The following is a 105,614-nucleotide window of genomic DNA, read 5'->3' as shown; positions in this document are numbered from 1 at the left end:
ACGTCCCCCCCCCCCCCCCCCCCCCCCCCCCCCCCCCCCCCCCCCCCCCCCCACCCCCCACCCCCCCCCCCCCCCCCCCCCCCCCCCCCCCCCGCGGCGGCGGATCACAGTGCCGAGGTCGTCTCCTCGCCGGTGGCGCTGCCCGCGAGCCACTGGGTCCAGTCCAGGTTGAAGTCCGCGTACCCGTTGTCGGGGTCCGCCTTGGCGCGGCTCGAACCGGTGATGGTGATGGGGTCGCCCTGCTTGACCTGGCCGTAGAACCACTTGGCGTCCGACAGGGACAGGTGGACGCAGCCGTGCGAGCCGCGGGCGCTGCCGCCGCCCGGCGAGGGGTCGCCGGTCGAGTAGTGGACGTAGGTACCGCTCTGGGTCAGGTGCACGTCCCAGGGCAGCGTCAGGTCGTAGTAGTTGGGGCTGCCCTTGTCGCAGCTGATGCCGACGCTGCAGGAGGTCATGTGGACCTTCTCCTGCTTGTCGATGACCGCCATCGTGCCGTTCCACGTCGGGTACTGGGCGCTGCCCGCGTTGATGGACAGGGTGCGCACCGGCTTGCCGTCGCGGGTCACCTTCATGGTGTGGCCGGTGACCGAGACGTCCGCGCGCACGTCGTCGCCGATCGTGAAGGTGTGCGTGTAGTCGCGCACGCCGTAGCGTCCGGCGCCGTTGCTGACGCCCTTCATGTCGGCGTCGATCTTCACCTTCGTGCCGGAGGGCCAGTAGTTCTTCGGCCGCCAGTCGGCGCGCTTGTCGCCGAACCAGTGCCAGGCGCCGGCCACCGGCTGCGAGGCGCTGACCTTCATGTGCTTCTCCACCGTGGCCCGTGCCTTGGCCGCCACGGGGTTGGTGAAGACCACCGAGATCGGCATGGCCACGCCCACCGTGGTGCCGTTCTGCGGGGTGATCGTGTCCAGCAGCATCGGCGGCCCCGCGGGCTTGGTCGGCGACGGGGAGGCGCTCGCGGTCGACTTGCCCGGAGCCTTCGCGTCGTCACCGCCCGCGCCGGCGTTGCCGCTCCCTCCGCAGGCACTCGCACCCATCAGCACCGCACCCGTGACCAGTGCGATCCCTATGCTGCCCTTGCGCCGTCCCACTTTCCTGCCCCGCTCTCTCGTTACCTCGGCCTGATGAACCCGACTCCCTGCCAGACAAGGAGAAGGCGCACCATAGTTGCGTGTCCCGCGCAAAGAGTGTCCCAAACTCCGGTGGGTGGTCGGACGGCGCACGGCACCCGGTCCGGCACGGGTCCCTCGCCGCACCTGTGCTTGCGGGGCGCCGGGCCCGGACGGACGCCGGCCGCGCTGCTCAGCAGCCGTCGCGCTCCGGTTCGATCGTCTCTTGCTGCCGTGTCACCCCGACAGGAAATCGAACACGCGAGGCCGGTTTCCTGTCGGTGCCGTGGCTTGATCATGCAAGGGCCCGACGCGTGATCGTCTTGTGCGGGCGGCCGGGCCCCGCCGCGGCCCCCGCGCGGATGGCGCGATGCCGCCTTTCGGCCCGATAAACCGTGTTCAATTTTTTATCACTGCTTCGAAGTAAGCCCACGAGCATTCCGGGAGCACGGGCTGACCGGCCGATTACGGTCCTCCACGTGGACGGATCCCCGAGACCCCGCCCCTCGACATTCCTCCCTTCCGCGGCCGGTGCCCCCGTGCGCGCGGGCCGCCAAGCCACGCAAGGAGAGGCCCGACCCCGATGACCGTCGACAGCAGCCCGGAGCCCCGGACCGCACCGGCCGCGCCACAGCAGTCGCTGAGCACCGCCGCCGCCCGCAACCTCGCCACCATCACCAAGTCCGCCCCGCAGATGCAGGAGATCACCTCCCGCTGGCTGCTGCGGATGCTCCCCTGGGTCGAGACCAAGGGCGGCGCCTACCGGGTCAACCGACGGCTGCGCCACACCCTCGGCGACGGACGCATCGAGTTCGTCCAGGAAGGCGCCACGGTCCGGGTGATCCCGCGCGAACTCGGCGAACTGGCCCTGTTACGGGGCTTCGAGGACCTCGGCGCCCTCACCGCCCTGGCCGACCGCTGCACCCAGCGCGACTTCGCCGCCGGCGAGGTCCTCGTCGAGCGCGGCACGCCCGTCGACCGCATCCACCTGATCGCCCACGGCCGCGTCGCCCGCACCGGGCACGGCCAGTACGGCGCCGAAGTCGCCCTCCCGGTCCTCGCGGACGGCGACCACTTCGGCGAGGAAGCCCTCCTGGACGGCGACGCCCACCACGCCTACACGGCCACCGCCCAGACCTCCGGCACCCTCCTCACCCTCTCCCGCGCCGACTTCACCGCCGTACACGACTCCGTGCCGGGCCTGCGGGCCCACGTCGAGCGGTTCGGCTCCGCCACCCGCAAGCGGCAGAACAAGTACGGCGAGGCCGAGATCGCCCTGTCGGCCGGTCACGTCGGCGAGGCCGAACTGCCGCACACCTTCGTCGACTACGAGCTGAACCCGCGCGAGTACGAGCTCTCCGCCGCGCAGACCATCCTGCGCGTCCACACCCGGATCGCCGACCTCTACAACGGGCCGATGAACCAGACCGAGGAGCAACTACGGCTCACGGTCGAGGCGTTGCGCGAGCGCCAGGAGCACGAGCTGATCAACAACCGCGAGTTCGGACTGCTCCACAACGCGGACTTCGCACAGCGCATCCAGCCCCACTCCGGGCCGCCGACCCCGGACGACATGGACGAGCTGCTCACCCGCCGCCGCGGCACCAAGTTCTTCCTCGCCCACCCGAGGACGATCGCCGCGATCGGCCGCGGCTTCACCGCCTGCGGCCTGTATCCCGACCACGTCGACATCGGCGGACAGACCGTGCTCGCCTGGCGCGGTGTGCCCATCCTGCCCTGCGACAAGATCCCGATCAGCAAGGAGCAGACCAGCTCCGTCATCGCGATGCGCACGGGCGAGGAGAACCAGGGGGTCATCGGCCTGCGGCAGACGGGCCTGGCGGAGGAGCACGAGCCGGGGCTCTCCGTGCGCTTCATGGGCATCAACGAGCAGGCGGTCACCTCGTACCTCGTCACCCTGTACTACTCCGCCGCGGTCCTCGTCCCCGACGCGCTCGGCGTGCTGGAGAACGTGCACATCGCCCACAGGCCGGACTAGAGGAACCGTTTCGCGCACGCGCCGACCCACCCCGCCCCGAACGACACGAGTCGACCGTCCGCCGCCGCAGCAAGGAGTCGCAGATGCCCGTATCCGGGCCCCTCGGACCAACCGTCCCCGCGCAGCAGCCGCCCGCCCCGTCGATCCCGGCGGCCACGGTCCCGGCCGGGGCCGCGCCCGCCGCCGCGGCAAAGGCCACGCTCCCCGCGCCCGCCGTCGTGGAGCAGGCCGCACCCGCCGCCGGCCCCGACCTCCGGCGGATCCTCGGCGGACCGACCGGCCTGGGCACGGCCTCGCTCTCCCTGGCCCGCACGCTGAGTCAGCTCGCCCCCGAGCCGAAACCCGGACCGGGCCCGGAACCCGGAACGGTTCCGGCGCCCCTCGCGCAGGCCCCCGTCCCGCCCACCGGAGCCCAGGCCGCCCCGCCCGCCGAAGGGCAGGTCGTCCCCGGCCTCTACCACCACCCCGTCCCGGAGCCCGATCCCGCCCGCGTCGAGGAGGTGAGCCGCCGGATCAAGCGGTGGGCCGAGGAAGAGGTCCAGCTCTACCCCGAGGAGTGGGAGGGCCAGTTCGACGGATTCTCCGTCGGGCGCTACATGGTCGCCTGCCACCCCGACGCCCCCGACATCGACCACCTGATGCTCGCCACCCGGCTGATGGTCGCGGAGAACGCCGTCGACGACTGCTACTGCGAGGACCACGGCGGCTCGCCCGTCGGCCTCGGCGGACGACTCCTCCTCGCGCACACCACGCTCGACCACCTCCACACCACCCCGGAGTACGCCCCGGAGTGGGAGGAGTCGCTGGGCTCCGACGCGCCGCGGCGCGCGTACCGCAGTGCGATGGACTACTTCGTCCGCGCGGCGACGCCCTCCCAGGCCGACCGCTACCGGCACGACATGGCGCGGCTGCACATGGGTTACCTGGCCGAGGCCGCCTGGGCCGAGACCGGGTACGTGCCGCAGGTGTGGGAGTACCTGGCGATGCGCCAGTTCAACAACTTCCGCCCCTGCCCGACCATCACCGACACCGTCGGCGGCTACGAACTCCCGGCCGACCTCCACGCCCTGCCGAAGATGCAGCGGGCCATCGCCCTCGCCGGCAACGCGGCCACCATCGTCAACGACCTCTACTCCTACACCAAGGAACTCGACAGCCCCGGTCTGCACCTGAACCTGCCGGTGGTGATCGCCAGGCGCGAGCAGCTCTCCGAGCGCGACGCGTACCTGAAGGCCGTCGAGGTCCACAACCAGCTCATGCACGCCTTCGAGGCGGCCGCGGCCGACGTCGCCGCGGACTGCCCGCTGCCCAGCGTGCTGCGCTTCCTCAGGGGCGTGGCCACCTGGGTGGACGGCAACCACGACTGGCACCGGACCAACACCTACCGCTACAGCCTGCCCGACTTCTGGTAAAGAACGGATACTTCAGTGACCACGGAAACGACCCGCCCCCTCTCCGCGACGATCCCGGCCCCGGCGACCCCGTACCAGGAGGACATCGCCCGGTACTGGAACAACGAGGCGCGGCCGGTGAACCTGCGCCTCGGTGACGTGGACGGCCTCTACCACCACCACTACGGCATCGGCGCCGTCGATCACGCCGCGCTCGGCGACCCGCAACACCGGGATTACGAGAAGAAGTTGATCGCCGAGCTGCACCGGCTGGAGTCCGCCCAGGCGGAGCTGCTCCTGGACCACCTCGGCGCCATCACGAGCGAGGACACCCTCGTGGACGCCGGCTGCGGGCGCGGCGGCTCCATGGTGATGGCCCACCGCCGCTTCGGCTGCCGGGTGCAGGGCGTCACCCTGTCCGAGACGCAGGCCGAGTTCGGCAACGGGCGCGCGCGGGACCTGCGGATCCAGGACCATGTCCGCTCCCACGTCTGCAACATGCTCGACACCCCCTTCGAGAAGGGGAGCGTCGCCGCCTCGTGGAACAACGAGTCCACGATGTACGTCGACCTGCACGACCTGTTCGCCGAGCACGCCCGCTTCCTCAAGGTGGGCGGCCGCTATGTGACGATCACCGGCTGCTGGAACCCGCGCTACGGCCAGCCGTCGAAGTGGGTCTCGCAGATCAACGCCCACTTCGAGTGCAACATCCACTCCCGGCGCGAGTACCTGCGCGCGATGGCCGACAACCGCCTCGTGCCGCAGACGATCATCGACCTGACCCCCGACACCCTGCCCTACTGGGAACTGCGGGCCACGTCCTCCCTGGTCACCGGAATCGAAGAGGCGTTCATCGAGTCGTACCGGGACGGCTCCTTCCAATACGTCCTGATCGCCGCCGACCGCGTCTGACGCCACAAGGCGGTCAGGGACGCCCCGAAGCCCCGTCCCTGACCGCACGGCCCCCTTCGTTGGTAACGCGGCGTGGTTCGCGGTGTGATGGCCCGGAGGGCGCGGCGGCCGCAGATGTGGCTGTCAGGGTGGGGCTGGGCACCGTCCCCCTGGAGGACCTGGCTGGCGGAGAGGGCAGGATTCGAACCTGCGTGGACCCCTGAGGGTCCGACCCTGAGACATGCTCACCGGTCCCCGATCAACCACTCCGGGCACCTCTCCTCGCTCCCGGCTCCCGGTTCTCCCGAGTGCCGTTCACATGAACAAGACTGACAGGGCGCCCTGATACACGGCTGACGCACCCCTGACGGGTTCGCCTCCCGTCACGGGGGAGGCGAGTGAACTCCTTGCCCTGTAGGCGGCCCCCGACCGCCTCGGCACCGGGGTCGGCAGGGCCCTGATGGAGCAGACGCTGATCGCCGTCAACGTATTGCGCAGCCGCTCTCGTCGTGAGAATCCACTTGCATGAAGGATGTGACTTACCTATATTCATGAGAGTTGATTCTCACGAAGGGCGTACCCATGACCTCTCCCGTTCCCGCCACCACCCGTACCGTCGACCTCCCCGGCGGCCTGACCGTGACCATCGAGGAGCGCGGAAGCAGCTCCGGAGGAAGGGGCTTCCTGCTGCTGCACGGCGGCGCGGGCCCCCAGACGATGGCCGGTCTGGCGAGCGCGCTGACCGAGCACGCGTACACCGTCGTCCCGACCCATCCGGGTTTCCAGGGCACGCACCGCCCCGAGTGGGTCGATTCGGCGGCCGACCTCGCCGTCGCCTACCTGGACCTGATCGACCTCCTCGGCCTGAGCGAAGTCATGGTGATCGGCACCTCGTTCGGTGGCTGGGTCGCCTCCGAGATGGCCCTGCGCGACACCAAGGCCCGCATAGGCAGCCTCACCCTGCTCAACGCGGTCGGCGTCCACCCGGTGCGGAAGGAGGACGCCGTCGTCGACGTCCGCACCCTGGCACCGGCCGAAATCGCCCAACTGTCCTTCGCCGGTCCGGCCTTCCGCCCCGACTTCTCCTCCTTCAGCGACGAGCAGCGGGCGCAGGGGGCCGCCAACCAGCGGACCCTGGCGGTCTACGGCGGCGAGGAGTTCTCGTACGACCCGAAGCTGCGCGGGCGCCTGCACCGCGTCGGCGTACCCGTCCTGGTCGTCTGGGGCGAGCAGGACGGCATCGCTTCCACCGCCTACGGCCGCGGGTACGCCGAGTCCTTCCCCGACGGCCACTTCGTCCCCGTCCCCGAGGCCGGACACTTCCCGCACATCGAGCAGTTGGGGCTCACCCTCGGCGCCATCGGCGACTTCGCGCGGACCGTGGTGAACGCTCCGGCCGCGGCCTGAACCCGGAGCGCCGCGAGCGCGGGCCGGCGGCTCAGTCGTACTCCGTGGCGGGTGTGGTCGCGTACCGGGCCATGACCCGCACGGTGGCCGCGCCCGTCAGCTCCCCGTCCCGCGCCGCCGCGTCGCGCAGGTCCCGGAAGTACTGCACGTACAGGTCGGGCGTGAAGGTGTTGACCATCACCACCGGCTCGTCGCCCGAATTGGCGAAGGTGTGCGGCACGCCCGGCGGAACCATCACCAGCGTTCCGGCGGGCGCCTCGTACTCGTCGTGGCCGACGGTGAACCGGGCCGTGCCGGAGACCACGTAGAAGCCCTCGTCGTGTTCCGCGTGACGGTGCTGGGGCGGGCCGGCGCTGTGCGGGGCGAGGGTGATCTCCCCGATGCCGAGGCGGTGCGCGGTGGTGCCGCCGTCCTCCAGGATCCGCATCCTCGCCGGTCCCAACTCGATCACCTCGCCGCCGTCAGGGGGGACGATCGCGACGCTGTTCATGGTCGGACTCCTCTGTGAGAGTTGGCTCGCATGAAAATAGGGCGGTCGCATCGTATGATGCAAGTCTTCCTCGCGGGAAGACCGCAGGTAAAGACGCCTCCCGTCGCGGACCGAAAGGTGGATCCATGTCCTCGTCCACGTCGCCGGCCTCCGGCATGACCGGCCGCGCGAACCAGAAGCTGCGGACGCGCCGGGCGATCGTGCAGGCCGCGGCCGAACTGAGCCGTACGGGGCGCGAGGTGACCATGGCCGACATCGCGGCGGCGGCCCTGGTCTCCGAGGCCACGGCCTACCGCTACTTCCCCGATCTCGTCAGCCTCCTCCAGGAGGCCATCGCCGGCCAGCTCCCCGAGCCGGGCGAGGCGCTCGCCGGGGTCGAGCACTCCACCGATCCGGTGGCGCGCGTCGCCGCCGCGACCGAGTTCCTGCTGCGCCATGTGCTGGCCCGGCAGGGCGTGGTCCGCGCCATGATCGCCGGAACCATCGCCCGGCCCGACCGGTCCGCCCGTCCCGGCCTGCGCTTCGGGCTGATCGACCACGCGCTGGCGCCGGCGGCCGCCGGGATGGACCCCGCCGCGCTGGAGCAACTCAAGCGGGGCCTCGCCGTGGTGGTCAGCGCCGAGGCACTCTTCAACCTCACCGATCTGTACGGCCTGGACCCGCAGGACGCCATCGCCGGCGTCGTGGCGACCGCGACGTCCCTCACCCGCGCCGCCCTCCACCCGGACCCGAAGCCGTAGGGCCCCGACGCCCCGGAGGCCGGCGAGGACCGCCGCATGGCATGGCGCCGACGCTCGCGGTCCCCGGCCTGATCCAGACGAAAGACCCTAGGCTCGGTTCGCCGCCTGTTTGACCGTCCGGATCACCGGCGCGGTCTCCAGGTGAGCGATGGCCGGCAGCGCGGCGACCTGTGTGGTCAGGTACCGGTACAGCTGCCGCTGGTCCGCGCACACCACGCTGGCGTACAGGTTGGTCGGGCCGGTCGTGGCCGCCGCGAAGGCGACCTCCGGATGGGCGGCCAGCGCCTGACCGGCCTCCTCCAGGTGCGCCGGGGCGACGGAGAGCCAGAGCAGGGTCCGGGCGGTCCCGCCGAACATGCGCCAGTCGACGTCGATATCCAGGTAGAGCACGCCGTACTCGCGCAGCTCCGTCATCCGGCGCCGTACCGTCGTCGGCGACCAGCCGGTCGCCGCGGCCAACTGCTCGTACCCCGCCCGGCCGTCGGTGGCGAGCAGTGCGAGGAGCTTGCGGTCGCCCTCGTCGAGCCGCACCGGCCCCTCCCGGTGCCGCAGCGGAGGCGGGCGCAGCCGCTCGACCGCCCCCTCGTCCAGCAGGCCGAGCTTGCCGACCAGGTTGTCCGGGCCGCCGTAGAAGGCGTGCAGCACGGAGTGCGCGGTCACGCCCTCCACGCGCGGGGTGCGGGGGAGCTTGGCCAGCAGCAGCGCCTCGCTGTCCGCCTCGCTCTCGGTCCTGACCACACAAGTGATCTCCGTGCCACCGGAGTTGAGGCTCACCCAGGAGGTGTCGGGGCGCCTGGCCAACGCCTCGGCGACCGGCAGCGACGCGGCGGGCGCACAGCGCACCCGCAGGAACCACAGGACTGCCCCCAGCGCGGAGGCGTCGATCCCGCCGAGCACCCGCAGCGCCCCGGCCGACCGCAACCGGGCGTAGCGCCGGGCGACGGTGCGATCCGACACGCCGAGAACCTCGGCGATGGCGCTGAACGGGGCACGACCGTCGATCTGGAGGGCGTGCACGAGCCGCCGGTCCAGCTCGTCGTAGTCGGATTCCACCGGATGAACGCTAGGCGGTGTCACATACCGGCGCAATGAAGCCGGTTGCTGGGCTGGGCCGCCCGGTCGGCGGAGCGTTGCCCGTGTCCCGACCGACACAGCCACAGGAGAGTCCATGGACACCGATGTCCTCATCGTCGGCGCCGGCCCGACCGGAATGACACTGGCCGCCGAACTGCTGCTGGCGGGCGTGCCGACCGTGCTGGTCGACAAACTGCCGCGGCGCAGCGATCTGTCCAAGGCGGGCGGCGTGCAGTCCCGCACACTGGAGGCGCTGGACCAGCGGGGGCTCCTGGAACCGTTGCTGGCCACCGGGGAACACCCCGTCACCACCGGCCACTTCGCGGGCATCCCCCTCCCGCACGACACCGGCCGGCACCGCCTGCCCTGGCGTTCGGTGCCGCAGGTGGTGATCGAGGGATTCTTCGAACAGCACCTCGCCGCGCACGGCCGCCACGCCCGCAGGGGCCATGAACTGGTCGGCCTCACCCAGGACGACGACGGAGTCACCGCCGCCTTCGCGGACGGGGCCACCCTCCGCAGCCGCTACCTCGTCGCCGCCGACGGCGCCCACAGCGCCGTACGGTCCCTGCTGGGCGTCGAATTCCCCGGCGTGGCGAGTACGTTGACGATCGTCGCCGCCGATGTGCGGCTGGACGGCGCCGATCCGGACGCGTCGCACACCTGGCACGAGGACGGGCCATGGGCGGCGCTGTTCCCGCTCGGCACCGATCCGCAGGGCAGGCCCCTGCGGCGGCTGGTCCTCGGCGGCCCTGACCGGTCGCTGCCGAGGGAGACCCCGGTCACCGAGGACGAGATCCGCGACGGCCTGAACACCGTGTTCGGAACGCGGGTGCGCCTCCTCGAAGTGCGCTACGCCCGCCGTATCACCAACGCCTCACGGCAGATCGAGCGGTACCGGCACGGGCGGGTGTTCCTGGCGGGCGATGCCGCCCACGTGCACCTTCCGCTCGGCGCGCAGGGCATGAACACCGGAATACAGGACGCCTTCAACCTCGGCTGGAAGCTCGGCGCCGCCCTGCACGGCTGGGCACCGGAGCACCTGCTCGACACGTACCACGCGGAACGGCATCCGGCCGGGGCCGCCGTACTGCGCAACGTCCGGGCGCAGAGCCTGCTGATGGACTGGGCCGGCACCCGCGATCCGGATGTGCTGGCCGCCCGTGAGATCTTCACGGACCTGGCCCGACTGCCGGACGTGCAACGGTATCTCGGCGACCTGATGTCCGGGATGGCCCTCCGCTACCCGATGCCGGGCACCGAAGCCCATCCGCTCGTCGGCCGCCCCGCACCGGACCTGGACCTCGGTCCGGCCCGCGTGCACGAACTGCTGCGGTCCGGGCGCGGCGTCCTGCTCGACCCGGCCGACGCGCTCGGCGGGATCGCCGCGCCCTGGTCGGACCGGGTGGACCGGGCGGGCCGGGGCGCCCCCACCGAGCCGATGCTCATCCGGCCGGACGGCTATGTGTGCTGGGCCGGCACCACCGGTCTGGAACCGGCGCTCATCCACTGGTTCGGCGGGCCGCGCCGAGCGGAGGCACGGTAGCGCTCAGCCCTTCACCGGCAGCGGTCACCGCGCCACCGACGGCCGGTCGGCACGGCTTCTGAAGCGCCCGCCGCGCGACCGGGCGGCACGGCTTCTAAAGCGCCCGCCGTGCGAACGGGCGGCGGGCCGCCCGGACCGCCGCACCGAGGGCGAAACCGTAGACGGCGACCAGCCCGTGGCCGTTGTCCTGGGCGAGCCACATCGCCAGGCCCAGCACCGGGACGCCGACCGCAAGGGCGCGCTCCTTGGGGAGGCGGGCGCGGGTGAGCAGGGCCAGGGCGAGGGTGGCGCCCAGGAAGTAGGTGGCGCCGGAGCTGCCCGCGAAGTTCCGGGGGTCGGTGCTGGGGCCGTCGCCGAAGCCCAGCAGGGTGTCGATCCGGCCCGGCAGCACGATGCCGGCGAAGAAGAAGCCGAGCGTCAGCGGGCCGCCCCAGTACCACTCGGCGAGCGCGGCGACGACGGCGAGCGTGACGAGGTTCCACAGGGCGCCGAAGAAGCCGCCGTTCTGCATGAACACCGACGTGAACTCGCGCCACCAGCCGGACTTGGCGGGGTCCGCGTCCAGCGCGCCCATGGCACCGGACCAGGCCAGCTGGAGCAGGACGCCGCCGACGGCGAGCGCGGTCAGGGCGATCGCCGCCCACGGAACCGGCCGCCCGCGCAGGGTGTCCCGGCCGACCACGCCGAGACCGCAGTTCACCATCATGACCATCAGCGCGGCCGTGGTCACGTTGAAGACGATCGCCTCCATGCCGGACTTCCCCCCGAGAACCAGCGCTTTCCAACGCTGTTCGAAAATGCGATGGCGTGAAGCTAGCACAGTTTTCGAACGGTGTTGGAAGGTGTTGTACGGTGAGCCCGTGAAGCTCACCAGGGAGCGCATCGTCGACGCGGGCATGGCTGTCTTCGCCGAGGCCGGCTATCAGAACCTGTCCATGCGTCAGGTCGCCGAGCGCCTCGACGCCCACGCGGGCAGCCTCTACTACCACGTACGCGGCAAAGAGGAACTCCTCGCCCTGATGGCCGACCGGATCTGCCGCCGGGCCTACGACGCGGGCACCGACGCCCTGGCCGCGCTGCCGCCCACCGCCACCTGGCGGGACCGCGTCGAGGCCCAGGCCACCGCGCTGCGCTCGGAGATCAAGCAGCACCCCGGCGGCGCCCAGCTCCTCGCCGAGAGCCCCGGCAGGCTCAGCACCGGCGCGTTCTCCCTGATGGAGCGCCTGCTGCGCACCCTGCTCGACGGCGAGGTGCCCGCCGCGCACTGCGGTATCGCCGCCGACACCCTGCTCAGCCATGTCACCGGCTTCGTGCTCCAGGAGCAGAACCAGCCGACCGCCCCGCCGACCCTCACCGCCGATCTCCACGCCGACCTGCGCGAGCGATTCCCCCTTGTCATGGGCGACGTGATCCCCCGGTTGAGCCCCGGCGAGAAGTTCACCCGCAGCATCCGCCTGCTCTGCGCGGGCTTCGCGGCGCTCGACTAGGGCCTTTCTTCCGGATCAGGTCGGCTCGGGTTGGCGGTGCCTTACGGCCCGAGCCGAGCGGGGGCTGGTGCGTGCAGATGCAAGGCGGAGGAGGGAGTCGACGCGGAGCGTCGACGACCGACGACAACGCCGCAGATGTGCGTGCCAGGCCCCGCGACCCCGGCAAGATCCGGAAGAAAGGCCCTAGCGTCGGCGGGCCGGAGTTTCGATCCGGCGGGCCGACTGCGGCGGCGCGAGGGGGCGGCGGCGATCCGTAGGCTGGACACGTGGATGACCCGATGCCGCCCCTGCGTTGGCGGCCCTCCGCGTGCAGGGGTGCGCGGGTGGTGTGCATGGTTCGCCAAATGCGCCCCCGATGCGCCAGGTTGGCCGAAACCCTGCGCATCGGGTCGGAATCTCTGGCTCCGCTGTCCGGTGCTGCGCGTGGTGCGGCTGGGGCGTGAGGGGCACTGTGGTGTGTTGGGCATGTGCTGGATGCGTGTCCGGCGTGTGCCCGAGGCGTGTCGGACATGTGTGCGGGCGCTTCTCGGGGTGCTGTCCGAGGGAGGTCGACTGACGCGTCATCACCCCAGGTCAGGGATTGGTTCGGGCGGTGGTCGGCATGCGGCCCGCGGCGCCGGGCCGAGGAGGTGCGGCGGGATGCGGTGCTCCGGACCAGGCTTCGGCGGAGATTTTTTCGCCGAGCCGGTTTGCGGGTGGGGCGCCGGGGCACACGCCGGGGCGACGATCCGGCCGCGCATTCGTGTGCATGCGGAGGCTCGTCGCAACGGCTCCATGGTGACGCAAAAAGACCGCCGGGATACTCTCCGTTCAACTTCAGGGGGTTGCTTACGTGTGACTCACCGTGAAGACTGTGGCCGAGATCCATCGAAACGAAGGCGCGACGGGGTGCGAATCATGCCAATCGCGGGGCGGCAGGCCCCGCGGTTGCGTATTCTCACACCGCGTTCCAAGCAGTCGGGGCCCTCGGTCCCGTTGTCCGTATACGAGCCGGGAGGGTCCCGCGCCATCGCCGCGCGGGAGGTTTCATCAAGGGGGATGGGCTATGTCGGGATGGTGCGCCGTACGGCCGGGCTCGCCGCGGGGCCGTGGGCGGCCGCGCAGTCGCCGCGTCCTGCACCGCATGTGTTGACGCCTACCGGTTCATCCCGGCAGCGGACCGACGGCGTCTGACCGTCCCGCCGCTCCCCAGCGCAACCTCACAGCACGTCCTCAGCACGCCACGCGGGCCACGCGCCGCGCCCCGTCCGAGCGGTCGCGCAGCGCTGCCCGGACCTTCCGCGGCCGGCCCGTGCCGGTTCCCGCCACCCCCCCGTGTGTGTGACTCCTCTGTGCCCGCACGCGCTAGCAAGGAGACAAGGTGATCAGCAGCCAACCGACGGACGGCCGGCTCCTCCTGGAGGAGTTAACCGACCGCTGGCAGGGTTTGCACGAGGCCGGTCCGGTACGGCACGACGCGGCGCAGGGCGTCTGGCAGGTCCTCGACCACGAGAACGTCGCCGCCGTGCTCGCCGACCCCGCGACGTACTCCTCGGACCTCTCCGCTCTCAGTCCCACCCAGCCCGACTTCGAGACCTTCACCCAGGGCAACTTCGTCGGCATGGACCCCCCGGAGCACCGCAAGCTCCGCACCCTGGTCAGCCAGGCGTTCACCCCGCGGGTCGTACAGGGGCTCGAACCCCGCATCGAGGCCGTCTGCGCCCGGCTGCTGGACGCGGTCGCCGACCGCGACCGGTTCGACCTGGTCGACGCCTTGGCCTACCCGCTGCCGATCATCGTGATCGCCGAACTGCTCGGCATCCCCGCCGAGGAGCACCGGCTTTTCCAGGAGTGGGCGAGCGTCCTGTTCGGCGGCGACCAACTCGGCGAGGCGCCGGACATGGCCGATCTGGAACGGGCGCTGGAAGCCATCGCCCCCACCGTGCGCGAGATGAACAGCTACATGCTGGACTTCATACGCACCCGCCGCGCCGCCCCCGGCGACGACCTGACCAGCAGACTCATCGCCGCCGAGGTGGACGGCGCCCGCCTGCGCGACCAGGAGATGGTCGGCTTCGTGGCGCTGCTGCTGGTCGCCGGGCACATCACCACCACCGCGCTGCTCGGCAACGCCGTGGTCACCTTCGACCGGCGCCCCGAGGCCGGCGCGGCGCTGCGCGCCGACCCGGCCCGCATCCCCACCGCCGTCGAAGAGGTGCTGCGCTGGCTGCCTCCCTTCCCCGAACTGGGCCGCCGGGTGACCAGGCCCGTCGTCCTCGGCGGTCACGAGATCCCGGCCGACACCCTCCTGATGGCACATCTGGGCGCCGCCAACCGGGACCCGGCCCGCTTCGAGGCGCCCGGCGTCTTCGACGTGACCCGCTCGCCCAACCCCCATCTGACCTTCGGGCACGGCATCCACTTCTGCTTCGGCGCGCCACTGGCCCGGCTGGAGGCACGCATCGCCCTGCGTATGCTGCATGAACGATTCCGCACCCTGGTGATCCCGTCCTACGAGGACGTCGTCTACCAGAACTCCGCCGTGATCGTCGGCGTACGGCAACTGCCCGTCGAGGTCGGCAGAGCGTAAGCCCGGCACACGAAGCCGCCCCGGCCGGCCCGCACCGCTCGCGTCCGGCCGGACCCGAACACCCGCACATGAGACCCATCCAACGGGAGTCCCCTTCTCATGCCGTACACCATCTCCGCCGCTCCGCCCGCGTCCCGGACACCCTCGCTGTTACGCCGGGAGCTGCTCGACCGGCTCGACGCGCTCGCCCGGACCCACCGGGTGCCCGGCGCCCAACTGGTCCTCGACACCGGCACGGACGTCATCGCCGTGCACACCGGCACGGCAGACGTCTCCACCGGCGCCCCGGTCACCCCGGAGACGGCGGTTCCGCTGGGCTCGCTCACCAAGCCCTTCACCGCGGCCCTCGTCATGCTCCTGGCCGACGACGGCGACGTGGAACTCGACGAGCCCGCCGCCGGGCACCTGCCCGAGCTGGCCGCCGTCCCCGAAGTGACCATCCGTCAACTCCTCAGCCACACGGCCGGATTGCCCACCGGGCCGGACTCCGACACCGCCGCGGCCACGACCCCCGCCCGCTACCTCGCCTCGGTGTGCACCGCCCATGACCTGGTCTTCCCGCCGGGCACCGACTTCTCCTACTCCAACGCCGGTTACGTCGCCGCCGGACGGCTGGTGGAGACCGTCACGGGCATGCCATGGGCCGAGGCGGTCCGGGCGCTGCTGCTCGAACCGCTCGGTGTCGTACCGGCGTTCACCGGGGACGCCGCGCCCGCCCGTCCCGTGGCAGCGGGACACGCGGTCAACACCGCCACCGGCCAGGCGCTGGCGACCCGGCAGAACCTGGCGCCACTGGAGGCGCCGGCCGGCGCACTGCTCGCGAGCGCCCGCGACCTGGCCGCCTTCGGCAACGCGCTGACCGGCCGCTCCGACCTGCTGCCGCCCGCCGTCGCCAAGGACATGCGCCGCCCCGAGCCCGCCGCCCGGCCCGGCACCCTGGCCGACGGCTGGAGCCCCGGACTCGCCCTGTACCAGCAGGACGACCGCACCTGGTACGGCCACGACGGCAACGCCCAGGGCACGTCCTGCCATCTGCGCACCGACCCGGAGAGCGGCGTGGTGATCGCCTTCACCGGCAACGCCGGCGGCGCGACCGCGCTGTGGCGCGACCTCGCCGGGGAAATCGCCCGGCTGACCGGCATCCGGGTGCCCGCCGGAGGACACCCCGTGGCCGGGGAGCGCCGCGTCGCCCTGCCCGACTGCGCGGGCACGTACCGCAACGGCGGGACGACCTACCGCGTCACCGCCGCTCCGGACGGCGAGCCGGCCCTGTCCGTGGACGGCGACCTGGCGCTCCCGCTGGTCTGCTACGCCGATCTGTCGTGCGACCTGCGCGATCCGGCCACCGGCGCCTTGGAGCCCGGCGGCCGGTTCCACCGCGATCCGGCCACCGGGAAGATCGACCGAATACAGATATCCGGCCGCACGGCACGCCGCACCGACGACGGCTGAGCGCGCGGGACCACCGGCGCCGGCTCGACCGCTCGGCTCCCGCCCGGACCCCGGTCATGAACCGGGCACGGTCCGGGCCCGGTTCCGGGGCCGCTGTCCGATGCGGGCTCCGGAGCTGGTCACGGCTCCGGTTCCGGCCGGGGCACGACTTCCGGCCGGGGCACGGCGGACGTCCGGGGCCGGGCCCCCGCGCTCGCCCCGGAGTCCGGTCCCGTGCCGCCGGGATGCCCGTTCCCGGTAGGCGGCCCGCCCCGCGTACCCGGACCCGGCCCGGACACCGCCGTACCGTCTCGCGCATCCGAGCGTCACCCCGGTGCCGGTCGCCCGCGTCCGCTCCCGGCAGCCCCGTTCGTCCAGCACCGCCGCCCACTCCCGCTGTGCCCCGTCCCGGCGCGCCGCCCCCGCGGTGGGACCGGGTCGCCCTCGTGGCCCGCGCCGCATCGTCCCGCTCTCCAAAGGACTACACCCATGACGGACCCGCACGACAAGCCCGCACCGGCGTCCTCCCTGCCGTACTCCGGACCCGCCGGCACCGCGGAGAGCGGCACGCCCGCGGAGCGTCCGAGCCTCGGCTCGCTGTTCGCCGCATGGGTGGCCCGCACCCCGGACGCCCCGGCCCTCACGGACGGCCGGCGGACCTGGACCTACCGCCAACTCGCCGAGCGCGCGGACCGGTTGGCCGGACACCTGATACGCCGGGGCGCCGGGCCGGAGCGGGTGGTCGCCCTTGTCCTGCCGCGCTCCATGGAACTGATCGCCGCCGAACTGGCCGTCTCCCGCGCCGGTGCCGCCTTCCTGCCCGTGGACCCCGCCTACCCCGCCGAGCGCCGGACCCTGATGCTCACCGACGCCGCGCCGGCCGTCATCCTCGACGACGCGGGCCGGGTGGGCGAGATACTCGACGGCCGTGACGGTGTGGAGTGCGCGGGGGAGAGACAAGGGGAGCCGGGCGCCGGGGGCGACAACGCGGCGTACGTCATCTACACCTCCGGTTCCACCGGCACCCCCAAGGGCGTGACGGTCACCCACCGCGGCATCGGCGGCTTCGTCGCGGCCGCGGCCGAGCGGTACGCCGTGGGTCCCGGCGACCGTGTGCTCCAGTTCTCCTCGCCGAGCTTCGACGCCTCGGTCCTGGAGCTGTTCATCTCGGTGCTGTGCGGCGCCACCCTCGTCGTACCGCCGCACGGCCCCTGGCTCGGCGACGAACTCGCCGGCGTCCTGGACGAGCACCGCATCACCCACGCCCTGATCCCGCCGGCCGCGCTCGCCACCCTGCCCGGCCCCGCGACCGGTGCCGGACGCCATCTGCGCACGCTGATCGTGGGCGCCGAAGCCTGCCCCGCCGGGCTCGTGGACACCTGGGCACCCGGCCGCCGGATGATCAACTCCTATGGTCCGACCGAGGCCACCATCGTCGCCACCTGGACCGGGCCGCTCACCGCGGGCCGGGGCACCCCGGCGATCGGCGGCGCCCTGCCGCACACCCGCGCGTATGTGCTCGACGCCGCGATGCGGCCCGTACCGCCCGGCACCGACGGCGAGTTGTTCGTGGGCGGCGACGCGGTGGCCCGCGGCTATCTCGGCCGGCCGGGCCTGACCGCCGCCCGCTTCGTCCCGGACCCCTTCGGACCGGCCGGGGCCCGCCTCTACCGCACCGGCGACCGGGCGCGCCGGACCCCCGACGGGGAGCTGGAGTTCCTGGGCCGCCTCGACCGGCAGGTGAAGATCCGCGGCTTCAGGATCGAGCCGGGCGAGATCGAGGCCGCCCTGCGCCGGGCCGGCGCCGGTGCCGTCGGTGAGGCCGTGGTCGTCGTACGCGAGGACGAGCCGGGCCACCAGCGCCTCGTCGGCTACGTCACCCCGGCCGCCCCGGCCCCGACCGCCGGCCTGGACCCCGCCGCAGCCCCTGATCCGGCCGCCCCCGCACCCCACCCCGCGCGCCCCCTCGACCCCGCCGCCCTCCGGGCCGCCGTCGCCGCGTTGTTGCCCGCGCACATGGTCCCGGCCGCGGTCGTGGTGCTGGAGCGGATGCCGCTCACCCCGCAGAACAAGATCGACCGGCGGGCGCTGCCCGCGCCCGAGCGGACGGCCATGGACGGTCACGTGGCGCCGCGCACGCGGGAGGAACGGGCCCTCGCGGCGATCTGGGCCGAGGTCCTGGGCGTGACCGGGGTCGGCGTGACGGACGACTTCTTCGACCTGGGCGGCGAGTCCATCCTCGCCGCCCGCGCCCTGTCCCGGATCCGCGAGGAACTGGGCGTCCGGCTGACCGTGCGGGACGTCTTCTCCGCGCGGACGATCGCCGCGCTCGCCCCGCTCCTCGCCGACCCCTCGGCCGCCGCGCCCCCCGAGCCGATCCCCCCGGCCCCCCGCGAGGACGCGCTGCCGCTGTCCAGCGCACAGCGGCGGCTGTGGTACCTGGACGACCTCAGCGAGGGCGGCACCGAGTACAACACCGGTGTGTCGCTGCGGCTGCGCGGCGCCCTGGACGCGGACGCGCTGCGCCGGTCCCTGCACCGCCTCGCGGCCCGGCACGCCGCCCTGCGCACCACGTTCGCCACGGCACAGGACGGGCAGGGCGTCCAGCGGATCGCAGCCGAGCCGGACCTGCCCCTGCGCACCGCCGACGTCCGCGCCCTGCCCGCGGCGCGCCGCGCCGAAGCCGCCGAGGACCTGCTCACCGAGGAGTTGCGCAGGCCCTACGACCTGGCGGCCGGGCCACTCACCCGCGCCCTGCTGGTGCGGATCGCCGACGAGGACCACCTGCTGCTCGTCGCCCAGCACCACATCGTCACCGACGGCTGGTCGGTGGGCATCCTCACCCGCGAACTCGCCGCCCTCTACCACGCCGAGACCACCGGCGAGCCGGACGGCCTGCCCCGACCCGGCGTGCAGTACCCGGACTTCGCGCTGTGGGAACGCCGGCAGCAGACCTCCGGCGCGGACGCCGCCGACCTCGCCTACTGGAAGCGGCACCTGGCCGGACTCCAGCACCTGGAGCTGCCCACCGACCGGCCGCGCCCCGCGGTGCGCACCACCGCCGGAGCCGCCCACCGGCACCCGCTGCCCGCCGAACTGGTCGCCCGGCTGCGCCGGTTGGCAACCGGACGCGGCACCACGGTGTTCACCCTGTTCGCGGGCGCCGCCGCGCTGCTGTTCGCCCGCTACTCCGGCCAGCGGGACATCGCCTTCGGCACCGTCACCACCGGACGCGGCCGGCGCGACCTGGAGGAGGTGCCGGGCTTCTTCGCCAACACCGTGGTGCTGCGCGGCGAGGTGGACGAACGGGCCACCGTGGACCGGTTCGTGGAGACCATGCGGACGACGGTGCTGGACGCCTTCGCCCACGACGGGGTGCCGTTCGACCGGGTCGTGGAGGAGCTGGCCCCGCCCCGCGACCCCAGCCGCACCCCGCTGGTGCAGGCGCTCGTCGTACAGCAGACCGCCCTGCCCGTCCCCCCGCGCTCCGGCGCGCTGCGTCTCGCGGAACATCCGCTGCCCCGCCCGGCCGCCCGCTTCGACCTGGTCCTGGAGTTCACGCCCGAGGCGGACGGCGGCTGCCTGCTGACCGCCGAGTTCAACACGGACCTGTTCGAGGCGGCGACCGTGGCCCGCCTGACGGCCCATCTGCACCGCCTGCTGGAGGGCATGGCCGACGGACCCGGCCGCCCGCTGGCCGAGCTGCCCATGCTCTCGGCCGACGAGCAGCGCACCCTGGTGGAGACCGGGAACCCGCCCGCCCGCCGGTCCCGCGGCACCGCGCACGGCACGCTGCCCGAGCTGTTCCACGCGCAGGCGGCCCGCACCCCGGACCGTACCGCCGTCGTGTGCGGGCCCGCCCGGCTCGACTACGCCGAGGTCGCCCGGCGCGCCAACCGGCTGGCCCGGCTGCTCATCGCGCGCGGCGCGGGACCCGAGACCCTGGTCGCGCTCTGCCTGCCGCGCACCGCCGACCTCGTCCCCGCGCTGTGGGCCGTGCTCACCGCGGGCGCCGGCTACCTGCCCGTCGACCCCGGCTACCCGGCCGAGCGGGTCCGGCTGATGCTCGGCGACGCACGGCCCGCCCTCGTCGTCGCCACCCGCGAGACCGCAGCCGCCCTGCCCGGCGACTGCGCTCCGCTGCTGCTGGACGAGTGCGACGAGGCGGGACAGGCCGCCACGGAGGTGACCGACGCCGACCGGCACGCGCCGCTGCTGCCGGACCATCCCGCGTACGTCATCTACACCTCGGGTTCCACCGGCCGGCCCAAGGGCGTGGTGGTGCCCCACCGCAGTGTCGCGGCGCTGGCCGCGTGGGCGGGCGAGCGGTTCGCGGACGCCGGACTGAGCCATGTGATCGCCTCCACCTCCCTCAACTTCGACGTGTCGGTGTTCGAGCTGCTGTGCCCGCTCACGGCCGGCGGCACGGTCGAGGTGGTCGCCGATCTGCCGGCTCTCGCCGACGGCTCCGGGCCCCGGCGCGCCGGGCTGCTCAGCGGGGTGCCCTCCGTCGTCTCCCGGCTGCTCGCGGGCGGCAGCGCGCCGCTGACCGCGGACACCGTCGTGCTGGCCGGCGAGGCCCTGCCCGCGCAGACCCTGCACGAGCTGCGCGCCACCATGCCCGCGGCGCGCCTCGCCAACATCTACGGCCCCACCGAGGCCACCGTGTACGCCACCGCCTGGTTCGCCGGTGACCGGCTGCCGGAGCAGGCCCCGCCCATCGGCGATCCGGTCGCGCTCACCCGCGCCTACGTCCTGGACGGCCGCCTGCGGCCCCAGCCGCCCGGCGTCACCGGCGAGCTGTATCTGGGCGGCTGCGGCCTGGCCCGCGGCTATCTGCGCCGTCCCGGTCTGACCGCCGCCCGGTTCGTCGCCGACCCGTTCAGCGCGCCGGGGGAGCGGATGTACCGCACCGGGGACCTGGTGCGCCGCGGCGCCGACGGCCGGCTGGAGTACGTGGGCCGGCTCGACCAGCAGGTCAAGGTGCGCGGCTTCCGCATCGAACTGGGCGAGGTGGAGGAGGCGCTGCGCGGCTGCGCGGGCGTGGCCGAGGCCGCCGCCACCGCCGTCACCGGCGACGGCGAGGGCCACCGGCGCCTGGTCGGCTATGCCGTCCCGGCCGCCGGCGAGCGGGTGGAGCCGGAGGCCGTACGCCGCGAACTCGGCCGGACCCTGCCCGACTACATGGTCCCCTCGACGGTCGTCGTACTGGAGAGCCTGCCGCTCGGCCCGAACGGCAAGGTGGACCGCGGCCGGCTGCCCGATCCGGGCCCCGCCGTGCGCACCGTACGGCATGTCGCGCCCCGCACACCCACCGAGCGCGCGCTCGCCGCGATCTGGGCCGAGGTGCTGCGCGTCGAACGCATCGGCGTCGACGACAACTTCTTCGAACTCGGCGGCGACTCGATCCTCAGCATCCAGGTCGTGGCCCGCGCCCGGCAGGACGGGCTGGCCCTGACCTCGCGGGACGTCTACCGGCACCAGACGGTCGCCGCCCTGGCCCGCTGCGCGGACGCCGCGGGCGGGCTGCGCGCGAGCGCTCCGGCAGCAGAGGCGGCCACCGGCACGGCCCCGCTGACCCCGATCCAGCACTGGCTGTTCGGCGCCCCCGTGCACGACGCCGGGCACTTCTCCCAGGCGCTGTCCGTCCAGGTGCCCGACGACCTGGACCCGGCCGCGCTGGAGGACGCGCTGAACGACCTCGCCGCCCACCACGACGCCCTGCGTTCCCGGTTCGCCGCCACCGGCGAACCGGGCGGCGAGGTCCTGTGGTTCATCGACGCGCACACGCCCCGCGTCCGGCTGGCCCGGCACACCGGACCGGACACGGACACCCCCCACTTCGGCCCCTTCGACCTGGCCCGCGGACCACTGCTGCGCGCCGTGCTGCACGACACCGCGTCCGGCCGGCCCCGGCTGCTGCACCTCGCCGTCCACCACCTGGTGGTCGACGGCGTGTCCTGGCGGGTGCTGCTGGAAGACCTCGACCGCGCCTACCGGGCCCGCCGCACCGGCGCCGACGGCGCCGCGGCGCTGCCCGCGAAGTCCTCCCCGCTGCGCCAGTGGGCCCGCCGGCTGGCCGCCCACGCGGCGGACGGCGGCTTCGAGGACGAGCGGGAGTACTGGGCCCGCGCCGTCCCGGACACCGGATTGCTGCTGCCGGACAGGCCGGAGCAGGGCGCCAACACCTACGCCTCGCAGCGCGCGGTCACCGTACGGCTGGACCCCGAGGACACCTCGGTCCTGCTGCACACCCTGCCCGACACCTACCGCACCCAGGTCAACGACGTCCTGCTCAGCGCCCTCGGCCGCGCCCTGTGCGCCTGGAGCGGCCGGGACCGGGTGGTGGTCGACGTCGAGGGACACGGCCGCGAGGAACTCTTCCCCGAGCTGGACATCAGCCGCACGGTCGGCTGGTTCACCACCCGCCATCCCGTCGCGCTCACCGTCCCCGACGACGACTGGGACGCGATACTGAAGCGGGTCAAGGAGCACCTGCGCGCGATACCCCGGCACGGCCTCGGCCACGACGCGCTGCGCCACCTGGCCGGACCCGGCGGGGACTTCGCCACCCCGGACGCGCAGATCAGCTTCAACTACCTGGGCCGGATGGGGCTGCCGATCGAACCCGGCGGGCTGTACGGGGGCACCGCCCGGCCGCTGGAACTGGACGCCGACCCGGCGGCGGAGCGCCCGCACGCCCTGGAGGTCGTCGGCCAACTCGTCGATGACCAGCTGGAGTTCACCTGGTTCTACTCGGAGCGGCTGCACGACGAGGACACCATCGGGGCGCTGGCCGGACGCTTCGCCGACGCGCTCGCGGACCTGGCCCGGTTCGCCGCGGGGCCCGGAGCCGCCGGGCGCACCCCGTCCGACTTCCCGCTGGTCCGGCTCGACCAGGACGCCGTGGACCGGGTCACCGGCCCGGACCCGGCGGCCGTCGCGGACGTCCTGCCGCTCACCCCCACCCAGGCGGGCATGCTGTTCCACGGACTGTCCCAGGACGGCCGCGGCGTCTACTTCCAGCAGCTCACCTTCGTCCTCGACGGCGTGCCCGACCCCGGCGCCCTCGCCGCCGCCTGGCAGCGGGTCACCGACCGCGCCGAGGTGCTGCGCGGCCGGGTCGTCTGGCAGGACGTGCCCGAGCCGCTGCTCGTGGTGGAGCGGCACGCGGCCCTGCCCGTCACCCACCTCGACTGGCGGGACCTGACGCAGCGGGAGCGGCGCGCCCGCCTCGACGACGTCCTGGCCCGCGACCGCGCCGAGGGCATCGACCTCGGCCGGGCCCCGCTCCAGCGCCTGCTCCTCGCCCGCGTCTCCGACACCGCCGTGCGCGTGGTGTGGTCCTTCCACCACCTGCTCCTCGACGGCTGGAGCCTGTTCCAGGTCCTCTCCGACGTCTTCGCCCTGCACAGCGGCGACGGCCACGGCGCCCTCCCGGACCGGCCGCCGTACCGGGACTACCTCGGCTGGCTGCGCGACCGCGACACCGAGGCCGCCGAACGGCACTGGCGGCAGCGGCTGGCCGGCCTGACCGAGGCCACCGCGCTGCCGTACGACCGCGAGCCGCGCGAGAGCCACCGCGCCGAGTCCACCCACGCCGTGCGGGTCACCCTGCCCGAGACCGCCAGCGGGGCCCTCAAGGAACTGGCGCGGACCTCCGGACTGACCCTCAACACCCTGGTGCAGGGCGCCTGGGCGCTGCTGCTGGCCCGGCAGTCCGGCCGGGACGAGGTGGTGTTCGGCACCACCGTGTCCGGCCGGCCGCCCGAGCTGCCCGGCGCCGACGCCATGACCGGCCTGTTCATCACCACCCTGCCGACCCGGACCGCCGTCCCCGGCCACGGCACCCTGCTCGACTGGCTGCGCGCCCTCCAGCACGACCAGAGCGAGGACCGGCGCTTCGACCACCTGCCGCTCACCCGGCTGCGCGCCCACACCGAACTGCCGGAACGCGTCGGGCTGTTCGACAGCATCGTGGTCTTCGAGAACTACCCGGTGGACGACGACCTCGCCGCCGCCCACGGACTGCGCCTGAGCGGTCTGGAGGGCATCGAGACCACCAACTACCCACTGAGCCTGACCGCTTACCCCGGAGACGAGCTGACCCTGCGCCTGGGCTACGACCCCGACCTGTTCGACGCGGGGACCGCCGAGCGGCTGGTGGAGTACCTGGGCGTGCTGCTCGCCGCGATGCCCGACGGCACCCGGCGCCCGCCCGCCCGGCTCCCGCTGCTCACCCCCGAGCGCCGCGCACAGGTGCTGCGCGCCTGGAACGACACCGCCACCGGCCGGACCGCCGCCGCCACCACCGCCGGCCTCTTCGCCGCGCAGGCGCGCCGCACCCCCGACGCGGTCGCCCTGGAAGCCGGCGACGAGCACCTCACCTACCGTGAACTCGACGCGCGTGCCGCCCGGTTGGCAGCCCGGCTGACCGGCCTCGGGGTGCGCCCGGAGACCCCGGTCGGCGTGCTGATGGACCGGTCCGTGACACTGATCGTCACCCAGCTGGCCCTCGCCCGCACGGGCGGGGTGTACGTGCCGCTGGACGGCCGGGCACCAGCCGAGCGGCTGCGCCGGATGCTGGCCGAGGCCGGCGCCGCCCTGCTGCTCACCGACGCCGCCCGCGAGGAGACGGCCCGTCAGCTGCTGCCCGGCGACCGCGTGCTGCGCGCCGACCGCAGCCCGGACCCGGACGGCCCCGCCCCCGACGGACCGCCGCCCGCCGTCCACCCCGACAACGTCCAGTACCTGATGTTCACCTCCGGCTCCACCGGCACCCCCAAGGGCGTAGCCGTGCGCCAGCGGGACGTCGCCGCCCTCGCCCTCGACCGCGCCTTCGCCGGGCACGACCGGGTCCTCGTCCACTCGCCGCACGCCTTCGACGCCGCCACCTACGAGGTGTGGGTGCCGCTGCTGCGCGGCGGCACGGCCGTGCTCGCACCGGCCGCCGACCTGGACGCCGTCCAGGTCCGCACGGCCATCACGGAACAGCGGGTGAGCTGCCTGTGGCTGACCGCCGGACTCTTCCGGCTCCTCGCCCAGGAGGACCCCGGCTGCCTGCGCGGCGCCCGCGAGGTGTGGACCGGCGGCGAGGCGGTGCCGGGCGCGGTCGTGCGCCGGGTGCTGGACGCCTGCCCCGGCCTGACCGTCGTCGACGGCTACGGCCCCACCGAGACCACCACCTTCGCCACCCGCCGCGCCTTCCGCTCCGGCGACCCGCTGCCCGCCGTGCTGCCCATCGGCCGGCCCCTGGACGACATGCGCGGCTACGTCCTGGACGCCGCCCTCCAGCCGCAGCCGCCGGGCATTCCCGGCGAGCTGTACCTCGCGGGCGCCGGCCTGGCCCGCGGCTACGCCGGCCGGCCCGGTGCCACCGCCGCCCGCTACCTCGCCGACCCCTTCGGGCCGCCCGGAACGCGGATGTACCGCACCGGCGACATCGTGCGCTGGAGCGCCGACGGCGAACTGCACTTCGTCGGCCGCGCGGACGACCAGATCAAGATCCGCGGCTTCCGTGTCGAGCCCGCCGAGATCGAGGCCCGGCTCACCGCCCACCCCGCCGTCGCCGAAGCCGTCGTCTCCCTCTGCACGGACGCCGGACGCAAACGGCTGGCCGCCCACCTCGTGCCGGCCGGTGACGCGGCGCCGGGCGCCGCCGAACTCCGCGCCCACCTGGCCGCCGACCTGCCCGACTACATGCTGCCCGCCGCGTTCGTCACCGTGCCCGAGCTGCCGCTGACCGCCAACGGCAAGGTCGACCGGCGCCGGCTGCCCGCCCCCGACTGGTCGGCCGGCACCGAGCGCGCCCACCGCGCCCCGCGCACCGACGCCGAACGGCTCCTCACCGGGATCTGGTCGGAGCTGCTGGGCGTCGAACGGGTCGGCGTCGACGACAACTTCTTCATGCTGGGCGGCGACTCGATCCTCAGCATCCAGGTCGTCTCCCGCGCCCGCGCCGCCGGACTCACCCTGACCCCGCGCGACCTGTTCAAGCACCCCACGGTGGCCGAACTCGCCGCCGCGGGCGGCTGTGCCGCGCCCGCCGTCGCGGGCAGCGAACCGGTCAGCGGGGCGGTGGACCTCACCCCGATCCAGCACTGGTTCCTCGACCCGCGGCCCGCGCACGCCGACTTCTTCGACCAGTCCGTCGTCGTCGAGGCGGCGAGCCCGGTGGACGAGGACGCGCTGCGCCGCGCCCTCACCGCCTTGTGGACCCACCACGACGCCCTGCGCGCCCGCTTCACCACCGCCGCCGACGGCACCTGGCGGCAGGACGTCCCCGCCGCCGACGCCCCGGCGCCCGACCTGCTCCAGGTCCACGACGCGCGGGCCGAGGAACTCGTCACCGAGGCCGCCCACGCCGGACTCCGGCTGGCGGCGGGACCGCTGTTCACCGCCCGCCTGTTCACCGCCGATGGCACCCGGCCCGCCCGGCTGCTGCTGGTCGCCCACCACCTGGTGGTCGACGGCGTCTCCTGGCGCATCCTGCTGGAGGACCTGGAGACCGCCTACCGACAGGCCCTGTCCCGAGAGCCCGTACGACTGCCCGCCCGCACCACCTCCGGGCACGAGTGGGCCCGGCGGCTGCGCGACCACGCCGGTTCCTTCGCCGCCCGGCTCGACCACTGGGAGCGGACCGCCCGGCACTGCGCCGACCCGCTGCCCGTGGACGGCACCGGCGGCAACACCATGGCCGACGTCCGCGAGGTGACCGTACGGCTGGACGGCGATCGCACCGACGCCCTGCTGCGCCGCGTCCCCGGCGTCTACCGCACCCGCGTCGACGACGTCCTGCTCACCGCGCTGGGCCGGGTCCTCGCCGACTGGACCGGCCGCGAAACCGTCGCCGTCGGACTGGAGGGCCACGGCCGCGAGGACCAGCTGTTCGAGGACGTCGACCTGTCCCGCACCGTCGGCTGGTTCACCTCCCTGTACCCGGTCGCCCTCACCGTCCCGGCCGGCGACTGGGGCACCGCCCTGAAGGCCGTCAAGGAACAGCTGCGGGCCGTACCCGACCGGGGCCTCGGCTACGGCGTCCTGCGCCACCTCGTCCGCGAGCCCCGGCTCACCGGCGCACCCGAGCCCGCCATCAGCTTCAACTACCTGGGCCGCTTCGACTGGTCCGGGGCCGGCGGCACCCTGGTCGGGGCGGTGCCCGGCGGCCTGGGCGGCGCCGAGGCACCCGGCACCGAACGCCCGCATCTGCTGGACGTGGTGGCCCGCGTCGAGGCCGACCGGCTGGAGATCACCTGGTACTACAGCGCCGCCCGGCACCACGAGGAGACGGTCACCGCGCTCGCCGAGGGCCTGCTGCGGGCGCTCGGCGACATCGTGGCGCACTGCGCCCGCCCGGACGCCGGCGGCCGTACCCCGTCGGACTTCCCGCTGGCCCGTCTGGACCAGGCCGCCGTCGACCGCGTCGCCGGCACCGGCCGGGACGTCGCGGACATCTACCCGCTCACCCCGATGCAGGCCGGCATGCTGTTCCACAGCCTGCTCGACCCGGCCGGCCGCACCTACGTCAACCAGGTGCAGCTCGTCCTGAACGGGGTCACCGACCCGCGGGCACTCGCCGAGGCGTGGCAGCAGACCGCCGACGCCAACCCGATCCTGCGCACCCACCTGGTGTGGCAGGAGACCCCGCAGCCGCTCCAGGTCGTCCGGCACCGCGCCACCGTGCCCGTCACGCACCACGACTGGTCCGGCCGCACCGGGGAGGAGCTGGACCGGCTGCTCGCCGAGGACCGGGAGCGCGGCATCGACCTGGGCGCCGCGCCGCTGATGCGGCTCACCCTGATCCGGCTGGCCGCCGACCGGGTCCGCCTGGTGTGGACGTTCCACCACGTCCTGCTCGACGGCTGGAGCGCGGCCCAGGTCTTCGACGAGGTCTGCGAGCGCTACGCCGCGCTGACCTCCGGGCGCCGCCCCCGGCTGCCCGAACGCAGGCCGTTCGCCGACTACCTGCGCTGGCTCGCCGCACAGGACACCGAGCGCGCCGAACGGCACTGGCGGGCCGCCCTCGCCGGCTTCCAGGCCCCCACCGAACTGCCCCGCGACCGGCGGCCCGCCGAGGCACACCGCGCCTCCTCCTGCGGCTCCGTGCGGATGACCCTCGCCCCGGACGTCTCGGCACGGCTGCGCGAGACGGCCCAGCATGCGGGGCTCACCCTGAACACGGTCCTCCAGGGCGCCTGGGCGCTGCTGCTGTCCCGCTACGGCGGCGGCAGCGACGTGGTGTTCGGCACGACCGTATCCGGCCGGCCCGCCGAACTGCCCGGCGTCACCTCGATGGTGGGCCTGTTCATCAACACCCTGCCCACCCGCGCCCGCGTCGACGGCGCCCGCCCGCTGCTGGACTGGCTGCGCGAACTCCAGGCCGCCCAGTCCGAGGCCCGCCGCCACGACTTCGTCTCGCTGGCCCAGTTGCAGTCATGGAGCGAAGTACCCGGCGGTACCGGCCTGTTCGACTCCATCCTGGTCTTCGAGAACTACCCGTTCGACGAGCACGCCCTGTCCCGGCACGGCCTGTCCATGGAGCAGGAACGGGACCTGGAGCCGACGAACTACCCGCTCAGCGTCGTCGTCGCACCCGGCGACACCCTCGCCGTGAACCTGGACTACGACCCGGCCGCCTTCGACGCCCCGACGGTACGGGCACTCGGCGAAAGCCTGCGCACCCTGCTGACCGGCATGGCCGACGACCCCGGCCGCAGCCTCGCCGAACTGCCCCTGCTCGACCCGGCCGGGGCGCGGGCGCTGGTGGACCGCCTCGGCGGGCCGCCGGCCGCCCTCCCGCAGGACACCCTGCCGAACGCCTTCGCCCGGCAGGCCGCGCGCACCCCGCACGCCCCGGCCGTCCGCCACGGCGACCAGTGCCTCACCTACGCCGAACTCGACGCCCGCGCCAACCGGCTGGCCCGCCGCCTCATCGCCGCCGGCGCCGGGCCCGAGCACTTCGTCGCCCTGTGCCTGCCCCGCACCGCCGACCTGGTCGTGGCGCTCCTCGCGGTCCTCAAGAGCGGCGCCGGATACCTGCCGGTCGACCCCCAGTACCCGGCCGAGCGCCTCGCGTTCCTCTTCGAGGACGTACGGCCCGACGCCGTGATCACCGCCGCCGCGACCGCCGGCCGGCTGCCCGAGGGGCCGTTCACCCGGATCCTGCTGGACGAGGAACCGGACCCCCGGACGCCGGACACCCCGGTCGGCGACGGCGAACGCCGCACCACCCTGCTGCCCGGCCACCCCGCCTACGTGATCCACACCTCCGGCTCGACCGGCCGCCCCAAGGGCGTCGTCGTCAGCCACGCCTCCGTTCTCGCCCTGACCGACTGGGCGGCGGCCGAGTTCACCGGCCGCGGCCTCGCCCATGTGATCGCCTCCACCTCCCTCAATTTCGACGTGTCGGTCTTCGAGATCTTCGCCCCGCTGCTGGCCGGCGGCTGCGTCGAAGTCGTCCGCGACCTGCTGGCCCTCGCCGAGCGCCCCGGACCCTGGCGCGCCGGACTGCTCAGCGCGGTGCCCTCGGCACTGGACCGGCTGCTCGCCGAGGACGCCGTACGGATCAGCGCCGACACCGTCGTCCTCGCGGGGGAGGGGCTGCCCGCCCGGACCGTGCGCCGGGTCCGCGAGGCCGTCCCCGGCAGCGAGATACGCAACATCTACGGGCCCACCGAGGCCACCGTCTACGCCACCGCCTTCACCTGCGACCCGGCCGACCCCGACCGCGACCCGCCGATCGGACGGCCGCTCGGCGGCGCCCGCGCCTACGTGCTGGACGAGCGGATGCGGCCGGTGCCCGTCGGCGCGCCCGGCGAGTTGTTCCTCGCCGGGACCGGGGTCGCCCGCGGCTATCTGCGCCGCCCCGGCCTGACCGCCTCCCGCTTCCTGCCCGACCCGTTCGGCCCGGCCGGCAGCCGCATGTACCGCACCGGTGACCGGGTCCGCTGGACGGCCGGCGGCGACCTGCTCTACCTCGGCCGCGGCGACGACCAGGTCAAGGTGCGCGGCTTCCGCATCGAACTCGGCGAGGTGGAGGCCGCGCTGGCCCGCCACCCGGCCGTGGCGGCGGCAGCGGCCCGCGTGGTCGAGCAGGACGGCCACCGCCGGCTCGTCGGCTACGCGGTGCCCCGCGCGGGCGGCCTGCCGGACCCCGCCGAACTGCGCGCCTTCCTCGCCCGCGGCCTCCCCGACCACCTGGTCCCCGCCCTCGTCGTCCCGCTGGAGCGGCTGCCGCTCGGCGCCACCGGCAAGCTCGACCGGCGGGCCCTGCCCGCCCCCGAGCGGGCCGCGTCCGCCACCGGCACCCGAGCGGGCCGCCCGCCGCACACCGCGGCGGAGCACACCCTCGCGGCCATCTGGACCGAGGTGCTGGGCGTGCCCGAAGTAGGCGCGGACGACAACTACTTCACGCTCGGCGGCGACTCCATCCTCGGCATCCAGATCGTCTCCGCCGCCCGCCGGGCCGGTCTCGCCCTGACCCCCCGGCACCTGTTCACCCACCAGACCCTCGCCGAACTCGCCGCCGCGGCCGAGCCGGTGCCGGACGGCGCGGCGGCGGCCACCGCCGAGCAGGGCCCGGTGACCGGCGACGCCCCGCTCACCCCCGTACAGCACTGGCTGCTCGACACGCTCACCGGAGACCCCGCGCACTTCAGCCAGACGGTCTCCTTCGAACTGGCCGCCGACCCCGACGAGACGCTGCTGAGGGCCGCCCTCACCGCCGTACTGGAGCACCACGACGCGCTGCGGCACCGCTTCGAGCAGGCTGGGGACGGCCGGTGGCGGCAGTACGGCACCGCGCCCGGCGAGACCGCCGCGCATCTGGAGGTGCACCGGGACGCGGAGCCGCGCGAGGTGGCCGCCGCCCTCGGCGCCGCCTTCGACCTGGCCCGCGGGCCGCTGCTGCGCGCCGCCCTGTGCCGGCCGGGCGGCACCGGACGGCCGGTGCTGCTGCTCGCCGCCCACCACCTCGTCGTGGACGCCGTGTCCTGGCGGATCGTCCTGGAGGACCTGGAGACCGCCTACCGCGCCCTGCGGGACGGCGCCCGGCCCCGGCTCGGCGCCAAGAGCACCTCGTTCAAGGCGTGGGCCCGGCGGCTCGCCGCACACACCGAGGCGGGCGGCTTCGATGGCGAACTCGCGCACTGGCAGGGCGTGGAGACCGACCTCACCCTGCCGGCCGACCGCACCGGCGGCGCGAACACCGCCGACACCGAGGAGAGCGTGACCGCCGGACTCGGCGCCGAGGAGACCCGCCGCCTGCTCCAGGACGTCCCGGACGCGTACCGCACCCGCGTCAACGACGTCCTGCTCACCGCGCTGGGCCGGGTCCTGGCCCGCTGGACGGGCCGGGACCGGGTGGCCCTCACCCTGGAGGGCCACGGCCGCGAGGAACTCCTCGACGGCACCGACCTCGCCCGCACCGTGGGCTGGTTCACCACCGTGTACCCGGTCGCCCTCGACGTGCCCCGCAGCGCGGACACCGCCGCCGTACTGAAGTCCGTCAAGGAGGCCCTGCGGGCCGTACCGCACGGCGGCCTCGGCTACGGCGCGCTGCGCCACCTGCACCCCGCGGCGGGCGCCGCACTGCCCGCGCTGCCGCCCGTGTGCTTCAACTACCTCGGCCGCCCGGACCGGGCCCCCGCACCCGGCGGCCTGCTGGGCGCACCCCACGGCGACGGCCTCACCGGCGGCATGGACCGCGCCGCGGACCGCCCCTACCTGCTGGACGTCCTCGGCCGGGTCACCGGCGACCGGCTGGAGTTCACCTGGTCGTACTCCCGCGAGGTGCACCGGCGCGAGACCGTCGCCCGGCTCGCGGCCGAACTCGCCGACGAGCTGCGGGAGATCGTCCGGCACTGCGCCGAACCCGGCGCCGGCGGCCGCACCCCCTCCGACTTCCCGCTCGCGCCCCTGGACCAGACCGCCGTCGACCGGCTCGTGGGCGACGGGAGGGACGTCACGGACGTGTACCCGCTCACACCCACCCAGACCGGCATGGTGATGCACGGCCTGGACGAGGCCGAACACGGCCTGTACGTCGAGCAGATCACCTTCGTCGCGGACGGCGCCCGCGATCCGGGCACGCTGGCCGCGGCCTGGCAGCACGTCGTCGACCGCACCCCGGTGCTGCGCACGTCCGTCGCCCTGCACGGCGTGCCCGTACCCCTCCAGGTCGTCCACCGGGACGTCGCCCTCCCGGTCACCGAGCACGACTGGAGCGCCCTGTCTGCGGACCGGCGGGAGGCGGAGCTGGAGCGGCTGCTCGCCGACGAGCGGGCTCGGGGCCTCGCCCTGGAGCGTGCCCCGCTGCTGCGGCTCGCCCTGGTGCGGCTCGGCCCGGACGCGCTACGGGTCGTATGGACCTTCCACCACGTCCTGCTGGACGGCTGGAGCGTCTTCCACGTCCTGTCCGACGTACTGGCCGCCCACCGGGCCCTGGTCCGGGGCGAGCGGCCCCGGCTCCCCGAGCGCCGGCCGTTCGCGGACTACGCCGCCTGGCTGGCCGCCCGCGCCACCGGGCCCGCCGAGGACCACTGGCGCGAGGTGCTGTCCGGTCTGCGCGCCCCGACCCCGCTGCCGTACGACCGCAGGCCCGCCCCCGGCACCACGGCCCGCTCGGGCAACTGGCTGTCGCAGCGCCTCGGCGTCGAGGAGACGCGCCGGCTCCAGGAGTTCGCCCGCCGGCACCGGCTCACCCTCAACACCCTGGTGCAGGGCGCCTGGGCGCTGCTGCTGGCCCGCTGGAGCGGGGAGGCGGAGGTGTGCTTCGGGACCACCGTCTCCGGGCGGCCGGCCGACCTGCCCGGCGCCGACACCATCACCGGCCTGTTCATCACCACGCTGCCGGCCCGCGTCAGCGTCGACGGCGGCGCGCCCGCGGCCGACTGGCTGCGCGCGGTGCAGCAGGCATGCGCGGAGGACCGGCGCCACGACCACCTGCCGCTCAACGCGCTGCACGCCCTGACCGAACTGCCGCCCGGCACCAGCCTGTTCGACAGCCTGGTGGTGTTCGAGAACTATCCCGTCGGGGACGCGACCGCGGACGCCCACGGGCTCGCCCTGCGCGACCTGGACGCCCGCGAGGCCACCAACTACCCGCTGACCGTGGTGGTCTCGCCCGGCGACCGGCTGGCCGTCGAACTCGGCCACGACCCCCGGTACTTCGACGCGGACACCGCGGACGCGCTGGCCGCGCAGCTGCTGCACACCCTGCACACCCTGGCCGGCACGGACGGCACCGCCCGCCTCGACGACCTCGATGTGCTGCCGCCCGCACAGCGCGAGCGGCTGCTGCGCGGGCCCAGCCGCCCGGAGGCGGGCGAGGTGCCCGCCGTCACCCTGCCCGCCCTCGTGGAGGCCGCCGCCGACCGCCGGCCGGACGCCCCCGCGCTCGCCGCGCCCGGCCTGCTGCTCACCTTCGCCGAGGCGGAGGCGCGGGCCAACCGGCTGGCGCACCGGCTCATCGCCCGCGGCGCCGGCCCCGGCGACCTCGTCGCGCTGCTGCTGCCCCGCTCCGTGGACATGGTGCTGGCCCAGCTCGCGGTGGCCAAGGCGGGCGCCGCGTTCCTGCCCGTGGACCCCGCCTACCCCGAGGAGCGGATCGCGCTGATGCTGCGCGACGCGGCCCCCGCCCTGACCCTCGACGCCAAGGAGATCGCCGCCCTGCTCGCCGCGGACCCGGACGAGGTCCCCGGACACCGGCCCGGCGACGCCGACCGCAGGCGCCCGCTCGACCTGGACGACGCGGCCTACGTCATCTACACCTCCGGCTCCACCGGCACCCCGAAGGGCGTCGTCGTCACCCACCGCGGGCTCGCCGCGTTCTCCGCCGCCGAGGCCGCCCACTACCAGGTGGCCGAGGGCGACCGGGTGCTGGCCTTCGCCACCCCGAGCTTCGATGCCTCCGTGCTGGAGCTGTGCATGTCCCTGCCGCACGGTGCCCGGCTCGTCGTCCCGCGCCCCGGACCGCTGCTCGGTGCCGAACTGGCCGACGTCCTGCGGGCCGAGCGCATCACCCACACCCTGCTGCCGCCGGCCGCGCTCGCCACCCTGCCGCCCGGCACTCCGGGCACCCTGCCGGACCTGAAGACCCTGATCGTCGGCGCCGAGGCGTGCGGGGCCGACCTCGTGGCCCGCTGGGCGCCGCACCACCGCATGGTCAACTCCTACGGCCCCACCGAGGCCACCGTCGTCGCCACCTGGTCGGCGCCGCTGGCCGCGGACGGCGGCGCACCCCCCATCGGGCGCCCGCTGCCCGCAACCGGCGCCTACGTCCTCGACGCCCGGCTGCGGCCGGTACCCGACGGGGTCCCCGGCGAACTCTGGCTGTCCGGACCGGCACTGGCCCGCGGCTACCTCGGCCGCCCCGGACTGACCGCCGCCCGGTTCACCGCCGACCCGTTCGGACCGCCCGGCACCCGCATGTACCGCACCGGCGACCTGGTGCGCCGCGACAGCGGGGGCGAACTGCGCTACCTGGGGCGCACCGACCACCAGCTCACCCTGCGCGGCCACCGCATCGAGGCCGGCGAGGTCGAGGCGGCCCTCGTGCGCCACCCGGACGTGCTGGACGCGGTGGTGACCGTACGCGAGGACGAACCCGGTCTGCCGCGGCTGGTCGCCCACCTGCTCACCGCCCCCGGCGCCGAGCCCCCCGCCGCGACCGGACTGCGGTCCCTGGCCGCCCGGTTCCTGCCGGGCCACATGGTCCCGTCGGCGTTCGTGGCGCTCGACCGGTTCCCGCTCACCGAGAACGGCAAGACCGACCGGGCGGCCCTGCCCGCACCGGCGCCGGACGAGGAGCGGGACCGGTCCGAGTACGTGGCACCGCGCACGCCCACCGAGGAGGCGCTGGCGGCCATCTGGGAGGAGACCCTCCAGACGGCCGTGGGCGCCGAGGACGACTACTTCCTGCTCGGCGGCGACTCGATGCGCGCCCTGCTCATCGCCTCCCGCGCCAACGACGCGTTCGCCACCGCGCTCACCCCCCGCGACGTCCTGGTCTCCCGCACCGTCGCCGCCCTCGCGGAAGTGGTGGAGGACCAGATCCTGAGCGAACTGGAGGACGCCGCGTACGGCGACCCCGGACTCGACAGCGCCGCGTACGGCGGCGCCGCCGACCCCGGCACCGGCCCCGACGACGAAGACGCCGCGCTCGGCGGCAACGACCACGAACGGTGAGGACCCGACGACCATGACGTCTTCGACCCCTTCGAACCCCTCGAACCCTTCCGACCCCTCGAACTCCGCGCACCCGTCCGGTCCCGCGCGTTCCGCCCGGCCCTCCCGTCGGGACCGCGCCGAGGCACTGCCCGAGCAGATGCGCGAGGCGCTGCGGCAGCGGCTGGCCGGCCGGGCCGGCGGCACCGCCCCGGCCGCCCGGCAGGGCATCCCGCGCGCCGACCGGGGCCGCCCGCTGCCGCTGTCCTTTGCCCAGCAGCGCCTGTGGTTCCTGGACCGGCTGCGGCCCGGCGACCCCCGCTACAACAGCGCGGTCGCGGTCCGCTTCACCGGCCCGTTGGACCGGGCTGCGCTGGCCGCCGCCCTGGCCGCCGTCGTCGCCCGGCACGAGGCCCTGCGCACCACCTTCGAGGAGAGCGACGGCCGCCCGGCACAGCGGGTGCACCCGGCGGGCCCGGTGCCGCTGCCCGTCCGGGACACCGCCGACCTGGACGCGGACCTGCGCACGGAGTACGCCCGCCCCTTCGACCTGCGGCACGGGCCGCTGCTGCGCGCCCTGCTGCTGCGCGAGTCCGCCGAGGCGCACGTCCTGCTGCTGACGGCCCATCACATCATCACCGACGGCTGGTCCATGGGCGTCGTCCTGGACGAGCTGTGCACCGCCTACGACGCCCTCGCCCGCGGCGCCGCACCCGCACTGCCGCCGGTGGCCACGCAGTACCCGGACTTCGCGGCCTGGCAGCGCGAACAGCTCTCGGGCCCCCGTCTGGAACGCCAACTCACCCACTGGAAGGAGCGGTTGACCGGCGCGGTGGCACCGGAGCTGCCCCTGGACCGGCCCCGGCGCGGCGAGGAGGCGGGCACCGGCGCCGTCCACACCTTCACCGTCCCCGCCGCGCTCACCACCCGGCTGCGCGCCCTCGCCCGCGAGCAGCACAGCACCCTGCACACCGCCCTGGTCGCGGCGACCCAAGCCCTGCTGGCCCGCTGGTCGGGGCAGGACGACATCACCGTCGGCTCCCTGACCCCCGGCCGCTCCCGCACCGAACTGGAACGCGCCGTCGGCTTCTTCGTGAACACCGTCGTGCTGCGGACCGCGGTGGACCGCGCCGGCTCGTTCCGCGAACTGCTGGCGCGGACCGCCGACACGGTCAACGACGCCTTCGCGCACGGCGACACGCCGTTCGAACGGGTCGTGGAGGCGGTCGGCGCACCCCGCGAGGCCGGCCGCAACCCGCTGTTCGACGTCCTCGTCCTGCTGCACCCCGACCCGCCCGCCGCGACCGCCCCGCACGGTCTCGCCACCAGCGCGGTCGGCGTGCCCCGGCAGGCAGCCACCTTCGATCTGAGCGTGGAGTTCGTCCCCGAGGGCGAGGGCCTGACCGGGCTGCTGGAGTACCGCACCGACCTGTTCGACGCGGCCACGGCCGAACGGCTGGCCGGGCAGTGGCTCCGCCTGCTGGAGGGCGCGACCGCCGCCCCGGACCGCCCGCTGGGCACCCTGCCCCTGCTGTCCGAGGCGGAGACACGCCAGGTCCTCGCCCACGGGAACGCGGGGGCGCACCACCCCGAGCCCGACGCCCTGCACCCGCGGCTGTTCGAGCGCCGCGCCGCCCGCACCCCGCACGCACTCGCCCTCGTCGCGGGCGGCGAACGGCTCGACTACGCCACGCTCAACGCCCGCGCCAACCGGGTCGCCCACCACCTCATCGCCCGCGGCGCCGGCCCCGAACGGCTGGTCGCGCTGCGGCTGCCGCGCACCGCCGACATGATCACCGCGATCCTCGCCGTGTGGAAGTCCGGCGCCGGCTACCTCCCGCTCGACCCCGCCCTGCCCGAGGAACGCGTCCGGTACCTGCTGGACGACACCCGTCCCGCCCTGCTGCTGGACGAGGAGGCCCTGCGCGCCGTCCCCGCGACCGCCCCGGACACCGACCCGACCGACGCCGACCGGCGCGCCCCGCTGGACGGGGAGCACACCGCGTACGTCATCCACACCTCGGGCTCCACCGGCCGCCCCAAGGGCGTCGCCGTGTCGCACCGCGCGGCGGCGCACCTGCTCGCCGCGCACCGGGCGGGCTTCGTCGCCGAGGCGGGCGGCGGCCCGCTGCGCGTCGCGCTCACCGCGTCGTTCTCCTTCGACACCTCCCTGGAGGGCGTGCTGCTGATGGCCGACGGCCACCCGCTGCACCTGGTCGACGAGGTGACCCGGATGGACCCGGCCGCCCTGGTCGAGTACGTCGTCGAGCACCGCGTCGACTTCCTCGACGTCACCCCCTCCTACCTGCGGCAGCTGCTGCCCGCCGGCCTGCTCACCGACCCCCGGCACCACCCCCGGATCCTCATGCTCGGCGGCGAGGCGGTCGGCCCCGCGCTGTGGCGGGAGCTCGCCGCCCACCCGGACGTGGCCGCCCACAACTTCTACGGGCCCACCGAGTGCACCGTCGACGCGCTGTCCTGCCGCATCGACGGCGGGGACCGCCCGCTGGTGGGCCGGCCGCTGCCCGGCGTGCGGGCCTACGTGCTGGACGACCGGCTCCAGCCGGTGCCGCCCGGCGTCGGCGGCGAGCTGTACCTCGCGGGCCCCCAGCTCGCCCGCGGCTACACCGGCCGGCCGGGCCTGACCGCCGCCCGGTTCCTGCCCGACCCGTACGGCCCGGCGGGCACCCGGATGTACCGCACCGGCGACCTCGCCCGCTGGACCGCCGACGGCCGCGTCGACTACCTCGGGCGCGCCGACGACCAGGTCAAGGTGCGCGGCCACCGCATCGAGCCCGGCGAGATCGAGGCCGCCCTGCTCGCGCTGGACGGCATCGCCGCCGCCGCAGTCGTGGCCGTACCCGACACGCACGGCCACACCCGCCTCGCCGCCTACGTCGTCCCCGCGCCCGGCGCCCCCCGGCCCGCCCCCGCCGACCTGCGGGCCGCGCTGCGCCGGGTGCTGCCGGACGCCTGGGTGCCGTCCTCCTTCACCGCCCTGGCCGCGCTGCCGCTGACCACCAGCGGCAAGCTGGACCGCCGCGCCCTGCCCGCCCCCGAAACCCCGGAGACGGAAAGGGAGTTCGTCGCCCCCCGCACCCCCGAGGAGGAGACTCTGGCGGCCGTGTGGGCCGAGGTGCTCGGCGTGGACCGGGTGGGCGTCACCGACAACTTCTTCGAACTGGGCGGCGACTCCATCCTGAGCATCCAGGCCGTCTCCCGCGCCCGCGCCGCCGGACTGCGGATCGGCTCCCAGGACGTCTTCCGGCACCAGACGGTCGCCGACCTGGCCGCCGCCGCGACCACCCGCACCGCCGCCCCGGCGCCCCGGCGCCCGCACCGGGACGGGCCCGCCCCGCTCACCCCGGTCCAGGAGTGGTTCCTCGCCACGCACGGCCCGCTGCGGCACTTCAGCATGTCGATGCTGCTCGACCTGCCGCACGACCTCGACGAGCGGGCACTGGAGGAGGCACTGGCCGCCCTGGTGGCGCGGCACCCCGCCCTGCGCACCCGCTTCACCCGCTCCGGCGACACCTGGCTCCAGCACCCCGGCCCCGCCCCGGACGGCCCGCTGCTGACCCGGCACGCCCCCGGCACCCCGCCCGCCGAGGCCGCGCAGGCGGCCCGCGCGGCCCTCGACCCGGCCACCGGCGCCCTGCTGCGCGCCGCCCTGCTCACCGGCGGAGAACGCCCGCGCCTCTTCCTGACCGCCCACCATCTGGCCGTCGACAGCGTCTCCTGGCGCATCCTGCTCTCCGGCCTGGCGGACGCCTACCGGCAGGCGGCGGCGGGGGAGGAGCCCCGGCAGGAGCCCGAGCACACCGCGTTCGCCGACTGGGCCCGTGAACTGGCCGGCCGGGTACGGGCCGGCGGCCTGGACGACGACCTGCCCTACTGGACGCGGGAGGCGGCCGAGCCCCGCACCCCGCTCCCCGCCGACCTGCCCGGCACCCCGCTCGCCGGGTCCGTGCGCACCGTCCGCACCCGGCTGGACCGCGCCACCACCGAGGCGCTGCTGCGGCGCGTGCCCGCGGCCTACCGCACGCGGGTCGACGACGTGCTGCTGAGCGCGCTGGGCCGGGTGCTGGCCGACTGGACGGGCGCGGACCGGGTGACCGTCGCGCTGGAGGGCCACGGCCGCGAGGAGGACCTGGCCGAGAACGCCGACCTGTCCCGCACGGTGGGCTGGTTCACCACCCAGTACCCGGTCACCCTCACCCCGGCCGGACCGGACGACTGGGGGAGCACTCTCAAAGCCGTCAAGGAGCGGCTGCGGGCCGTGCCCCGCCGCGGCCTCGGCTACCAGGCCCTCGCCCACCTCGGCTCGCCCCGGCCGGAGGCCCGCGCCCTGGGCGTACTCCCGCTGCCCCAGGTGTGCTTCACCTACCACGGCCAGTGGGAGGCGCCCGCCGGCGGCGACTTCGCGCCTACCGCCGACGTACCCGGCCGGGACACCGACCCCGGTGAGCCGCTCGACCACCTGCTGGACGTCTCCGCCCTGGTCGCCGACGGCGAGCTGGAGATCACCTGGCACTACAGCGACCAGGTGCACCGGGCCGCCACCGTCGAGCGGCTGGCCGACGGCATGGTCCGGGCCCTCGGCGCCATCGCCGACCACTGCGCGCGGCCCGGCGCCGGCGGCCGTACGCCCTCCGACTTCCCGCTGGCCCGCCTCGACCAGGCCGGTGTGGACCGCCTGGCCGGCGACGGCCGGGACATCGAGGACCTGCTGCCGCTCACCCCGCTCCAGGAGGGCATGCTCTTCCACCGGCTGGTCGGCGGACCGGACGACGTGTACCTCGACCAGGCCGCGCTGCTCCTGGAGGGCGTCACCGACCCCGGCGCGCTCGCCCTGGCCTGGCAGCGGGTCACCGACCGCACCCCCGCCCTGCGCACCAGCGTGGTGTGGGAGGGCGTGCCCGTCCCGCTCCAGGTCGTGCACCGCCAGGTCACCGTGCCCGTCGAGCAGGTGGACTGGCGGGAGCTGGACGCGGCGGAGCGGGACACGCGGTGGGAGCGGCTGCGCGCCGCCGACCTCGGGCGCGGACTGGACCTCACGGCCGCCCCGCTGATGCGGCTCACCCTCGTCCGGCTGCCCGGCGACCGGCTGCACCTGCTGTGGACCTCCCACCACCTCATCCTGGACGGCTGGAGCCTGGCCCAGGTCCTCACCGACGTGTTCGCCGAGTACACGGCGCTGACCACCGGCACGACCCACCGACCCGCGGCCCGCCGCCCGTTCGGCGACTACGTGCGCTGGCTCGCCGGACAGGACGGCGCGGCGGCCCGCGCGCACTGGCGGGACGTCCTCGCCGGGTTCGCCACGCCCACCCCGCTGCCCGCCGACCGCCCCCGGCGCCCCGGCCACGACACCCGCTCCGCGGGCCTGCACACCGCCGGACTCTCCCCCGAGGTCTCCGCGCGCCTCGCCCGCACCGCCCGCGCCGCCGGACTCACCCTCTCCACTGTGGTCCAGGGCGCCTGGGCGCTGCTGCTGTCCCGCTACAGCGCCGAGCCGGACGTGCTGTTCGGCACCACCGTCTCCGGGCGCCCCGACGACCTGCCCGGCGTCGAGTCGATGGTCGGCATGTTCATCAACACCCTGCCCACCCGCGTCCGCGTGGACGGCCGCCGTACCGCCACCGCCTGGCTCCAGGAGCTCCAGGAGGCGCAGGCCGAGGCACGCCGGTTCGCCGCGGTGTCGCTGGCCGAACTGACCGCGCTGAGCGACGTGCCGTCCGGCAGCCCGCTGTTCGACAGCATGGTGGCCTTCGAGAACTACCCCTTCGACGAGGCCCGTTCGGCCGGCACCCGGATACGCCTGGCGGACGTGTCCGCCCGCGACGCCACCAACTACGCCCTCGTACTGCGCGCCTACCAGGGCGACCGGTTCGGCTTCGACCTCGCCTACGACCCGCGGCTGTTCGAGCCCGCGACCGCGCGGGACCTCGCCGACCGGCTGTGCCTGCTGCTCACCGAGCTGGCCGACGACCCCGAGCGGCCGGTGCGCGACCTCGCCTGGACCACCGCCGGTGAACGACGGCGGATCCCCGTCGAGTGGAACGGCACCGAGGAGGGCCGGCCCGCCGAGACCCTGGACGCCCTCTTCTCCGCCCAGGCCGCCCGCACCCCCGGTGCGGAGGCCGTCGGCTGCGGCGCCGACCGGCTCGACTACGCCACGCTCGACGCGCGCTCGGGACAGCTCGCCCACCGGCTCGCCGAACTCGGCGCCGGACCCGAGACGTTCGTCGCCCTGGCACTGCCCCGCTCCACCGACCTGGTCGTGGCCGTCCTCGCCGTGCTCAAGACCGGCGCCGCCTACCTGCCCATCGATCCCCGGCAGCCCGCCGAGCGGACACGGCAGCTTCTCGCCGACGCCGCCCCGGTGGCCCTGGTGACCACCACCGGCTCCGTGGCCGAACCCGCCGTACCCCTGCTGCCGCTGGACGACCCCGGTGTCCGCGCCGACCTCGCCCGCCGCCCCGCCGCGGGCCCCGCCCGCCGCGCGCTGCCCGAGAGCCCCGCCTACGCCATCTACACCTCCGGCTCCACCGGCCGCCCCAAGGGCGTCGTCGTGCCGCACGCCAACGTGGTCCGGCTGTTCACCCGCACCCGGCACTGGTTCGGCTTCGGCCCCGACGACGTGTGGACGCTGTTCCACTCCTACGCCTTCGACTTCTCCGTGTGGGAGCTGTGGGGCCCGCTGCTGCACGGCGGCCGGCTGGTGATCGTCCCCGAGGACACCGCGCGCTCCCCGGAGGACTTCCTGCGGCTGCTCGCCGACGAACGCGTCACCGTCCTCAACCAGACCCCCTCCGCGTTCTACCCGCTGACGCGGGCCGACGCCGGACTCCCCGACGTCAGCGCCCGACTGGCCCTGCGCACGGTGATCTTCGGCGGTGAGGCGCTGGACGTGGACCGGCTCGCCGACTGGTACGCCCGCCACCCGGACACCGCGCCGCGCCTGGTGAACATGTACGGCATCACCGAGACCACCGTGCACGTCACCTACGCCCCGCTGGACCGCTCGACGGCCCGCACCGGTGCCGCCAGCCCCATCGGCACCGGCATCCCGGACCTGCGGGTCCATGTGCTGGACGAGCTGCTGCGGCCGGTGCCGCCCGGTGCCGTCGGCGAGCTGTTCGTCGCCGGCGAGGGCCTGGCGCGCGGCTACCTGAACCGGCCCGGCCTCACCGCCACCCGGTTCCTCGCCGACCCGTTCGGGCGGCCCGGCACCCGCATGTACCGCACCGGGGACCGGGCCCGGCGGCGGGCCGACGGCTCACTGGAGTACCTCGGCCGCGCCGACCAGCAGGTGAAGATCCGCGGTTACCGCATCGAGCCCGGCGAGATCGAGGCCGCCCTGCACAGCCACCCGCGGGTGGGCGCCGCCGCCGTCGGCGTGTACGAGGACACCGCCGGCACCCGCCGCCTGGTCGCCCACGTCGTCGGCACCGGCACCGGCGAGCGCACCGCACCGCCCCCGCCCGCCGCCGAACTCCGCGCCCACCTGGAAGGGTTGCTGCCCGCGCACATGGTGCCGGCGGCCTACGTGCCGATGGCCGCTCTGCCGCTCACCGTGAACGGCAAGCTCGACCGGCGGGCCCTGCCCGCGCCCGGCCCCGGTGGCTTCGCCGCGGACCGCGCGCGCACCCCCCTGCGCACCCGCGCCGAACGGCTGGTCGCCGCCGCCTGGACGGACGTCCTGGACACCGACGAGGTCGGCGCCGACGACGACTTCTTCGCCCTCGGCGGCGACTCCATCCTCGCCGTGCGGGTCACCTCCCGGCTGCGCGCCGCCTTCGGCACGGATGTCTCACCCCGGCTGCTGTTCACCCACCCCACGCTGTCCCGCCTCGCCGCCGCGCTCGGCGAACCGGACGGAGCGCACCGCGCCGACGCCATCCCGGCCCTCGCCCCGGACGCCCCCGCGCCCCTGTCGTACGCGCAGCAACGCCTGTGGTTCCTCGACCGGTTCGAACCCGGCAGCACCGAATACACCACCCTGTCGGTGCTCCGGCTGCGCGGCCCGCTCGACACCGCGGCCCTCGGCGCCGCCCTGGACGGCCTCGTCGCCCGGCACGAGGCCCTGCGCACCACGTTCGCAGAATCCGGCGGCCAGGCACGGCAGATCGTCCACCCGGCCCGACCCGTCGACCTGCCGGTGACCGACCTCCCGGACCCCGCGGACCTGGACGGCTTCCTGGAGCGGGTGGTCGCCACCCCCTTCGATCTGACCACCGGGCCGCTGCTGCGCGCCCGCCTGGCCCGGCTGGCCGCCGACCACCACGTCCTCGTCCTGGCCGTGCACCACATCGTCACCGACGGCTGGTCCATCGGCGTGCTCGGCCGGGACCTGGGCGAGCTGTACGCGGCGGCCCTGGAGAACCGCGGACCCCACCTGCCCGCGCTGCCCGTCCGCTACGCCGACCACGCCGCCTGGCAGCGGGCCCGCGCCGACCGGGCCGAGACCGAACTCGCCCACTGGCGGACGGTCCTGGACGGCGTCACCCCGCTGGAGCTGCCCACCGACCGGCCGCGGCCGGCCGTCCGCACCCGCGACGGCGACCTGGTGACCTTCACCCTGCCGGGCGCGCTCACCGAGCGGCTGCGCGAACGCGGACGGGAGGCCGACGCCACCCTCTACATGACCCTGGTGACGGCATGTCAGGTCCTGCTCGCGCGCTGGGCCGGGCAGGAGGACGTCACCGTCGGCACCGTGACCGCCGGGCGCGACCGGCCCGAACTGCACGACGTCGTCGGCATGTTCGTCAACACCCTGGTGCTGCGTTCCCGGATCCGGCCCGAACTGCCCTTCCGTGAGCTGCTGTCGGAGGTCCGCACGACCGTCCTGGACGCCTTCGCCCACCAGGAGGTGCCCTTCGAGCGGGTGGTGGACGCCGTCCAGCCCGAGCGGGACACCAGCCGCACCCCGCTGTTCCAGGTCATGGTGGCCCTGCACAACCTCGACGCCGAACCGCCCCGGCTGCCCGGCCTGACCGCCGAGCCCGTCACCCCGCCGGTCCGCACCGCCACCTTCGACCTTGCCTTCGACTTCGTGGAGACCGACGGCGGCCTGACCGGCTACCTGGAGTACAACACCCGACTCTTCGACCGCGACACCGCCGAGCGCCTCGCCGGCCGGCTGCGCGTCCTGCTGGAGGCCGCCGCCGAATCCCCGGAGCAGACCGCCGGCGCGCTGCCCCTGATGACCACCGCCGAACGGGAGCAGGTGCTCCGGCAGGGCGAGGGCGCCCGGCTGCCCGACCCGGACACCACCTTCCCCACCCTGTTCGAGGCACAGGCCGCCCGCACCCCGCACCGCACCGCCCTGGTAGCCCGCGACACCACCCTGGACTTCGCCACCCTGAACGAGCGCGCCAACCGGCTCGCCCACCACCTCATCGAGCGGGGCGCCGGCCCCGAGGACATCGTCGCCGTACGGCTGCCCCGGACCTCCGAACAGGTGGTGGCACTGCTCGCGATCGCCAAGGCCGGTGCCGCCCTGCTCAGCCTCGACCCGGAACTCCCGGCGAAGCGGGCCGAGTTGCTGCTGTCCGACGCCCGTCCGCACACCCTGCTCACCGACCTCGGCGCGGTGCCCTGGGACCGGCTGCCCGCCCACGACCCGACCGACGCCGACCGGGTGCGACCCCTGCTGCCCGGCCACACCGCCTACGTCATCTACACCTCCGGCTCCACCGGCCGCCCCAAGGGCGTCGCCGTCGAGCACCGGCAGCTGGTCAACCTGTGCCACGACCACGAGAGCGGCCTGCTCGCCCCGCACACCGCGGACGGCCGCCGGCTGAAGGCCGCGCTCAGCGCCTCCTTCTCCTTCGACACCTCCTGGGAAGGGCCGCTGCTGCTCGCCCTCGGCCACGAGGTGCACCTCATCGACGAGGACGCACGCCTGGACCCCGACGCGTTCTGCGCCCATGTCGCCGAGCGCCGCCTCGACCTGGTGAACGTCACCCCGTCCCTCCTGCGCGAGCTCACCTCCGCCGGCCTGCTGGCCCCCGGCCGCCACCACCCGGAGCTGCTGCTCGTCGGCGGCGAGGCCGTCACCCCGGCCGACTGGCAGGAACTCGTGCGGGTGGAACGCGAGTCGAACATCGCGGTGTACAACATGTACGGGCCCACCGAATGCACCGTCGACGCCGTCTACGGTCGCTGCGCCGACCGCCCTGAGCGGCCCGTCATCGGGCGCCCGGGCGGCAACCTGCGCGCCTACGTGCTCGACGGCGCCCTGCGGCCGGTGCCGCCCGGTGTGCCCGGCGAGCTGTACCTGTCGGGCGCCCAGGTGGCCCGCGGCTACCTCGGCCGACCCGGACTCACCGCCGCCCGCTTCCTCGCCGACCCGTTCGGGGCGCCCGGCGAGCGGATGTACCGCACCGGGGACCGGGCCCGCTGGGATCGCAATGGGCTGCTGGAGTTCCTCGGCCGGGTGGACGAGCAGGTCAAGATCCGCGGTTTCCGTATCGAGCCCGGCGAGGTGGAGGCCGCCCTCCTCGGCCACCCGGACGTCGCCGACGCCGCGGTCGCCGCCCGCGAACACGCCGGGCGGGCCATGCTCGTCGGCTACCTGGTGCCGGCCGGCGACCGCGTCCCGTCCGCCGACGACCTGCGCCTCGCGCTGCGTCGCACCCTGCCCGACCACATGGTGCCCACCGCGTTCGTCCCGCTGGCCCGCATCGCGCGCACCACCAGCGGCAAGACCGACCGGCGCGCCCTGCCGGCCCCGCCCGCGCAGCCCGACAGCACCACCCCCTACGTCGCCCCCCGGCCCGGCACCGAGGAGCGCCTGGCCGCGATCTGGGCGCAGGTGCTCGGGGTCGAACGGGTCGGCGCCCGCGACAACTTCTTCGCGCTCGGCGGCGACTCCATCCTGAGCATCCAGATCGTCGCCCGCGCCCGGCAGGCCGGACTCGCCCTCACCACCAAGGACGTCTTCCGCCACCAGACCGTCGCCGAACTGGCCCTGCGCACCGAGGAGTCGGCGCCCCGCCCGGTCGCCGCCGAACAGACCGGCGAGGCGCCGCTCACCCCGATCCAGCACTGGTACCTGGACGGCCGCGACCCGGACCGGCCGCTGCGCTTCACCATGACCCAGCGCCTCGAACTCGCCCCGGACACCGGTGAGGAGACCGTCCGCACGGCCGTCGACGCCCTCGTGCGCCACCACGCGGCGCTGCGCACCCGGTTCCGCCACACCGCCGACGGCTGGCGCCAGGAAGCCCTGCCGCAGGCACCCGACGGCGTCTTCAGCCGCCACGACGCGGCCCGGCTCACCGGCGCCGCGCTGGAAGCCGAGGTCCAGCGGCTCACCGACGAGGCGCAGACCGCACTCGACCCGCGCGAAGGCCGCGTCGTACGCGTCCTGTTCTTCGACCGGGGGCCGGCCGTGCCACCGCAACTCGTCATCACCGCGCACCACTTGGTGATCGACGGCGTCTCCTGGCGCATCCTGCTGGCCGACCTGGAGACCGCCCACCGCGCGACGGCGGCCGGACGCCCCGTCGAACTCCCCGCCGCCGGCACCTCCTTCGGGCACTGGGCCACCCGGCTCGCGGAGCACACCCGCTCCGGCGCCCTGGACGCCGACCTGGACTACTGGACCCGTACCGCCGCCGCCCCCGCCGCCCTGCCCGCGGGCCGGCCCGGCCCCAACACGCACGGCACCGCCGCCACCCTCACGGTCACCCTGGACACCGCGACCACCGACGCCCTGCTCCGCAAGGTCCCCGAGCGCTACCGCACCCAGGTCAACGACGTCCTGCTCAGCGCCCTCGGCCGCACCCTGGGCCGCTGGTGCGGGCGCGACACCGTGCTGCTCGGCGTGGAGGGACACGGCCGGGAGGACCTGTTCGAGGAAGCCGACCTGTCGCGGACCGTCGGCTGGTTCACCGCCGAGTACCCGCTCGCCCTCACCGCCGACCCGGACGCCGGATGGCACGACACCCTCCGCGCGGTCAAGGAGCAGCTGCGCGCGGTCCCGCTGCACGGCCTGAGCCACGGCGCCCTGCGCCACCTCGTCCCCGGCAGCCCGCTGTCCACCGCCCCGGCCCCGCAGATCGGCTTCAACTACCACGGCCAATGGGACACCGGCACCGGCTCCGGCGGCCTGGTCCGCGGCGCCCTGCCCCCGGCCGGCCGGGACACCGACCCGGACGAACCCCGCCCCTACCTGCTGGACATCACCGGAGTCGTCCAGGACGGCCGGCTGGAGTTCGGCTGGACCTACCCGGCGGCCGTCTACGCGGAGGACACCGTCCGCGCGCTCGCCGAGGAGACACTGGCCGCCCTGCGGGACATCGTGGCCCACTGCGCCCTGCCCACCGCGGGCGGCCGCACCCCCTCCGACTTCCCGCTCGCCGGCCTCGACCAGGAGCGGCTGGACCGGCTCGTCGGCACCGGACGCGACATCGAGGACGTCCTGCCGCTCACCCCGCTCCAGTCCGGCATGCTGTTCCACGGCCTCGTGGACACCGAGCACGCCTACGCCGACCGCACGGCCGTACGCCTGGCCGGCGTGGCCGACCCGCGGGCCTTCGCCGCCGCCTGGCAGCAGGTCGCGGACCGCACCCCGGCCCTGCGCACCTCCGTGCACTGGCACGGCCTGCCCCACCCGGTGCAGGTGGTCCACCGGCACGCCGAACTGCCCGTCACCCGGCTCGACTGGCGCGCCCTGACACCCGCACAGCGCACCGAGGCCACCGAGCGGCTGCTCGCCGAGGACCGCGCGGCCGGCATGGACCTCACCACCGCCCCGCTCACCCGGCTCACCCTCGCGGCCCTGCCCGGCGACGAGGTGCTGCTGGTGTGGTCCACCCACCACATCGTCCTCGACGGCTGGAGCACCGGCCAGCTCCTCACCGAGGTGTGCGAACGGTACGCCGCCCTCACCGGCGGCCCGGACCCGGCGCCCCCGGTCAGGCGGCCGTTCGCGGACTTCCTGCACTGGCTCGCCGCACGGGACGAGCCGGCGGCCGAACGGCACTGGGCCGAGGCGCTGGCCGGGTTCACCGCCCGTACCCCGCTGCCGTACGACCGCACCCCCGCCGAGGCCCACCGCGCCCGGTCGGCCGCCGCCGTCCACCACGAGCTGGACCCGGACGTGTCGCGCCGGCTGCGGGAGAGCGCCGCACGCGCCGGACTCACCGTCAACACCGTCCTGGAGGGGGCCTGGGCGCTGCTGCTGGCCCGTTCCAGCGGCCGGGACGACGTGGTGTTCGGCACGACCGTCTCCGGCCGCCCGGCCGAACTGCCCGGCGTCGAAGGCATGATCGGCATGTTCATCAACACCGTGCCGACCCGCGTCCGCGTCCCCGCGGGGCCGGTCCTGCCGTGGCTGCGCGGCATCCAGGAGCAGGGGAGCGACGCCCGCCGCTTCGACTTCCTCGCGCTGCCGCGCATCCAGGCGGTGAGCGAGGTGCCGCCCGGAGAGCCGCTGTTCGACAGCATGGTGGTCTTCGAGAACTACCCGGTGGACGAGTCGGCGACGGCCCGGACCGGCGTCCGGGTCGAGGAGGTGCGCGCCGACGACGCCACCACGTTCCCCTGGTGCCTGCGCGCCCACCTCGGCGAACGGCTCGCCTTCGACCTCGCCTACGACCCCGCCCTGTTCGACCCCGGCACCGCCGAGCGCGCCGCAGGCCGCCTGGCCGCGCTGCTGACCGGACTCGCCGACGGGTTCGACACCGACCTGGCCGGCCTCGACCTGCTCACCCCGGCCGACCGCGGACTGCTCGCCGCCTGGAACACCACCACCCGCCCGGCCGCCCCGCGCAGCCCGGTCGACCTGTTCGCCGAGCAGGCCCGCCGCACCCCCGACGCGATCGCGGTGCAGGACGGCGACCGGGAACTGACCTACCGGCAGCTGCACGACTGGGCCGCGGCGCTGGCCGGCCGGCTGCGCGCCGACGGGCTGGCGGCCGAGGACCGGGTGGCACTACTCCTGGACCGCTCCGCCGAACTCGTCGTCGCCCAGCTCGCCGTGCTCATGGCCGGCGGCGCCTACCTGCCCGTCGACGGCCGCGCCCCCGAGCACCGCCGCCGCACCCTGCTCGCCGAGTCCGGCGCGACGATCCGCCTCACCACCACCGACGTGACCACCGCATCGCCTGATCCGCTTCCGGCTGTGGGCCTTGCCGACACCGGTCCTGCCGAGGCGGCCCCGGCCGCCGACCCCGACCGGCTGGCCTACGTGATGTTCACCTCCGGGTCCACCGGCCGGCCCAAGGCGGTGGCGGTACGGCACCGGGACGTGGCCGCGCTGGCCACCGACAGCCGGTTCGCCGACGGCGTGTGCGACCGGGTGCTGCTGCACTCGCCCGCCGCCTTCGACGCCGCCACCTTCGAGGTGTGGGCGCCGCTGCTCAACGGCGGCCGGGTGGTCGTCGCCCCGGCAGGAGGCGTGGACGCCGCCCTGCTGCGCCGGCTCGCGGGCGACGGCGGGCTGACCGCGCTGTGGCTGACCGCCGGACTGTTCCGGCTGCTCGCCCAGGACGCCCCCGACTGCTTCCGCGGCCTGCGGCAAGTGTGGACCGGCGGTGACGTGGTGCCCGCCTCCGCCGTGCGCCGGGTCCTCGCCGCCTGCCCCGGCCTGACCGTCGTCGACGGCTACGGCCCCACCGAGACGACGACCTTCGCGACGTCCTTCGCGCTCGCCGACCCGGAGGCGGTGCCCGACACCGTGCCCATCGGCCGCCCGCTGGACGACCTGCGCGTCCACATACTCGACGCCCGGCTGCGGCCCGTACCGCCGGGCTGCGCGGGCGAGCTGTACCTGGCCGGTGAAGGCGTCGCCCGCGGCTACCTGGGCCGCCCCGGCGACACCGCGGCCCGCTTCCTCGCCGACCCGTCCGGGGCGCCGGGCGAACGAATGTACCGCACCGGCGACCTGGCCCGCAGACGCCCGGACGGCACCGTCGACTTCCTCGGCCGCGCCGACGACCAGGTCAAGATCCGGGGCTTCCGGGTGGAACCCGGCGAAGCCGAGGCCGCCCTCGCCGCCCACCCGGACGTCACCGACGTCACCGTGGTGGCCCGCGAGGACCGGCCGGGCGCCAAGCGGCTCGTGGCCTACGTCGTCGGACCGGCCGCACACGACCCGGAGGAGCTGCGGGCCTTCGCCGCCCGCACCCTGCCCGACTACCTCGTCCCCGCCGCCTTCGTGCCGCTCGCCGCCCTCCCGCTGAGCCGCAACGGCAAGGTCGACCGGGCCGCCCTGCCCGCGCCCGAGGCCCGGCCGGACGGCGCGCGCGTCGCGCCCCGCACCGAGGCCGAACGCCGCACCGCCGCCGTCTTCGGCGAGGTGCTGGGCAGCGAACCCCCCGGCGCGGAGGACGACTTCTTCCAACTCGGCGGAGACTCGATCCTCAGCATCCGCCTCGCCTCCCGCCTCGCGGAGGTCTTCGACACCGAGGTCACACCCCGCGCGGTGTTCACCCACCCCACCCCGGCCGCGCTGGCCCGGCTGCTCGGCGAACGGCAGGGCTCCGGCCGCCCGGCCCTCGTCCCCGTCGCCAGGGACGCCGTCGCACCGATGTCCCACGCCCAGCAACGCCTGTGGTTCCTGCACGAGTTCGAGCCGGGCGGCGCCGAGTACGTCACCGCGCTCGCCCTGCGGCTGCGCGGCACCCTGGACACCGGCGCGCTCCGCGCGGCCCTCACCGCCGTGACGGCCCGGCACGAGTCGCTGCGCACCACCTTCGACAGCGTCGATGGACACGGCATCCAGCGCGTCCACCCGCCGCGTCAGGTCCCGCTGCCGGTGCACGACCTGACCGGGCTCGCCGCGGAGGCGCGGGAACCCGAGCTGCGCCGCCTGCTCGCCGCCGACCGCGCCCGCCCGTTCGACCTGCGCGAGGGCCCGCTGCTGCGCACCGCCCTGGTCCTGCTCGCCGGCGACGACCATGTGCTCACCCTCGCCCTGCACCACATCGTCACCGACGGCTGGTCCACCTCCGTGCTGCTCGGCGACCTCGCCCACTTCTACCGGGCCGAACTCGGCGTCCCGCAGCCGCCGTTGCCACCCCTGCCGGTGCAGTACGCGGACTACGCGCACTGGCAGCGCACCACCGGGGAGGCCGGCGCCGACGAGCACCTCGCCTACTGGAAGGAGCACTTGGCCGGCACCGCCCCGCTGGAGCTGCCCACCGACCGGCCCCGGCCGCCGGTGCGTACCAGCGCCGGCGCCACCACCCGGCTGGTGGTGCCCGCCCCCACCCTCCAGGGCCTGACCCGGCTCGCCCGCGACCACGGGACCACCCTGTTCACCACGCTTGTCGCCGCCGCCCAGACCTACCTGGCCCGGCTCTCCGGCGCCGAGGACATCGCCGTCGGCACCGTCACCTCCGGCCGCGACCGGCCCGAGACCCAGGGCCTCGTCGGGTTCTTCGTGAACACCCTGGTGCTGCGCTCACGGGCCGAGGCGGGGGCATCCTTCTCCGGGTTCCTCACCGCCGTGCGGGAGACCGTCCTGGACGCCTTCGCCCACCAGGACGTGCCCTTCGAACGGGTCGTCGACGAGGTGCAGCCGGTCCGGGACACCAGCCGCAGCCCGCTGTTCCAGGTCATGGTCGTCCTCCAGAACACCCCCGCCGCCGGTCTCGACCTGCCGGGACTGGAGGTGACCGACGTCGAACCCGAGTCGGACCAGGCCGCGTTCGACCTCACCCTGGAGTTCGCCGAGACCGGCAACGGGGAACTGCACGGCCTGCTCACCTACAACACCGACCTGTTCGACCCGGCCACCGCCGAGCGGATGGCCCGCCAGCTCGGCACCCTGCTGCACGCCGTCGCCGCCGACCCGGACCGCCCGCTGGGCGCCCTCCCGCTGACCTCCGGCGCCGAACTGACGGCCCTGCTGGACCAGGGCCGGGGCACCTTCCGGCCGGTGCCCGAACGGACCCTGCCCGAGCTGTTCGAGGGGCAGGCGACCCGCACCCCGGACGCGATCGCGCTGCTGGACGGCGACCGGGAGCTGAGCTACGCCAAGGTGGACCGGGCGGCCAACCGCCTCGCCCACCGGCTGATCCGGGACGGCGTGGGACCCGAGCGGGTGGTGGCCCTGGCGCTGCCCCGCTCGGCGGCGACCGTCGTGGCCCAGCTCGCCGTCGCCAAGGCCGGCGGCGCCTTCCTCCCCGTCGACCCGAACTACCCCGCGGAGCGAAGGGAGTTCATGATCCGGGACGCGGGCACCCACCTGGTCCTCGACGACCCGGACGAGATCTGGACGGCCGACGGGCCGGACACGCCGCCCACGGACGCCGACCGCGCCCGCGCGCTGATCCCCGCCCACCCCGCCTACGTCATCTACACCTCCGGCTCCACCGGCACGCCCAAGGGCGTCGTCGTCACCCACCGGGGACTGGCCTCCTTCGCCGCCGCGGCCGCCGAGCAGTACGAAGCCGGGCCCGGCGACCGGGTGCTCCAGTTCGCCTCGCCCAGCTTCGACGCCTCCGTGCTGGAGCTGTGCGTCTCCCTGCTGGCCGGGGCCGCGCTGGTGACCGGCGAGGAAGGGCCGCTGGTCGGGGAGCGGCTGGCCGAGGTGCTCGCCGTACGGCGGGTCAGCCACGCCCTGATCCCGCCCGCCGCACTCGCCACGGTCGGACCGGAGACCGCCGCGACCCTGCCCCGCCTGCGCACCCTCATCGTGGGCGCGGAGGCGTGCCCGGCCGACCTCGTCGCCGCCTGGGCGCCCGGCCGCCGCATGATCAACTCGTACGGCCCCACCGAGGCGACCGTCGTCGCCACCTGGACCGGACCGCTCACCCCCGGCACCGGCGCGCCCCCCATCGGCCGCCCGTCCGGACACACCCGCGTCCACGTGCTCGACGCCGCCCTGCGCCCCGTACCGCCCGGCGTCACCGGGGAGCTGTACATCGCCGGGCCCGGCCTCGCCCGCGGCTACCTGGGCCGGCCGGGGCTCACCGCCCGGCACTTCGTCGCCGACCCGTTCGGCGGGCCGGGGGAGCGGATGTACCGCACCGGGGACCTGGTCCGCTGGACCGCCGACGGCCTGCTCCGGTTCGCCGGACGCGCCGACGACCAGGTCAAGCTGCGCGGCTTCCGCATCGAGCCCGGCGAGATCGAGAGCGCGCTGCGCACCAGCCCGCTGGTGCGGGACGCGGTGGTGGCCGTACGCGCGGGGGAGGCGCCCGGCGCACCGGACCGGCTCGTCGCCTACGTCGTACCGGCCGAGCTCCCCGCCGACGGCGCCGCACCGCCCGCCGGCGAGCTGCCCGCCGGCGAACTGCGGCTGCACCTCGCCGGGCTGCTGCCGCCGCACATGGTGCCCTCGGTGTTCGTGCCGCTCGACCGGCTGCCGCTCACCCCGAACGGCAAGACCGACCGGCGCGCCCTGCCCGCCCCCGGCCCCGCACGGGCCGCCGGCGGACCGCGCACCGCGCCCCGCACCGACACCGAACGCCGCGTCGCCCGTATCTGGGCGGACGTCCTCGGTATCGAGGAGGTCGGCGCCGACGACAACTTCTTCGCGCTCGGCGGCGACTCCATCCTCAGCATGCAGGTCGTCTCACGGCTGCGCCGCGACGGCCTGCACGTGGCCACCCGCGATCTGTTCACGCACCAGACCGTCGCCGAACTCGCCGCCGTCGTACGCACCGCGCCCCGGCGGTCCGACGAGGGCCCGGTGACCGGCGAGGTGCCGCTCACCCCGATCCAGGACTGGTTCCTCGGCACACCCCGCGCCGCCCACCACCACTTCAACCAGTCGGCGCTGCTCGAACTCGACGGCGCCCCGGACCCGGAGGCGCTGCGCGCCGCGCTCGACGCCCTGCTCGACCACCACGACGCCCTGCGCATGCGGTTCACCAGGGACGAGCACGGCTGGCGGCAGTTCAACCCGCCGCCCGCCCCCGGCCAGGACATCCTCGTCCGGTACGACCTGTCCGGGCTGTCCGCCGAGGACGCGGACGCCGCCATGGCGAAGGCCGCCGACGAACTGCACGCCGGCTTCGACCTCGCCCACGGCCCGCAGCTGCGCGCGGCCCTGTTCACCGGCGACCCGGACAGGCCCGCGTTCCTGCTGCTGGTCGCCCACCACCTCGTGGTGGACGCCGTCTCCTGGCGCGTCCTGCGCGACGACCTGGAGAGTGCCTATCAGCAGGCCCGCGAAGGCGGCCCCGTCACCCTGGGGGAGCGCGGCACCAGCTTCCGGGAGTGGTCCACCCGGCTGTCCGCGCACGTCGCCGAGGGCGGTCTGGACCACGAACTGCCCTACTGGGAAGAGGCCGTAGGGTCCGCCCCCGCCGACCCCGCCCCCGCCCCGGTGGCCGACACGGGCCCGGCCGCCACCGTGAGCGTGGAACTCGGTGAGGAGGACACCACCGCCCTGCTCCGCTCCGCGCCCACCGCCTACCGCACCCGCGTCAACGACGTGCTGCTCTCCGCCCTCGCCCTCGCACTGGCCCGCTGGAGAGGGCACGACCGCATCCGCCTGGACCTGGAGGGCCACGGCCGCGAGGACCTGCTCGACGGCGTCGACCTGTCCCGCACGGTCGGCTGGTTCACCACCGTCTACCCGGTCGCCCTCCAGGTGCCCGACCCCGGCGCCCTCGGCCCCGACCGCGACTGGCGGTCCCTGGTGAAGTCGGTACGGCGCCAGCTGCGCGCCGTACCCGGCAACGGCATCGGCTTCGGCGCGCTGCGCACCTTCGGTCCGCCCGAGGTCCGCGAACGCCTCGGCGCCCACGCCCACGGCCAGGTGGTGTTCAACTACCTCGGCCAGTGGGACGCCCGCCCCGAGACCGCGGGCGGCGGCCTGGTCCGCGCCGAACACGGCTCGTTCGGCCAGGACCACGACCCCCGCGATCCCGGATCGCACCTGGTGGAAGTGGTGGGCGCCGTCCAGCACGGCCGGCTCGCCTTCACCTGGCACCACCGGCCATCCGTCCACGACACGGCGACCGTGCGCCGGGTCGCGGAGGACTTCGCCGAGGCCCTGCGGCACCTCGCCCGGCACGCCAGGGGAGGCCGATGACGGCGTCCCCCCGCGAGGCACCGCTCCGGCGTCCCGCCCGGCACGGTCCTCGCGCCCCGCGCGCCCCGACCCCCGCGGCGCATCACCGACCCACCCGGACCGAACCGCACACGAAGGAGACCGACATGGACGAGAACACCCGCTACCAGGTGCTGCGCAACGACGAGGAGCAGTACTCCCTCTGGCCCGTCGACATCGAGGTGCCCGCCGGCTGGCAGCCCGTCGGCAAGGAGGGCACCGAGGCCGAGTGCACCGCCTACGTCGACGAGGTGTGGACCGACATGCGGCCCAAGAGCCTGCGCGAGCGCATGGAGAACGCCGGCGCCTGACCGGCCGTACCGCCCGCCGGGCCGGCCGCACCCGCGCCGGCCCGGCGGGCTCGCCCCGCCCGAGGCCCCCCACGACACGCCCCCCACAGCCCCCCACGCACCGGACCGCCGCCGCACCGGCGCCCCACCGCCCCCGGCCCTCACCCCACCGCATCACTCCCGAGGAGCCCGTCATGACCCCCGTCCTGCGCACCGAACGCCTGGAGTTCCTCCCTTACCGGCCCGAGCACGAGGACGTCTTCGTCGAGCTGCTGCGCGACGCGCAGGTGTGCCGCTGGATGGGCCAGGACCTCGTGCCCGAACCGGAGATCCGCGAGGTGTTCCGCGCCATCCTCACCGACGTCTACCCCCAGCGGCGGTTCGACGTCTGGGGCCTGTGGCTGGCCGGCCGCTACGTCGGCCACGCCGAGGTGAAACCCACCGGCAACGTCGAGGGCCACGAACTCGTCACCGCCCTCGCTCCCGGCCACTGGGGGCGGGGACTGGGCGGCGAGGCGGTCCGCGGCCTGCTCCGGCACGCCGCCGACAACCTCGGCCTCACCGAGGCGTACGGCATGGTCGGCGCCGAGAACACCGCCAGCCTCGCCATGTGCCGCCGCCTGGGCTTCCGCCATGTGCGCGATGTCGTCGGCGACGACGGCTCGGTGACGAAGATGCTGGTCATCCCGACGTCGGCGGGAGGCACGGGAGAAACGGGCGGTACGGACGGCGTGGGTGAGGCGGGCGGCGCGGGACAGCTTCACGGCTCGGGCGGTACGGACGCCGGACCCGCCGCGCAGATCCCGTCCCCGTCGTCCCCCTCTCCTTCCCCGTCGCCGGGCGCCGAGGACGCGGCCGCGGTGGCGGGCGCCGGGGAGGCGGTGTGAGCCGGCCGCCGCTCGCGGGGGAGGGGACCGGGGCCGTGGACACCGCCGCCCCCGCCCCGCCGGGCCTGTGGCGCAACCGCGACTTCAACCTGCTGTGGACCGGCCAGTGCCTGTCCGACCTGGGCGGCGCCATGGCCGACCTGGCCCTGCCGCTGCTGGTCCTCCAGCAGACCGGCTCCCCGACGCGGGCCGGAGTCGTCGGCACCGCCGGGCTCGTCACCACCCTGGTGTGCCGGCTGCCGGCCGGTGTCCTCGCCGACCGGTTCGACCGGCGCCGGCTGATGATCGCCTGCGACCTGCTGCGGATCGCCGTGTACGCGGCGCTCGGCTGGGCGGTCCTGAAGGGCGCCGCCGGCCTGCCGGTGATCCTCGCGGTCGTGATCACCGGCGCCGCCGCCACCGCCGTCTTCAGCACCGCCGAGCACGCCTCGGTGCGCAGCCTGGTCCGCCCGGACCAACTGGCCTCCGCCGTCGCCCGCAACGAGGCGCGGACCTACGGCACCTCGCTGGCCGGACCGCCGCTGGGCGGCCTGCTGTTCGGGCTCGGCCGGTCCCTGCCCTTCCTGGGCAACGCGCTGAGCTTCCTGCTGTCCCTGGCGGCCGTCCGCCGCATCGGGCGGCCCCTCCAGCAACCCCGCGCGGAGCCGGCCGCACCCGTCGGCGCGTCCACCGCGGAGGGCCTGCGCTTCCTGCTGGGGCATCCGTTCCTGCGGGCGCTGCTGGTGATCGCGGCTCCGCTGAACATGGCCTTCACCGGCATGATCTTCGCGATGACCCTCGCGCTGCGCCGGGCCGGTGTCGCCCCGGTCATGGTGGGCCTCGCCGGCACGGTCTTCGCGCTCGGCGGCCTCCTCGGCGCCTTCGCCGCCCCGGCACTTCAGCGCCGGCTGCGGCTGCCCGTCCTGATCACACTGCTGTGCTGGACGACCGCCGCGCTGATGGCCGTCAGCACGCTGCTCTCCGGCACCGTGCTGGCCGCGGTGCCGCTGGCCGCCGCCGTCTTCCTCGGCCCCACCGCCAACGCCGCCCTCTTCGGCCACCAGGCCGCCGTCACCCCCGACCACTTGCAGGGCCGCGTGGTCAGCGGCGTCCTGCTCGCCGCCGGCTCGGCCGCCGCCCTCGCCCCCGCCCTGGCCGGCGCCCTGCTGTCCCACTGGCCCCCGGCACCGGCCATGCTGGTCTTCCCGGCCCTGGTCCTCCTCGCCGCCCTGACGGCCACCGTCAGCAAGGGCATCCGCACGATGCCGGCTTCCTGATCCGAACGAAAGGCCCCGGCCGGGCCACGCCCCGCGCGCAGAGCGACCCGGAGGCCGCCCCACCGCCTCCGGTACCAGGCCGTCCGTGCACCCCGCCCCCGTTTGCTGATTCACTGTTGCCCCCGGCAGCGACACGGAAGGCCCAGCTCCGCCATGGTGTATCGGCGTACGGAACGTACGGAGCGGCACGCTCGGACGAAGGAGGAGGCATTCGTCCGTGCCGCGCACGAGCTGGTGGCGCGGGAGGGCTTCGCCGGGGCGAAGGTCGCCGCGGTGGCCGGAGCGTGCGGGGTGAGCGCCGGCTCGCTCTACTCGTACTTCGGCAGCAGGGACGAGCTGTTGGCCCGCGTCTTCCGGCGCGCCGCCGGCCGCGAACTGGCCGCCGTACGCGGTGCGGTGGCCGCCGCACCCGTACGACCCGACGCGCGACTCGAAGCGTTCGCCGACACGTTCACCCGGCGCGCCCTGCGGGGGCGGCGGCTGGCGTGGTCCCTGCTGTTCGAGCCCGTCTCGCCGGCGGTGGAGCGCGAGCGGCTGGTGTACCGGCGCGAGTACGCGCAGTTGTGCGAGGGCGTCATCCGGGACGGCATAGCGGCCGGCCTGTTCGCCCGGCAGAACGCGGCGGTCGCGGCCGGCGCCGCCATCGGTGCGATCTCCGAGGCGCTGGTCGGCAGGCTCTCGCCGGAGGTCGCGCAGCAGCCGCAGGTGCCCGACGAGCAACTGGTCGTGGAAATCAGGGACTTCTGCCTGCGTGCCCTCGGCTGTGTGCGGTCCTGACCGCCCCTCGTACTCCGGAACTTTCATTGCCAGGCCCGCCGTGCCCTCCGTACCATGAAGTGAACGAGGATTCAGAACTTGAACTGCGACGGGGGCCCCATGCGACACAGTGAACAAGTGGCGATGATCAAGCGTCTTCTCGCCCTGCGCGAAACGCGGCGCGACGAGAAGATGCTCGACGAGGTCGTCACCATCCCGGTCACCAAGTACACCGACGAGGCCCTCCTGGAGCGCGAGATCGCCTCGGCCTTCTCCCGCTACCCGCTGATCGCGGGCCACGCCTCCGCGCTCGGCGAGCCCGGCGCCTATCTCACCAGCGACTGGGACCGGTTCCCCTACGTCGTCGTCAGGGGCGAGGACGGCCGGGTCCGCGCCTTCTACAACCAGTGCCGCCACCGCGGAGCCCGCCTCGCCGACCAGCCGTCCGGGACGGTGCAGAACTTCATCTGCCCCTTCCACGGCTGGGTCTACGGACTCGACGGCACCCTGAAGGGCATCACCCGCGCCCATGACTTCCCCGGCGTCAAGACCTGCGACTACGGCCTGGTCGAACTGCCGGCCGCGGAGTCCGGCGGCCTGATCTGGGTCGGCCGCACCCCCGGCGAGACGCTCGACATCCCCGCGTTCCTCGGCACGTTCCACGACGACCTGGTGAACTTCGACGTGGCCTCGCTCGTGCGGTACAAGAAGACCAAGGTGGTCAAGGAGGCCAACTGGAAGCTGCTGATCAAGACGTACCTGGAGGGCTACCACGTCCCGTACCTGCACCGGGACACCCTCGCCTTCGCCTTCAAGAAGGGCGTGATCGCGCACGACGAGGACGGCCCGCACATCCGGCTGTCCGCGGCGCGCACGAACATCGGCGACACCGCCCGCAAACCGGAGGAGGAGTGGCGCATCCTGGACTACGCCTCGGTGTACTACACCCTCTTCCCCAACACCTTCTTCATCCTGCACCCCGACTACGTGTCCATCAACACCTTCTGGCCACTGGCGCCGGACCGCACGATATGGACCCACGAGATGCTCTACCGCGACGGCGACTTCGCCGGTTCCGCCGGACAGAGCGCGCTGGCCAAGCGCTTCGAGTTCACCAACGACACGGTCTTCGACCAGGAGGACTTCGCCATCGCCGAGAACGTGCAGCGCCATCTGCCGCACGGAGGCAGCGACCACCACGTCCTGGGACTGGCGGAGGGCCTGCTCGCGATGTTCCAGCAGACCATCGACGAGCGGCTCACCGACCCGGACGCGGCCACCCCCACCACCCCCCGAGCCACAGGACGGCACGCATGACCACGGACCTCACCGATTTCGCACAGGGCATCTTCAAGGCCCAGCCGTTCAGCATGTTCCTGGGCGCCGAACTCACCTCGGTGGGGCCCGACTCGGCCGAGATCCGCGTCGTCAACCGCCCCGAGATCCAGCAGCAGCACGGCTTCGTCCACGGCGGCGTGCTCAGCTACCTGGCCGACAACGCGCTGACCTTCGCCGGGGGACTCGCCCTCGGCGGTGACGCGCTCACCGCCGAGTACAAGATCAACTATGTGCGGCCGGCCGTGGGCGACGCCGTGCTCGCCCGTGCCAGGGCGACCGCCACGACCCGGCGTCAGGCCGTGTGCCAGTGCTCGGTCTACGTCGTCTCGGACCAGGGAGAGGAGCACCTGGTCGCCGTGGCGCAGGGCACGATCGTGCGCGCGGGCAAGCAGGAGGACTGAGCCGTACGGGGCCGGCCGCCGCCCTGCGGCCGGCCCATGGCGCGGGGCGCCTCAGAGGCCGGTGCGCACCTGCTCGCGCAGTACGTGCTTCTGCACCTTGCCGGAGGGCGTACGCGGCAGCGCCGGGACCACCATCAGTTCCCGCGGGATCTTGTACTTCGCCAGCCTGGTGGCGAGAAACCCGCGCAACTCCTCCAGCGTCACCGCCGCATCGGCCTCCACCACGGCGACGACGGTCTCCCCCCAGTCCCGGTGCGGCCGCCCCACGACGGCCGCGTCCCGGATCGCCGGATGCCCCAGGATCGCCTCCTCCACCTCGGGGGAGTAGACGTTCTCCCCGCCGGTGACGACGACGTCCTTGGCGCGGCCGACGATGAACAGATAGCCGTCCTCGTCCACCCGCGCGAGGTCCCCCGACCGGTACCAGTCGCCCGCGAAGGCGCGCTCCGTCGCTTCCGGATCGTCCAGATACCCCAGCATCCGGGTCCCCGACCGCAACCACAGCTCCCCGGTCTCGCCGGCCCCGGCGTCCACTCCGTCGTCCCGGACCACGCGGATGTCCACGCCCGGCATGCCGCCCGCCCCGATCGACCCGGCCTTGGCGAGATGCTCCCGCGGGCGCAGCACGGCACCGACCGGCCCCATCTCGCTCATGCCGTACACCTGGCAGAAGCGGTCCCGGCCGTACGCCGCCTCCAGCGTCCGTACCGTCTCGGCGCCCAGCGGCGCCCCGCCGTAGGCCCACAGCCGCACGCCCGCCAGACCGAAGTCGGACAGGTCGGCTCCCGTCGCGGGCAGCGCCTTCAGCGGGGCGAGATAGGCGATGGGGGCACCGAAGAAGGCCGTCACCCGGTGCTTGCGCACGGCCTCCAGGAAGGCGAGCGGCTGGTACTCCTTCAGCAGGACGACGGTGCCGCCCAGGTAGATCATCGACAGGAACCAGTTGTTCAGGGGCGAGGCGTGCCAGATCGGCATGGCCAGCAGGAACCGGTCCTCGCGGCGCAGCCCCGCGGCGGCCGCGGTGTACGCGGGCACGGCGGACAGCCCGCGGTGGGAGTGCAGACAGCCCTTGGGCGCGCCGGTCGTCCCGGAGGTGTAGAGCACCTGTGCGACGGCCTCGGGCCCGACCTCCACCCCCTCCCATTCCGGCGCCCCCGCGACCAGCCCGTCGAACTCCCCGCCGCCGGTGTCGTCCGTGGTCAGCACATCGACCTCGGGCGCGCCCTCGCGCATACGATCGGACAGCTCCTGCGCGACGACGGCCACCCGCAGCTTCGAGTGCCGTGCCAGGTACGTCAGTTCGCGCGCGGTCAGCTTGTGGTTGACCGGCACCAGCGCCGCCCCGGCCCGCCAGATCCCGAACGCCGCCACGGCGAAGGCGGGGGTGTTGTACGTCATCACGCCCACGCGATCCCCCGGCCGCACCCCGCGCTCCCGCAGCACGGCGGCGGCCCGCTTCGACGCCGCGAGCAATTCGGCGTACGTCATCGATCCCAGATCGGACACGAGGGCCGGCTTCCCGCCGCAACCGCGCGCCGACGCCCCCAGCATCCACGTCAGGTTCACCGCAGGGTCCTCCGCATCCTCGTGGGCGCTGCCGCGCCGGCCGTACCCCTGCACGGCAAGAATTGAATCATCGTTCAAACCGGGGGAAGCCTCAACCGCTTTCGCTGCGGCGGAGTCGGGGGGACGACGGGCCGCACCATGGGAGAGCACGGCCGGCCCGGTGCGCCGACCGACGGTGTCCGGGGGAGCCCCGCGCTGTTGCGCCGGGGGCGGAACACCAGCCGGACCGGACCCGGCGATCGCTACAGTCCGGGCTCATGACGACGATCACGACACGCAGGGTCGAGTACCCGGCCGACGGCCTGACGATGATCGGGCACCTCGCGCTCCCGGCCGGTGTCGATCGACGGCCCGCGGTGCTGCTCGGACCGGAGGGCGTGGGGCTCAGCGACGTCGAGCGCCGCCGCGCCGATGCGCTCGCCGAACTCGGCTACGTGGCGCTGGCCTTCGACCTGCACGGCGGGCGCTATCTGGACGACCCCCAGGAGATGCTGGCCCGTTGCCTGCCGCTGATCGCCGATCCCGACCGGATGCGGGGCATCGGCCATGCGGCGCTCGACGTGCTGCGCGCCGAACCGCGGACCGATCCCGACCGGATCGCCGCCGTCGGCTACGGCACCGGGGGTGCTGTCGGGCTGGAACTCGGGCGCGACGGCGTCGACCTGCGCGCGATCGCGACGGTCAACGCGCTGACCACGGGCCGACCGGGCGAGGCGGCGCGCATCCGCTGCCCGGTGTGGGCCGGGGTCGGCTCGGAGGACCCGATCATGCCGCCCGCGCAGCGGGACGCGTTCACCGCCGAGATGCAGGCCGCCGGCGTCGACTGGCGCCTCGTGGTCTACGGCGGAGCCCTGCACGCCTTCCACCACCCGACGGTCGACCACACCGTGCGCCCTGGCGTCGGCTACCACCCGCGGCACGCGCGGCGGGCCTGGCACGACATCGTCGAGCTGCTCGCCGAATGCCTGCCCGTGACGGAGGTGAGGCAACGTCCCGCCGAGCATGAGTGACGCCCCCGCCGTCCGCCTGGCTCGCACCCCCGCCCGTCACCCGCCACCGCCACTCCACGCAAGCCACTTGCATATTCCGCGCTATTCTTGCGCGCATGACGCGACGACTTGCGGAAGTGGCGAAGAAGGTCGGAGTCAGCGAGGCCACCGTCAGCCGGGTGCTCAACGGCCGGCCGGGAGTCTCCGAGGCCACCCGGCAGGCGGTGCTGACGGCTCTCGACGTCCTCGGCTACGAGCGCCCCACCCAACTGCGCGGTGAGCGCGCCCGGCTCGTCGGCCTGGTCCTGCCGGAGCTGCAGAACCCCATCTTCCCGGCATTCGCCGAGGTGATCGGCGGCGCGCTCGCCCAGCTCGGGCTCACCCCGGTGCTGTGCACCCAGACGAAGGGCGGCGTCTCGGAGGCGGACTACGTCGAACTGCTGCTCCAGCAGCAGGTGTCCGGCGTCGTCTTCGCCGGCGGCCTCTACGCCCAGGCCGACGCCCCGCACGACCACTACCGGCTGCTCGCCGACCGCAACATCCCCGTCGTCCTGGTCAACGCGGCCATCGAACACCTCGGCTTCCCGGCGGTGTCCTGTGACGACGCGGTCGCCGTCCAGCAGGCCTGGCGGCACCTGGCCTCGCTCGGCCACGAGCGCATCGGGCTGGTCCTCGGCCCCGGCGACCACATGCCCTCCGCCCGCAAACTGGCCGCCGCGCACGCCCTTACGGGCGGCCTGCCGGAGGAGTACGTCGCGCGGGCCATCTTCTCCATCGAGGGCGGCCACGCCGCCGCCTCCAGGCTGATCGACCGGGGCGTCACCGGCATCATCTGCGCCAGCGATCCCCTCGCCCTCGGCGCGATCCGGGCCGCGCGGCGCAAGGGCCGCGACGTACCGGGCCGGATCTCCGTCGTCGGCTACGACGACTCGGCGTTCATGAACTGCACCGAACCCCCGCTCACCACCGTCCGCCAGCCCATCGAGGCCATGGGTCGCGCGGCCGTGGAACTGCTGAACGCGCAGATCGGCGGCACCGCCGTACCCGTCGAGGAGCTTCTGTTCGAGCCCGAGCTGGTGGTGCGCGGATCGACCGGACAGGCACCGCACGACTGAGGCCCCAGCGGATCCGGTGCACTGTCAAATAATTACAGAAGTCGCGCGACATCTTGCGAACCCTTGTCGGCGGTGCTTGAGTGTGCCGCGCCCGCAGCTCCCGCCATGAGTGCCACCGAGGGGTCCAACGAATGACAAGCACCGGGTTCCGCCGCACCTTCGTCGCGATCGGCGTCTGCTCCTCCCTCGCCCTCGCCGCCACCGCCTGTGGTTCGGGCGGCGACGGCGCGGCGAACGGCAGGACACGCATCACCGTCAACTGCGAACCACCGAAGAGTTCCAGAACCGACCGGAAGTTCTTCGACGCGGACGTCGCCTCCTTCGAGAAGCAGAACCCGGACATCGACGTCGTCACCCACGACGCCTTCCCCTGCGAGGACCCCAAGACCTTCGACGCCAAGCTCGCCGGCGGCCAGATGGAAGACGTGTTCTACACGTACTTCACCGACGCCCGGCACGTCGTGGACATCAACCAGGCCGCCGACCTCACGCCGTACCTCAAGGAGATGAAGAGTTACGGCACCCTCCAGAAGCAACTGCGGGACATCTACACGGTGAACGGCAAGGTCTACGGCATACCACGCACCGGATACAGCATGGGCCTGATCTACAACCGCGCCCTGTTCCGGAAGGCCGGCCTCGACCCCGACAAGCCCCCCACCACCTGGGCGGAGGTCCGCGCCGACGCCAAGAGGATCGCCGCCCTGGGCAACGGCACCGTCGGGTACGCCGACTACAGCGCCCAGAACCAGGGCGGCTGGCACTTCACCGCCGAGTTGTACTCCCAGGGCGGCGACGTCGTCAGTGCCGACGGCAAGAAGGCGACCGTCGACACCCCCGAGGGCCGCGCCGTCCTGCAGAACCTGCACGACATGCGCTGGAACGACGACTCCATGGGCAGCAAGCAGCTCCTCGTCATCAACGACGCGCAGCAGATGATGGGCGCCGGCAAACTCGGCATGTACCTCGCGGCTCCCGACAACATCCCGATCCTCGTCAAGGAGAAGGGCGCCAGCTACGACGACATCGCCATCGGCCCCATGCCTGGCGGCCAGGCCACCCTGATCGGCGGCGACGGCTACATGTTCAACAAGCACGACTCGCCCGCCCAGATCCGCGCCGGCCTCAAGTGGCTGGAGCACATGTACCTCACCCCCGGCAAGGGCTTCCTCGGCGACTACGCCCGCGCCAAGCGCAACAACGCCCCCGTCGGCCTGCCCGAACCGCGCCTGTTCACCGGCGCCGCCGACGCCGAGGACCAGAAGATCAAGAGGGCCGAGGCCAACGTCCCGGTGGAGAACTACCAGAGCTTCCTCGACGGCAACACCAAGCTCCGGATGAAGATCGAGCCGCCGGACGCGCAGCAGATCTACTCCGTCCTCGACGCCGCCGTCTCCGCCGTCCTCACCCAGAAGGACGCCGACATCGACGGGCTCCTCAAGGACGCCTCCGGCAAGATCGACAGCATCCTGGCCCGGAGCTGACCGCGATGACCAAGACGGCCGAGCGGCGGCCGGCGGCGGCCGCCGTCCCCGCGGTCCCGGCACCGGCCCCGGCAGGGGACCGGCGCCGGCGCCGCCTGACCGACCAACTCCGCGCCTACGCCTTCCTCCTCGGCGGCCTGCTCTGCTTCGTCCTGTTCTCCTGGTACCCGGCGATCCGCGCGGTCGTGATCGCCTTCCAGAAGTACACCCCAGGCTCCCCGCCCCAGTGGGTCGGCACCGCCAACTTCACCCGCGTCTGGCACGACCCGGAATTCGCCGCCGCCTGGCGCAACACCTTCACCTTCACCCTGCTCGCCCTGCTCATCGGCTTCGCGGTCCCCTTCCTGCTCGCCCTCGTCCTCAACGAACTGCGGCACGCCAAAGCCTTCTTCAGGGTCGTGGTCTACCTGCCGGTGATGATCCCGCCGGTGGTCAGCGCCCTGCTGTGGAAGTGGTTCTACGACCCCGGAGCCGGCCTCGCCAACGAGGCGCTGCGCTTCCTCCACCTGCCCACCTCCAACTGGTCCAACGGCACCCACACCGCGCTCGTCTCCCTGGTGATCGTGGCGACCTGGGCCAACCTCGGCGGCACCGTCCTCATCTACCTGGCCGCCCTCCAGTCCATCCCCGGCGAGCTGTACGAGGCCGCCGAACTCGACGGCGCGAGCCTCCTCCAGCGCATCCGGCACATCACGATCCCGCAGACCCGCTTCGTGATCCTGATGCTGATGCTCCTTCAGATCATCGCCACCATGCAGGTGTTCACCGAGCCGTTCGTCATCACCGGCGGCGGACCGGAGAGCGCCACCGTCACCGTGCTCTACCTCATCTACAAATACGCCTTCCTCTACAACGACTTCGGCGGTGCCTGCGCCCTCAGCGTCATGCTCCTGCTGCTGCTCGGCGCCTTCTCCGCCCTCTACCTGCGGCTCACCCGCGACGAGGGGGACAGCGCATGACCGCCACCCGCACCCTGATCTCCCCGGCCACCCTCGCCCGCCCCCGCGGCCGGGCGATCTACTGGACGGTGTTCACCGCCGTCGTCGTCCTCTTCGCGCTCGCCTTCCTCTTCCCGGTCTACTGGATGATCACCGGCGCGATGAAGTCCCCAGACGAGGTGGCCCGGACCCCGCCGACCCTCGTGCCCGAGCACTGGCACACCGGCGCCTACACCGACGCCTGGGACCTGATGCAGCTCCCGCAGCACCTGTGGAACACCGTCGTCCAGGCGGCCGGCGCCTGGGCCTTCCAGCTGGTGTTCTGCACGGCCGCCGCCTACGCCCTGTCCAAACTGCGGCCCGCCTTCGGCAAGGTGATCCTCGGCGGCATCCTCGCCACCCTCATGGTGCCGGCCCAGGCCCTCGTCGTACCCAAGTACCTCACCGTCGCCGACCTGCCGCTGCTGCACACCAGCCTGCTCAACGACCCGCTCGCCATCTGGCTCCCGGCCGTCGCCAACGCCTTCAACCTCTATCTGCTCAAGCGGTTCTTCGACCAGCTGCCCCGCGATGTGCTGGAGGCCGCCGAGATCGACGGCGCGGGCAGGCTGCGCACCCTGTGGTCCGTCGTCCTGCCCATGTCCCGGCCGGTCCTCGGCGTCGTGTCCATCTTCGCGCTGGTCGCCGTCTGGCAGGACTTCCTGTGGCCGCTGATGGTCTTCTCCGACACCGACAAGCAGCCGATCAGCGTGGCCCTGGTCCAGCTGTCGCAGAACATCCAGCTCACCGTGCTGCTCGCCGCGATGGTGATCGCCGGCATCCCGATGGTGGCGCTGTTCCTCGTCTTCCAGCGGCACATCATCGCCGGGATCAGCGCGGGCAGCACCAAGGGCTGACGCCGACCGCACCCGAGCCGACCGCCCGTCTACAGAAAGGCACAGCCCAGTGGGACAGCCCACCCCTGCCTTCAGCGACCACGAGTGGTGGCGCTCCGCCGTCATCTACCAGGTCTACGTCCGCAGCTTCGCCGACGGCGACGGCGACGGCACCGGCGACCTCGCGGGCGTCCGCTCCCGGCTGCCCTACCTGGCCGAACTCGGCGTGGACGCGCTGTGGTTCAACCCCTGGTACCGGTCACCGATGAAGGACGGCGGCTACGACGTCGCCGACTACCGCGCCATCGACCCGGCGTTCGGCACCCTCGCCGAGGCGGAGAAGCTCATCGCCGAGGCCCGCTCGCTCGGCATCCGCACCATCATCGACATCGTCCCCAACCACGTCTCCGACCGGCACCCGTGGTTCCGGGCCGCCCTCGCCGCCGGCCCCGGCAGCCCCGAACGGGACCTGTTCCACTTCCGGCCCGGCCGCGGCGCACACGGTGAACTCCCGCCCAACGACTGGCCGTCCCAGTTCGCCGGCACCACCGATCCGGTGTGGACCCGGCTGCCCGACGGAGAGTGGTACCTGCACCTGTTCACCCCCGAACAGCCCGACCTCAACTGGGCCCACCCGGCCGTCCGCCGGGAACACGAGGACGTCCTGCGCTTCTGGTTCGAGCGGGGTGTCGCCGGGGTCCGCATCGACTCCGCGGCCCTGCTCGCCAAGGACCCGGACCTCCCGGACCTCGCCACGCGTCCGCAGCCGCACCCCTTCGTCGACCGCGACGAACTCCACGACATCTACCGCTCCTGGCGCGCCGTCGCCGACGCCTACGGCGGCGTCTTCGTCGGCGAGGTCTGGCTCCCCGACGCCGAACGCTTCGCCCGGTATCTGCGCCCCGACGAACTCCACACCGCCTTCAACTTCGCCTTCCTGTCCTGCCCCTGGCACCCCGGACGGCTGCGCGCCGCCATCGACACCACCCTCGCCGAACACGCCCCGGTCGGCGCCCCCGCCACCTGGGTGCTGTGCAACCACGACGTCACCCGCACGGTCACCCGCTACGGCCGCGCGGACACCGCCTTCGACTTCGCGACCAAGGCCTTCGGCACCCCGTCCGATCCGGAGCTCGGCACCCGCAGGGCGCGGGCGGCCGCCCTGCTGTCCCTCGCGCTGCCCGGCTCGGTGTACCTCTACCAGGGGGAGGAACTGGGGCTTCCGGAAGCCGAGATCCCGCCCGACCGCATCCAGGACCCGATGTACCACCGCTCGGGCGGCACCGACCCCGGCCGCGACGGCTGCCGGGTGCCGCTGCCGTGGGCCGCAGACATGCCGTACGCGGGCTTCGGCTCACAGGTCGAACCGTGGCTGCCGCAGCCGGCCGACTGGCCGTCCTACGCCGCCGACCGCCAGGAGTACGACCCCGGCTCCATGCTCACCCTCTACCGCAGGGCCATCGCCCTGCGCCCCCGCTTCGGCACCGGCCCCCTCACCTGGCTGCCCACCCCGGACGACGTCCTCGCCTTCTCCCGCGCGGGCGACGCGAGCGACCCGAACGATCCGAGCGGCGCGAGCCGTGTGATCTGCGCGGTGAACTTCTCGGCCACCCCCGCCGACCTCCCCGCGCACTCCGAACTCCTGCTCAGCAGCGGCCCCCTGGACGAGACGGGCCGGCTGCCGCAGGACACCGCGGCCTGGCTGCGCGCCTGAGCCGCGGCGCACCGCTGTCCCGCGCACCCCCACCACGAAGGGAACAGCTCATGCACACCAGCACCGCCAGACATGTCAGGCGCATGCCGGCCATCGGGGCCGTCGTCGCCCTCGCCGCCGGCATGCTCGTCACGCTGGCACCCGCCGCGCACGCGGCGACCGCCGCGGGGGCCACGCTGCCCTTCACCTCGGTCGAGGCCGAGGCGGCCAGCACCACCGGCACGAAGATCGGCCCGGACTACACCCAGGGCACCCTCGCCTCGGAGGCGTCCGGCCGGCAGGCCGTCCGGCTGACCTCGGGGCAGCGGGTGGAGTTCACCGTGCCGCGCGCGGCCAACGCGGTGAACGTCTCCTACAGCGTCCCGGACGGCCAGTCCGGCTCGCTCGACGTGTACGTCAACGGCACCAAGCTCGCCAAGACCCTCCCGGTGACGTCCACGTACTCCTACGTCGACACCGGCTGGATCACCGGCAGCAAGACGCACCACTTCTTCGACGACTCCCGGCTGCTGCTCGGGCAGAACCTCCAGGCGGGCGACAAGGTCGCGTTCGTGGCGACCAACACCCAAGTCACCGTCGACGTGGCCGACTTCGAGCAGGTCGCCGGGGCCGCCGCCCAGCCGTCCGGATCGGTGTCCGTCGTCTCCAAGGGCGCCGACCCCAGCGGCAACGGCGACTCGACCCAGGCGTTCCGGGACGCCATCGCCGCCGCCCAGGGCGGCACGGTGTGGATACCGCCGGGCGACTACAAGCTCACCTCCTCCCTCAACGGCGTACAGAACGTCACCCTGCAAGGCGCGGGCAGCTGGTACTCCGTCGTGCACACCTCCCGGTTCATCGACCAGTCCAGCTCCGCGGGGAACGTCCACATCAAGGACTTCGCGGTGTTCGGCGAGGTCACCGAACGCGTCGACTCCAATCCGGACAACTTCGTCAACGGTTCCCTCGGACCCGGCTCGTCCGTCTCCGGCATGTGGATCCAGCACCTCAAGTGCGGCCTGTGGCTGACCGGCACCAACGACAACCTGGTCGTGGAGAACAACCGCATCCTCGACACCACCGCCGACGGCATCAACCTCAACGGCACCGCCAAGGGCGTCCGGGTCAGCAACAACTTCCTGCGCAACCAGGGCGACGACTCCCTCGCCATGTGGTCGCTGTACTCCCCGGACACCGACTCCAGCTTCGAGAACAACACCATCTCCCAGCCCAACCTCGCCAACGGCATCGCCATCTACGGCGGCACCGACATCACCGTGCGCGGCAACCTGGTCTCCGACACCAACGCCCTCGGCAGCGGCATCGCCATCTCCAACCAGAAGTTCATGGACCCGTTCTCACCGCTGTCCGGCACCATCACGGTCGACGGCAACACGCTGGTGCGCACCGGCGCGCTCAACCCCAACTGGAACCACCCGATGGGCGCGCTGCGCGTCGACTCGTACGACAGCGCCATCAACGCCACCGTGAACATCACCAACACCACGATCACCGACAGCCCCTACAGCGCCTTCGAGTTCGTCTCCGGCGGCGGGCAGGGCTACCCGGTGCGGAACGTCAACGTGACCGGCGCGACGGTGCAGAACACCGGCACGGTCGTGGTCCAGGCGGAGGCGCAGGGCGCGGCCACGTTCAAGAACGTCACCGCCACCGGCGTCGGCGCGGCCGGGGTGTACAACTGCCCCTACCCGGCGAACTCCGGCTCCTTCGCCCTCACCGACGGCGGCGGCAACTCCGGCTGGTCCAGCACCTGGTCGGACTGCTCCAGCTGGCCCCAGCCCGGCCAGGGCAACCCGGCGCCCGACCCCAATCGCAACCTCGCCAAGGGCCGCCCGGCCACCGCGACCGGCTCCCAGGACGTCTACACGCCCGGCAAGGCGGTCGACGGCGACGCCAACTCGTACTGGGAGTCCACCAACAACGCCTTCCCGCAGTCCCTGACGGTCGACCTCGGCTCGTCGTACGCGGTACGCCGGCTGGTGCTGAAGCTCCCGCCGTCCTCGGCGTGGGGCGCCCGCACCCAGACCGTCACCGTGCTCGGCAGCACCGACGGCTCGTCCTACTCCACCGTGTCCGGCGCCCAGGGCTACCGCTTCGACCCGGCCACCGGCAACACCGCCACGGTGTCCCTGCCGGCCGGCACGAACCTGCGCTACCTGCGCCTGACCGTCAGCGCCAACACGGGCTGGCCGGCCGGCCAGTTCAGCGAGGTGGAGGCCTACCTCGGCTCCTGACCGTATCCGTCACCGGCGCCGGTGCCCCTGGGGAAGAACCCCGGAGCACCGGCGCCACACGACACCGAGCCCCCTGACACTCTCACCCGCGAGGCGCGCCCCCGGCGGCCGGAGGGTGACCCGCGTCGCATCGGGGCGGGCGGGGCTTGCTATGCAACGAGTTGCATAGCAGGATCGACGGCATGGCGCTCGAACACGCGATCCTCGTGTCGCTCCTGGAGAAGCCGGGCTCCGGCTATGAGCTGGCCCGGCGTTTCGAGCGCTCCATCGGCTACTTCTGGACCGCGACCCACCAGCAGATCTACCGCGTGCTCAAACGCATGGAGAACGACGGCTGGGTCGAGGCGCGGGACGTCCCGCAGCAGGGCCGGCCGGACAAGAAGGAGTACCGCGTCGCCGACCTCGGCCGCGCCGCGCTCTCGTCCTGGCTGCACGACCCGATCGAGCCGGAGAGCGTCCGCCACGACCTGGCCGTCAAGATCCGGGGCGCCGCCTTCGACGACCCGGCCGCCCTGATCCGCGAGGTGCGGCGGCACCGCCAGGCCCACCGGGACCGGCTGGCGCACTATCTCGCGGGCCAGGCACGGGACTTCCCGGAACCCGAGCCCGGCCCGGCCGGGCCGCAGGCGCCGCCCGACGCGGAGCGCGAGCTGCAGCACGCGGTACTGCGCGGCGGCATCGCGTACGAGCGGATGATGATCGGCTGGTTGGACGACGTGCTCGGCACGCTGGCCCGGTTCGGTCCGTCCAGCTGATCCCCGCCTCCGCCCGACCGGTCCGCCGGTCCAGCCCGCAGGCCACCCGATGCCCACCCGCCCCCCAGCCGAAAGGCGCTCTCACCCATGGCCGACCAGCTGCTGTTCAACCCGCACACCTACGACCCCGCGCACTTCGACCCCGAGACGCGCCGCCTGCTGCGCGCCACCGTCGACTGGTTCGAGGAGCGCGGGAAGCGGCGGCTGATCGAGGACTACCGCAGCCGCGCGTGGCTCGGCGACTTCCTCGCCTTCGCGGCGAAGGAGAACCTGTTCGCCACCTTCCTCACCCCGTCCTTTGCCGCCGGCGCGGACGAGCCGGACAAGCGGTGGGACACCGCCCGGATCGCGGCCCTCAACGAGATCCTCGGCTTCTACGGCCTGGACTACTGGTACGCCTGGCAGGTCACCATCCTCGGCCTCGGCCCGGTCTGGCAGAGCGACAACGCCGCCGCCCGTGCCCGCGCGGCCGAACTCCTGGACCAGGGCGAGGTGTTCGCGTTCGGCCTCTCCGAGAAGGCCCACGGCGCCGACATCTACTCCACCGACATGCTGCTCGAACCCTACGGTGACGGCGGTTTCCGGGCCACCGGCTCCAAGTACTACATCGGCAACGGCAACGCCGCCGGACTCGTCTCCGTCTTCGGCCGCCGCACCGACGTCGAGGGGCCCGACGGCTACGTGTTCTTCGCCGCCGACAGCCGCCACCCCGCCTACCACCTGGTCAAGAACGTCGTCGACTCCTCGAAGTTCGTCAGCGAGTTCCGCCTGGAGGACTACCCGGTCGCGGCCGAGGACGTCCTGCACACGGGCCGCGCCGCCTTCGACGCCGCCCTGAACACCGTCAACGTCGGCAAGTTCAACCTCTGCACCGCCTCGATCGGCATCTGCGAGCACGCGATGTACGAGGCCGTCACCCACGCCCACAACCGCGTCCTGTACGGCCGCCCCGTCACCGCCTTCCCGCACGTGCGCCGCGAGTTGACCGACGCGTACGTCCGCCTCGTCGGCATGAAGGCGTTCAGCGACCGCGCGGTCGACTACTTCCGCTGCGCGGGCCCCGACGACCGCCGCTACCTCCTCTTCAACCCGATGACGAAGATGAAGGTGACCACGGAGGGCGAGAAGGTCATCGACCTGCTGTGGGATGTCATCGCCGCCAAGGGCTTCGAGAAGGACAACTACTTCGCCCAGGCGGCCGTGGAGATCCGGAGCCTGCCCAAGCTGGAGGGCACCGTCCACGTCAACCTGGCGCTGATCCTGAAGTTCCTGCGCAACCACCTCCTCGACCCCGCCGAGTACCCCGCCGTCCCGACCCGCCACGACGCCGCGGACGACGACTTCCTGTTCCGGCAGGGACCGGCCCGCGGCCTCGGCGCGGTCCGCTTCCACGACTGGCGGCCGGCCTTCGACACATACGCGCACCTGCCCAACGTGAGCCGCCTGCGCGAACAGGCCGACGCCCTCTGCGCGTTCGTCGCCACCGCCGCCCCCGACGCCGAGCAGAGCCGTGACCTCGACCTCGTCCTCGCGGTCGGCCACCTCTTCGCCCTCGTCGTGCACGGTCAGCTCGTCCTGGAGCAGGCCGCCCTGACCGGGCTCGACACGGACGTGCTCGACGAACTCTTCGCCGTCCTCGTCCGGGACTTCTCCGCACAGGCCGTCGAACTGCACGGCAAGGACTCGGCGACCGAGGCGCAGCGCGAGTGGGCCCTCGCCGCGATCCGCCGACCCGTCCCGGACCAGGCCCGCACCGACCGGGTCTGGCAGCGGGTCGAGGCGCTGTCCGGGTCGTACGAGATGGCCCCGTAGGCCCTCCGCCGCGCCGGGCCCCCTCCGACGCGGGGGCCCGGCCACCAGAGCGGCGCGAGCCCGGCGCCGTCACGGCACCAGGCTCGCAAGCCGGAATCCGGGAAGCGCCGGGGAACTCAGGGCCGCCGCAGCCGCAGCGTCATCAGCTCGAACGGGCGCAGCCGCACCGCGATCCGGTCACCGTCCCGCCGGGGCGGCGCCGCATCGGGCAGCGGCCGCTCCAGCAGGTCGGTCACCGCGGCCCCGGCGACCTCGAACCCGGCGGTCAGCGTGGCCCGGACCCGGCCGCCGTACGCCTCGTGGAAGCGCACCACGACGTCGCCGCTGCCGTCGTCGGCCAGCTTGACCGCCGTCACGACCACCGCGTCCGCGTCCACCGACACCAGCGGCGCGACCGGACCGGCGCCGGTCGTCCGCCGCTCGGGCACATTGATCCGCCAGCCCTCGCGCACCGCGTCGGCGATGTCCGCGCCCGGCACCAGCGCGTGCCGGAAGCGGTGCACACCCTGGTCCGTCTCCGGGTCGGGGAAGCGGGGGGCGCGCAGCAGCGACACCCGGACCGTGGTGGTGGTGCCGCGGTCGCCATCGGCGCGGACGGTCCGGGTCACGTCGTGCCCGTACGTCGAGTCGTTGACGACCGCCACACCCCAGCCCGGCTCCGCCAGGTGGACGAAGCGGTGGTTGCACGCCTCGAACCTGGCGGCCTCCCACGAGGTGTTGGTGTGGGTGGGCCGGTGGACGTGCCCGAACTGGGTCTCGGACGCGTACCGTTCGGCGTGCACGTCCAGCGGGAAGGCGAGCTTGAGGAACTTCTCCGTCTCGTGCCAGTCGACCTCCGTGTCCAGCACCAGCCGCCGCTCGCCCGCCGCCAGCGAGAGCACCTGGCTCACGCGGGAGGACCCGAAGGACCGGACGATCCGTACCGAGGCGCCGTCCTCGCCGGGCGTGACCGCATCGGCGTCGGTGAGGTCGGCGACGGTGTTGCGGTAGAACTCGTCCACGTCCCACGCGTCCCACATGTTCGGGAAGTCCGGGTGCAGTTGGAGGAGGTTCGCGGCCCCGCCGGGTGCGATCGCCTCCCGGTCGGCCTCGATGTCGTACGCGGAGACCACGAGGCCCCGGCCGTCGACCCCGACGCGCAGCAGGCCGTTGTCCAGGACGTGGCCGCCACCCTCGCGGGGCGTCAGGCGGGTGCGGCCTTCGGCGACGGGGGTGGCGGCGGCGCCGGCCGGGACGCCGGCGCGGGCGTGCGGAGCCGCGTTGAAGACCAGCGGCGTGCCGCCCTCGCCCGCCAGCGCGCGCTGCGCGGCCTCGATGATCCCGTTCAGTTCCCCGGCGACCCGCGCGTAGGTCGCCCGTGCCTCGCGGTGCACCCAGGCGATGGACGAGCCGGGCAGGATGTCGTGGAACTGGTGGAGCAGCACCGTCTTCCAGATCCGGTCCAGCTCCTCGTACGGGTAGCGGAACCCGGTCCGCACGGCCGCCGTCGCCGCCCACAACTCGGCCTCGCGCAGCAGGTGTTCGCTGCGCCGGTTGCCCTGCTTGGTCCCGGCCTGGCTGGTGAGGGTGGCCCGGTGCAGCTCCAGGTACAACTCGCCCACCCAGACAGGAGGTTCGGGGTACTCGGCCTCGGCCTTGTCGAAGAAGGCCCGCGGGGTCTCCCACACCACCCGTGCCGAGCCCTCCAGGTCACGCAGCCGGGCGGCCTTGGCGACCATCTCGCGGGTGGTGCCGCCGCCTCCGTCACCCCAGCCGGTGGGGGCGAGCGAGTGCCGGGCGGCGCCCTTGTCCTTGAAATTGCGGGCCGCGTGCGCGATCTCGCTGCCCTTCATGGAGCAGTTGTAGGTGTCGACGGGCGGGAAGTGCGTGAAGACACGAGTGCCGTCGATGCCCTCCCACTGGAAGGTGTGGTGCGGGAACGAGTTCGTGCGCGACCAGGAGATCTTCTGCGTCAGCAGCCGGGAGGAGCCCGCCGCCTTGATGATCTGCGGCAGCCCGGCGGCGAAACCGAAGGTGTCCGGCAGCCACGCCTCGTCGTTCTCGATGCCGAACTCGTCCAGGAAGAACCGCTTTCCGTGCACGAACTGCCGGGCCATCGCCTCCGAACCGGGCATGTTGGTGTCCGACTCCACCCACATCCCGCCGGCCGGCACGAACCGCCCCTGCGCCACCGCCTTCTTCACCCGCGCCCACACCTCGGGCCGGTGCTCCTTCACCCACGCCCACTGCTGCGCCTGCGACATGGCGAACACGAACTCCGGTTCGTCCTCCAGCAGGGCGGTCATGTTGGACGCGGTCCGGGCCACCTTGCGCACGGTCTCGCGCAGCGGCCACAGCCAGGCGGAGTCGATGTGCGCGTGCCCGACGGCGCTGATCCGGTGCGCGGAGGGCACGGCCGGCGCGGACAGCACCCCGCTGAGCTGTGCGCGGGCGCGGCCGGCGGTGCCGCCCACGTCCTGGAGGTCGACGGCGTCGAGCGCCCGGTCCACGGCGCGCAGGATCTCGTAGCGGCGCGGGGAGTCCACCGGCAGCTCGGCCATCAGCTCGCCGAGCACCTCCAGGTCGATCACCAGCTCCCACACGGTCGTGTCGAACACCGCGAGATCCATGCGGGTCAGGGTGTACTGCGGTTCCCCGCCCGCGGTCTCCCGGTCGCCGAGCCGGGTCGGCAGGAAGGGGTGGTAGTCGAGGATGACCGGGTTGGAGGCGGCCTCGATGTGCAGCCGCACCTCCTCGCCGCCCGCGACGGGCGCGCCGATCCGCACCCACTGGTTGCGCGGGTTCAGGCCCTTCACCGGGGTGCCGTCGGGCCTGTAGACCAGGCCCTCGCACTGGAAGCCGGGCATGTTCTCGTCGAAGCCCAGGTCGAGCAGCGCCTCCACGGTCCGCCCGGCCCACTGCCGCGGCACGGTGCCGGTCACCCGGAACCAGCTGGTGCCCCACGGAGCACCCCATCGGGCGCCCACCCGGATCGGCTCCGGCTCGGCGGCGAGCCCCTCGGCGACCGGCACGGGTTCGCCGGGCGCGTGCCACACCGCGACCTGGAGGGGGACGGACTCGGGGTACACGGCGGGGCGGATGCGCTCGTCCAGGACACGCTTGAGGCGCGCCTCGATCAGACTGCGGTCGTCATGCATGCGGGATGCTCCGTAGGTCGTACGTCAGCGGAGATGGACCGGCGGGCGGTCACCAGGGGTGGGTGAGGGTCGCGGGTGCGGACGAGGTGTACAACTCCCCAACGGCCCGCACCTCGAACCGTCCGGCGCGCTCGCCCGGCGCGGGTGTCTGGCCGCCGGCGAAGTACGCGCGCTGGCCGGTGGCGCCCAGGAAGCGCCGGGTGCCGCCGGGCAGCACGCGGTACAGGGTGTAGTGGCGTACCGTGCCGGGCGCCGGGTGGTTCCAGGCGAGCCGCAGGTCGCCGCCGGACGCGGCGGTGACCCGCGGGCCGGTGGGGGCGGCCGGGGTGCCGGTGCCGTCGTGGACGGCGAGGCCGCCGAGCCGCCAGCGCGCCGGGCCGCCGCCGGTGGCGGTCAGCCGGACGCCGAGCGCGTGCACCGTCCCGGACAGCCCGGTGAGCCGGACGACCGAGGTGTGCCAGCCGCCGCCGGTTCCGCCCGGCACGGGCAGGAAGGTGTACGGCGGCGCCGCCCCGGCCGTGCCCGGCTCGGCGGTCGCCACGGCCAGTTCGGCGCGGACGGCCCCGGAGTCCGTGCGATGGGTCAGCTCGACCACGGTGCCCAGGGAGAGCGGCAGCCGGGTCGCGTACAGGTCCAGTACGGCGGGACGGTCGAGCGCGCCGTCCACGAGGACGCTGCTGCCGCCGCGCCAGGCGTCCGCGAAGTCGAAGGCGACGGCGGGCCGTGGGCCGTCGCCGCGCACCACCCAGCGCCGGGAGGGCAGCCGGTCCTGGAGGCCGAGGTGGGTCCAGGGGGTGTCGGAGGCGATCTCGCCGTCCTCGTACCAGCGCAGCCCGTGCCCGGTGTTGAAGACGCTCGCGAAGGGCAGCGCGGTGACGGTGGAGCGGTCGGCGACGGACACGGCGGGCGCCCGCCAGCCGTCGGCGGGGTTGGGCCGGGACGGGTCGAGGGAGCGGCCGGTCCAGAACCGGTCGTCGGCGGCGTGGAAGTCCTCGGGGGTGTGACCGGCGGGCAGGTGGCCGCGGGTCCACTCGGGCCGGTACAGGCCGAGGGAGGTGACGTGCGGGCGGTCGGCGGGCACGATCGCGTCCCAGTCCACCGGGGTGTCCCAGCCGTCCGACTCGACATCGACACCGGCCCACAACTCGTAGCGGTCACGGCCCAGCCGGCCGGCCCCCTGCCCGGAGGCGGCGAGCGAGGACGCGCTCCAGCGGAAGTCGAGGAACATGTCGTCGGCGGCCTGGAAGAGGGCCTGGTTCTGCCCGTTCAGCGCGCCCTGCCAGCTCACCGAGCCGTTCACGGTCATCGCGTCGTACCAGGTGATCCGCTGCCCCGCGGCCGAGGCGAGCCGCTTCAGCTCGGTGACGAAGCCGAGCATGGCGGCGCCGAGGGCGCTGTCCCCGCCGCCCGTCTCGGCGTTGACGAACCAGCCGTCGAAGCCGTACGCCGACGCCACCGCGACGAGCTGTGCGGCGAGTGGGTGGTGGCCGGAGGCGTCCTGCTGCACGAGGTCGCGGGTCCACCGGAGCTGTCCGCCGTAGGCGGCGGGCGGCAGGAAGACGGTGCCGAGGACGGGCACGCCGTGCCGGTGCGCCGCGTCCACGACCGGGGCGTTCGGGGCGAGGATCAGGCCCTCCCCGGACGAGCCGCCCCAGAACACCAGCTCGTCCAGGTACGCCCAGTGGGTGAGGGCGTAGGAGTCGGCGGTGGCCGAGCCCTGGGCGGGGTGGGAGGAGGTGGGCCCGAAGGAGACCAGGGCCTGGATGCGGGCCTGCCCGGCGCGGGCGGTGGAGTTCGCGGGGGCCGGTGTGAAGCGGTCCGCGAGCGGGACGGAGGCGGCGTTGAAGGGCAGATCGGTGTCGGTGGCGGCGCGCCAGGTCTTCAGGCTGCGCCAGGTGATGCCGGGGCCGGGGCTGCCCGAGGGCAGGGAGTCCGGGTACCAGTAGGAGGCGTACGGTTCCAGCGCGGCCGGTGCCTTCGGGACGGCGCGGGCGGTGCCTGCTGGCAGGAACGCGGCGGCGGCGCCGGCGAGCAGGACGGCGCGTCGGGTGGGGTTCACGGACGGATGCCTCCTCGGCGGGTGCGGAGTACCTGATCGGGTGTGACGACCTCGGTGACGGCACGGGCGGCCAGATGGTCCGGGTCGGCCGCGAGGGTGTCGAGGACGGTGGTGGGGCGGGCGCCGTCGGCGGTGAGCCGGAAGAACGCCTCGAAGACGTCACCGCCGGGGGCGCAGCGGGAGCGGGCGGCCGGGTCGGCGGGGACGGCGAGGGCGGTGGTGCGCGGGGTCGGCGCGTAGTGGTGCTCGCGGGCGGCGCGGGACAGGGCGCGGGCGAGGTCCTTGGGGCGCCGGTCGTTGGTCAACAGGCCGAGTCCGTATTCGAGTTCGGGGAAGTCGGCGAGGTCGCGGGAGACGTCGTGGGAGCACCACCAGGTGATGCCCCACAGGTCGGGGCAGTCCAGCGCGTTCGCGACGGTGGCCTCGGCGAAGGCGGCGGCGTGCTCGGCCGGGATGAGCGGGGCCGGGGCGCCGACCTCCTGGAGCCAGACCGGGCGGTGCGGATCCCCGGCCCAGGCCTTGCTCAGCTCGATCAGGTACGCGGCGTGGTGCTCGGTGGCCACCGAGGTGCGGCCGTGGCGCTGAGCGGTGCCGTTGAAGACCCAGGAGTGCACGGCGGTGACCGCGCCGCGCCGGGCCGCCTGGGCCGGGGTGAAGGGCATGTCGTCCTGGTACCAGGTGGCGTCGTACCCGGCGTGCAGGTGCAGCTTGCCGGGGGCGCCCTTCTCGCAGGCGGCGAGCATCCGCTCCAGCCAGGCGTCGATCTGGCCGGTGGTGGCCCGGTCGGGGTCGGGGTGGGGGCCGGCGGAGAACTGGTTGACCTCGTTGCCGAGGGTCATGCCGAGAAAGCCCGGCCGCCCGGCGAGGGCGGCGGCGAGGGTGTGCAGGTAGGCGGCCTGGCCGTCGAGCATCTCGGGGTCGGTGAAGAGGTTGCGCCGGTGCCAGGTGCGGGTCCACGCGGGCAGGAAGTCGAAGCTGGACAGATGCCCTTGCAGACCGTCCACGCCGACGTCGAGCCCGCGCTCGGCGGCGGCGTCGACCAGTTGTACCAGCTGCTCCACGGCGCGGGGGCGGATCAGCGCCCGGTCGGGCTGGAAGTAGGGCCACAGCGGGAAGACCCGGATGTGGTCCAGGCCGAGCGCGCAGACGGAGTCCAGGTCGGCGCGTACGGCGTCGAGGTCGAAGTCGAGCCAGTGGTGGAACCACCCCTGGCTCGGGGTGTAGTTGACGCCGAAGCGCACGGCAGAAGGCATACGGGGGTCCTCGCGGAAGTCGGATACGGGACGGGGCCGGGGGCCGGCTGGGCCGGCCGGTCCGGGTTCAGCCCTTGACCGCGCCCTCGCCGACCCCGCGGAAGAAGAAGCGCTGGAGGCAGGCGAAGAGGGCGATCAGCGGTGCGACGGCGATGATCGTGCCGGCGGCGACGAGGCGTTCGTCGTTGGCGAAGGTGCCGTGCAGGTAGTCGAGGCCGATGGTGAGGGTGAACTTGGAGGGGTCGCTGAGCACGATGAGCGGCCACAGGAAGTCGTCCCAGGCGCCCATGAAGGCGAAGATCGCCACCACGGCGAGGGTGCCCCTGACCGAGGGCAGCGCGATCCGCAGGAACCGCTGCCAGACGTGGGCGCCGTCGACGTAGGCGGCCTCCTCGATCTCGTAGGGCAGGTTGCGGAAGGCGTTGCGCATGAGCAGCACGTTCATCGCGCCGATGGAGCCGGGCAGCATGACCCCGATGAGCGTGTTGTTCAGGCCGAGTTCCCGCATGGTCGTGAACTGGGCGATGATGATGCCCTCTGCGGGCACGAGCATCGCGAGGACGAAGACCAGGGCGGCCACCCGGCGGCCCCGGTACCGCAGCCGGGCCAGGGCGTACCCGGCGAGGGCGGAACCGACGCAGTTCGTGACGACGCTGGCGGCGGCGACCTTCAGCGAGTTGAGCGCGTAGTCCCACACCGGGATGGTCTCGGTCACCCGCTCGTAGTTGTGCAGGGTGGGATGGCTGGGCAGGAACGCGGGCGGTGAGCTGAAGATGTCCTCGGTGGGCCCCTTGAACGAGGTGGACAGCTGCCACACGAACGGGCCGACCGTCAGGGCGAGTACGGCGACCAGCAGCACGTAGCGCAGGACCAGCTCCCATGCCCGGATACGACGGCCGTTCTCGTCGGTGAAGCGGAAGCGCGGCGCGCGGACCCCGACCGGCCGGGTACCGGTCTGCGGCGCCTTCCCGGCGGTGCTCACGAGTCCTCCCTCCGGTCGGCGCGCAGCACGAGCAGCATCAGCACGACGGTGACGGCGAAGACGACCAGGGAGATCGCGGAGGCGTAGCCGACCCGGCCGGTCAGGCCGGTGCCGGTGCGCTGGACGAGCATCACCAGGGTGGTGTCCTCGCCCGCGGGGCCGCCGCTCGGCGAGGCAAGCAGGTACACCTCGGAGAACACCTTGAAGGCGGAGACCGAGGAGAGCGCGGCGACCAGGACCATGGTGGAGCGCAGGGCCGGCACGGTGACGCTCCAGAAGCGGCGGACGGGGCCCGCGCCGTCCACGGCGGCGGCCTCGTGCAGCTCCCGCGGCACGTTGGCGAGCGCCGCCAGGTAGATGATCATGTAGTAGCCGAGGCCCTTCCAGACCGTGACGGCCATGGCGCTCAGCAGGAGCAGCCACTGGTCGCTGAGGAAGCCGGCCTTGCCCACCCCGATCGTCTCCAGGAGCGAGTTCACCAGGCCGCGCTCGTCCAGCAGCCACACCCAGATCAGGCCGACCACCACGATCGAAGCGACGACCGGGGTGTAGAAGGCGGACCGGAAGAAGGCGATGCCGGGGATGTCCTTGTGCACCAGCAGGGCGAGCAGCAGCGGCAGGAGTACCAGGGCCGGGACGACGCCGAGGACGTACAGCGCGCTGTTGCGCAGGCCGATCCAGAACATGTCGTCGTGCAGCAGCTCGCGGAAGTTGGCGAGGCCGACGAACCGGCCGGGGATCAGGGTGCGGCGGTCGGTGAAGGCGTTGACCACCGTGGAGACGAACGGGTAGAGGACGAAGGCGCCGGTGATCAGCAGTCCCGGCGCGGCGAACAACCAGGGGCTGGTGGGTAGTTGGCGGCGGATCCGGATCACCGGGTGCCGCTGGGGGCGGCGCGCCGGACGCGCCGGGCGCGACCGGGCGACGGTCGGGGTGGCCATGGCACGTCACCCCTGCTGCTTCAGCAGCCGGTCGCACGCCCTGACAGCGTTGTCGAGCGCCGCCTTGGGGCTCTGCCTGCCCTGGAGCGCCTTGCCGACCTCGTTGCGCAGCGCGGTCTTCATCTGGTCGCTGAACAGCACGGGCGTGTAATTGACGGCGGTCTTCAGCGACTTGGCGGCGGCGACGCGCACCCGCGTCTCGTCGGTGCCGTCCTCCTTGGTGAAGTACGGGTCGTCGAGCGAACCGGCGGTGGACGGGAAGATGGCGACCTTCCTGGCGAAGGACATCTGGTGCTCGGCGTCGGTGACGTAGTGGGCGAAGGCGACGGCCGCGGGCGTGTGCCGGGTCCGGGAGTTCACCATCAGGCCCATCACGTACATGTTGACGTGGCCGGTGTTGGTGATCTGGTCGGTGATGCCGATGTTCCGGTACAGGCTCGGCGCCTGCTTCTTGAAGTTGTCCAGGTCCAGGGCGCTGCCGGGGTTCATGGCGACGGCCTGGGTCAGGAACTCCTTCCCGGCCGACTCCGGCGTGGCGTTCAGCGCCTGCGCGTCCAGCCCCTTGGCGTCGTACAACTCCTTGTACTTGGTGAGGAGTTCGATCCCCTTGGCGTCGTTGAAGGTGAAGCCGGTGCCCTGCTTGTCCATGAGGGAGGAGCCGTAGCGGCCGAAGTCCTCGATGGTGGGGATGTTGGCGAGGGTGGCCACCTTGCCGCCCGACGTCCGCGCCATCCGCAGCGCGTCGGCGAAGAGTTCGTCGTACGTCCTGGGCGGTTTGCGCGGGTCCAGCCCGGCTTTCGCGAACAGGGCCTTGTTGTAGAACAGCGGGCCGGTGTTCAGGTACCAGGGGAAGGCGTACGTGCCCGGCATGCCGGGGACCTGGTGACTGGCCCAGGCGCCGGGCAGGTACTCGCCGCGGTACTTCGCGGCGGCCTTGTCGAGGTCCATGGCCAGGCCCGCCTTGGCGAGCGGCGCGACCAGATCGGGGGAGACGTTGACGACGTCCGGCAGGGTACCGCCGGCCGCGTCGGCGCTGATCTTGTCGGCGTAGCCCTCGGCGGGCTGGTCGACCCACTTGACGTGGGTGCCGGGGTACTTCTTCTCGAAGCCGGCGATCAGGCCGTCGAAGTAGTCCTTGAAGTTGGCGCGCAGATTCCAGGTCTGGAAGGTGATGTCGCCCTCGACCTTGCCGGAGGCGTCCGTCGAACCACCGCCGGCGCCGGCGCCGCAGGCGCTCAGCGGCAGGACGAGGGCGGCGACGGCGGCGGCGAGTGCTCTGCGGGATATGGGCACGGTGACACGGCTCCCTTGCGGTGTCTGCGGCTGGTGACGGAAGGGACCATGCACGCCCCCTTCGGGGCAAGTCAATGGATTCGGGAGCACTAAAGCTTTCAATGGCGCATTAGTACAGGTCAGGGAGGAGAGGGAAACATCTTGCGGTGGGAACTAAAGCGCTTTAGGATCACGCTACTCAAGCGCTTTAGCGATCACTGCCGAGAAAAGAGGCGACCATGCCGGCCAAGCGGTCCCCGGCGCGTCGGCCGACGATGAAGGACATCGCGCGCCGCGCCGGTGTCTCGGAGAGCGCCGTCTCCTTCGCCCTCAACGGCAGGCCGGGCGTCTCCGACGTCACCCGCGAGCGGGTGCGCCGGGTCGCCGAACAACTGGGCTGGCGGCCCAGTACGGCGGCCCGCGCGCTGTCGGGCGAGGGCGCGGCCACGGTCGGCCTGGTGCTGGCCCGGCCCGCGGACACCCTCGGCGTCGACTCCTTCTTCCTGCAACTGGTCTCCGGCATCCAGGAAGTGCTGGCCGAGCGGCACCTCGGACTGCTGTTCCAGGTGGTGGAGGAGGTGCCGGACGAGTGCGCGGTCTACCGCAGATGGTGGGCCGAACACCGGGTGGACGGCGTCCTGGTGGTGGACCCGCGCACCGACGACCCGCGCCCGGACCTGCTCGACGAACTCGGGCTGCCCGCCGTGGTGATCGGCGGCGCGCCGGACGAGCGGCACCCCGGCCTGTCCACGGTGTGGGCCGACGACGCGGGCGCGATGGCGTCGGTGGTGGACGGCCTGTACACCCTGGGCCACCGGCGGATCGTGCACATCGCCGGGCTGTCCGGCCTCGCCCACACCGAACGGCGGATCCGCACCCTGGCGGCCGAGGCCCGGCGGCGCGGGCTCACCGGCGTGGAGTCGGTCACCACCGACTACTCGGACGCGGAGGGCGCCGCCGTCACCCGCCGTGTCCTCCGCTCGCCCGCTCCGCCGACCGCCCTGATCTACGACAACGACGTCATGGCCCTCGCGGGCGTCGCGACCGCCGCCGAACTCGGCTTCTCCGTGCCGGCCGACGTGTCGGTGGTGTCCTGGGAGGACTCGGCCCTGTGCCGCATGGTCAAGCCGTGGCTGTCGGCCCTGTCCCGCGACAGCACCGAATTCGGCCGCACGGCGGCACGCGAACTGACCGCCCTGCTCGACGGCGGCCCGGCCGCAACGGTCCGGGTGCCGGTACCCCGCCTGATCGAACGGGAGAGCACGGCCCCGGCCCGCGACATATGACCCGCACGGCACCGCGCCGGTCCCGCCGAGGAGACCGAAAGGGCGGCGGGGGAGTGGCGAGCCCGAAGGCTCGGGGCCGGGCCGGGGTCACGGCTGGTTCCCGTTGGCGGCGAGGCGGGCGCCCATGTCCGCGTTGGCGCGCTCGGACCGGTTGTTGGCCGGGTCGTGTTTGAGCCGGAGGTAGTCGTACAGGGCCCGTACGCACAGATCACGGGTGCGGTAGGTCGCGTCCGGGGCCAGTTCGAGGTCGTCGGTGACCTCCATCAGCCTTCCGTCGGCCGTGGTGTAGACCGGGTGCCAGACGAGTTCCACCGCCGGGTTGAGCGCCATGACCACGCGCAGCTGCGGGACCTCCTGTGCGATGAGGACGCTGTCGGGGTTGTACGCCCGCAGGAAGATGTGGACAGGGCCGCGGGCGCGGGTCACGAACGCCTTGGACAGCACGTTCCACATCGGCGTCTTGAGCATCCAGTCCATGGTCAGCTGGAGTTCGTTGACCACGCTGCCGAAGGGGGTGGACTCCAGGGGCGTATGGCCCTTGGAGCGTGCGTAGACGCTGGTGTCGATGCCGCCGGACCACAGGGCCATCGTCGGCCGGTCGATCTCCAGGTAGTCGCCGACGAGCCGCACCAGCTCCTGGTACCAGCTGTTCGACGCGCGGTGGTCGCGCTGCGCCTGGCGTTCGGTGAACATCGCCAGGGCCTCGTCGTTGAGCTGTCCCTGTTCGGCGATGCCGCCCAGGATCAGCTGCCAAGCGGCGTCCGTGACGTCCTGGGGAAAGCCCACACGGTCCATCATGTCGCGGAATGTGGCCCATTCGCCGTGGGCGGTGGGATCGGCGGCATACCGCCGTGCCTCCTCCCTGACACCGGGGGCACCCTGGCCCCGCACACGTTGCACATATCGGGTGACGGCCGCGTTGCCCGCGGTCCGCTGGAGGGCGGCAAGCCCGGCGGGGCGCAGCGCGGGACCGGCGGCGAACCGCGCGGCCGGGCCCTGTTCGTGCCGTCTTTGCGCCGGCGCGGGCGCCGCCGGCACCGGGGGTGTCGCTCTGTCTCGCACGCGCTGACCAGCCCTCCGGTCACTCGGGCCGCCGTCGGCCCCGCGGAGCCCGAGGCTAGGCCCTCGGCACAGCCCCCGCAAGGGCCGGAAGGACGGGTCGGGAGGGCAGGGCGCGACCGGCTGCCGGTGCTCAGGGACGGTACACGGCCGCCGCGATCTCGATGAAGGATCGGATCAACGGGTCGGGGTCACCCTCGTTCCACACGGCGACCACCCGGCTCGGCGGCATGTCGGCCAGCGGCACCACCGCCAGCTCCGCGGGCAGGTCGTGTCCGAGCGGGGCCAGGCCGACCGTGCCGTTCCACAGCACGGCCTGCAGGCATTCCTGGACGGTGCGTACGACCGGTCCCTCGCGGGGCCGGCCGCCGTTCCAGTACGACTGCCAGACGGGGTCGGTGCCCTGCGGGAACTGGAACCAGCGGCGGTCGCTCAGCTCGGCCAGCCGCAGCCCGTCGCGGCCGGCCAGCGGATCGTCGGCACGCAGCACCACGCCGACCGGATCGGACCGCAGCGCGCGCACCGTCAGGGCGGTCGCGTCGAACGGCGACCGGGTCAGCGCGACGTCCACCAGCCCGGCGCGCAGTCCGCAGGTGGGGTCGGTCAGATCGGTGTCACGGATGCGGATGTCGATGCCGGGGTGGCGCCGGCGGTAGGCGGCGGCCAGCCTGGCCACCGCCGGGTCGGCGGCGTCGCCCAGGATGCCGACGGTGAGGGTGGCGGCGCCGGCCGCCGCGCGCACGCGTTCCCGGACACGGTCGGCGTGGTCGAGCAGGGCCCGCGCCTCGTCGAGCAGCACCCCGCCCACCGCGGTGAGCGTGACGCCGGCCGATGAGCGGGCAAAGAGCAGCGCCCCGAGATCGGCCTCCAGCTGCTTGATCGCGCGGCTCAGCGGCGGCTGGCTCATGTGCAGCCGGGAGGCGGCCCGGCCGAAGTGGAGCTCCTCGGCGACCGCCACGAAGTAGCGCAAGGTCCGTAACTCCACCCTGCAACGATACCCGCACGGTATCGGCGCCGCGGAACCGGTCCTGGACAGCCACCGCGACCCGGCGTGAGGCGAGGGCGAGACGATCGTGCCGGGCACCACGCGCATGCGGGTCCTGGAGGACGGCAGCCACAATCGACGTCATGAGCCGCTACGCGACCGAACCCGCCACCTACCCCGCCTCACAAGCGGCTCCCCGCGGTGATCGCAAGCCGGGCGACGAGGCCCCTCTCCGTCCATGACGCCGAAGGGCCGCGCCGGTCGAGGCGCGGCCCTCCGACGCGCCCCGCCTCCTTTCAGACGGGGCGCGCCTTGTTCATGCCAGCGAGAATTTCTGGGCGGCGGAGCCGTTGCAGTCCCAGATCTGCAGGCGTGTGCCGTTCGCGGTGGCACCCGACGGCGAGTCGATGCACCGGCCGGTGGTCGGATTGGAGATCGAGCCGTCGGCGTTGGCGACCCAGTTCTGGTACCCGCCGCCGTTGCAGTTGGCGAGCTGGAGTTGCGTACCGGCCGCGCTGTTGCCGCCCGCGATGTCCAGGCACTTGCCCAGCGTCCGCAGGGTCTGGCCGTTCCAGGTCCACTTCTGGTCGAGCGACGTGGCCTGCTGGCAGTCCCAGAGCTGGACCGCGGTGCCGTCGCCGCCGGTGTCGTCACCCGCCACGTCCACGCACTTGCCGCCCGGCCCGTAGATCGGCGTACCGATGGCGAACTGCTGGGCGGCGGAGCCGTTGCAGTCCCAGATCTGCAGGCGTGTGCCGTTCGCGGTGGCACCCGACGGCGAGTCGATGCACCGGCCGCTGGTCGGGTTCCGCAGCGTGCCGTCCGGTTGCCGCACCCAGTTCTGGTAGCCGCCGCCGTTGCAGTTGGCCAGTTGGAGCTGCGTACCGGCCGCGCTGTTGCCGCCCGCGATGTCCAGGCACTTGCCGAGGGTCTGCAAGGTCTGGCCGCTCCAGGTCCAGTGCTGGTCCTTGGCCGCCGACTGGCAGTCCCAGAGCTGGACCGCGGTACCATCGCCGCCGGTGTCGTCGCCCGCCACGTCCACGCACTTGCCGCCGGGGCCCGTGATCGTCTGCCCGCTCACCGAACCGCCGCCACCGCCTCCGGAGCCGGGCGCCTTGTTGTAGACGGCCACCGAGTCGACGACCAGCTTGCCGCCGGAGACCGTGGACGCGTTCGGGCCCCCGCCGAAGGCGTCCGGGAAGCCGCCGCCGATCGCCAGGTCGTAGATGATGAAGAAGGGATGGTCGACCGCGTCGGACCAGGTCGTGGCGTCCACCTGGTTGGCGTTGATCGTGTAGAAGTTGTTCCCGTCGAGGTAGAACCTGATCTGCTCCGGCGACACCGAGCGGTCGATCTCGACCGCGTAGTCGTGGAAGCCGGTCTGGCAGCCGGAACAGGCGCGTTCACCGGAACCGATGCCGGTCGACTCGTTGCACGGTCCCCCCGGATTCACACCGCAGTGCAGGGTGCTGAAGACGGAGCTGCGGCCGTTGATGTCCTCCATGACGTCGATCTCGCCGGACTTCGGCCAGGTCACACCGGAGCGCAGCGGCGCGCCGAGCATCCAGAACGCCGGCCAGTAACCCGCGCCGTTGGCGGTGGTGACGTTCGGCTGCTGGAGGACCGACTCGATGCGTACGACACCGCCCGCCGGGGCGCCGAAGCCCGCCGACTGGGTCTCCACGCGCCCGGAGGTCCATCCGCTGCGCGCGTCGGAACCCGAGTGCAGGGCCTGGAGCACGAGATGACCCTGACCGTCGTAGTAGACGTTCGAGGTGCTGTTGGTCATCGTCTCGATCTCGCCGGTGCCGAAGTTGCTGCCCGGCCCGGTGTCGTACTTCCACAGGCTCTGATCGATGCCGGTGCCGGACGCACCGTTGAAGTCGTCGCTCCAGGTGAGCGTGAAGCCCGACGGCGCCGGGGGCACCGCCGCCTCGGCGTTCAGCGTCGTGAGGACGCTGGTCGCCACCGTCAGCACGACGACGGGAATCAGAGAGAGCGCTCTCTGCCATCCGCCGCGTCGTGCCCTCGTAAGGGGTAGTCGCATAAGTCTGGCCTCCGAAGTTCTCGGGTTGCCATCGACCGGCAGTCCCGCAGCGGACGGCCGGGCTCGCGTGTCCCGGCCGGCGGGCATGTCGTCAACTGTGGCGAAAATACGCGGTGTTGAGTCATGTGCAGTTCTGTGCGAGGCAGACGGTATTGGCCCAGACCAATACCGTCAAGGCTGCGCAACAGACTGAGAACGGCTTGAGCGCCGAAGTCCGGGCTCGGGAGCCGGGGGAGGGGCGCGTTTCATGGACATCGAGCCGCGCCCGGCCGCACGGCTGGGGGTGCGGCGGCCGAGCGGCGGTGCCCGGCGCCCCGGCGTGGGCACGGCCGACGGCCGTACCCGGCGGGCCCGTCGAGCACGACCGGCCGCCCGAGGCCGGCAGAACCCCCCGGCCCGGCGTCAGTTCGCGCCGGTCTCCAGGTCCCGCTTGAGGTTGCGCAGCGTCGCGCGGATGTTACGGGCCTGGAACGCGGCGAAGGTGTGTCCCGCGGTGGCGATTCGGTCGAAGGCGTCGGCCGCGAAGGCGGGCCAGGCGCGTCGGTCGTCCGTCCAGGTCTCGGTGACCCGCGTACCGCCGTCGGCGGGTTCGAAGCGGTACTCCCAGCTGGCGATCGGGCCGCGCAGGCGCGGTCGGCCGATGCCGATGGCGTGCACGCGGAAGGCGAAGCGGCGGCCGGGCTCGGCCGCCGTGACCGTGCACTGGGTCACCCAGCGGAACCTGCCACGCCTGTTCCGTCCGACGAACGTCGTGCCGAGCCCTGCCGGCGCGTGCCCCGTCCCCTCCGTGGTGCCCAGATTCTCCGGACTCCAGCGGCCCATGTCACCCGGCCGGCATATGGCCTGGTAGGCGACGTCGGGCGCTACGTCGATGTGGATGCTGTCGCTCACCGTGAACACGCGGGCCATGGGGCACTTTCCTCGACTCGTCGACACCCTTGGGGGGTTACCGGGCGGTAGGGATTGTGGCATGCCGCGGCGGCCGGCCGGGAGGCTTCTTCGCGCGTCCGGCTCCGCGCCCGCGGCCGGCCCGGCCGTCGCGAGCCGACGGCGGCACCCACGCCCGCGAGTTGACCGAAAACCACCCCTGACCAGGGACTACGTGGCACACGAGGCCATGGCCGATAGTCGCCCCGAGCGGCTGCCGGATTTCGTGTTGATCGGCGTGACGCCCTAGAGTCGACACATGGTTGGCCCAGGCAACCTTTTGGTACGCGTGTGCCGCCATTCCGTGTGGAGTAACGCCCACGCGACCGAGGCCATGAGGCGCGCGTCTCCTGTCCCCCCACACATGAACAATCGTCAGGCCGGTCCGCGCACCCCTGCGTTCCGGCTCAGGAGGATCACACATGTCCGATGTCGCCCCACGTTTCCGCAGCCATGTGGAGCACATCCTCGATGCCCTGCGGGAGAACCCCGACCGCGAGGCACTCGTATACGGTGACCAGCGGGTCACCGCGGGCGAGTTCCGTGCGCTGGTGCACCGGATGGCCTGGGCCCTCCAGGCCCAGGGCATCGAACGCGGCCAGACGGTGACTCTGCTCAGCGGCAATCTGCCGGAGGCCGTGGCCGTGCGCTATGCGGCCAATCTGATCGGCGCCCGCGTCAACCACCTGTACGGCAAGCTCGCCGCCGACGTACAAGCCGCGATTGTCCACGACGTGGAGAGCCGGGCACTGGTCGTCGATCCGCGGATGACCGACCGGGCCGCCGACATCACCGCGTCGGTGCCGGTCAAGTCGGTGCTGGTGCTCGGCCCGACCGAATCCGGCGAGGACCTGCTGGCACTCGCCGCCGTTCAGCCCGAAGACCCCTTCGTGAGCCAGGCCCAGCCGGACGACATTTGCGCCATCCGGCACACGGGTGGCACCACCGGCCACCCGAAGGGCATATGCACCACCTACCGGCAGGTGCAGGCGCAGCGTTCCGCGCGCCCGCTCGACGAGTCCGCCGCCCTGACGCACCGCCAGCTCGTCGCCACCACCATCGCGCACGCCGCCGGCCTGCTCATGGACGCCGTGCTGGAGTACGGCGGCACCGTGGTCCTGCTCGACGACTTCGAGGCGGGACAGGTGCTCGAGACCATCGAGCGCGAACGCATCACCCACCTGTGGCTGCTGCCGCCCCTGCTCTACCAGTTGCTCGACCACCCGCGCATGGAGCACACCGACACCTCCACGCTGCGCCAGGTCCTCTACGGTGGCTGCCAGGCGTCTCCGGCACGACTGGCCGACGCCCTGCGCCGCCTCGGCCCCGTGCTGATGCAGGGGTACGGGCAGAACGAGGCGGGCCTGATCAGCACCCTCTCCCCGGCCGACCACGCGCACCCCGAGCGGCTGCGCAGCGCGGGGAAGATCCTGGACGGCGTCGAGGTCGAGATCCGCGACGAGGACGGCAACGCGCTCCCCGACGGCGAACACGGCGAGATCGTGGTGCGCTCGGACATGGTCATGCAGGGCTACTGGAAGCAGCCGCAGCTCACCGCGGAGATCCTCCGGGACGGCTGGCTGCACACCGGTGACGTCGGATTCAGGGACGCCGACGGCTACTTGACCGTGGTCGACCGGCTGAAGGACATGATCGTGGTCGTCGGCGGTCACGTGTACACCACCGAACTGGAGGACCTGCTCAACAGCCACCCGCAGGTCCAGCAGAGCGCCGTCTTCGGCGTCCGCGACGAGGACCGTATGGAACGCGTCCACGCCGCCGTGCTGCTCGCCCCCGGCGCCACGACCGACGCGGACGAGCTGCGTGCCTTCGTACGCGCCGAACGCGGGCCGATGTACGAGCCGGCCGTCATCACCTTCCCGGCCGAACTGCCCCTGACCGACGTGGGCAAGCCCGACAAGAAGGAGCTGCGCCGCCGCGCCGCGGCCCGAGCGTAAGCCGGACGCCACCCCTCGTGCGGATGCCCCGGAGTTCTCCGGGGCATCCGCACGAGGACGGTGTCGCGCCGCGAGCGTGGCTCGATTCGTGTCACTCGAATGAGTCGGTATGCGCGGTTTCTCCTGGGCAGAGTCCTGGGAGGAACCGTCAGACCGACTTGGGGAGCAAAGTTGAGGAATCGCACCGTCGCCGCCGTGGCCGTCGCCGCCGCCCTGTTCGGGCTGAGCACCGCCGCCCTGCCCGCGTCCGCCGTCCCGGCACACGCGGCCATCCGCTCCGGCCTGGACTGCACCACCTGGATCCACAACAACGATCCGTTGACCGGCGGGGTGGACTGCACCAACAACACCGGCGCCCCGGTCACCTTCCACGCCGACATCGTCTGCGGCTGGGCACCGGACGTGCAGGGCAACTCCGTGACGGCCCAGCCGGGCCAGACCGAGGAGTCGTCCGGGCACTGCGCCATCTACTCCACCGGCATCGGCCACATCGGCTGGACGGTGGAGTGACCCGGCACCCGCTCGCCTCCTGAATCGGCGCGGCCCGCCTCGCCTTCGCGGTGGTCGCGGGCAGGGGCCTGGCGGATATGCGACGCGGGCGGCGAACCGAGGTCCGCACACGGCCGGTTCGTCACCGGAGCCCTCGCGGCACGGAGGCCGAAGCCGAGGCCGCGACCGGCGCAGCGCTCCGGCTCTTGCGGCGGGCACAGCCGTCGGTCACGCTGGCGCGATGAGGGGCACCTTTCCGCGCAAGGCGGCACGGGCGCTGTCGTGGGCGGCGCGGTGCGTGCTGGCGGCAGCCGTCCCGGCGGGGATCTCGCTGCTGTTGCTGTGGCTCCTGCTGGACCTCTGGCGCAGTGGACACCCCGCTCGGACGATGGCCCTGCTGACGGTGGCGGGTATGCCGGTCTACTGCGGCGCGGCCGTGCTGACCTTCCGGTACGCCAGGCGGCGATGGGCTGAGCGGACCGGCCGGTGGAGAGCCGTGCTCTGCTGTGCCGGGGTCACCGTGGTCCTCGGCGCCTGGTTCGCGGCGGGCATCATCGGCGGCACGGACACCGAGCAGCAGGCCTTGCACGACCGCGGAGTGTCCGCCACGGGCGTGGTCACCAGGACCTGGTACGTGCAGGGCGACAGCGGCTCCAGGAACTACCAGTCCGGCGTGCGCCTGGGCGACGGGACGGCACTCGTCCTCGACGGCAGAGTGCTGGTCGGCAGTACCGTGCAGATCACCTACGATCCCCGTGGAAAGGCTGCGCCGCAGCTCGGCCCGCGACCGTCCGCACCCGGCACTCTGGGCCTGAGGCTGTCCCGCGGGCTGCTGATCACCGGCTTCGTGATGACAGCGGTCGGTGTCATCGGGCCGCGCGAAGACAGACCAGCCGGCAAAACGCCGTCCCCCGCGTGCCTGATTGCCCCGTCTTGTCAGTCGAGCAGGACGCCGGGGTTGAGGATGCGGTGGGGGTCCAGGGCGTCCTTGGCGGCGCGCAGCGCCAGCGCGAAGGGCTCCGGGTTCTGGAGGTCGTAGCCGCAGCGGTGGTCGCGGCCCACGGCGTGATGATGGGTGATGATGGCGCGGTGGCGGTGCAGGACATCGGTCGCGGCGGCTTTGATCTCGTCCCAGACCTCCACCTCGTCGCCGGGGCGGCCGGCGACGGCCACGGTGAAGTAGGGGGCTGCGCCGTCGGGATAGACTTGGGTGAGGCGGCAGTTGACGGTTGCCGGATGGCCGCTGGCCCGCGCGGCGGCGGCGCCGACCTCGCTGCGGACGGCATCGATCAGGGCGGGAATCGTGTCCCAGGTGGCGGCCGTCTCGAAGGTCTCCACGACGGCCCCCATGCGGGCCAGTCCATCGCGCAGGTAGGGCATGCGCAGGAATGACAACGCTCTCGTCGGTACCAAGGGCGTGCCGAGGGCCGCGCGCGAACGGCAGGTGCTCGCCGCGGCCACGGAGGAGTTCGGCCGGCACGGCTACGAGGCCACGACCGTGGCCGCCATCGCCGCCCGCGTCGGTGTCACCAAACCTCTCCTGCACCAGTACTTCGGCAGCAAGCAGGACCTCTACCTCGCCTGCCTCACCCCGGTCGGCGACCGACTCCTGGCCGGCATCCGCGCCGCGATGGCCGAACCCGGCACCGGCGCGCGGCCCACGCTCCTGCGGGTGCTGAGCGCGCTGTTCAGCGCACTCGACGGACAGCGCGAGGCATGGTTCGTCCTGTACGACCCCTCGCTGCCGCCCGACAGCGAAGCCGCCCACCGTGCGGCCCACTACCGCGACGCCATCGACGCCCTCGCCGCGATCGGCACCGCGGACCTGCTGCACGCCGCCGGAACCAGCGACCCGCTCGACGCCGACGCCCTCACGTACGCATGGCGGGGCCTGTGCACCGCCCTGGTCCGCTGGTGGATCAACCACCCCGAGCAGTCGCCCGACGCCATGACCCGGCGCTGCGCCCGGCTCTTGAGGGCGTCCGCCCACACCGTCCTGGCCGTCGGCGACGACAACGGGTAAGCCGGACCGACACCTTCGCTACCGAAGTCCGCGCCCGGCCGGGACGGCCGGCATCAGATGCCGAACGCGGTGGTGACCTGCTCGGCGAGGTCGTCTTCCGTCATCGTGGTATCGACGCGGATGGTGCGCAGGTTCAGACGCCCGGCTTCCTCCTCCAGGCGTTCCGTGAACATGCGGTCTCGTTCGGCGAGGTTGCGGCAGGCTCTTGCGGGATCGCTGGTCTGCCCTGTGAACCCCTGCCCCGGCGCCGACCGGCTCTGGACGGCGGCCTGGCGGAAATCGGGTGTGGGCAGCAACCAGACGGCGTGGTGGGGAGCAGCGAGCAGGGGTTTCACGAGGTGCGGCAGCAGCCGGAAACCCTCGACGATGACGCATGGCTCCTGCGGCAGGCGCAGGAGGTCGTCGACGATCAGGCCGAAACCCTCGCCCCGGAACCAGTGGAACGTCTCCAGCATGGCCTCCGGCGTCCGGCTCACCCATCGCTCATCCATGTCCATGCCGATGAACTCGTGCAGATACGGCGCCTCTTCGGGGGTGGTCCGCCCCGCGTGCTCACGCATCACGTCGTCGGTCGCGTAGAGACGCCAACCGTAGCGATCGGCGAGTCGGCGGGCGATCGTGGACTTGCCCGCGCCGCTCCCGCCACCCATCCAGAAGACGTTCCGTAGCCGTGCCGGAACCTCCCCGGCGCCGGCCATCTCTTCATACTGTCCGGGCTGCATCACTTTCTCCGATCCAGTGGGAACCAGGAGAGCCTGGGTGGCGCGGGCTCAGTTGCGGCCCGTGGGCGGAGGTGTCCGTCAGGGCTTCGGGATGAAGGCGGGGTCGATGCCCAACGCGGCAGTGCCTTCGCGCACGGAACGGTCGAACCGCCCGATCACCGCCACGAGATCGTCCCAGGCGACGGGCGAGGTCCAGAAATCCGGCGTGAAGACCGGCACGCCAGCTCGGGCAATCCTACCAACATTCGAGCCACTCCACCGGCATTCGAGTAACAGGACACGTCTGGGTGCCCACTGGCGCCAGGGCCGCTCCAACACGCAATTACTCGATATTCAGAACTGCGGAATTCGGCACGCGAAATACGGCCCGCCGGGCATGGATTCAGCCCTGAGGGCATGGCTTCATCAACCAAGTCAAGACTTATCTTCAGGGGGCCGCGGCCGTATGGTGTGGCTCGAATCGGAGGAGCCCCCTTTGTCGAAAATGAATGACCCCGCCGCGCGTGCAGTTGACATGGAGCAGCATTATGTGTCCGCCATGTACGAGTTGCTTACCGAGCGGATTTCCGAGGCGCGAGCAGACCGAGCGAACGTGCTGAAGGCCCCGGCGGACAGCGCCGGTGAGGCATACGAGAGAGAACTCGCCGCCGAGCGTCTGGCCGCGGAAATCGGCCGGCTGGAGGGCGCCGAGAAGGGGCTGGTCTTCGGGCGTATCGACTGGACGGACGGCACCGCGCTGCGCATCGGGCGGATCGGCCTGCACCGGCAGGAGGACGACCTGCCCCTGCTCGTGGACTGGCGCGCGAACGCGGCGCGGCCCTTCTACGAGGCGACACCGGTCCACCCGATGGACCTGCGGCGGCGCCGGCACCTGCGCCTCGAGGAACGCACGGTCGTCTCGGTGAGTGACGAACTCCTGGACGGCACCGCCCCGACCGGCGAGGACGTCGTGGGGGACGGCCCGTTGACGGAGGCCCTGTCGGCACGTCGTACGGGCAGGATGCACGCGGCCGTCGCGACACTGCAGGCCGAGCAGGACGAGATCGTCCGCTCGGCCCACCGCGGAGTGACCGTGGTGCAGGGCGGGCCCGGCACCGGCAAGACGGTGGTCGCCCTGCACCGGGCGGCCTACGTCCTGTACGCGTTCCCGCGCGCCGCGCAGGAGGGCGTCCTGGTGGTGGGCCCGAACGCCCGGTTCCTCGACTACATCTCCCGAGTCCTCCCCTCGCTCGGCGAGAACGACGTCGTCCTCTCGACCTGCCGGGAACTGGCCGGAGTGTCCACCGACGCGGCCGGCCCGCTCGACGCGGCGCGCCTCAAGGGCGGCTCCGACCTCGCGGACGCCTTGGCCGGCCTGCTGCGCGCCCACCAGGCCCCCGCCGGTGACTTCACCGTGCGCGTCGGACAGGAACGGGTTCACCTGTCCGACGAGGAAGTCGCCACCGCACGCGACGCCGCCGTGGCAGCCGTGCCGGGGCACAACCCCGCGCGCCAGGTGTTCAAAGAGCTCCTGGTCGACGCCGTCACCGACGCGATGCGACGAGACATGGGGGACCTCCTGGAGCAGATCGACGCCGATGCCGAAAGGATGACGGGCATCGACCTCGACCGGTTCACGGGAGCCGCTCAGCGCCGTGCCGAAGGTGCGGCCGAGTCGGGTCCGGTCCACGAGCTGGACCTCGACGCCATCCGCGCCGATCTCCTCCAGGACGCCGGCGTCGACCAGGCGGTCGGGGCCTTGTGGCCGCGGCTGGCACCCGGCGACCTCGTGAAGGCGCTCCTGACGAACGCCGGCGCTCTCGCCGAGCACCTGCCCCGCCTGACCGCGCGGGATCGGTCCCTTCTGCTGCGCGGTCCGGACGACCCGTGGACCGATGCCGACGCGCCGTTGCTGGACGAGGCGGCGAGCCTGGTCGACGGCCCCCCGGAGCGGACGTACGGGCACGTCGTCGTCGACGAGGCGCAGGAACTGACCGCCATGCAGTGGCGGATGGTCGTCCGCCGCTGCCCGGCACGGGCGATGACGCTGGTGGGCGACTTCGCCCAGGCGGGCCCGGTCGCGGGAGCACGCGACTGGAAGGAAGCACTGACCCCGCACATCGGGCCCCGGTTCAAACTGCACAGCCTGACCGTCAGTTACCGCACCACGCAGCAGATCCTGGAGAGCGTCCGGGACCTGCTCGCGCGGATCGCTCCGGACCAGAAGCCGACGCGGTCGCTGCGCAGCGGTGAGAGCCCCCGCACCGTGACCACACCCCCAAAGGAGTTGGTCACCGCCGTCGCTGAGGAACTCCGCGCCCAGCGCACCGCCCATCCGGATGAGCTGCTGGCAGTGATCTGTGCGAACACCAGGGTGAGTGAGCTGACTCTCCGGGGCATCGCTCGCCACGCACGCGTCGTACCGGCGTCCGAAGCACGCGGCCTGGAATTCGACGCGGTCGTCGTCCTGAACCCCGAGGAAATCGCCTCGGCCCGCCCCGGCGGGGAGAGGGACTTGTACGTGGCCCTGACCCGCGCCACCAAACGCCTCTGCACCATCACGGTCCAGCCCGGCTGCCGTACACCCTCTCGTGTTCCGTATTGGCCCGAACAGGTGGTGGAATCCATTCAGCAGGACACCGGAAGAAAGGACGGACGGCGAACTGCTCCGGGGTTTCCGCCCATGGCTCGCGGAGAAGCTCGGGCACGGCACGAACCTCCACTGAACGAGTACTTCGCCGACGACGCCGCCTGAGCAAGGCGCCGTTACGTCGCCACTCCCGGTCCGGCCCGCCACCAACCCGGTGGCGTGCCGGACCGGGGTGCGTGCCGGGATCAGCTGTTGTTCAAGCGTTCCGCCAGGTAGGGGCCGCACGCGGACGACTGGATGCCACTCGCGGAGACCCAGTATCCGGGCGGGGTGGGGGAGTCTGCGCAGGCGATGATGCCGTTGTAGGCCACGTTCAGCCGGCCGCCCAGGTACTGGCCGCAGCTGCTGATCTGGAAGTTCGCGGTGATCACGTAGTTGGCCGGGATCGGCGAGTTGCCGCAGAACGTCATGCCGTCGGAGGCGGTGTTGAGCCGGGCGCCGAGGTAGATGCCGCAGGCTGCGTTCTGGTAACTGGAGGTGATCACGTAGTTGGCCGGGATGGGCGAATTGCCGCAGACGGCGATGCCGTTGCTCGCGACGTTGACCGTCTCGCCGTACCACTGCGAGCAGGTGCTGTCGGGTCCCTCACTGGTGATCACGTAGCCGTTCGGCAGTGATCCATTGGAGTTCCCGCAGATCCGCATGCCGTTGGTGACCGTGTTGATCCGGCCGGTCTGGTACTGGCTGCAGTTGTTGGTGCTGTAGATCGAGGTGACCGCGTAGCCGGTCGGGACCGGGCCGTTCAGGCAGACGGCGAGTCCGTTGGACGGGGGCTGGATGGTCTCGGTCAGGTAGCCGCCGGTACAACTCCCGGTGAGCGACTCCGAGGTGATCACGTAGCCCGGCGGCACCGAGACGTTGCCGCATATGGTGGCGGCCTGGGCGGTACCGGAGAAGAAGACGACGCCGCCCGCGACCAGGGTGAGCGCGGATAACAGGCGTACCAGCCACGAGGTGGCCGACGCGAGGGGTCTTGGAGAGGCCATGTGCTTCGCTTCCGATCGGGTGACAAGACGGTCGAGAGACTAGGGGTCGCGTCCGGTGCACGGCCATGGTTGGGCCGCGGAAACAGCTGCCGGGAGCACCTTGCGCCGGGGATGACGTCCGCCACGGTGTCCCGCCCGGCAGCCGACGAAGCGGGCCTTCACCGGGTCGCCCGTACAGGGTGACCAGCAGGAAAAGCGGGTGATGGGTTCTGCTGCATGGTCTGGGCGGCGACATCTCGTTCTGGGAGGCGGAGCGCACGGCGCTGGCGGGCCGCTTCCGGGTGATGTCGATCGACCTGCGCGGCTCCGGCCGGACGCCCGCATCGCCCGACGGCCACACCATCGAAGACCTCGCCGACGACGTCGCCGCCGTCCTCACCGATCAGCGGCTCGATTCCGCACACGTGCTGGGGTTCTCCATGGGCGTCTGGTGGCGCAGGCACGCGCGTTCAGGCACCCGGCCATGCTCCGGCGGCTCGTCCTCGCCTCCACGTTCGCCGTGATGAACCGGCAGTCCCGGATGTTCCTGGACGCGGTGCTGGACGTGTGTCAGGGCGGCGCGACGCCCAAGCCGTCGTGATCGCCGGGGGCGAGGACCGGCTCGCCCCGGTCGGGGACGCCGAGGTCCTCGCCTGAGCGGCCACCCGGCGCCTCCCGTCGCGTCCGCCTCCGCCAGAGCGGCGTGCGGCACGGGGCCTGCGGACGGGTGGCCGCTTTCAGCTCTGGGCGTCTCCCGGCTCCGGCAGGGGCGGTAGGCGGGTGTCGTAGAGCCAGGAGCGCAACAGGGGTTCCACCACGTCCGGCATGGTCCGGTCCGCGTGGGCGACGAAGGCGGCGGTGTCGGCGCTCCGGCCGCGGTGGGCGTGGTGCCAGCCGCGCAGCATCGCGAAGAAGCGGTCGTCGCCCATCGTCAGGCGCAGCGCGTGCAGTGTGCACGCGCCCCGCTCGTACACCTGGTCGTCGAAGATGCGGTCGGGGCCCGGCTCGGCGATCCGCAGGCCCCTGCCCCGCTGTGCGAGGGCGCGCCAGGTCGCGCGGGCGATGGTGTCCGCGGAGTCCTCGCCGAGGAACTCCGACCACAGCCATTCGCCGTAGGTGGCGAAACCCTCGTTGAGCCAGATGTCGCGCCAGTCGCGCAGGCTGACGCTGTTGCCGAACCACTGGTGGACCAGTTCGTGGGCGACCAGCGTCTCCCAGGTGCGCTCCCCGTCGATGTGGTTGCGGCCGAAGACGGACGCCGTCTGGTTCTCCACCGGCTGGTCCAGATCGGCGTCCACGACGACCGCGCCATAGGTTTCGAAGGGATACGGACCGAAGCAGCGGGTGAACGCCTCGAACATGGCAGGCTGCCGGCCGAGGTCGTGCCGGGCCTGCCGGGAGAGACGGCTGGGGTAGGCGTCGCGGCCGGTGATCCGGCGGCCGGTCGAGCTGTCCCGCGCCTCCCAGGTGCCGTGGGTGAAGCGGCCGGTGTACAGCGCGGCGAGATACGGAGCCATGGGGCCGGCATGCTGGTACGTCCAGCACTCGGTGGCCCCCGTGCGACGCCGCTCCACGAGAGTGCCGTTGGCGAGCGCCTGATGGCCGTGCGGCACCGTCACCCGGAAGACGTACTCGGCCTTGTCGTCCGGGCGGTCGTTGCACGGGAACCACGACGGGGCGCCGAGCGGCTGCGCGGCCACCAGCGTCCCGCCGTGCGCGTCGCCGGTGCGGTCCCAGCCGATCTCCCCGAACGGCGTGCGCACCGGGCCGGGGCGCCCGCCGTAGCTGATCTCCATGGTGAACGGCGTGCCCGCCGCCAGCGGGTGCCGCACGGGCAGGACCAGCTTGCCGCGCCGCCGGCCGGGACGGACCGTGGCCCCGTCGACGCGGGCGCCGTGCACGGTCAGCCGTGCCAGGTCCAACTCCACTTGGCGCAGTGGCCGGTTGGCCACCGCTCGGATCCGTGCCGTGCCCCGGAGCACGCCGGCGGCCGGCTCGTACGCCAGGCTCAGGTCGTAGGAGAGGGTGCGGTGGTCGTACGTCCCATGAGCGGGGAAGTAGCGTTCGGCCCGCCTCCGCCCCTGGTCCTCGGTCGTCGCCGTCAGCGGCACCAGGGCCGCCCCGCGGATCACCGCCCGCCGGCTGCACCGGGTCATGCCGCCTCACCTCCGGCCAGCGGTAGGCCAGTACCGGTGCCGGGGACACCGGCGATGGGGTTGCCGGCCCAGCGGGTGCCGTCGGGTACCGTCTCACCGCGCATCACGAGCGAGGCAGCGGCGATGGACGCGCCGGTACCGATGGTGGCGCCGGGCAGGACGATGCTGTGCGGTCCCAGTGAGGCGCCGGCCGCCAGGTGCACGGTGTCCATGCGCATGACCCGGTCGTGGAAGAGATGGGTCTGCAGGACGCACCCGCGATTGACACTGACCCCGTCGTCCAGGCGGATCAGATCGGTCTCCGGCAGCCAGTACGTCTCGCACCACACTCCGCGCCCGATGCGCGCGCCGAGGGTGCGCAGCCACCAGTTCAGTACGGGCGTTCCCAGGTGCGCCCCCATTCCCCACGGCACGGCCAGCACCTCCACGAACGTGTCGAACAGCTCGTTGCGCCACACGAACGGCGACCACAGCGGACGCTCGGCCGGCCGGAAGCGGCCGACCAGGAGCCACTTGGCGCCGGTCGTGATCAGACACGCGACCACGGAGGCGGCCAGCAGCAGGGGCCCGCCCAGGAGCGCCACCAGCGGCAGCCCGCCGATGTCCAGGGCCGCCTGCTCCGTGAGCAGCACACCCTCCGCCAGCAGCGTGCCGAGGATCACCGGCAGCACACGGCACAGCTCCACGGCAGCGCGGGCCGCCACCAGCCGCCGGGGCGGCGCGAACGTCCGTCCAGGATCGGCCGCTTCGGCCACGCGCGGCAACGGCATCGCCGGCCGCCCGATCCACGACATTCCGGGACCGCCCTGCGCCGGGGCGTCGGACAGGACACCCACGAGGCCGTGGTCGGCGACATCGTGGCCGGGGCCGACGATCCCCGAGTTGCCGACGAACGCCCGCGTGCCGATGCGCACGGGCCCCAGCCGCATCCATCCGGCGCGCAGTTCGAACGGTGCGACGAGTGTGTCGTCGGCGAGGAACGCCCCGTCGTCCACCCGCAGCAGGGACGGCAGGGGCAGCACGGTGGAGATCTCGGTGCCGCGGCCGACCCGTGCGCCGAGCAGCCGCAGCCAATGCGGTGTGGCCAGGCTCGCGTACAAGGGGAACAAGCTTCCGCGGGCGCCGTCGAGGACGCGTGTCACCAGCCACACCCGCCATGCCACTCCACCGTCCGCGCGGTGCAGACCGGGCGTGATCGAGCGGTTCAGCAGGCGCACGAGAACCACCGTGACGACCATCCCGCACACCGTGGTCGTCACCGCGAACAGCGGTGCGGCGGCGAGCAGTCGCAGCGCGGCGCCGGACAGCGTCGGGGTGTGGCGGATCAGCAGCCAGGTGCCGAACAGCGCCGGCGCCGCCGCCAGCAGGGACAGCAGCGGCAGTACGGTCAGGGAGAGCCCGTAGGCCAGGTGCCAGCGGCGCCGGCGGTCCTGTGGGGGCGCGGGCCATCCGGCGCCGGCGATGCGTTCGGCGGGCCTGGCCGGCCGGGCCGGGGAGCCGGTCCACACGTGACCGTCCGGGACGCGGGTGGCCAGGCAGCTCCCGGCGGTCAGTTCCGCACCGCGTCCCACGACCGCGTTCGGCAGCAAGGTGCTGCGGTGGCCCACCCGCGCGTGTGCGCCCACGGAGATCCGGCCGATGTGCAGCGTGTCACCGTCGAGCCACCAGCCCGCGATGTCCGCCTCGGGCTCGATGCTGCATCCGTCGCCCAGGTCGGCCAGCCCCGTCACCGGGGGCATGGCATGCAACCGCACGTCCCGCCCGGTCCGGCAGCCCAGGAGCCGGGAGTACCACGCGGCCCACGGGGTGCCCAGCAGGGATGGCACGCCGAACGCCGCCACCGCGCGTTCCGCACTCCACAGCCGCAGGTGCGCCGCTCCGCCGCGCGGATGGGCGCCCGGTGTGACGGAGCCCGCCAGCGCTCGGGCCAGGCCCGCCCCGATCAGGCAGCGCATCGGCGCGCTGAACAGCACGGCCCAGCCCACGAGGACCAGCCACCACGCGGTGTGCGGTGCCCACGTGTGCGGCGCGACCCAGCCGCACACGTCGTCCGCCACCGCGAGGCCGACCAGCGCCCGGAGCCCGGTGAGACCGTATCCGGCCATGGAGACGAAGAACTGCACGACAGCGGTCCGCCGGGGTACCGGCCGGGCGGGCCGTACGGCCTCCGTCGGGCCCGCGAGGGAGTCGAGGTGGTCGGCCATGCGGCGCAGCACCGAGTGCCGGTAGAGGTCCGCGACGGACAGTCCCGGATACTCCCCGCGCAGCATCGACGCCATCCGGGCCGCGGTCAGGCTGGTACCGCCGAGTTCCACGAAGTCGCTGTCCGGGCCGGGCCGCAGACCGAGCAACTGCTCCCACACGTCCGCCAGCCGGGCGGCGGTCCCGCGCAACGGGCGCGCGGTCTCCCCGGTGCCGGCTCCGCCGGCGAGCGGTACCGGCCAGGGCAGGGCCTTCCGGTCGACCTTCCCGGAAGCGCGCGTGGGCAGGTCGGTCACCTCGGCCAGCAGCGGCACCAGCGCGGCGGGCAGCCGCTCGGCCAGCAGCGCCCTGGCCTCGTCGGCCTCGAAGGCGGCCTGACCCTGCCGGGCCTCCGTGCGGACGTAGCCCACCAGCACCTGGGTACCGGCCGGTGTCGTCTGCACCGCCGCGGCCGCTCCGCGCACGGTGGGCAGAGCGAGCAGCGCCGCGTCGATCTCACCGAGTTCGATACGCCGCCCACCGAGCTTGACCTGGTCGTCGACCCGGCCCAGGAACACCAGTCCTTCGGGATCGGCGCGCACCAGATCGCCCGAGCGGTAGGCGCGCGGCGAGCGAAGTGCCGAGCACGGCCGGAAGCGCTCCGCGTCCTTGGCGGGGTCGAGGTAGCGTGCGGTCCCGGCGCCGGCGATGACCAGTTCGCCCTGCTCCCCGTAGGCGACCGGCTCACCGGCCTCGTCGACCACGGCCAGCTCCCAGCCGGGCAGCGGCAGTCCGATCCGGACCGGCCGGCCGGGCTCCAGCCGGGCGGCGCAGGCGACGACGGTGGTCTCGGTGGGCCCGTAGGTGTTCCACATCTCCCGCTCGGGAGCCGCGAACCGGTCGACGAGGCCGGGAGGGCACGCCTCGCCGCCCAGGATGAGAAGCCGTACCCGGCGCAATGCCTCCTCGGGCCACATGGCCAGCAGGGTCGGGACGGTGGACACGACGGTGATGTCACGCTCGTCGAGCCAGCCGCCCAGCTCGTGCCCGGCCCGCACCAGCGAGCGTTCGGCCGGCACCAGGCAGGCGCCCGAGCGCCAGGCCAGCCACATCTCCTCGCAGGAGGCGTCGAAGGCGACGGACAGCCCCGCGAGGACGCGGTCGCCGGGCCCCAGCGGACGGCCGCGCAGGAACAGGTCCGCCTCGGCGTCGACGAAGGCGGCCGCGGAACGATGGGTGACGGCGACGCCCTTGGGCGCGCCGGTCGAACCGGACGTGAAGATGATCCACGCGTCGTCATCCGGTGCGGGTGCCGAGCGCTCCGCCGCGCTCCCCGCCGGCGGCGGCAGCTCCGCGGGCTGCGGGTACGGGCCGAGCACGCGGCACACGCCGGCCTCGCGGAAGACGGTGGCGGCACGCTCCTCGGGGTCGTCGGCGTCGACCGGTACGTAGGCCGCTCCGCAGTGCAGGACCGCGAGGATCGACAGGTACAGCTCCGCGGTACCCGAAGGAACGCGGACGCCCACCCGGTCTCCGGGGCCGATGCCCTGCGCGGAGAGCAGGCGTGCACGGTGTCCGGCCTCGGCGCACAGCTCACGGTAGGTCAGCACCTCGGTGCCCGTGTCGAGGGCCGGTGCGTCGGGGTGTCTGGCGGCGGTGGACTGGAGGACGGCGACGAGGGTGCGGGGCGAGGCGGCTGTTCCGGAGCGGAACAGGGCCGTGCGGCCGACCGGTTCGCGGGAAGGATGAGGCGCATCGAGTGCGGACGAAGACAATGTCGTGCCTCTGGTGTTCGGCCCCGACGGGCGTTGGTTCGTTTGTACAGCCCGTCAGACGCGCTTGTTCCACGCGGCGGTTCGTCAATCCGTCGCAATTTATGCACAACCGTCTCATGGTGCGAAATTGATGAAGTGCAGACCGATCCAGGGGAATTCGAGCGGGTTGGATACGCTTCCTGAAAATCCGGCAAGGAAACGACGTGAGAACGGTTCGACTTCTCTGGCGGAATCAGGCTCCGGCCTTTCGCGTGCAGCGCGGCGCAACGCCCGTGGGCCGACGCCGAGTTCTCGCGCCCGTGCGGTGGCGCCCGCTCCCTCCAGCGGCGTGCGGCTGAGCCACTGTTCCACCCGCCTGGAAACGGACTCGGCTGTCTGGACGGATGCCCCTGGGGGTTGTCCGGCCGATCATGTGACTGTCGCCTGGTCGGATCGTTGGCTTGTGTATGGGGCGGGGTGAACGTGGTGATCTGTCGGACGCGGAGTGGGCACGGCTACAGCCGTTCCTGCCGGTGCGCAACGGTCGGTGCGGGCGGCGGCGTGATCACCGGCAGGTGATCGACGGGATTGTGCACCGGGTGGGCTACATCTACCTCGGCACCGTCACCGGAGCAGCACTCGTCGTCTGGCTCCGCACATGATCGACCTGACAGAACCTAGGAGGTCAGATCAAGGGGCTGCAAGCTGTTCCAGTACAAGTGAAGGACCTCCTGGGGCCCGGCCGACTCGGGCGGCCGGAGCGGCCAGCCCGGCAGTCGGTTCGTTGTGCGACGTGTCCACCAGCGGACAGCGCATACGCTCAGGCCTCCGCCCGCGAGCGCAGCCGCGGCAATGGTGAACGCGCATCGAGCGCCGGCCGCCATGTCGCCCCCCGTATTCGGTCTGTCGGAGTCGTCGGCGTCCGGGTTGCCCGAGGAGCCGGTTCCACACCTCTGGGCCACTCGGACGAGGCCGGTGGGGGGGGGGGGGGGGGGGGGGGGGGGGGGGGGGAGTGGGGGGGGGGGGGGGGGGGGTAGCCGAGAAAATGGGTTGCGACC

General features: G+C 73.4%; 53 protein-coding genes and 4 pseudogenes. 35 read left to right on the top strand and 22 right to left on the bottom strand.

Annotated features, from left to right (window positions below; translation table 11 throughout):
• Positions 1–104 precede the first annotated feature (104 nt).
• Positions 105–1,091: a L,D-transpeptidase gene (locus tag ACZ7EC_RS01245; RefSeq protein WP_471056054.1), complete on the bottom strand. Its 987-nt coding sequence runs from the start codon at positions 1,089–1,091 to the stop codon at positions 105–107.
• A 601-nt stretch (positions 1,092–1,692) separates the two neighbouring features.
• Here ACZ7EC_RS01245 and ACZ7EC_RS01240 point away from each other — a divergent pair.
• From ACZ7EC_RS01240 to ACZ7EC_RS01230, 3 genes are all read left to right on the top strand, one after another.
• Positions 1,693–3,108, top strand: coding sequence for a family 2B encapsulin nanocompartment shell protein (locus ACZ7EC_RS01240; protein ID WP_471056051.1), 1,416 nt, complete (start codon positions 1,693–1,695; stop codon positions 3,106–3,108).
• 83 nt (positions 3,109–3,191) lie between these two features.
• Complete coding sequence (locus ACZ7EC_RS01235) at positions 3,192–4,520, top strand: family 2 encapsulin nanocompartment cargo protein terpene cyclase (protein ID WP_471056048.1); 1,329 nt, start codon at positions 3,192–3,194, stop codon at positions 4,518–4,520.
• A 15-nt stretch (positions 4,521–4,535) separates the two neighbouring features.
• Positions 4,536–5,411 carry a geranyl diphosphate 2-C-methyltransferase gene (locus ACZ7EC_RS01230; RefSeq protein ID WP_471056045.1) on the top strand — a complete coding sequence of 292 codons (876 nt, stop codon included), beginning with the start codon at positions 4,536–4,538 and terminating at the stop codon, positions 5,409–5,411.
• Positions 5,412–5,574: 163 nt separating this feature from the next.
• On the opposite strand, the pseudogene ACZ7EC_RS01225 reads toward ACZ7EC_RS01230, so the two are convergent.
• Positions 5,575–5,672: pseudogene (locus ACZ7EC_RS01225) on the bottom strand.
• 300 nt (positions 5,673–5,972) lie between these two features.
• Between ACZ7EC_RS01225 and ACZ7EC_RS01220 the strand changes: the two are divergent.
• Positions 5,973–6,797, top strand: coding sequence for an alpha/beta fold hydrolase (locus tag ACZ7EC_RS01220; protein ID WP_471056042.1), 825 nt, complete (start codon positions 5,973–5,975; stop codon positions 6,795–6,797).
• 31 nt (positions 6,798–6,828) lie between these two features.
• Here ACZ7EC_RS01220 and ACZ7EC_RS01215 read toward each other — a convergent pair whose 3' ends face one another.
• Positions 6,829–7,287 (bottom strand): cupin domain-containing protein, encoded by a 459-nt coding sequence (locus ACZ7EC_RS01215; protein ID WP_471056039.1) that lies wholly within the window; start codon positions 7,285–7,287, stop codon positions 6,829–6,831.
• A gap of 125 nt (positions 7,288–7,412) precedes the next feature.
• Between ACZ7EC_RS01215 and ACZ7EC_RS01210 the strand changes: the two genes are divergently transcribed.
• Positions 7,413–8,027: a TetR/AcrR family transcriptional regulator gene (locus tag ACZ7EC_RS01210; protein ID WP_471056036.1), complete on the top strand. Its 615-nt coding sequence runs from the start codon at positions 7,413–7,415 to the stop codon at positions 8,025–8,027.
• 87 nt (positions 8,028–8,114) lie between these two features.
• Here ACZ7EC_RS01210 and ACZ7EC_RS01205 read toward each other — a convergent pair whose 3' ends face one another.
• Positions 8,115–9,080: an Lrp/AsnC family transcriptional regulator gene (locus ACZ7EC_RS01205; RefSeq protein WP_471056033.1), complete on the bottom strand. Its 966-nt coding sequence runs from the start codon at positions 9,078–9,080 to the stop codon at positions 8,115–8,117.
• A 115-nt stretch (positions 9,081–9,195) separates the two neighbouring features.
• On the opposite strand from ACZ7EC_RS01205, the gene ACZ7EC_RS01200 reads away from it, so the two are divergent.
• Positions 9,196–10,647 carry an FAD-dependent monooxygenase gene (locus ACZ7EC_RS01200; RefSeq protein WP_471056030.1) on the top strand — a complete coding sequence of 484 codons (1,452 nt, stop codon included), beginning with the start codon at positions 9,196–9,198 and terminating at the stop codon, positions 10,645–10,647.
• 94 nt (positions 10,648–10,741) lie between these two features.
• Here ACZ7EC_RS01200 and ACZ7EC_RS01195 read toward each other — a convergent pair whose 3' ends face one another.
• Positions 10,742–11,398 carry a hypothetical protein gene (locus tag ACZ7EC_RS01195; RefSeq protein WP_471056027.1) on the bottom strand — a complete coding sequence of 219 codons (657 nt, stop codon included), beginning with the start codon at positions 11,396–11,398 and terminating at the stop codon, positions 10,742–10,744.
• A 109-nt stretch (positions 11,399–11,507) separates the two neighbouring features.
• Between ACZ7EC_RS01195 and ACZ7EC_RS01190 the strand changes: the two genes are divergently transcribed.
• From ACZ7EC_RS01190 to ACZ7EC_RS01140, 11 genes are all read left to right on the top strand, one after another.
• Entirely contained in the window at positions 11,508–12,134 is a 627-nt protein-coding gene (locus tag ACZ7EC_RS01190; protein WP_471056024.1) for a TetR/AcrR family transcriptional regulator, read from the top strand.
• A 1,360-nt stretch (positions 12,135–13,494) separates the two neighbouring features.
• Positions 13,495–14,703 (top strand): cytochrome P450, encoded by a 1,209-nt coding sequence (locus tag ACZ7EC_RS01185; protein ID WP_471056021.1) that lies wholly within the window; start codon positions 13,495–13,497, stop codon positions 14,701–14,703.
• Between the two features lie 99 nt (positions 14,704–14,802).
• Positions 14,803–16,155, top strand: coding sequence for a serine hydrolase domain-containing protein (locus tag ACZ7EC_RS01180; RefSeq protein WP_471056018.1), 1,353 nt, complete (start codon positions 14,803–14,805; stop codon positions 16,153–16,155).
• 468 nt (positions 16,156–16,623) lie between these two features.
• Entirely contained in the window at positions 16,624–35,319 is an 18,696-nt protein-coding gene (locus tag ACZ7EC_RS01175; RefSeq protein ID WP_471056015.1) for a non-ribosomal peptide synthetase, read from the top strand.
• A gap of 13 nt (positions 35,320–35,332) precedes the next feature.
• On the top strand, positions 35,333–55,303 hold the full coding sequence (locus tag ACZ7EC_RS01170) for a non-ribosomal peptide synthase/polyketide synthase (protein WP_471056012.1): 19,971 nt from the start codon (positions 35,333–35,335) through the stop codon (positions 55,301–55,303).
• Positions 55,304–55,428: 125 nt separating this feature from the next.
• On the top strand, positions 55,429–55,632 hold the full coding sequence (locus ACZ7EC_RS01165) for an MbtH family protein (RefSeq protein WP_180328075.1): 204 nt from the start codon (positions 55,429–55,431) through the stop codon (positions 55,630–55,632).
• 173 nt (positions 55,633–55,805) lie between these two features.
• Entirely contained in the window at positions 55,806–56,498 is a 693-nt protein-coding gene (locus tag ACZ7EC_RS01160) for a GNAT family N-acetyltransferase (protein ID WP_471056009.1), read from the top strand.
• Positions 56,495–57,754 (top strand): MFS transporter, encoded by a 1,260-nt coding sequence (locus ACZ7EC_RS01155; protein ID WP_471056006.1) that lies wholly within the window; start codon positions 56,495–56,497, stop codon positions 57,752–57,754. The genes ACZ7EC_RS01160 and ACZ7EC_RS01155 overlap by 4 nt, the downstream gene beginning before the upstream one ends.
• A 153-nt stretch (positions 57,755–57,907) precedes the next feature.
• Positions 57,908–58,531 carry a TetR/AcrR family transcriptional regulator gene (locus ACZ7EC_RS01150; protein ID WP_471056003.1) on the top strand — a complete coding sequence of 208 codons (624 nt, stop codon included), beginning with the start codon at positions 57,908–57,910 and terminating at the stop codon, positions 58,529–58,531.
• Positions 58,532–58,654: 123 nt separating this feature from the next.
• Positions 58,655–59,827 (top strand): aromatic ring-hydroxylating oxygenase subunit alpha, encoded by a 1,173-nt coding sequence (locus tag ACZ7EC_RS01145; protein ID WP_471056001.1) that lies wholly within the window; start codon positions 58,655–58,657, stop codon positions 59,825–59,827.
• On the top strand, positions 59,824–60,249 hold the full coding sequence (locus ACZ7EC_RS01140) for a PaaI family thioesterase (protein ID WP_471055998.1): 426 nt from the start codon (positions 59,824–59,826) through the stop codon (positions 60,247–60,249). Before ACZ7EC_RS01145 ends, ACZ7EC_RS01140 begins: the two co-directional genes overlap by 4 nt.
• A 51-nt stretch (positions 60,250–60,300) precedes the next feature.
• Here ACZ7EC_RS01140 and ACZ7EC_RS01135 read toward each other — a convergent pair whose 3' ends face one another.
• Complete coding sequence (locus ACZ7EC_RS01135) at positions 60,301–61,800, bottom strand: class I adenylate-forming enzyme family protein (RefSeq protein WP_471057777.1); 1,500 nt, start codon at positions 61,798–61,800, stop codon at positions 60,301–60,303.
• A gap of 272 nt (positions 61,801–62,072) precedes the next feature.
• On the opposite strand from ACZ7EC_RS01135, the gene ACZ7EC_RS01130 reads away from it, so the two are divergent.
• From ACZ7EC_RS01130 to ACZ7EC_RS01090, 9 genes are all read left to right on the top strand, one after another.
• Positions 62,073–62,825 (top strand): dienelactone hydrolase family protein, encoded by a 753-nt coding sequence (locus ACZ7EC_RS01130; protein WP_471055995.1) that lies wholly within the window; start codon positions 62,073–62,075, stop codon positions 62,823–62,825.
• A gap of 95 nt (positions 62,826–62,920) precedes the next feature.
• The gene (locus ACZ7EC_RS01125; RefSeq protein ID WP_471055993.1) at positions 62,921–63,919 is read left to right on the top strand and encodes a LacI family DNA-binding transcriptional regulator; all 999 of its coding nucleotides are present in this window, start codon (positions 62,921–62,923) and stop codon (positions 63,917–63,919) included.
• Positions 63,920–64,050: 131 nt separating this feature from the next.
• Entirely contained in the window at positions 64,051–65,403 is a 1,353-nt protein-coding gene (locus ACZ7EC_RS01120; protein ID WP_471055990.1) for an ABC transporter substrate-binding protein, read from the top strand.
• A gap of 5 nt (positions 65,404–65,408) precedes the next feature.
• Positions 65,409–66,362: a carbohydrate ABC transporter permease gene (locus tag ACZ7EC_RS01115; RefSeq protein WP_471055987.1), complete on the top strand. Its 954-nt coding sequence runs from the start codon at positions 65,409–65,411 to the stop codon at positions 66,360–66,362.
• Complete coding sequence (locus tag ACZ7EC_RS01110) at positions 66,359–67,237, top strand: carbohydrate ABC transporter permease (RefSeq protein ID WP_471055984.1); 879 nt, start codon at positions 66,359–66,361, stop codon at positions 67,235–67,237. Before ACZ7EC_RS01115 ends, ACZ7EC_RS01110 begins: the two co-directional genes overlap by 4 nt.
• A gap of 49 nt (positions 67,238–67,286) precedes the next feature.
• Complete coding sequence (locus ACZ7EC_RS01105) at positions 67,287–68,930, top strand: glycoside hydrolase family 13 protein (RefSeq protein ID WP_471055981.1); 1,644 nt, start codon at positions 67,287–67,289, stop codon at positions 68,928–68,930.
• Positions 68,931–68,980: 50 nt separating this feature from the next.
• Positions 68,981–71,164: a discoidin domain-containing protein gene (locus tag ACZ7EC_RS01100; protein ID WP_471055978.1), complete on the top strand. Its 2,184-nt coding sequence runs from the start codon at positions 68,981–68,983 to the stop codon at positions 71,162–71,164.
• Between the two features lie 182 nt (positions 71,165–71,346).
• Positions 71,347–71,919 carry a PadR family transcriptional regulator gene (locus tag ACZ7EC_RS01095; RefSeq protein WP_471055975.1) on the top strand — a complete coding sequence of 191 codons (573 nt, stop codon included), beginning with the start codon at positions 71,347–71,349 and terminating at the stop codon, positions 71,917–71,919.
• Positions 71,920–72,006: 87 nt separating this feature from the next.
• Positions 72,007–73,731 carry an acyl-CoA dehydrogenase family protein gene (locus tag ACZ7EC_RS01090; RefSeq protein ID WP_471055972.1) on the top strand — a complete coding sequence of 575 codons (1,725 nt, stop codon included), beginning with the start codon at positions 72,007–72,009 and terminating at the stop codon, positions 73,729–73,731.
• 116 nt (positions 73,732–73,847) lie between these two features.
• Here ACZ7EC_RS01090 and ACZ7EC_RS01085 read toward each other — a convergent pair whose 3' ends face one another.
• The 6 genes from ACZ7EC_RS01085 to ACZ7EC_RS01060 all read right to left on the bottom strand — a co-directional run bounded on the left by ACZ7EC_RS01085 (position 73,848) and on the right by ACZ7EC_RS01060 (position 83,396).
• Positions 73,848–76,868, bottom strand: coding sequence for an alpha-mannosidase (locus tag ACZ7EC_RS01085; protein ID WP_471055969.1), 3,021 nt, complete (start codon positions 76,866–76,868; stop codon positions 73,848–73,850).
• Positions 76,869–76,917: 49 nt separating this feature from the next.
• Complete coding sequence (locus tag ACZ7EC_RS01080) at positions 76,918–78,927, bottom strand: endo-beta-N-acetylglucosaminidase (protein WP_471055966.1); 2,010 nt, start codon at positions 78,925–78,927, stop codon at positions 76,918–76,920.
• On the bottom strand, positions 78,924–80,180 hold the full coding sequence (locus ACZ7EC_RS01075) for a glycoside hydrolase 5 family protein (protein WP_471055963.1): 1,257 nt from the start codon (positions 80,178–80,180) through the stop codon (positions 78,924–78,926). Before ACZ7EC_RS01075 ends, ACZ7EC_RS01080 begins: the two co-directional genes overlap by 4 nt.
• A 67-nt stretch (positions 80,181–80,247) precedes the next feature.
• Positions 80,248–81,162, bottom strand: a complete 915-nt coding sequence (locus tag ACZ7EC_RS01070; protein WP_471055960.1) for a carbohydrate ABC transporter permease — start codon at positions 81,160–81,162, stop codon at positions 80,248–80,250.
• Positions 81,159–82,103 carry a carbohydrate ABC transporter permease gene (locus ACZ7EC_RS01065; RefSeq protein ID WP_471055957.1) on the bottom strand — a complete coding sequence of 315 codons (945 nt, stop codon included), beginning with the start codon at positions 82,101–82,103 and terminating at the stop codon, positions 81,159–81,161. The genes ACZ7EC_RS01070 and ACZ7EC_RS01065 overlap by 4 nt, the downstream gene beginning before the upstream one ends.
• 6 nt (positions 82,104–82,109) lie before the next feature.
• Entirely contained in the window at positions 82,110–83,396 is a 1,287-nt protein-coding gene (locus tag ACZ7EC_RS01060; RefSeq protein WP_471055954.1) for an ABC transporter substrate-binding protein, read from the bottom strand.
• A gap of 218 nt (positions 83,397–83,614) precedes the next feature.
• On the opposite strand from ACZ7EC_RS01060, the gene ACZ7EC_RS01055 reads away from it, so the two are divergent.
• The gene (locus ACZ7EC_RS01055) at positions 83,615–84,661 is read left to right on the top strand and encodes a LacI family DNA-binding transcriptional regulator (RefSeq protein WP_471055951.1); all 1,047 of its coding nucleotides are present in this window, start codon (positions 83,615–83,617) and stop codon (positions 84,659–84,661) included.
• An 87-nt stretch (positions 84,662–84,748) separates the two neighbouring features.
• On the opposite strand, the gene ACZ7EC_RS01050 is transcribed toward ACZ7EC_RS01055, so the two are convergent.
• The 4 genes from ACZ7EC_RS01050 to ACZ7EC_RS01035 form a co-directional block, all read right to left on the bottom strand.
• Positions 84,749–85,723 carry a hypothetical protein gene (locus tag ACZ7EC_RS01050; RefSeq protein WP_471055948.1) on the bottom strand — a complete coding sequence of 325 codons (975 nt, stop codon included), beginning with the start codon at positions 85,721–85,723 and terminating at the stop codon, positions 84,749–84,751.
• A gap of 130 nt (positions 85,724–85,853) precedes the next feature.
• Entirely contained in the window at positions 85,854–86,690 is an 837-nt protein-coding gene (locus ACZ7EC_RS01045; RefSeq protein ID WP_471057774.1) for a LysR family transcriptional regulator, read from the bottom strand.
• 331 nt (positions 86,691–87,021) lie between these two features.
• A complete protein-coding gene (locus ACZ7EC_RS01040) occupies positions 87,022–88,683 on the bottom strand; it encodes a ricin-type beta-trefoil lectin domain protein (protein ID WP_471055945.1) in 1,662 nt (553 codons plus the stop codon).
• A gap of 471 nt (positions 88,684–89,154) precedes the next feature.
• Entirely contained in the window at positions 89,155–89,661 is a 507-nt protein-coding gene (locus tag ACZ7EC_RS01035; RefSeq protein WP_471055942.1) for an SRPBCC family protein, read from the bottom strand.
• A gap of 440 nt (positions 89,662–90,101) precedes the next feature.
• Here ACZ7EC_RS01035 and ACZ7EC_RS01030 point away from each other — a divergent pair, with 440 nt between their 5' ends.
• The 3 genes from ACZ7EC_RS01030 (at position 90,102) to ACZ7EC_RS01020 (ending at position 93,165) form a co-directional block, all read left to right on the top strand.
• Positions 90,102–91,637, top strand: a complete 1,536-nt coding sequence (locus ACZ7EC_RS01030) for an AMP-binding protein (RefSeq protein ID WP_471055939.1) — start codon at positions 90,102–90,104, stop codon at positions 91,635–91,637.
• Between the two features lie 171 nt (positions 91,638–91,808).
• Positions 91,809–92,147, top strand: coding sequence for a hypothetical protein (locus ACZ7EC_RS01025; RefSeq protein ID WP_471055936.1), 339 nt, complete (start codon positions 91,809–91,811; stop codon positions 92,145–92,147).
• A 220-nt stretch (positions 92,148–92,367) separates the two neighbouring features.
• Complete coding sequence (locus ACZ7EC_RS01020; RefSeq protein WP_471055933.1) at positions 92,368–93,165, top strand: hypothetical protein; 798 nt, start codon at positions 92,368–92,370, stop codon at positions 93,163–93,165.
• On the opposite strand, the pseudogene ACZ7EC_RS01015 reads toward ACZ7EC_RS01020, so the two are convergent.
• A pseudogene (locus tag ACZ7EC_RS01015) lies at positions 93,063–93,518 on the bottom strand (FAD-linked oxidase C-terminal domain-containing protein); the annotation flags it as partial. The gene ACZ7EC_RS01020 and the pseudogene ACZ7EC_RS01015 sit on opposite strands and share 103 nt — an antisense overlap.
• Between ACZ7EC_RS01015 and ACZ7EC_RS01010 the strand changes: the two are divergent.
• Positions 93,505–94,149: a TetR/AcrR family transcriptional regulator gene (locus ACZ7EC_RS01010; protein ID WP_471055931.1), complete on the top strand. Its 645-nt coding sequence runs from the start codon at positions 93,505–93,507 to the stop codon at positions 94,147–94,149. The pseudogene ACZ7EC_RS01015 and the gene ACZ7EC_RS01010 sit on opposite strands and share 14 nt — an antisense overlap.
• Positions 94,150–94,202: 53 nt before the next feature.
• On the opposite strand, the gene ACZ7EC_RS01005 is transcribed toward ACZ7EC_RS01010, so the two are convergent.
• Positions 94,203–94,871 (bottom strand): AAA family ATPase, encoded by a 669-nt coding sequence (locus ACZ7EC_RS01005; RefSeq protein ID WP_471055928.1) that lies wholly within the window; start codon positions 94,869–94,871, stop codon positions 94,203–94,205.
• Positions 94,872–94,949: 78 nt separating this feature from the next.
• Complete coding sequence (locus tag ACZ7EC_RS01000; protein WP_471055925.1) at positions 94,950–95,090, bottom strand: hypothetical protein; 141 nt, start codon at positions 95,088–95,090, stop codon at positions 94,950–94,952.
• 319 nt (positions 95,091–95,409) lie between these two features.
• Between ACZ7EC_RS01000 and ACZ7EC_RS00995 the strand changes: the two genes are divergently transcribed.
• Positions 95,410–97,605, top strand: coding sequence for a HelD family protein (locus ACZ7EC_RS00995; protein WP_471055922.1), 2,196 nt, complete (start codon positions 95,410–95,412; stop codon positions 97,603–97,605).
• Between the two features lie 80 nt (positions 97,606–97,685).
• Here the strand turns inward: ACZ7EC_RS00995 and ACZ7EC_RS00990 are convergent, their stop codons facing one another.
• Positions 97,686–98,486, bottom strand: coding sequence for a hypothetical protein (locus tag ACZ7EC_RS00990; protein WP_471055920.1), 801 nt, complete (start codon positions 98,484–98,486; stop codon positions 97,686–97,688).
• 209 nt (positions 98,487–98,695) lie between these two features.
• Between ACZ7EC_RS00990 and ACZ7EC_RS00985 the strand changes: the two are divergent.
• Both ACZ7EC_RS00985 and ACZ7EC_RS00980 read left to right on the top strand, forming a co-directional pair.
• Positions 98,696–98,899, top strand: a pseudogene (locus ACZ7EC_RS00985) (alpha/beta fold hydrolase); the annotation flags it as partial.
• Between the two features lie 17 nt (positions 98,900–98,916).
• A complete protein-coding gene (locus ACZ7EC_RS00980; protein WP_471055917.1) occupies positions 98,917–99,066 on the top strand; it encodes a hypothetical protein in 150 nt (49 codons plus the stop codon).
• A 136-nt stretch (positions 99,067–99,202) separates the two neighbouring features.
• On the opposite strand, the gene ACZ7EC_RS00975 is transcribed toward ACZ7EC_RS00980, so the two are convergent.
• Together ACZ7EC_RS00975 and ACZ7EC_RS00970 are read right to left on the bottom strand one after the other, a co-directional pair.
• A complete protein-coding gene (locus ACZ7EC_RS00975; protein WP_471055914.1) occupies positions 99,203–100,621 on the bottom strand; it encodes a M1 family metallopeptidase in 1,419 nt (472 codons plus the stop codon).
• Complete coding sequence (locus ACZ7EC_RS00970; protein WP_471055911.1) at positions 100,618–104,577, bottom strand: Pls/PosA family non-ribosomal peptide synthetase; 3,960 nt, start codon at positions 104,575–104,577, stop codon at positions 100,618–100,620. The genes ACZ7EC_RS00975 and ACZ7EC_RS00970 overlap by 4 nt, the downstream gene beginning before the upstream one ends.
• A 446-nt stretch (positions 104,578–105,023) precedes the next feature.
• Between ACZ7EC_RS00970 and ACZ7EC_RS00965 the strand changes: the two are divergent.
• Positions 105,024–105,155: pseudogene (locus ACZ7EC_RS00965) on the top strand (transposase); the annotation flags it as partial.
• Positions 105,156–105,614 lie beyond the last annotated feature (459 nt).

Source organism: Streptomyces sp. NPDC037203, from assembly GCF_055605065.1.
The sequence above is the reverse complement of the archived record's forward strand: the minus strand, read 5'-3'. Positions and strand labels throughout refer to the sequence as shown.

Excerpts from the sequence above, each read along its gene's own strand:
- ACZ7EC_RS01125 (WP_471055993.1), top strand. The coding sequence starts at position 62,921 with ATGACGCGACGACTTGCGGAAGTGGCGAAGAAGGTCGGAGTCAGCGAG.
- ACZ7EC_RS01175 (WP_471056015.1), top strand. The coding sequence starts at position 16,624 with ATGACGGACCCGCACGACAAGCCCGCACCGGCGTCCTCCCTGCCGTAC.
- ACZ7EC_RS01030 (WP_471055939.1), top strand. The coding sequence starts at position 90,102 with ATGTCCGATGTCGCCCCACGTTTCCGCAGCCATGTGGAGCACATCCTC.
- ACZ7EC_RS01065 (WP_471055957.1), bottom strand. The coding sequence starts at position 82,103 with ATGGCCACCCCGACCGTCGCCCGGTCGCGCCCGGCGCGTCCGGCGCGC.
- ACZ7EC_RS01215 (WP_471056039.1), bottom strand. The coding sequence starts at position 7,287 with ATGAACAGCGTCGCGATCGTCCCCCCTGACGGCGGCGAGGTGATCGAG.
- ACZ7EC_RS01235 (WP_471056048.1), top strand. The coding sequence starts at position 3,192 with ATGCCCGTATCCGGGCCCCTCGGACCAACCGTCCCCGCGCAGCAGCCG.
- ACZ7EC_RS01140 (WP_471055998.1), top strand. The coding sequence starts at position 59,824 with ATGACCACGGACCTCACCGATTTCGCACAGGGCATCTTCAAGGCCCAG.
- ACZ7EC_RS01180 (WP_471056018.1), top strand. The coding sequence starts at position 14,803 with ATGCCGTACACCATCTCCGCCGCTCCGCCCGCGTCCCGGACACCCTCG.
- ACZ7EC_RS01135 (WP_471057777.1), bottom strand. The coding sequence starts at position 61,800 with ATGCTGGGGGCGTCGGCGCGCGGTTGCGGCGGGAAGCCGGCCCTCGTG.
- ACZ7EC_RS01160 (WP_471056009.1), top strand. The coding sequence starts at position 55,806 with ATGACCCCCGTCCTGCGCACCGAACGCCTGGAGTTCCTCCCTTACCGG.
- ACZ7EC_RS01010 (WP_471055931.1), top strand. The coding sequence starts at position 93,505 with ATGCGCAGGAATGACAACGCTCTCGTCGGTACCAAGGGCGTGCCGAGG.
- ACZ7EC_RS01220 (WP_471056042.1), top strand. The coding sequence starts at position 5,973 with ATGACCTCTCCCGTTCCCGCCACCACCCGTACCGTCGACCTCCCCGGC.
- ACZ7EC_RS01110 (WP_471055984.1), top strand. The coding sequence starts at position 66,359 with ATGACCGCCACCCGCACCCTGATCTCCCCGGCCACCCTCGCCCGCCCC.
- ACZ7EC_RS01115 (WP_471055987.1), top strand. The coding sequence starts at position 65,409 with ATGACCAAGACGGCCGAGCGGCGGCCGGCGGCGGCCGCCGTCCCCGCG.
- ACZ7EC_RS01210 (WP_471056036.1), top strand. The coding sequence starts at position 7,413 with ATGTCCTCGTCCACGTCGCCGGCCTCCGGCATGACCGGCCGCGCGAAC.
- ACZ7EC_RS01035 (WP_471055942.1), bottom strand. The coding sequence starts at position 89,661 with ATGGCCCGCGTGTTCACGGTGAGCGACAGCATCCACATCGACGTAGCG.
- ACZ7EC_RS01150 (WP_471056003.1), top strand. The coding sequence starts at position 57,908 with ATGGTGTATCGGCGTACGGAACGTACGGAGCGGCACGCTCGGACGAAG.
- ACZ7EC_RS00975 (WP_471055914.1), bottom strand. The coding sequence starts at position 100,621 with ATGACCCGGTGCAGCCGGCGGGCGGTGATCCGCGGGGCGGCCCTGGTG.
- ACZ7EC_RS01165 (WP_180328075.1), top strand. The coding sequence starts at position 55,429 with ATGGACGAGAACACCCGCTACCAGGTGCTGCGCAACGACGAGGAGCAG.
- ACZ7EC_RS01095 (WP_471055975.1), top strand. The coding sequence starts at position 71,347 with ATGGCGCTCGAACACGCGATCCTCGTGTCGCTCCTGGAGAAGCCGGGC.
- ACZ7EC_RS00990 (WP_471055920.1), bottom strand. The coding sequence starts at position 98,486 with ATGGCCTCTCCAAGACCCCTCGCGTCGGCCACCTCGTGGCTGGTACGC.
- ACZ7EC_RS01020 (WP_471055933.1), top strand. The coding sequence starts at position 92,368 with ATGAGGGGCACCTTTCCGCGCAAGGCGGCACGGGCGCTGTCGTGGGCG.
- ACZ7EC_RS01100 (WP_471055978.1), top strand. The coding sequence starts at position 68,981 with ATGCACACCAGCACCGCCAGACATGTCAGGCGCATGCCGGCCATCGGG.
- ACZ7EC_RS01120 (WP_471055990.1), top strand. The coding sequence starts at position 64,051 with ATGACAAGCACCGGGTTCCGCCGCACCTTCGTCGCGATCGGCGTCTGC.
- ACZ7EC_RS01085 (WP_471055969.1), bottom strand. The coding sequence starts at position 76,868 with ATGCATGACGACCGCAGTCTGATCGAGGCGCGCCTCAAGCGTGTCCTG.
- ACZ7EC_RS01170 (WP_471056012.1), top strand. The coding sequence starts at position 35,333 with ATGACGTCTTCGACCCCTTCGAACCCCTCGAACCCTTCCGACCCCTCG.
- ACZ7EC_RS01055 (WP_471055951.1), top strand. The coding sequence starts at position 83,615 with ATGCCGGCCAAGCGGTCCCCGGCGCGTCGGCCGACGATGAAGGACATC.
- ACZ7EC_RS01240 (WP_471056051.1), top strand. The coding sequence starts at position 1,693 with ATGACCGTCGACAGCAGCCCGGAGCCCCGGACCGCACCGGCCGCGCCA.
- ACZ7EC_RS01200 (WP_471056030.1), top strand. The coding sequence starts at position 9,196 with ATGGACACCGATGTCCTCATCGTCGGCGCCGGCCCGACCGGAATGACA.
- ACZ7EC_RS01145 (WP_471056001.1), top strand. The coding sequence starts at position 58,655 with ATGATCAAGCGTCTTCTCGCCCTGCGCGAAACGCGGCGCGACGAGAAG.
- ACZ7EC_RS01195 (WP_471056027.1), bottom strand. The coding sequence starts at position 11,398 with ATGGAGGCGATCGTCTTCAACGTGACCACGGCCGCGCTGATGGTCATG.
- ACZ7EC_RS00995 (WP_471055922.1), top strand. The coding sequence starts at position 95,410 with ATGTACGAGTTGCTTACCGAGCGGATTTCCGAGGCGCGAGCAGACCGA.
- ACZ7EC_RS01005 (WP_471055928.1), bottom strand. The coding sequence starts at position 94,871 with ATGCAGCCCGGACAGTATGAAGAGATGGCCGGCGCCGGGGAGGTTCCG.
- ACZ7EC_RS01130 (WP_471055995.1), top strand. The coding sequence starts at position 62,073 with ATGACGACGATCACGACACGCAGGGTCGAGTACCCGGCCGACGGCCTG.
- ACZ7EC_RS01090 (WP_471055972.1), top strand. The coding sequence starts at position 72,007 with ATGGCCGACCAGCTGCTGTTCAACCCGCACACCTACGACCCCGCGCAC.
- ACZ7EC_RS01075 (WP_471055963.1), bottom strand. The coding sequence starts at position 80,180 with ATGCCTTCTGCCGTGCGCTTCGGCGTCAACTACACCCCGAGCCAGGGG.